Origin of the sequence: Flavobacterium ichthyis, from assembly GCF_009915155.1 — a bacterium.
In the GTDB taxonomy this organism is placed as follows: domain Bacteria; phylum Bacteroidota; class Bacteroidia; order Flavobacteriales; family Flavobacteriaceae; genus Flavobacterium; species Flavobacterium ichthyis.
Genome location: NZ_JAABLM010000001.1, coordinates 288357 through 380649, shown reverse-complemented (window position 1 = coordinate 380649; position 92293 = coordinate 288357). Strand labels below are relative to the sequence as shown.

Annotated in this window: 83 protein-coding genes, 1 tRNA gene, 1 pseudogene and 1 riboswitch (1 of these 86 running past the window's edge); of the genes and pseudogenes, 49 read left to right on the top strand and 36 right to left on the bottom strand. The window is 35.2% G+C overall.

The features are described from left to right. From GV828_RS01680 to GV828_RS01670, 3 genes are all read left to right on the top strand, one after another. On the top strand, positions 1–1694 hold a 1694-nt coding region (locus GV828_RS01680), incomplete at its 5' end, for a gliding motility-associated C-terminal domain-containing protein (RefSeq protein WP_166535728.1). 7 nt (positions 1695–1701) lie between these two features. After that, on the top strand, positions 1702–2640 hold the full coding sequence (locus GV828_RS01675) for a PorP/SprF family type IX secretion system membrane protein (protein WP_166535727.1): 939 nt from the start codon (positions 1702–1704) through the stop codon (positions 2638–2640). Between the two features lie 12 nt (positions 2641–2652). Further along, the gene (locus GV828_RS01670) at positions 2653–4587 is read left to right on the top strand and encodes an OmpA family protein (protein ID WP_166535726.1); all 1935 of its coding nucleotides are present in this window, start codon (positions 2653–2655) and stop codon (positions 4585–4587) included. Positions 4588–4794: 207 nt separating this feature from the next. On the opposite strand, the gene GV828_RS01665 is transcribed toward GV828_RS01670, so the two are convergent. Next, the gene (locus GV828_RS01665) at positions 4795–7236 is read right to left on the bottom strand and encodes a bifunctional UDP-N-acetylmuramoyl-tripeptide:D-alanyl-D-alanine ligase/alanine racemase (RefSeq protein ID WP_166535725.1); all 2442 of its coding nucleotides are present in this window, start codon (positions 7234–7236) and stop codon (positions 4795–4797) included. 87 nt (positions 7237–7323) lie between these two features. Continuing rightward, on the bottom strand, positions 7324–7947 hold the full coding sequence (locus GV828_RS01660) for a thymidine kinase (RefSeq protein WP_166535724.1): 624 nt from the start codon (positions 7945–7947) through the stop codon (positions 7324–7326). A gap of 211 nt (positions 7948–8158) precedes the next feature. Between GV828_RS01660 and GV828_RS01655 the strand changes: the two genes are divergently transcribed. From GV828_RS01655 to recJ, 4 genes are all read left to right on the top strand, one after another. Then, positions 8159–9316: a hypothetical protein gene (locus tag GV828_RS01655; RefSeq protein ID WP_166535723.1), complete on the top strand. Its 1158-nt coding sequence runs from the start codon at positions 8159–8161 to the stop codon at positions 9314–9316. Positions 9317–9425: 109 nt separating this feature from the next. Beyond that, positions 9426–10103: a 16S rRNA (cytidine(1402)-2'-O)-methyltransferase gene (rsmI, locus tag GV828_RS01650; RefSeq protein ID WP_166535722.1), complete on the top strand. Its 678-nt coding sequence runs from the start codon at positions 9426–9428 to the stop codon at positions 10101–10103. Between the two features lie 66 nt (positions 10104–10169). Then, positions 10170–10520, top strand: a complete 351-nt coding sequence (locus GV828_RS01645; protein ID WP_166535721.1) for a HopJ type III effector protein — start codon at positions 10170–10172, stop codon at positions 10518–10520. A gap of 55 nt (positions 10521–10575) precedes the next feature. Continuing rightward, the gene (gene recJ / locus GV828_RS01640) at positions 10576–12264 is read left to right on the top strand and encodes a single-stranded-DNA-specific exonuclease RecJ (RefSeq protein WP_166535720.1); all 1689 of its coding nucleotides are present in this window, start codon (positions 10576–10578) and stop codon (positions 12262–12264) included. Between the two features lie 3 nt (positions 12265–12267). Here recJ and GV828_RS01635 read toward each other — a convergent pair whose 3' ends face one another. Both GV828_RS01635 and GV828_RS01630 read right to left on the bottom strand, forming a co-directional pair. After that, positions 12268–13026, bottom strand: coding sequence for a UDP-2,3-diacylglucosamine diphosphatase (locus GV828_RS01635; RefSeq protein ID WP_166535719.1), 759 nt, complete (start codon positions 13024–13026; stop codon positions 12268–12270). A gap of 30 nt (positions 13027–13056) precedes the next feature. Beyond that, positions 13057–13650: a HupE/UreJ family protein gene (locus tag GV828_RS01630; RefSeq protein WP_166535734.1), complete on the bottom strand. Its 594-nt coding sequence runs from the start codon at positions 13648–13650 to the stop codon at positions 13057–13059. A 130-nt stretch (positions 13651–13780) separates the two neighbouring features. Here GV828_RS01630 and GV828_RS01625 point away from each other — a divergent pair, with 130 nt between their 5' ends. Then, complete coding sequence (locus tag GV828_RS01625; RefSeq protein ID WP_166535718.1) at positions 13781–14212, top strand: tellurite resistance TerB family protein; 432 nt, start codon at positions 13781–13783, stop codon at positions 14210–14212. Positions 14213–14255: 43 nt separating this feature from the next. On the opposite strand, the gene fbp is transcribed toward GV828_RS01625, so the two are convergent. Next, a complete protein-coding gene (gene fbp, locus GV828_RS01620; RefSeq protein WP_166535733.1) occupies positions 14256–15263 on the bottom strand; it encodes a class 1 fructose-bisphosphatase in 1008 nt (335 codons plus the stop codon). Between the two features lie 225 nt (positions 15264–15488). On the opposite strand from fbp, the gene GV828_RS01615 reads away from it, so the two are divergent. The 4 genes from GV828_RS01615 to GV828_RS01600 all read left to right on the top strand — a co-directional run bounded on the left by GV828_RS01615 (position 15489) and on the right by GV828_RS01600 (position 18303). Then, the gene (locus GV828_RS01615; RefSeq protein ID WP_166535717.1) at positions 15489–16739 is read left to right on the top strand and encodes an aspartate kinase; all 1251 of its coding nucleotides are present in this window, start codon (positions 15489–15491) and stop codon (positions 16737–16739) included. 129 nt (positions 16740–16868) lie between these two features. After that, the gene (locus GV828_RS01610; protein WP_166535716.1) at positions 16869–17444 is read left to right on the top strand and encodes a MarC family protein; all 576 of its coding nucleotides are present in this window, start codon (positions 16869–16871) and stop codon (positions 17442–17444) included. 54 nt (positions 17445–17498) lie between these two features. Beyond that, positions 17499–17693 (top strand): hypothetical protein, encoded by a 195-nt coding sequence (locus GV828_RS01605; RefSeq protein ID WP_166535715.1) that lies wholly within the window; start codon positions 17499–17501, stop codon positions 17691–17693. A gap of 1 nt (position 17694) precedes the next feature. Next, the gene (locus tag GV828_RS01600) at positions 17695–18303 is read left to right on the top strand and encodes an FAD-dependent oxidoreductase (RefSeq protein WP_166535714.1); all 609 of its coding nucleotides are present in this window, start codon (positions 17695–17697) and stop codon (positions 18301–18303) included. A 42-nt stretch (positions 18304–18345) separates the two neighbouring features. Here GV828_RS01600 and GV828_RS01595 read toward each other — a convergent pair whose 3' ends face one another. The 4 genes from GV828_RS01595 to GV828_RS01580 form a co-directional block, all read right to left on the bottom strand. Continuing rightward, positions 18346–19923 (bottom strand): S41 family peptidase, encoded by a 1578-nt coding sequence (locus tag GV828_RS01595; RefSeq protein ID WP_166535713.1) that lies wholly within the window; start codon positions 19921–19923, stop codon positions 18346–18348. Then, positions 19913–20353, bottom strand: a complete 441-nt coding sequence (locus tag GV828_RS01590; protein ID WP_166535712.1) for a deoxycytidylate deaminase — start codon at positions 20351–20353, stop codon at positions 19913–19915. The genes GV828_RS01595 and GV828_RS01590 overlap by 11 nt, the downstream gene beginning before the upstream one ends. A 167-nt stretch (positions 20354–20520) precedes the next feature. After that, positions 20521–20973: a 6-pyruvoyl trahydropterin synthase family protein gene (locus GV828_RS01585; protein WP_166535711.1), complete on the bottom strand. Its 453-nt coding sequence runs from the start codon at positions 20971–20973 to the stop codon at positions 20521–20523. A gap of 19 nt (positions 20974–20992) precedes the next feature. Next, the gene (locus GV828_RS01580) at positions 20993–21763 is read right to left on the bottom strand and encodes an enoyl-CoA hydratase/isomerase family protein (RefSeq protein ID WP_166535710.1); all 771 of its coding nucleotides are present in this window, start codon (positions 21761–21763) and stop codon (positions 20993–20995) included. A 103-nt stretch (positions 21764–21866) separates the two neighbouring features. On the opposite strand from GV828_RS01580, the gene GV828_RS01575 reads away from it, so the two are divergent. The 3 genes from GV828_RS01575 (at position 21867) to GV828_RS01565 (ending at position 24076) form a co-directional block, all read left to right on the top strand. Next, a tRNA-Ala gene (locus tag GV828_RS01575) sits at positions 21867–21940 on the top strand. Positions 21941–21993: 53 nt separating this feature from the next. After that, positions 21994–22530, top strand: coding sequence for a hypothetical protein (locus GV828_RS01570; RefSeq protein WP_166535709.1), 537 nt, complete (start codon positions 21994–21996; stop codon positions 22528–22530). Between the two features lie 295 nt (positions 22531–22825). Then, entirely contained in the window at positions 22826–24076 is a 1251-nt protein-coding gene (locus GV828_RS01565; protein WP_166535708.1) for an ABC transporter permease, read from the top strand. A gap of 158 nt (positions 24077–24234) precedes the next feature. Here GV828_RS01565 and accD read toward each other — a convergent pair whose 3' ends face one another. The 3 genes from accD to tamL all read right to left on the bottom strand — a co-directional run bounded on the left by accD (position 24235) and on the right by tamL (position 28835). Continuing rightward, a complete protein-coding gene (gene accD / locus GV828_RS01560) occupies positions 24235–25089 on the bottom strand; it encodes an acetyl-CoA carboxylase, carboxyltransferase subunit beta (protein ID WP_166535707.1) in 855 nt (284 codons plus the stop codon). 67 nt (positions 25090–25156) lie between these two features. Next, on the bottom strand, positions 25157–26224 hold the full coding sequence (gene fbaA / locus GV828_RS01555) for a class II fructose-bisphosphate aldolase (RefSeq protein WP_166535706.1): 1068 nt from the start codon (positions 26222–26224) through the stop codon (positions 25157–25159). Between the two features lie 46 nt (positions 26225–26270). After that, entirely contained in the window at positions 26271–28835 is a 2565-nt protein-coding gene (gene tamL / locus GV828_RS01550) for a translocation and assembly module lipoprotein TamL (RefSeq protein ID WP_166535705.1), read from the bottom strand. A gap of 43 nt (positions 28836–28878) precedes the next feature. Between tamL and GV828_RS01545 the strand changes: the two genes are divergently transcribed. Then, the gene (locus tag GV828_RS01545) at positions 28879–29604 is read left to right on the top strand and encodes a TrmH family RNA methyltransferase (RefSeq protein ID WP_166535704.1); all 726 of its coding nucleotides are present in this window, start codon (positions 28879–28881) and stop codon (positions 29602–29604) included. A 13-nt stretch (positions 29605–29617) separates the two neighbouring features. Here GV828_RS01545 and porT read toward each other — a convergent pair whose 3' ends face one another. Continuing rightward, complete coding sequence (gene porT / locus GV828_RS01540; RefSeq protein WP_166535703.1) at positions 29618–30319, bottom strand: type IX secretion/gliding motility protein PorT/SprT; 702 nt, start codon at positions 30317–30319, stop codon at positions 29618–29620. A 1-nt stretch (position 30320) separates the two neighbouring features. Further along, positions 30321–31055: a bifunctional demethylmenaquinone methyltransferase/2-methoxy-6-polyprenyl-1,4-benzoquinol methylase UbiE gene (gene ubiE / locus GV828_RS01535; protein WP_166535702.1), complete on the bottom strand. Its 735-nt coding sequence runs from the start codon at positions 31053–31055 to the stop codon at positions 30321–30323. Positions 31056–31771: 716 nt separating this feature from the next. Between ubiE and GV828_RS01530 the strand changes: the two genes are divergently transcribed. Next, positions 31772–32092, top strand: coding sequence for a hypothetical protein (locus GV828_RS01530; RefSeq protein ID WP_166535701.1), 321 nt, complete (start codon positions 31772–31774; stop codon positions 32090–32092). 66 nt (positions 32093–32158) lie between these two features. Here the strand turns inward: GV828_RS01530 and GV828_RS01525 are convergent, their stop codons facing one another. The 8 genes from GV828_RS01525 to GV828_RS01490 form a co-directional block, all read right to left on the bottom strand. Beyond that, a complete protein-coding gene (locus GV828_RS01525; RefSeq protein WP_166535700.1) occupies positions 32159–32641 on the bottom strand; it encodes a dihydrofolate reductase in 483 nt (160 codons plus the stop codon). Further along, complete coding sequence (locus GV828_RS01520) at positions 32641–32994, bottom strand: 2TM domain-containing protein (protein WP_166535699.1); 354 nt, start codon at positions 32992–32994, stop codon at positions 32641–32643. The genes GV828_RS01525 and GV828_RS01520 overlap by 1 nt, the downstream gene beginning before the upstream one ends. A 79-nt stretch (positions 32995–33073) precedes the next feature. Further along, positions 33074–33898: a thymidylate synthase gene (locus GV828_RS01515; RefSeq protein WP_166535698.1), complete on the bottom strand. Its 825-nt coding sequence runs from the start codon at positions 33896–33898 to the stop codon at positions 33074–33076. Positions 33899–33909: 11 nt separating this feature from the next. Beyond that, entirely contained in the window at positions 33910–34296 is a 387-nt protein-coding gene (locus GV828_RS01510) for a four helix bundle protein (RefSeq protein WP_166535697.1), read from the bottom strand. Between the two features lie 106 nt (positions 34297–34402). Beyond that, positions 34403–35023 (bottom strand): bifunctional nuclease family protein, encoded by a 621-nt coding sequence (locus GV828_RS01505; protein WP_166535696.1) that lies wholly within the window; start codon positions 35021–35023, stop codon positions 34403–34405. A gap of 468 nt (positions 35024–35491) precedes the next feature. After that, positions 35492–36460 carry an electron transfer flavoprotein subunit alpha/FixB family protein gene (locus GV828_RS01500; RefSeq protein ID WP_166535695.1) on the bottom strand — a complete coding sequence of 323 codons (969 nt, stop codon included), beginning with the start codon at positions 36458–36460 and terminating at the stop codon, positions 35492–35494. A 79-nt stretch (positions 36461–36539) separates the two neighbouring features. Then, on the bottom strand, positions 36540–37286 hold the full coding sequence (locus GV828_RS01495; RefSeq protein WP_166535694.1) for an electron transfer flavoprotein subunit beta/FixA family protein: 747 nt from the start codon (positions 37284–37286) through the stop codon (positions 36540–36542). 149 nt (positions 37287–37435) lie between these two features. Next, a complete protein-coding gene (locus tag GV828_RS01490; RefSeq protein ID WP_166535693.1) occupies positions 37436–38299 on the bottom strand; it encodes a hypothetical protein in 864 nt (287 codons plus the stop codon). A 318-nt stretch (positions 38300–38617) separates the two neighbouring features. On the opposite strand from GV828_RS01490, the gene GV828_RS01485 reads away from it, so the two are divergent. The 3 genes from GV828_RS01485 to GV828_RS01475 are packed head-to-tail and all read left to right on the top strand — an operon-like array spanning position 38618 to position 41337. After that, the gene (locus tag GV828_RS01485) at positions 38618–38806 is read left to right on the top strand and encodes a hypothetical protein (protein ID WP_166535692.1); all 189 of its coding nucleotides are present in this window, start codon (positions 38618–38620) and stop codon (positions 38804–38806) included. A 53-nt stretch (positions 38807–38859) separates the two neighbouring features. Beyond that, positions 38860–40665 carry a tetratricopeptide repeat-containing sensor histidine kinase gene (locus tag GV828_RS01480; RefSeq protein ID WP_166535691.1) on the top strand — a complete coding sequence of 602 codons (1806 nt, stop codon included), beginning with the start codon at positions 38860–38862 and terminating at the stop codon, positions 40663–40665. 12 nt (positions 40666–40677) lie between these two features. Continuing rightward, positions 40678–41337 (top strand): response regulator transcription factor, encoded by a 660-nt coding sequence (locus GV828_RS01475; RefSeq protein WP_166535690.1) that lies wholly within the window; start codon positions 40678–40680, stop codon positions 41335–41337. A gap of 12 nt (positions 41338–41349) precedes the next feature. Here the strand turns inward: GV828_RS01475 and GV828_RS01470 are convergent, their stop codons facing one another. The 6 genes from GV828_RS01470 to GV828_RS01445 form a co-directional block, all read right to left on the bottom strand. Next, positions 41350–42849, bottom strand: coding sequence for a DUF4407 domain-containing protein (locus GV828_RS01470; RefSeq protein WP_166535689.1), 1500 nt, complete (start codon positions 42847–42849; stop codon positions 41350–41352). Positions 42850–43425: 576 nt separating this feature from the next. Then, the gene (locus tag GV828_RS01465) at positions 43426–45228 is read right to left on the bottom strand and encodes a protein kinase family protein (protein ID WP_166535688.1); all 1803 of its coding nucleotides are present in this window, start codon (positions 45226–45228) and stop codon (positions 43426–43428) included. Between the two features lie 2 nt (positions 45229–45230). Next, positions 45231–45800, bottom strand: a complete 570-nt coding sequence (locus tag GV828_RS01460) for a phospholipase D-like domain-containing protein (protein ID WP_166535687.1) — start codon at positions 45798–45800, stop codon at positions 45231–45233. A gap of 2 nt (positions 45801–45802) precedes the next feature. Next, the gene (locus tag GV828_RS01455; protein WP_166535686.1) at positions 45803–46816 is read right to left on the bottom strand and encodes a protein kinase family protein; all 1014 of its coding nucleotides are present in this window, start codon (positions 46814–46816) and stop codon (positions 45803–45805) included. A 3-nt stretch (positions 46817–46819) separates the two neighbouring features. Beyond that, positions 46820–48055, bottom strand: coding sequence for a hypothetical protein (locus GV828_RS01450; RefSeq protein ID WP_166535685.1), 1236 nt, complete (start codon positions 48053–48055; stop codon positions 46820–46822). Between the two features lie 3 nt (positions 48056–48058). Continuing rightward, positions 48059–48916: a VWA domain-containing protein gene (locus GV828_RS01445; protein WP_166535684.1), complete on the bottom strand. Its 858-nt coding sequence runs from the start codon at positions 48914–48916 to the stop codon at positions 48059–48061. Positions 48917–49644: 728 nt separating this feature from the next. Between GV828_RS01445 and GV828_RS01435 the strand changes: the two genes are divergently transcribed. The 15 genes from GV828_RS01435 to GV828_RS01365 all read left to right on the top strand — a co-directional run bounded on the left by GV828_RS01435 (position 49645) and on the right by GV828_RS01365 (position 65861). Further along, positions 49645–50628 carry a pyruvate dehydrogenase complex E1 component subunit beta gene (locus GV828_RS01435; protein WP_166535682.1) on the top strand — a complete coding sequence of 328 codons (984 nt, stop codon included), beginning with the start codon at positions 49645–49647 and terminating at the stop codon, positions 50626–50628. Positions 50629–50902: 274 nt separating this feature from the next. After that, positions 50903–53410, top strand: a complete 2508-nt coding sequence (locus GV828_RS01430) for a DUF5686 and carboxypeptidase-like regulatory domain-containing protein (RefSeq protein ID WP_166535681.1) — start codon at positions 50903–50905, stop codon at positions 53408–53410. A gap of 81 nt (positions 53411–53491) precedes the next feature. Beyond that, positions 53492–55084 (top strand): hypothetical protein, encoded by a 1593-nt coding sequence (locus GV828_RS01425; RefSeq protein ID WP_166535680.1) that lies wholly within the window; start codon positions 53492–53494, stop codon positions 55082–55084. Between the two features lie 10 nt (positions 55085–55094). Continuing rightward, positions 55095–55664: a DUF6705 family protein gene (locus GV828_RS01420; RefSeq protein WP_166535679.1), complete on the top strand. Its 570-nt coding sequence runs from the start codon at positions 55095–55097 to the stop codon at positions 55662–55664. A 2-nt stretch (positions 55665–55666) separates the two neighbouring features. Further along, a complete protein-coding gene (locus tag GV828_RS01415) occupies positions 55667–56458 on the top strand; it encodes a hypothetical protein (protein WP_166535678.1) in 792 nt (263 codons plus the stop codon). 426 nt (positions 56459–56884) lie between these two features. Further along, a complete protein-coding gene (locus GV828_RS01410; protein WP_166535677.1) occupies positions 56885–57082 on the top strand; it encodes a hypothetical protein in 198 nt (65 codons plus the stop codon). Positions 57083–57097: 15 nt separating this feature from the next. Beyond that, positions 57098–57670 carry a DUF6705 family protein gene (locus GV828_RS01405; RefSeq protein WP_317163800.1) on the top strand — a complete coding sequence of 191 codons (573 nt, stop codon included), beginning with the start codon at positions 57098–57100 and terminating at the stop codon, positions 57668–57670. Between the two features lie 112 nt (positions 57671–57782). Further along, positions 57783–58607, top strand: a complete 825-nt coding sequence (locus tag GV828_RS01400) for a hypothetical protein (RefSeq protein WP_166535675.1) — start codon at positions 57783–57785, stop codon at positions 58605–58607. Positions 58608–58619: 12 nt separating this feature from the next. Then, complete coding sequence (locus GV828_RS01395) at positions 58620–59180, top strand: DUF6705 family protein (protein ID WP_166535674.1); 561 nt, start codon at positions 58620–58622, stop codon at positions 59178–59180. A gap of 112 nt (positions 59181–59292) precedes the next feature. Beyond that, positions 59293–60159, top strand: a complete 867-nt coding sequence (locus GV828_RS01390) for a hypothetical protein (RefSeq protein WP_166535673.1) — start codon at positions 59293–59295, stop codon at positions 60157–60159. Positions 60160–60161: 2 nt separating this feature from the next. Then, the gene (locus tag GV828_RS01385) at positions 60162–60770 is read left to right on the top strand and encodes a DUF6705 family protein (RefSeq protein WP_166535672.1); all 609 of its coding nucleotides are present in this window, start codon (positions 60162–60164) and stop codon (positions 60768–60770) included. A gap of 277 nt (positions 60771–61047) precedes the next feature. Further along, positions 61048–61659 carry a DUF6705 family protein gene (locus GV828_RS01380; RefSeq protein ID WP_166535671.1) on the top strand — a complete coding sequence of 204 codons (612 nt, stop codon included), beginning with the start codon at positions 61048–61050 and terminating at the stop codon, positions 61657–61659. A gap of 273 nt (positions 61660–61932) precedes the next feature. Next, the gene (locus tag GV828_RS01375) at positions 61933–62538 is read left to right on the top strand and encodes a DUF6705 family protein (protein WP_166535670.1); all 606 of its coding nucleotides are present in this window, start codon (positions 61933–61935) and stop codon (positions 62536–62538) included. Positions 62539–62781: 243 nt separating this feature from the next. Further along, entirely contained in the window at positions 62782–63312 is a 531-nt protein-coding gene (locus GV828_RS01370; protein WP_166535669.1) for an inorganic diphosphatase, read from the top strand. Between the two features lie 113 nt (positions 63313–63425). Next, positions 63426–65861, top strand: coding sequence for a sodium-translocating pyrophosphatase (locus tag GV828_RS01365; protein ID WP_166535668.1), 2436 nt, complete (start codon positions 63426–63428; stop codon positions 65859–65861). 109 nt (positions 65862–65970) lie between these two features. Here the strand turns inward: GV828_RS01365 and GV828_RS01360 are convergent, their stop codons facing one another. Further along, positions 65971–66585, bottom strand: a complete 615-nt coding sequence (locus GV828_RS01360) for a deoxynucleoside kinase (RefSeq protein ID WP_166535667.1) — start codon at positions 66583–66585, stop codon at positions 65971–65973. Beyond that, on the bottom strand, positions 66585–67373 hold the full coding sequence (locus tag GV828_RS01355; RefSeq protein ID WP_166535666.1) for a hypothetical protein: 789 nt from the start codon (positions 67371–67373) through the stop codon (positions 66585–66587). Before GV828_RS01355 ends, GV828_RS01360 begins: the two co-directional genes overlap by 1 nt. Positions 67374–67659: 286 nt before the next feature. Between GV828_RS01355 and GV828_RS01350 the strand changes: the two genes are divergently transcribed. Continuing rightward, complete coding sequence (locus GV828_RS01350; RefSeq protein WP_166535665.1) at positions 67660–69867, top strand: hypothetical protein; 2208 nt, start codon at positions 67660–67662, stop codon at positions 69865–69867. 54 nt (positions 69868–69921) lie between these two features. On the opposite strand, the gene metK is transcribed toward GV828_RS01350, so the two are convergent. Beyond that, positions 69922–71202: a methionine adenosyltransferase gene (metK, locus tag GV828_RS01345; RefSeq protein ID WP_166535664.1), complete on the bottom strand. Its 1281-nt coding sequence runs from the start codon at positions 71200–71202 to the stop codon at positions 69922–69924. A gap of 841 nt (positions 71203–72043) precedes the next feature. Between metK and GV828_RS01340 the strand changes: the two genes are divergently transcribed. The 7 genes from GV828_RS01340 (at position 72044) to GV828_RS01310 (ending at position 82017) form a co-directional block, all read left to right on the top strand. Further along, positions 72044–72550 carry a hypothetical protein gene (locus tag GV828_RS01340; RefSeq protein WP_166535663.1) on the top strand — a complete coding sequence of 169 codons (507 nt, stop codon included), beginning with the start codon at positions 72044–72046 and terminating at the stop codon, positions 72548–72550. A gap of 65 nt (positions 72551–72615) precedes the next feature. Beyond that, positions 72616–72723, top strand: a riboswitch (SAM riboswitch). 340 nt (positions 72724–73063) lie between these two features. Then, positions 73064–74002, top strand: coding sequence for a homocysteine S-methyltransferase family protein (locus GV828_RS01335; protein WP_166535732.1), 939 nt, complete (start codon positions 73064–73066; stop codon positions 74000–74002). A gap of 55 nt (positions 74003–74057) precedes the next feature. Then, positions 74058–77150 carry a vitamin B12 dependent-methionine synthase activation domain-containing protein gene (locus GV828_RS01330; protein ID WP_166535662.1) on the top strand — a complete coding sequence of 1031 codons (3093 nt, stop codon included), beginning with the start codon at positions 74058–74060 and terminating at the stop codon, positions 77148–77150. A gap of 94 nt (positions 77151–77244) precedes the next feature. Further along, entirely contained in the window at positions 77245–78201 is a 957-nt protein-coding gene (gene metF / locus GV828_RS01325) for a methylenetetrahydrofolate reductase [NAD(P)H] (RefSeq protein WP_166535661.1), read from the top strand. 489 nt (positions 78202–78690) lie between these two features. Beyond that, positions 78691–80007 carry an RDD family protein gene (locus GV828_RS01320; protein WP_166535660.1) on the top strand — a complete coding sequence of 439 codons (1317 nt, stop codon included), beginning with the start codon at positions 78691–78693 and terminating at the stop codon, positions 80005–80007. Continuing rightward, the gene (locus GV828_RS01315) at positions 80007–81104 is read left to right on the top strand and encodes an acyloxyacyl hydrolase (protein ID WP_166535659.1); all 1098 of its coding nucleotides are present in this window, start codon (positions 80007–80009) and stop codon (positions 81102–81104) included. The genes GV828_RS01320 and GV828_RS01315 overlap by 1 nt, the downstream gene beginning before the upstream one ends. 166 nt (positions 81105–81270) lie before the next feature. Further along, positions 81271–82017, top strand: a complete 747-nt coding sequence (locus GV828_RS01310) for a head GIN domain-containing protein (protein WP_166535658.1) — start codon at positions 81271–81273, stop codon at positions 82015–82017. A gap of 55 nt (positions 82018–82072) precedes the next feature. On the opposite strand, the gene GV828_RS01305 is transcribed toward GV828_RS01310, so the two are convergent. From GV828_RS01305 to GV828_RS01290, 4 genes and pseudogenes are all read right to left on the bottom strand, one after another. Beyond that, positions 82073–82828: an SDR family oxidoreductase gene (locus tag GV828_RS01305; protein WP_166535657.1), complete on the bottom strand. Its 756-nt coding sequence runs from the start codon at positions 82826–82828 to the stop codon at positions 82073–82075. Positions 82829–82908: 80 nt separating this feature from the next. Continuing rightward, positions 82909–83280, bottom strand: coding sequence for a helix-turn-helix domain-containing protein (locus GV828_RS01300; protein ID WP_166535656.1), 372 nt, complete (start codon positions 83278–83280; stop codon positions 82909–82911). Between the two features lie 95 nt (positions 83281–83375). Beyond that, positions 83376–83657 carry a hypothetical protein gene (locus GV828_RS01295; RefSeq protein ID WP_166535655.1) on the bottom strand — a complete coding sequence of 94 codons (282 nt, stop codon included), beginning with the start codon at positions 83655–83657 and terminating at the stop codon, positions 83376–83378. A 168-nt stretch (positions 83658–83825) separates the two neighbouring features. Continuing rightward, positions 83826–84470, bottom strand: a pseudogene (locus GV828_RS01290) (ATP-binding cassette domain-containing protein); the annotation flags it as partial. Between the two features lie 94 nt (positions 84471–84564). Here GV828_RS01290 and GV828_RS01285 point away from each other — a divergent pair. The 6 genes from GV828_RS01285 to GV828_RS01260 all read left to right on the top strand — a co-directional run bounded on the left by GV828_RS01285 (position 84565) and on the right by GV828_RS01260 (position 91892). Then, entirely contained in the window at positions 84565–85002 is a 438-nt protein-coding gene (locus tag GV828_RS01285; RefSeq protein WP_166535654.1) for a lipocalin family protein, read from the top strand. 129 nt (positions 85003–85131) lie between these two features. Beyond that, complete coding sequence (locus GV828_RS01280) at positions 85132–86214, top strand: bifunctional 3-deoxy-7-phosphoheptulonate synthase/chorismate mutase type II (protein WP_166535653.1); 1083 nt, start codon at positions 85132–85134, stop codon at positions 86212–86214. Between the two features lie 131 nt (positions 86215–86345). Next, positions 86346–89501: a VIT domain-containing protein gene (locus tag GV828_RS01275; protein WP_166535652.1), complete on the top strand. Its 3156-nt coding sequence runs from the start codon at positions 86346–86348 to the stop codon at positions 89499–89501. 102 nt (positions 89502–89603) lie between these two features. Next, entirely contained in the window at positions 89604–90569 is a 966-nt protein-coding gene (rsgA, locus tag GV828_RS01270; RefSeq protein ID WP_166535651.1) for a ribosome small subunit-dependent GTPase A, read from the top strand. Beyond that, positions 90570–91022, top strand: a complete 453-nt coding sequence (gene dtd, locus GV828_RS01265) for a D-aminoacyl-tRNA deacylase (RefSeq protein WP_166535650.1) — start codon at positions 90570–90572, stop codon at positions 91020–91022. Positions 91023–91025: 3 nt separating this feature from the next. After that, on the top strand, positions 91026–91892 hold the full coding sequence (locus GV828_RS01260) for a DMT family transporter (protein ID WP_166535649.1): 867 nt from the start codon (positions 91026–91028) through the stop codon (positions 91890–91892). A gap of 275 nt (positions 91893–92167) precedes the next feature. On the opposite strand, the gene GV828_RS01255 is transcribed toward GV828_RS01260, so the two are convergent. Further along, a protein-coding gene (locus GV828_RS01255; protein WP_166535648.1) for a M16 family metallopeptidase crosses the window boundary here: on the bottom strand, positions 92168–92293 show its final stretch. Its footprint extends 1914 nt past the window's final position; the window shows 126 of its 2040 coding nt (coding positions 1915–2040); the start codon falls outside the window, past its right edge — the gene reads right to left on this strand; it ends in the stop codon at positions 92168–92170.

Genomic DNA, 92293 nt, shown 5'->3' with positions numbered 1-92293 from the left:
AAGTAGATAACCTAGCTGTTGTAACCGGAACCCCACCAAGTGGACCAGATGTAACAGGCGAATCTACCGATCCAACCCCATGTCCGACATGTGCACCAATTGACCCAACTTGTACTACTTGTACAATAGTAGAGATAGAAGATGCGCCATCTATTGCCATCACCAAAGATGGAAGTTTAGACTTAGGAGCGGACAATACAGCAAGTGTAGGGGATATCATCACTTATAACTTTGTGGTAACCAATACCGGAAATGTAACTTTAAGCAATGTTCACATTGATGATGCTACTTTAGGATTGAGCAATATTGTGGTAACCCCAAGCACCTTGACCCCAGGTCAAACAGGAACTGCTTCGGCTACCTATGCCATCACACAAGCTGATATTAATGCAGGTCAAGTAGATAACCTAGCTGTTGTAACCGGAACCCCACCAAGTGGACCAGATGTAACAGGCGAATCTACCGATCCAACCCCATGTCCGACATGTGCACCAATTGACCCAACTTGTACTACTTGTACAATTACTCCAATACCGGTAAATTTAATTGATGCAGTAGCAGATATTGCACCTACGCCAGTAAACGGATTGACAGGAGGTGATGCAGGAATCAATATCTTTGATAATGATACTTTAAATGGGCAACCGTTGAATCCGGCCGACGTTACGATGACCTCAACTCCAACTACGGAATTGACGATAAATCAAGACGGAAGCGTGACCGTTACACCAGGAACTCCTGCAGGAACTTATACAATTGATTATACCATCTGTGAAATTGTGAATCCAACTAATTGTGATACAACAACGGTAACGGTAGTAGTATCGGTACCAGTAATTGATGCAGTAGCAGATATAGCACCAACGCCAGTTAATGGATTGACAGGAGGTGATGCAGGAATCAATATCTTTGATAACGATACTTTAAATGGGCAACCGTTGAATCCAGCCGACGTTACGATGACCTCAACTCCAACTACGGAATTGACGATAAATCCAGACGGAAGCGTGACCGTTGCACCAGGAACTCCTGCAGGAACTTATACAATTGATTACACCATCTGTGAAATTGTAAATCCAACTAACTGTGATACAACAACTGTAACGGTAGTAGTTGAATGTGTGTTTAATTTAATTGAAACAGTTCAATCAGAGCTTTGTGTAAGAGATGAAGCCACAGATTTGTTTACTTTACTTGATTCGGAAACCATTCAAGGAGGAATTTGGGAAGATACAGATAACTCTGGAGCGCTACAAGGAAGCGTATTTACACCAGCTTCAGCAGCTATTGGAACGTACACATTCACTTATACAGTAATGAATGGAGCGTGCCCAACTACATCTGAAGTAACGGTTAACGTAAACGATGAGTGTGTAGTATTATGTACAGTTGTAGTTTATAATGCAATGACACCTGATGGGGATGGACTAAACGACATCTTCACAATCGCAGGAATAGAATGTCATCCGGACAACAATGTGATGATTTTTAATCGCTGGGGTGTTAAAGTATTTGAAACCAATAATTACGACAACAGTAGTAGAGTATTCGATGGATATTCTAACGGAAGAAATACAATTTCAGCAGATTCTAAATTACCTACGGGAACTTATTGGTACATCTTGAAATACAAAGATTCTTTCGATGGTAATACTGTAGAAAAAGCAGGATACTTATACATTAACGGTAAATAATATTATAATGAATTCTAATAATAAAAGAAGAACAAAAAAATTCCTAGTACTGTTGACAACAACAGTATTAGGAATCCCTTCGGGGTTTGCACAGCAGGATTCACAGTATACACAATATATGTATAATACAATTAACGTAAATCCCGCTTACGCAGGCTCAAGAGGTGCTTTTAGCGTATTTGGTTTGCATAGAACCCAATGGGTTGGCCTAGATGGAGCTCCAACAACAAACGCGGTTTCAATTCAAACTCCAATTGAAAACACGAATTTAGGAGTAGGTTTATCATTTGTTAATGATCGAATAGGACCAACGGACGAAAATGCAATATCTGCTGATATTTCTTACACAATACCAACCTCGGAAACATTTAAATTGTCATTCGGTATCAAAGCAACCGCAAATCTTTTTAATTTAGACGTTAACAAATTACGCATTTTCAACCCAAATGATCCAAATTTACAAAGTATTGATAACGAATTGAGTCCAAACATCGGTGCGGGAGTATATTTCCACTCAGATAAAACTTACATCGGATTATCAGTACCAAATTTCTTCGAAACTCATAGGTACGATGATAATTCTATTCAAGTCACTAAAGAAAGAATGCACTATTATTTGATTGGTGGACACGTTTTTGATTTAAACCCCGATATTAAATTTAAACCGGCTTTCATGATGAAGGCGGTGGAAGGATCGCCTTTACAACTTGATGTATCTGGAAACTTTCTATTTAATGAAAAGTTAACATTAGGAGTAGCATGGAGATGGAGTGCTGCTTTAAGTGCTATGGCAGGGTTTCAAATTACTGATGGATTATTCGTAGGATATGGATACGACATGGAAACTACTCGTCTTGAAAATTATAATTCAGGCTCACACGAGGTTTTCCTAAGATTCGAATTATTTAAACGTTATAACCGAATAATTACTCCAAGATTTTTCTAAAACGGCAACATTATGACAACAAAAAATATAATTGCAGCAGCCTTACTTAGCATTTTATCAATCAATGTAAATGCACAGAAAGCACGTATTAATGCTGCCGACAAAAAATATGAACGGTACGCTTACATCGACGCCATCCAGATATATGAACGAGTAGCTGAAAAAGGTCACAAGTCCGTTGACCTTTTTCAAAAGCTCGGAAATGCATATTACTTTAATGGCGAATTGACTAAAGCTAACAAATGGTACAATGAACTCTTTGATTTAGAAGAAACTATTGAACCTGAATACTATTATCGTTACGCTCAAACCCTAAAAGCATCAGGAGAATACGATAAAGCTAATCAAATGTTAGAAAAGTTTAGTCAAATCAATGCTGAAGACTTGAGAGCAAAACAATTTCAGTCAAATAAAGATTATCTTGAAGATATAAAAAACAATTCTAACAGATACACTGTTGAAAACGCAGGAATAAACTCTAATTTCTCAGATTATGGCACAGCATTTCTAGGAAATCAACTCATTTTTGCTAGTAACAGAGAATTACCTGGATTCTCAAAAAAAATTCAAGAGTGGAATAATCAGCAATTTACAGCGATATATTCATCAAAAGTTAATGGCGACGGGAATTTAGAAAATCCTGAAAGATTAATGCAAAGCATTGACACCAAGTTCAACGAAGCTACTCCAGTATTTACAAGAGACGGCAAAACAATGTATTTCACACGAAACAATTACAATAATGGTAAAAGAGGTAAAGACAGCGATCGCACAACTGGCTTAAAAATTTACAAAAGTACCTTTAATGGAAAGTGGGAAAACGTTACCGAATTGCCATTTAACAGCGACGAATATAATGTGGCACATCCTGCTTTAAGCCCAGACGAGAAGACATTATATTTTGCGTCAAATATGCCCGGAACCAAAGGGGAATCTGACCTTTACAAAGTCAAAATAAATGCAGACGGAAGTTTTGGAACTCCAGAAAATTTAGGAGTAGAAATTAATACCGAAGGAAGAGAAACATTTCCATTTGTTACCGAAGAAAATGAACTTTACTTTGCCTCTGACGGACATCCCGGTCTTGGCGGTTTAGATATTTACAAAGCCCGATTTAATGATGGAAAATTTACTTCCCCTGTAAATATTGGAACTCCGATTAATGGGCCAATGGATGATTTTGCATTTTTTATAGACTTAGGTACTAAAGTAGGATTTTTCTCATCAAACCGCGAAGGGGGAATGGGCTTCGACGACATATATAAATTCACTGAAATCGAAGAATTAAAATGTGAGCAACTCATCGCTGGCATCATCACAGATTCTCAAACCAACGAAATTTTAGCTAACGCAAAAGTGACTTTGTTTGATTCATCAATGCGTAAAATTAATGAAGTAATCTCTGATGCAGAAGGCAAATACTCTTTTGAGGCAGAATGCAACAAAAAATACTACGTAAGAGCAGAAAAAGAAGGATACCATGCTAACGAGAAAAGCATTGAAGTCCCTAATGAATCTGGAGAAACACAGTTAGACATTGCACTTGATCCAAAAGAGGTAGAAATTCCTGTTGGTGGCGATTTAGCCGAAATTTTCAAAATAAAAGAAATTTTATTCGACTTAGATAAGCACAACATTCGTCCTGATGCTGCGTTAGAATTAGAGAAAATCATTCAGGTTATGAAAGATTATCCAAACATGGTAATTGCCATACGATCGCATACTGATTGTCGTGCAAGTCATGCTTACAACGAAAAATTGTCGGACAGACGTGCAAAATCGACTATGAATTATATGATCTCACAAGGAATAGACAAAGCAAGACTTACAGCTCAAGGCTTTGGCGAAACCCAGTTACGAAACGAATGTGCAGATGGCGTTCCATGTACAGAAGAACAACATCAATATAACAGACGTAGCGAATTTAAAATTTTGAAAGTTAAATAACTGAAGATAAAAAATTACCGGAAAAACAATGGACGCCCGTCCATTAAAAAAGTATTTTTATGGTGGTACAATTAATACTTTTGGTAATTTTTGAGGGGGCGATCGGTTAAGATTTGGGGAAATCATAACGACTAATTTTCGTCTTCTTAAGGGGATATATGCAAGCCTTTTGCAGTATCCCCTTTTCTTATTAAAAATGTTATAAATTTATTCTCTAAAGAAAATGCGTTTTACACGCTGAGAAACCCCAGTTAAAATCTCGTAAGGAATAGTATTTAGGCTATCTGCAATAAAACTTACAGTAGGATTATCCCCAAAAATAACCACTGTATCACCTTCAACACAATCGATATCAGTAACATTTACCATTAACATATCCATACAGATACTTCCTAAAATTGTGGCTTTTTGATTTCGTATCATCACAAACCCAATTTCGTTACCCCAACTTCTCGGAATTCCATCGGCATAACCAATAGGAATGGTAGCAATCTTTGTACTGCTTTCGGCAACAAATCGTCTTCCATAACCCACACTTTCTCCTGCAGCAATAGTTCGAATTTGTGAAATAATCGATTTTAAAGTGCCAACATTTTCAAGATATTTGGTTTCCAAAGTATCATTTGAAACGCCATATAAACCAATGCCAAGACGTACCATATCATATTGGGCTTCCGCAAAATTGCTAATTCCAGATGTGTTAAGAATATGACGAATAGGCGAAATAGCAAGCGATTTTATCATCAATGAAGATAATTTTTCGAACAAACGAATTTGGTACTCCGCAAATTCCCGATGTTCTAAATCATCGCTTGTAGCCAAATGACTCAAAATACTTTGAACTTTTATTGAAGGCGTGTTTTTTAGAATATTGATCAATTCCGGCAAATCATCTTCCTGAAATCCCAAACGATGCATTCCGGTATCTAGTTTAATGTGAATCGGATAATGATGTAATTTTCTTTGATTGGCAATTTGCAGAAAAGATTGTAGCCCTTTGGTAGAATAAATTTCTGGCTCTAAATTATATTCAATTATCGACTGAAAACTACTATTTTCCGGATTCAGAACCATAATTGGCATCTTAATCCCCGAACTTCGCAGCGAAATACCTTCATCGGCGAAAGCTACACCTAAATAATCAACTTTATGATATTCTAGCAAATTGGCAATTTCAAAACCGCCACTTCCATAGCCAAAAGCCTTGACCATCACCATCAATTTGGTGTTAGGCTTCAGTTTTGATTTAAAATAATTGAGATTATGACTAATTGCATTTAAGTTAATTTCTAAAACTGTTTCGTGCGTTTTTTCTTCCAAAAAAGGCATCAATTTTTCAAACTGAAAACTTCGGGCACCTTTAATCAAAATCGTTTCGTTTTCGAAATGCAAATTTTGAAAATCGGCTAAAAAATCTTGAGTCGTAAGATAGGTTTTGATGTTTTGAAAGCGGTCAGAATATTTAGAAATTTCGGTTCCAACACCAATCATTCTATCAATTTTGTTGGAAATAATCAAATTTGAAACTTTATCATACAAAGCTTCTGTTGTCAACCCGCTTTGAAAAATATCTGATAAAATAATTGTTTTTTTGCGATGTTGTTTTTGCTGTTCTAAAAAATCAAGTGCAATTTTAAGAGATTGGTAATCAGAACTATAACTGTCGTCAATAAGTGTCGTGTTGTTGATGCCGTTTTTAACTTTCAACCGCATTTCAACCGCATACAATTTTCCAACTCTTGCCGCAATTACTTCTTCGGCATAACCTAAGTAAAGCAAGGTAACCAAACAGCTGACGGCGTTTTCGATTGAAGCTTCATCCTGAAACGGCAAATGTACCGAAAATATTTTTTGCTGATACCGAACTTGTAATTCGGTTTCCTTCGGTTTTATTTTTTTGGAAAGAAAAACATCCGCATTTTCATCGACATCACTCCACGAAAAAGTTTTCGTTTTTTGGTCAAGAATTCCATCTACCAAATCATTCTTGCGATAAATTAAGGCTTCTACATTTTTAAATAGCAGTAATTTTTCTTTAATTTTTTCCGAAGTATTTTGAAAACCTTCATCGTGTGCAGATCCCACGGTGGTAAGAATCCCTATCGTGGGCTGAATGATTTTTTCGAGTGTATCCATCTCATTCACCGTAGAAATTCCGGCTTCAAAAATTCCAAGATTATGTTTCTCATTAATCGCAATGACCGAAAGCGGAACACCAATCTGAGAATTATAACTTTTTGGGCTGCGAATAATATTATATTCCGGACTTAATAAAAAATTCAGCCATTCTTTTACAATTGTTTTTCCGTTGCTTCCCGTAACACCAATCACAGGAAAATGAAATAATTTTCTATAAAAAGACGCAAATTTTTGCAACGCTTTAAGCGAATTTTTTACCACAAAAAAGTTGGCTATCCCTTGTAAATTTTCCGGAATTCTTTCTACAACAAAATTCTTAACGCCAATATTTATTAGACTTTCTATAAATTGATGTGCATCATTATTAGTTCCAATTAAGGCAAAAAATAACGTTCCCGAATTGTTCTGTAACGAACGGCTATCGATTGAAACATTATCGATTTCGGCATTAGGATTTCCGTAAAAGACCGCGTCAATCTCGCTAATAATGAGGTGAATTTTTAAGCTCAAATTTTATTTTTTAGTGGCAAAGTTGCTATGATTCAAAGTTAGTAAGTTTCCTATAAAAACCATATTTGTGCCATCAGAATCTGGAAACTAAATTTCTTTTTTGGCTGAGAAAAAACTTTCTTCATTGTCTTGCAAACCCTTCATAGCAGCAAAGTAAGCACCTCTGCTCAAAGGTTCATATTCCTCAGTTTCGCCTAACATTACAATATTATTATTGTTGGCTTTTCTAAAACTATAATTAGCTAAATTTCCTGTTCGCGTGCAAATCGCATGAACTTTGGTCACGTATTCGGCAGTTGCCATCAAAGCAGGCATTGGCCCGAAAGGATTTCCTTTAAAATCCATGTCTAATCCGGCAACAATTACACGAATTCCCGAATTGGCCAAATCATTACAAACCGAAACAATCTCGTCGTCAAAAAATTGTGCTTCATCAATTCCCACAACTTGACAACCTTGTGCTAAAATCCTAATATTTGCAGCAGCAGGAACCGGTGTCGATCTAATTTCGTTAGAATCATGCGAAATTACCTTTTCATCATGGTAACGCGTGTCGATTGAAGGTTTGAAAATTTCCACTTTTTGTTTGGCAAATTGTGCACGTTTTAATCTTCGGATTAACTCTTCGGTTTTACCCGAAAACATCGAACCGCAGATTACCTCAATCCATCCAAATTGTTCCGTATGATTTACTGTATTTTCGAGAAACATTTTTTTATTTTCTGACTAAAAAAGCAATGGTTTTTTTTTACTTTGTAACCGAAACCCAATGTAATTTTTTTACTTTTACATCATGGCGTTCAAAAATAGAAAAAAATACCGAATTAAGGTTTGATGGTATCAAAAAAGAGCCGGATAATTTTTTAATTTCAATGCCTAAAAAATCAACGAACTGTTCCCTTATCCTAAGATTTCAATTGTTATGAAGAAAAAACTTGAAGCCGAATTAATGAGTCTTGCTCATCGAATTTTGAAATTAAAAAATAAATCAGAATTACAACAATTACAGGAAGAAAGCCGAAAACTGTATGAAAAATTGTCGGTTCTATTATTTGTAGAAGAAAATTTTTCCGGAAATCAACCTACTATCGGTCGTCAGGAAGCTACGGCTATCATCGAAAATGTTTTTGAAAATGATGAAAAAGAACAAGTTCAAGCTGAGGATTTTGTAGAAAATAACAATGATACAAATGCGGAAAAAGTTGTGGAAGAAACGCCAGAAGTTAAAGCTGAAGTAGCTGGAAATCCTGAAGAAAATGATAAACAATCAATTAATTTAGAGGATGAAGAAAAACCAGAAATTGACGAAGTTGAAAAGGAACCTGTAGAAGAAACAACTGAAGAAATTTCTGAAGAAGAGCAATCTGAAAAGGAAAAATCTGAAGAAAAAGTGGTGGTGGGAAAAATTGAATTGTCCGAAGATGATTTAGACGAAGAAGAACCAACTGTTTTTGAAAATGAAGAAAATATTTCGTTGGAAGAAGTGGAAGAAGCAGTTGATGAAGAAATCTCAACTTTGGAGCCGGAAGATATGGGAATTCCAAAAAGTTTAGTTCCGGATTCGCCTCATTTTGAATTGGCTTTTGACAAAAAAGAAGAAGTTGAGGAAGTGGCAAAAGAATCGGGTCATCAAATTATTTTTGAAGATTTTTTAGGCGAAGAATACAAAGACCTCGAATTTGTGAAAGCCGAAATTCGGGAGCATGAAGCCGAAGAAACTCCTGTTGACGAGCAAAAAACGGAAGAAATTGAATCTTTTGACGAAGAAAAAAATCAAGAACCGGAACCTGAAAAAGTAGTCGAACCGGAAAAAACTTCAACCGAAAATAAACCGCAATCAGACAAAGTGACCAAAGGCATTACCATTGGTTTAAACGATCGCGTTGGTTTTGTGAATAATCTTTTTGGCGGAAGCAACGAAGATTTTAACCGGGTTTTATCACAACTCAACACTTTTGATAATTTCGAAGACGCTAAAAATTTCGTCGAAGATTTGGTTAAACCGGATTATAATGATTGGAAAGGCAAAGAAGATTACGAAGAGCGTTTCTTGGAAGTTGTTGAAAATAAATTTAAATAAAATATTATTTTTTGCCACAAATTTCATGAATTCTCGCAGATTTTTGAACAATTATAAATCTTGTTAATTTGTGGCAAAAGAATAAATAATGGCATCAAAAAATTAACAAATGTCAAAATTATATTTAGTTCCAACGCCAATTGGCAACCTTGATGACATGACTTTTAGAGCCATAAAAGTTTTAAAAGAAGTCGATTTAATTTTGGCAGAAGACACCCGAAACAGCGGAAAATTACTGAAACATTTCGAGATTGTAACCCACATGCAAAGCCATCACATGCACAACGAACATAAAACCGTTGAGCATTTGGTTTCGAGGTTAAAATCGGGAGAAAAAATCGCTTTAATTTCCGATGCTGGAACACCTGCAATTTCCGATCCTGGATTTTTGCTTACGCGAGCTTGCGTAGAAAATGGAGTAGAAGTGGAGTGCTTGCCTGGAGCGACGGCTTTTGTGCCAGCTTTGGTCAACAGCGGTTTGCCGAACGATAAATTTGTTTTTGAAGGATTTTTGCCTGACAAAAAAGGAAGACAAACCCGATTTTTGGCTTTGGCAGAAGAAACCCGAACCATGATTTTATATGTTTCGCCACACAAATTGGTCAAAACTTTAGCTGAATTTGTGCAATATTTCGGCGAAGATCGTCCGGTTTCAGTTTCGCGGGAATTGTCAAAATTACACGAAGAAACCATTCGCGGAACCGCAACAGAAGTTTTAAAACACTTTGAAGCAAAACCTCCAAAAGGCGAAATCGTGGTGATTGTTGGCGGGAAATCTACGAAGTAGTTGACAGTTTTTAGTCTTCAATAGTCAGTCTTCAGTTGTAAAATATTAGTTATTTTAATCAATAAAATGAGCATAGTTTCTTTTCTAGAAAAATTACAGGAAAATCCAAAATCAATCGCTTTTCAAGATACGATTCAAGTCATTGAAGAAAATTATGATTTTACGGCAACGGCTTTCAAAAATGGAAACCAAAATAATAATGCCGGAGAAAATAACGGCTCTTGCAAGATATTTTCTTTCGCAAAATTGCAAAATCTTTCAAAGCAAGCAACTTTGGCTTGCTTTGGAAGCTATTATTTCGACGACGTTTTAAAAAATCCAAACGGAAACGACCATCAAAATATTCGGAATTTTATGGAATTTGGTTGGGACGAAATCCAGTTTGAATCAGAAGCTTTAGCGCTGAAAAAGCAATAGATTGTTAAGGTTCGGTTAAGAATCGAGTCATATAATTACTTAAACACCATACAAAATGCGTTGGACTCTAAAACCCAAACCAAATCTCGAAAAAATAAAAAGCCTTCAAAAGTCGCTGAAGGTTGACGAATTAACCGCCACACTTTTGGTACAACGAGGTGTGGAAACTTTTGAGCAAGCCCGACTTTTTTTTCGCCCGAGTTTAGGGGATTTACACGATCCGTATTTGATGAAAGATATGGATTTGGCCGTTTCCCGAATTGAAAAAGCCATTGAAAATCAAGAGCGAATTTTAATTTTTGGCGATTATGACGTCGATGGAACCACGGCAGTTTCCCTTGTTTCATCATACTTACGCAGTTTTTATCCGCACGTTGATACCTACATTCCGGATCGTTACAACGAAGGTTACGGTATTTCTTTTCTAGGAATAGATTATGCTGAAGACAATGGAATTTCCTTGATTATTGCGTTAGATTGTGGTATAAAATCCATCAATCATATCGCTTACGCAAAAGAAAAAAACATCGACTTTATCATTTGTGACCACCACCGTCCGGGAGAAAATTTGCCCGAAGCCGTCGCCATTTTAAACCCCAAAAGAGAAGATTGCCAATATCCTTATGACGAATTGTGCGGTTGCGGAATTGGTTTCAAACTCGTTCAGGCGTTAGGAAAAAATCGTGGTCAAAATACCGAAGATTTAATTTTATATTTGGATTTAGTTGCCACGGCAATTGCCGCTGACATCGTTCCCATAACGGGCGAAAATCGCATTTTGGCAAAATTTGGTTTAGAAGTTATCAATTCAAATCCGCGTCCGGGTTTTAAAGCTTTGGTACAAAATCTTAAAAAAAAGCAACTCACCATTACCGATGTGGTTTTTGTCATCGCACCGCGAATTAATGCTGCCGGAAGAATTAAACACGGAAATTATGCCGTTCAATTGCTCACAGAATTTGGTTTAGAAGAAGCGGAAAATTTTGCCAAAGAAATTGAGACTTTTAACGCAGATAGAAAAGAATTAGACCAGCAAATCACGGCTGAAGCGCTTTCGCAAATCATTGAAAATCATGAAGAAAATAAATTTTCTACCGTTGTTTATCAAGAAAATTGGCACAAAGGCGTGATTGGAATTGTGGCTTCCCGACTAATCGAAACCTATTATCGTCCGACGTTGGTTTTTACAAAAAGTGGAGATAAACTGGCGGCTTCGGCTCGTTCTGTAAAAGATTTTGACGTGTATAATGCATTGGAATCTTGTGCGGAATTTTTGGAACAATTTGGCGGACACATGTATGCGGCTGGATTGACTTTGCATGAAAATCAATTTGAAAATTTTAAAAATCAATTTGAAAAAGTGGTTTCTGAAACACTTCCCGAAGATTTGCGTGTTCCCGAAATTTTAATTGATGCCGAAATTAATTTTAAAGAAATTACCCCAAAATTCATGCGCATTTTAAAACAATTCGAACCTTTTGGGCCACGAAACATGACACCTATTTTTTATGCCAAAAATATACACGACACCGGTTTTGGCAAAACAATTGGTAAAGAAAATGAACATTTAAAACTTTTTGTCAAACAAAATGATTCCGAAGGTTTTGGTGCCATCGGTTTTAAGATTGGAAATAAATTTTCGCTTACGCAAAATCGTCAACCGTTTGAAGCCGTATTTTCAGTAGAAGAAAACGAATATAATGACAAAGTGTATTTGCAATTGCAGTTGCGGGATATCCGATAATTGTCATTTCAAATTATTGTATTCTTTCAACTCAAATTTTTCTCCATCAAAAACACCATACGTAAAATAACCAATCCAATCGCCGAGATTAACATAGGTCGCTTTATTCCCAACTTCAAGCGTCATCGGCAAATGTCGGTGGCCAAAAATAAAATAATCGTAATGTTTGGTTTCGAGTTTTCGCTTAGCATATTGCACGAGCCATTCATTTTCTTCGCCTAAAAAAACGACATCTTCATCACCGGATATCAACTTGTTTTTTACCGAAAGATATTGTGCTAATCGAACACCTAAATCCGGATGAAGCCAACGAAAAAGCCATTTTGAAAAAGGATTGGTAAACACTTTTTTCATGCGTTTGTAACCTTTGTCGCCAGGACCTAAACCGTCGCCGTGACCGATAAGGAATAATTTATCATTGAAAGTAAATTCTTTTGTGGTGTGAAAAACGGGAATGTTGAGTTCTTTTTCAAAATAATCGTGCATCCACAAATCGTGATTTCCTACAAAAAAATAAATGGGAATTCCTGCATCGCGAAGTTCAGCCAACTTCCCTAAAACACGCACAAAACCCTTTGGGACAACCGTTTTATATTCAAACCAAAAATCAAAAAGATCGCCTAAAAGAAACAAAGCCGTGGCATCTTTTTTAATTTCGTCTAACCAAGCAACAAATTTTTTTTCGCGCGGAAAACTTTTCTCGGCTGTTGGCGCTCCAAAATGTTGGTCGGAAGCAAAATAAATTCTAATAGGCTGATTCACGCAAAATTATTTTGGGCAAAGATACTAATTTTATCGTCCCCAGATTTCGCTTTCGATGATCATCGGCAAAACCACACCAATCACAAAAGCCGACATCACCAAGGTCCAATCGCGTTTTGAAAACCGAAAAACGGTTTGTACAATGTAAGAAATGATCAACACCAAAACCACAACAACCAATTGTGCGGCTTCGATTCCTAAAGCAAATTCTAACAGCGGAAGAATTTTTGCGGAAGCGTCGCCAGGCAAAATACTTTTGAAATAATTAGAAAATCCTAGTCCGTGAATGACGCCAAAAAAAAGCGTTACGAATGCTACAAAACTGATGCTTTCATTTTTACTGGATTTTCCGGCGGTAAAAAGGTGAAAAATGGCGGTTATTAAAATGGTAATCGGGATTAAAAATTCTACTAAATTGGCTTTGATGATAATTACGTTATACACTGATAAAATAAGGGCTAACGTATGACCAACCGTAAAAAGGGTAACCAGCAGAACCACTCGTTTCCAATCTTTAAAAGCATACGGAATCATGAGGGCAATGAGGAATAAAACGTGGTCGTAACCATCAACATCTAAAACGTGGCGAAGCCCGATGTTAAAGTAAATCCAGAATTCTGACATAAGTTTGTAAGTTGTATTTGGGGTTTCAAACATACAAAATAAATTTTTTTCTTAAACAATCGTTAAGAAAAATGCACCGCTTTGATTGTTAAAATCGAAATAAATTTATCTTTGCAAAAAAATTAATTTTATGTCAATCTCTGATTTATTTGATAGCGGTTTTAAAAATAGAAATAAAGGACACTTTGCTTCAATTGTGAGAGTTGCAATGGAAAACGGCCATTTAAGCGAGGAAGAAAAAATTTTCTTAGACAAATTGGCGCTTCAGTTAGAAATTTCTGCAGAAGAATACGCCGAAATTTTAGCCAATCCGTTGAAATATCCAATCAATCCGCCGTATTTGCACACGCAGCGTTTAGAGCGTTTGTACGATTTATCCCGAATGGTTTATGCAGATCACATTTTGGGACCTAAACAAAAAGAAATTTTGACCCGTTTTGCTTTAGCATTAGGTTTTACTCCCGGAAACGTGAAGTACATTGTTGACAAGGCATTATCATTGCTGGTTTTAGGCGTTGATCTTGATACCTTTTTGTTCGAAATGCAACACATGAACAAATAAAAAAAATCCTGCTCCAATTTTTGAGCAGGATTTTTTTTTGAAATTATTTTGCTTTCTCCATAAATTCCTCGGCTTTGGTTACCATATTTTTGCTTCCGCAAAAGAACGGCACACGTTGATGTAGCTCGGTTGGCTGAATTTCCATAATGCGTTGGTATCCATCCGAAGCTTTTCCACCGGCTTGTTCTGCCAAAAAAGCCATTGGGTTACATTCGTACAACAAACGCAATTTTCCATTTGGTGCTTTTGAACTGGTAGGATAAATATAAATTCCGCCTTTAATCATGTTTCGGTGAATATCTGAAACCAAACTGCCGATGTAACGGGAAGTATAAGGTCTGTCGCCTTCTTCAAGCTGACAATATTTAATGTAATCTTTCACGCCTTGTGGGAAATGTACGTAATTTCCTTCGTTAATTGAATAAATATTGCCGTCTTCGGGAAATTGCATGTTAGGATGTGACAAATAAAAAGTGCCAATTGCAGGATTTAGAGTAAATCCGTTTACGCCTCGACCTGTAGTATAAACCAGCATAGTTGAAGTGCCATAAATCACATAACCTGCAGCAACTTGATTGATTCCTGGTTGAAGAAAATCTTCAATAGTCACGGGACTACCGATGGGAGTTACGCGTCGAAACACCGAAAAAATTGTTCCTACGGAAACGTTCACATCAATATTAGACGAACCATCCAGCGGATCCATCAAAACCACATATTTATTGTTATGACATTCGTCTTTTCCTTTGATGATGATAAAATCGTCGCTTTCTTCTGAGGCGATTCCGCATACGATTTCACGGTTAATTAAGGTTTGGATAAAAGTATCATTGGCAAAAACATCCAGCTTTTGTTGGTCTTCGCCTTGAATGTTTTGTTCGCCAACAGCCCCAACGATATCTACCAATCCGGCTTTATTTACTTTGTAATTCACCACTTTTGCGGCAAGCCTGATGGAGTTGATGAGTCGGGATAATTCTCCGGAAGAATATTTAAAATCTTCTTGTTTTTCGATGATAAATTCGCCGAGTGTTTTGTTGCGTTCTGTCATTACTATAACGTTGTAGTTGTTTGTGAGCACAAATATCGAATTTTTTGTGAAAAGACGGTAATTTAATTGCAGATTGGGAGTTTTTTAAATTATTTTGGATGATTTTCGGGCTAAATAGTAGTGGAAATAGAAGTGGTAAAACGTTATATTTGCAGTGTTTTTAGCCCTGATTGAAGCGGAAAGCAGGATTAGCTTCTAATAATTTTAAAAAATTTCAGCGTTTATATGAGAGTATTTAAGTTTGGTGGTGCTTCGGTGAAGGATGCCGATGGTGTGAAAAATGTACTTAGGGTGTTGCAAACCGTGGGTTTTGATGATGTATTGCTCGTAATTTCGGCGATGGGCAAAACGACGAATGCGCTGGAATTGGTGATTAAAAATTATTTTGAACAATCTGCTGAGCTTCCGGATGCGATTGCTGCGGTGAAAGAGTACCATTTTGGTATTTTGAATGGTTTGTTTGACAATGAAAATCATGAAGTTTTTTCGATGTTAAACTCGATGTTTGCTGACTTGGAGTATTTTTTAAAAACCAATAAATCGCCTAATTATAATTTTGTTTATGACCAAATTGTGAGTTTCGGAGAATTGATTTCGACGACAATTGTAAGTCATTATTTTGATTTTTGCGGCATTAAAAATAATTGGCTTGATGTAAGAAATTTTATCAAAACTGATACTACGTATCGTGATGCAGTGGTGAATTGGGAATTGACGCAAGAGAATATTTCGAAAAATGTGCAAAAAAATGTGCTCAACATCACGCAGGGATTTTTAGGTAGCGATGAAAATAATTTTACAACAACTTTAGGACGTGAAGGATCTGATTATACGGCGGCAATTTTTGCATATTGTATTAATGCAGAAAGTGTTACAATCTGGAAAGATGTTCCTGGTGTGATGAATGCGGATCCGAGGTATTTTCAAAATGCGGCATTGTTGAACCAAATTTCTTACCGCGAAGCGATTGAATTAGCATTTTACGGGGCAACGGTTATTCATCCAAAAACGTTGCAACCGTTGCAAAGAAAAGAAATTCCGCTTTATGTAAAATCATTTGTAAATCCGGAATTGCCGGGAACAAGCGTGAGTAAAGGAGCAGACTTAGAACCGCATTTGCCGTGCTTTATTGTGAAAAAAGAGCAGTTGTTGATTTCGCTTTCTTCGCTTGATTTTTCGTTTATTGTGGAAGAAAATATCAGCGAAATTTTTAGTTTGTTACATCAATACAAGATGAAAGTGAGCTTGATTCAAAATTCGGCGATTAGTTTTTCGGTTTGTATTGAAGATAAATTTGGGAATTTCGGAGATTTAAAAAATGTGTTGCAAAAGAAATTCAAAGTAGCTTATAACCAGAATGTGTCGCTATACACCATTCGTCACTTTAATGAAAACGCCTCAAAAATTGTTGAGGAAAACAAAGAAATTTTATTGAAGCAAATTAGTAGAGAAACGATGCAGATTGTTACCAAGTGATGTAAGATTTTAGATATCTGATTTAGGAATTTTTTTATAGGATTTCCTTTGGAATTTGGAATTTCTTTATTGGGATTTCTTATTTTAAATATAACCACTAATTTTGCACTTTCAAAAAAAATATATATCATGGGATTCGATTGGAGAGAAATTTTCACAGTAAGTATGGTGCTTTTTGCGGTTATTGATATTGTGGGGAGCATTCCAATCATTGTGGATTTACGCTCAAAAGTGGGGTATATTCAGTCGGAAAAAGCTTCGATTGTAGCGTGTGTGATTATGATTGCATTTCTTTTTGTGGGTGAAGAAATTTTAAAATTGATTGGGATTAACGCCAGTTCGTTTGCGGTTGCCGGCTCATTTGTTCTTTTTTTCTTGGCATTAGAAATGATTTTGGGAATTAGATTATACAAAGAAGATAATCCAAGCACGGCTTCAATTGTACCAATTGCTTTTCCTCTAATTGCTGGTGCAGGAACGATGACCACTATTTTATCACTTCGTGCAGAATATGAAAAAATCAATATTATAGTAGCTATTACCATCAATATCATTGTGGTTTACGCGGTTTTAAAATCATCTTCTAAAATCGAAAAAATATTAGGAGATAATGGTCTTGGCGTGATTCGAAAAATATTTGGGGTAATTTTATTAGCTATAGCTGTTAAATTATTTGGTGCCAATGTTAAAGGACTTTTCATATAAGCGCAAAATTGTTAGTTTTACAAATTGAAACAATAGAGAACCCATCTTTATAGCATGAAAATTTTTACATACATATTGATTGCCATTGCCCTCGCTCTTATTATTTTTAACATCACTATTTTAGATTTCGATCATCTTTTTGAAGGTGATAGTTTGGTAGGATTAATAGGAATAGCTGCTTCTTTGTGCGCTATTTTTATCTTATTGATTTTTAGAATGTCGAAAATGATTGAGGAAAAATCTAGATAAAATGTTTGATGTTTTAATAATTGGAGGCGGAGTTGCCGGCATGTCTTGTGCCTTGGTGCTGGGTTCGGCACACACAAAAATTTTTGCATCTGATAAAAAAATTGGGATTTTTACCCATCAAAAATCTTCTAATTTACAAGACGCACTTTTCAATAATGCTTATGGAATTCCTGCCGGAAAATTAGGTTCGGAATTGTTGGAAGAGAGTAAACTTCAATTGGCGTCAACGTATCCTCACGTTCAGCAAATTGAAAATGAAAAGGTGATGAAAATTGATGGGAATTATCCAAATTTTACCATTATCACTAATAAAAATTCTTATCAAACAAAAAATATTGTGGTCGCAATTAATGCTTCGAATACTTTTGCTATTGAAGGCTTGATGGAGTATGTAATTCCTCACGGAAAAATGATTCCGGAGAAAAATAGAATTCAACTTAAAAATGTCGATCATTTAGTAACCGAAGGAATTTTTGTTGCTGGAACGCTTGCCGGACACCGAAGCCAACTCTCAATTGCTTCGGGAAGTGGTGCTGCTGTAGCTACTGATATTTTAACGATATGGAATAACGGTAAGCACTCGCAACATCACGACAGCGTTAGGAAATAGTTACCCATATTTTTCTGATTATTTTGTTAAACAAAATATAATTTATTTTTGTTCCAACACCTTCTTTACCATTGCATCCTCTTGCAAAATAATTTCATAATACCGTTTATCATCAAAAAGCTGACGGGCAAATTCGGCAGCTAGATAACGTTTTACCAAAGGTTTAGCATGACTTAGGTTGAGCAAAACCGCATTTTTAACCAGATATTTTTGAAAATTATTAAAATACAAATCGGTTTCATTAATTTTTTTCTGAAAAGCTTCAAATGACAAACCTTTAAATTCGTCTCGGTTTTTTTCGAGTTCTTCAAAAGCGAAATATCCCACCAAACCAGATTGCATTAAATACGCAATTGCTTCATCACCGTGTTCCACTTCTAATGGGACAAAAATATCAGGAACAATTCCACCGCCACCGTAAACAATTCTGCCGGAAGGCGTTTTAAATTTTAAAGTATCCGCCACTTTTATACTATCGGAATCATATAATTCACCACTTTCAAAGCGTTTTTCAAAATCTTTAAAATATTCTTCACTTCCTTTGTCATAGGATTTTTGGATAGATCTTCCGGTTGGGGTGTAATATCTGGCAACAGTTAATCTTACCGCCGAACCATCACCCAAGGGCATTTCGCGCTGTACCAATCCTTTCCCGAAAGATCTTCGTCCCACAACTAAGCCGCGATCATGATCTTGAATGGCTCCGGCAAAAATTTCGCTGGCAGAAGCACTATTTTCGTTTATAAGTATATAAATTTTTCCGCTTTCAAAAATTCCTCCAGAAGTTGCATAGGTTTTGTCGATGTTTCCTTTTTTATTTTTGGTGAAAACAATTAGCAAATCGTCTTTTAAAAATTCATCGGCCATGTCAATGGCTTGGTCTAAGTAACCGCCACCATTGTCGCGCAAATCTACAACCATAGTTTTTGCACCTTTTTTTTGCAAAGATGTTAATCCGGTTTTAAATTCTTTGTAGGTGGTTTCAGCAAAACGATTGACCTTGATGTAACCAGTTTTTGAGTTAAGCATTATGGCAACATCCACACTTTTAATAGGAATGATGTCACGCGTGAGTTTAAGTTTCAATTTTTTGTTAATGCTTTTGCGGTAAACGGTTAGTTCCACATGGCTTCCGGCTTCACCACGAAGTTTGGCGAATAGCGTATCATTAGATATTTTTTTTCCAAAAAGTTTATGCTTTCCGGCATATAAAATTCTGTCGCCCGATTGAATTCCGGCTTTTGCAGCAGGACCATTTTCGATGGCTTTAATTACAGCAACCGAATCTTTGTAAACGTAAAAATTAACACCTATTCCTACAAAATCACCTTTCATAGATTGCGAAACGTGATCGAATTCATTTTTAGCAATATAAACGGAATGGGGATCCAGCTTATCTAAAATTCCAGTCACAGTTAAATCTACAATAGAATCGGTATTGATATCGTCAACGTATTCGCGATCAATAAAATCAATGAGTTTGTTGAGTTTATTTTTAGAATTAGTTCGAGAAAAAGAAACTCCTTGTGTAGGAAAATTGAGCATCCCACCCAAAATTACTCCAACGGCAAGTGCGGTGAAAATAATAATAGGAAGGTATATTTTGCTCTTATTTTTCATTGATTTCGGTTTCGGGAATTTGTACTACTTCAACGCCAGCATCTTTTAAAAATTGTATGCCAGACAAGTCTTTGTAACCTTCTTGAAAAACCACACGTTTGATTCCGGATTGATGAATGAGTTTGCTACATTCTTTGCAAGGCGAAAGTGTGATGTAAAGTGTTGCGTTTTCGCAAGATTGTGTAGATCCGGCTACTTTTAAAATGGCGTTGGCTTCAGCATGTAAAACGTACCAAAGCGTGAGTCCGTTGGCATCTTCACAACAATTTTCAAAACCCGATGGCGTTCCGTTGTAACCATCGGAAATAATCATCCGGTCTTTGACGATAATGGCGCCAACTTGCTTCCGTTGGCAATAAGACAAGCGGCTCCATTCCTTGGCAATTCGCAGGTAGGCTTTGTCATATTTATTAAGTTTGTTTTGGTCCATAAGTTTATAAGTGTGCGGAAAATTTTTCTAATAGCCCTGATTGAGCCGGGATCCATTTTGTTTTTGGCAAAAATCAAAAAGATAAAGGCGAAAGCAGGAATAGGTCCCGACGCTTTGGGAGCTGAAAATGCCTGTCCCGACGGTTCGGAATCGCTTCTGATAAAAAATTATTCGTTATCGGCCTGAAACCATTCTGCAAACGAGGTTTCGGTTTCTTGAAGACGAAGCGAATGCAGGTTGATGGTTTTTGGGAGGCGGTTTTTTATTTTTTGGGCAAAATCGATCACCATGTTTTCGCTTGTGGGCTGATAATCAACGAGAATGACGTGGTGGTTTCGATTTTTGAGTTCGTTGGCAAGTTCTAGGTGTGGCGTATTTTGGTTAAAAACGGTGGCGTGGTCAAATACGTCCACAATTTCTTCTTTGACGATTTTTTTGAGGTCCGAAAAATCAATCACCATGCCAAATTTTACGTTTTCGGGGTCGTTGATTGGGGTTCCAATAACGGTAACGGAAAGTTTATAGCTATGACCGTGGACGTTTTTACATTTTCCGTCGTAGCCGTAAAGTGCGTGTCCGGTTTCGAAACTGAATTGTTTGGTAATCCTTATTTTGCTCATGGTAATTTTTGGTGCAAATTTAGTTTTTCTTGAATTGATTTAACGCGTTTCGGCTAAAATCTGAAAGGATGAGTTTGCCGGAAATGGCAGCTCTCTCGTATAATAATTGGTCCCAATGTTCGGTGTTTTGCCAAAGAATTTTTTTGTTTTCGGACAGTGCTTCGGGGTTGAAACCGGCCATTTGGTTGAGGTATTGGTGGAGATTTTCGTCCATTTCTTCGATGGTTTCAAAAATTTTATTGTACAAATGATTTTCAAATGCCCACGAGGCAGATTTCCATTCAGTCGGGTCGAGCGCCAATTGCGACATGGCGGTTTGCCCAATTTTTTTTGAAACGGCAGGTTCAATTACAAAAGGACCAATGCCTATGGCGATTTCGGAAAGTTTTACCGCGGCGTTATTGGTGGCAAAAGTGAAATCACAAGCGCAAGCTAAACCAACGCCACCACCAACGGTTTTTCCGTGAATTCTGCCTACGATTAATTTTGGGCATTTTCTCATGGCATTAATCACGTTAGCAAAACCAGAGAAAAAATTTGTGGCTTCCACTAAATTGGAAACGGCAAGCAATTCGTCAAACGAAGCTCCAGCACAAAATGCACTCTTGCCTTCGCTTTTGAGCAAAATTAAATTGACTTCTGGATTTTTGCCTAAGTCTTCAAAAGCGAGCGTCAATTTTGCCAATAATGCCGACGGAAATGAATTTCCGGCAGGATGACTAAAAGTAATTGTCGCAATATTATTGGTAACTTGTGTGTGAATTGTACCGTTTTGCGGAGTTTCCATCATTGTGATTTTAAAGGGTAAAGATACCGATTTTGAAAAAATTTTCAATATTGAATTTTAAATTTGGAATTTGATTTATTATTGACTTTATTTGCCATGAATTATTGGGGATGTAGCTCAGTTGGCTAGAGCGTTTGGCTGGCAGCCAAAAGGTCGTGGGTTCGAGCCCCATCTTCTCCACAAGAAAGATTGCGCAGGCAATCTTTTTTTGTTTAATTTTTTTAATACTTTTCATGAAAAAAATTATTTTCTTTTTACTGACTTCTGTTTCAGTTTTTGCACAAACTGATGATAGCCGATTAACTGAAAATTTTGCTAAAATTAATTTAGGGTTGCATGGTTTGGATGCCTCGTATGAATGGGCTTTAAATGACCGATTTGTTTGGGAAAATTCGGTGGGGTTTGGTATGGGAATGGCGGTTGATGGAAATGCTGTGGAATATACTTTTAATTTTAACGATCCAGCTTTGTACGCAAAATCGGAGATGAAATATTTTTATAATTTGGGAAAACGCCAAAACAAAGGAAAAAATATTTCGAACAACGGCGGAAATTATGTGGGAATACAAACCAAATATAGTTTTGGGACGGATGCTTTTAGATTGAATAATGCGCTACTTTCTGAAGTGCATTGGGGAATTCAAAGGAGTTTAGGCGGAAATTTTTCGTTTAACACGCATATAGGTTTGGGTTATGTGAGGGATTACGATTTGAAAGATGGCGCGTTTTCGCCTACTTTTAAATTGACTTTTTCGTATGCGATTTTTTAGAGAATTTTTTATTGAAAAAATAGTAAGATAGCGGCTTTTTTGGGTCGCTATTTTTTTTTTTTTTTTTTTGAAGGTGATTTTTATCAGGATTTGCGTGAGGGATTGAAGCGGAAATCCTTTTTTCTTGCCGGCAAATGGCAAGAAAAAAGATTGTAGCGTAAAGCCCGACCCATTTTTTTCTCGGGATTGATGTGTTACTAGGGGGTTGATAAAAATGGGTCACGCCCAAATGAGCCTAAAGATTAGGATATTGACTGATTTTTGCTGAATTTTACATTTCTTAAAAATTCATACGATGATTCTTTACTTACGGTTGTTGCGGGAAAGTTTTGGTTTTGCTTTTAATGCGTTGCGCAATAATAAGTTACGAACGATTTTGTCACTTTTAGGGGTTACGATTGGTATTTTTTCGATTATTGCAGTTTTGGCTGCGGTTGATTCTCTAGACCGAAAAATTAAGAGTGATATGAGTTCGCTGGATAAAAATACGATGTATTTAAAGCGTTTTTCGTTTGCGCCAACTGAGGTTCCAAGGTGGAAACGAGAGCAATTTCCGGATGTAACGTATGATGAATTTCAGTACTTGAAAAGTTCGGTTACGGGAATGGAAAAATCTACGTATCAGTTGTTTACCAAAAGGGAGATTTTAAAATTTGAAGGGAATACGGCGAGCGATGTAAATGTGGTTCCTGCTACGAATGAGTTTGTGGAAATCCAGAGTTTGAAGTTTATGGAGGGAAGATTTTTTAATGAAGCAGAATCAAATTCGGGTGCTACGGTAGTTATTGTTGGTTACGAAATTGCAAATACTTTATTTGGAAATTTGAACCCGATGGGGCAAAAAATTCGGATTTATGGTCAAAAATTTACGGTAATTGGTGTTTTGGAAAAACAAGGTCAGGGAATGTTTGGGGATAGTAACGATACGAGTATTTATATTCCTGTGAATTTTTTGCGAAATAAATTTGGCGATCATAATGATTTTATGACGCCTATTATTGTGATTAAACCGGTGGAGAATGTGGATGTCGATGCTTTTCAGGGGGAAATTATTCAGAAATTGCGTTCAAGACGTGGCTTGAAAGCGGGTGATGACAATAATTTTTTTATAGACATACTTTCGGGGTTTACGGTTTTTATTGATCAAATTGTGGGTACGATGAACATGATAGGTTGGGCGATTTCGTTTTTTTCGCTTTTGGTGGGTGGTTTTGGCGTGGCCAATATTATGTTTGTTTCTGTTAAGGAACGTACTAATCTTATTGGTATTCAAAAATCTTTGGGAGCAAAAAATAAATTTATCTTGCTACAATTTTTGTTTGAGGCTATTATTCTCTGCTTAATTGGTGGCACCATCGGACTTTTATTGGTTTGGGGAATTGCTGCTGGATTGACAAAAATGCTCGAATTTGAATTTGTATTGAGTTTTTCTAATATTGTGATTGGAACAAGCTTGGCAATTGGGATAGGATTAATTTCTGGAATATTACCAGCGATTTCGGCTTCTAAGTTAGATCCTGTGGAAGCGATTAGAACGGGTATGTAATAACTTTTTTATAGGCTCAATAGAAATGTGAGTTGAAAGTATTAAATTGCTGCGTTAAATTATTAGGATGAATTGCTGATTTCCCCTAAATAAATTGCAAGAAAAAACCGCGAAGATTATTAAATTTTCGCGGTTTTATTATTTTATTTAAAATAAATTTATCTCAAAGGTTGGTTTAAGATTAAATCTAAGTACAGATTTACTTTGTTTTTCAACTCTTTTCTGTGGGTAATAAAATCTAAGAAACCATGTTCTAAAAGAAATTCTGCGGTTTGGAAACCTTCTGGTAAATCTTTCCCAGTAGTATCTTTTACAACGCGAGGTCCTGCAAATCCAATCAATGCACCAGGCTCAGAAATATTTACGTCTCCTAACATTGCATAACTTGCCGTTGTTCCTCCGGTTGTAGGATCTGTACAAAGGGAAATGTAAGGAATTCGTGCATCAGATAATTGGGCTAATTTCGCTGAGGTTTTGGCCAATTGCATTAACGAGTAAGCGGCTTCCATCATTCTCGCGCCACCTGATTTTGAAATCATCATGAACGGAATTTTATTTTTGATGGAATAATCAATTCCTCTGGCAATTTTTTCTCCCACAACAGCCCCCATAGAACCACCGATGAATGCAAAGTCCATACAACAAACTACTAAGTCTTTGCCTTTAGATTTTCCCACTGCCGTGCGAACCGCATCTTTCAGCTTGGTTTTGTCCATGGCATCTTTTAACCTGTCAGAGTATTTTTTGGTATCTACAAATCCCAGTGGATCTTTAGAAGTAATCTTGGCGTCAAGTTCTTTAAAATCGTTGTTATCAAATAAAATTTCGAAATATTCTTTACTTCCAATTCTAACATGGAAATCGTCTTCAGGGCTTACGTAAAGGTTTTTTGCCAATTCGTCTGCATCTACAATTTTTCCGGTTGGTGATTTGTACCAAAGTCCTTTTGGAACATCTTTTTTATCTTCGGTAGCGGTGGTAATCCCTTTTTCTGTTCTTTTAAACCAAGCCATAATTAAGGTTTTTTGGTTTAAGGTTTAAGGTTTAAGGTTTTAGGTAACTTTAAACTTTAAACTGTTTTTATAAAGTATTTACGTTGTTTAAATCTGCAAAAGCTTGCTCTAAACGTTTGTTAAAAGTTACTTCTCCCTCACGAATCCATTTTCTTGGATCGTAGTATTTTTTGTTAGGCGAATCAGCTCCTTCCGGATTTCCGATTTGTGCTTTTAAATAATCTACATTTTTGCCCATATAATCACGAATTCCTTCGGTGAAAGCAAATTGTAAATCTGTATCGATGTTCATTTTGATTACACCATAACCAATGGCTTCACGAATTTCTTCAACAGTAGAGCCTGAACCTCCATGGAAAACAAAGTCCACTGGATTTTTTTCAGTGTTAAATTTTTTCTGAACAAATTCTTGAGAATTCAGTAAAATTTTTGGAGTTAATTTAACGTTTCCAGGTTTGTAAACACCGTGAACGTTTCCAAAAGCGGCTGCAATGGTAAAACGCGGGCTGATTTTCATTAATTCTTCGTAAGCGTATGCAACTTCTTCAGGTTGTGTATATAATTTTGAACTGTCCACATCAGAGTTGTCTACGCCATCTTCTTCACCACCTGTAATTCCTAATTCAATTTCGAGCGTCATGCCTATTTTGCTCATTCTCTTCAAATAATCTTTGCAGATTTCGATGTTTTCTTCAATGGGTTCTTCCGAAAGATCAATCATGTGTGATGAAAAAAGTGATTTTCCGGTTTCGGTAAAATGTTTTTCAGATGCGTCAAGTAATCCATCAATCCAAGGCAATAATTTTTTGGCACAATGATCTGTATGTAAAATTACAGTTGCTCCATAAGCTTCTGCCAACGTATGAATGTGTTTTGCTCCGGCAATTGCTCCTAAAATGGCTGCTTTTTCATTTTCGTTTGAAAGTCCTTTTCCGGCGTTAAACATTGCTCCACCGTTAGAAAACTGAATGATAACCGGGGCTTTTAATTTTGCGGCTGTTTCTAAAACTCCATTGATGGTGCTCGAACCGGTAACATTTACTGCAGGAAGTGCAAATGCTTTTTCTTTTGCATATTGAAAAATTTCCTGTACCTGATCACCAGTGGCAACTCCTGGTTTAATGTTATGAGCCATTGTTTTTTTATTTTAAGTTGAAGCTACAAAAATAATAAATCTGAATTTAGAACGGATAATTAATTCCAATATTTAATACAGAATGTCCTAAATTATACTCTTTGAACCATCTATTTCCGATTTCTTTTCCGGGATCGTAGGTTTTAAATCCAAGGTCAATTCTAATGACAAAAAAGTTAAAATCGTATCTAAATCCAAAACCACTTCCCAAAGCGATATTTTCTAGAGATTTTAATCCGGTGAAAGTATAATCAGGATCGGTAAAGTTGTCAAGCACGTTCCAGATGTTTCCAGCATCCGCAAATATAGCTCCGTTTAATTTTCCAAACATTTTAAAACGAAGTTCTGCAGCTAATAAAATTTTCATATTGGCCTCGTTGAAATCGTTCACGCCACCAGAACTGCCCGGACCTAAAGCATAGGATTGCCAAGCTCTTATATCATTGGTTCCTCCTGCAAAATAACTTTTGGCAAACGGAATATTGTTAGAGTTTCCATAAGGAATGGCAATTCCTCCAAATGCTCTCACGGCTAAAACGCGTCCATTTGATAAATCCCAATGTTTGATAAAATCTAGTTCGCCTTTTACATATTGGGAATATTCTACGTCTAAAATCGTTTTGTTCCCATTTTGGTTTCGGCTTTCACTTCCTAAAGATGATAAAAGTCCTAAAAGATTTCCGGCTGTCTCAATTCTAGTTTTAAAAATCCAAAAATTATTGTCAAATAAATCCGTTTTTGTGGTCTTGCTATAAGCATAACTCGTGGCAACAATAAGGTTATTTTCGGTTAAGCGGTCTTTTCTTTCAGAAATACTTTCAATAATTCGTAGGTCTTCATTCGAGGTTGCAATACTGCTGTTGTTAATTACGTCATCAATAAAACCATTGGTGCCGCTTTCTACAATTAAATTGCCATTATCATCATAATAATCAGGATTGGCTTGTGCTTGATAATCTTGGGCCAAATCATTCAATCTATTGTAAGACGAACGGTAAACATTAAAATAATTTTCTTTGTTCACATTTTTTACATACTGAACATTGAATAAATCAAACCGTGAAGTCACGTTTCGTCTCGGATTCCAATTATAATACATCGCTCCGGTTAAACTTTCTTTGTCTAAACCAATATTTTGTTGTTTGGCAAAACCAAGCTGAAAAACCGTATTCGGGATCATGTTTTTCGGGATAATTTTCTCGGTATTAAATGGTGCAAAAATCCTCGGAACGCTCAATTTCACATCAGCTCCATATTCGGATAAATTAAAAAAAACATTGTTAGGATTTGCAGCGCCAAAATCATTTGACGAACCTATATTTCCGCGAAGCGACAGTTCGAGCGTTTCGGCACCTCTAAAAATGTTTCTGAAAGTTCCCGTAATTCCTCCGGAAATACCAAATGCCTGAATGTTAGAATGGGTTACATCGGCAGTTAGACCCAGTGAGAATTTTTTTCTTGGAACCAAATAAATATTGGCAATCAACGACTCTTGATTCACATCAGTAGAATCTTCTACAAACTGAATGGTGGGATAATTAAAAACTTTCAAATTATTCAAAGCTCGTGATGTCAATGTTCGTCTAAAATCGGCATATTTATATCCTTTGCTGATGAAAACCGCATCTGTCAATGCCTTAGGTTTATAACGAAGTTTATCAATACTGTACAGATTAAAATTATTATAAGTCACGCTGTCGCCAGTTCCTCTGTTCTTCGCCGAAGACGGGCTATCAGTAAAAATATTTACTTCGCTAACGGTATATAATTTAAAAGGTTTCACAACGGTTGTGTCGCCGGTTCTCACGCTTCTGTTACTAATCAAAAGTTCTACATTAGTTTTATGATTAGTATCGATAGAATCGCAAATAAAATTAATATTTGTAGGCTGAAAATAATAAGCTCCGTTGTTACGGAAATTAGTGGTGATGCGTTCGCGTTCGGCTTCAAAATTAGCCGATTTAAATTGTTCGCCAGTTTTAATTAAACTTTTGTTTTGATTTAAAACATACAAAGAATCTAAGGCTGGCGTCAAAATTTCCCGTGAAAGAGAATCAATAATGTAAGGTTGTCCCGTATTAATATTGTATTTGACCATCGCTTTTTTAGTACCAATAGTATCCACTTCATAGCTGGCTTTGGCATTAAAAAATCCATTGTTAAAATAATAAGCCCTCAAACGGGTCAAGGATTTTTCGGCACGTTTAGTGTCTAAAATTACGGGCGGTTCTCCAATTCGTTTTAAAAAATTAGGAAAACCCGAGTAAAAAAAAGATTTACCCAATCGTTCCACTTGTTTCTCCGAAAGTAAATTGCTCAATCTTTGATAGCGTTTCGGATTTTCTAAAACATTTTTTTTGAAGGATGAATCCGGATTTTGCTTGGCTAAATTGTATAAATTCAATCGTAAATTGTAACCTAAAAATGAGCTATTCGGTTGTTGGTACAATAAATTATGAATGTTTTCGTCATTTGTTTTTTCATTATTTATCAAAATTTCGTTCTCCTTTAGCAATTGTTTCCCATCCGGAACTCTTTTTACGGTGTTACAAGCGAAGAAAACGGTGGCTGTTAGCAGAAATAATGATATTTTTGTGCTGGTCTTTTTCAAGTGAAAACGTCTGTTATTTTTTAATTCAAAAATACATTTTTTTATGGTTAGTAAAAACCAAATCAAACTTATAACGTCGCTTCAGCATAAGAAATATCGAAAAGAAGAAAATTTATTTATTGCCGAAGGGAAAAAAGTCATTGGAGAGTTAATCAATGCAGGGTTTGAACTGGTTTGGCTTTTTCAAACGGACGCTGTTTTTTCTGAAAAAAATTTCCCCGTTGTCAGCATTTCTCCAAATGATTTAAAAAAATTTTCCGCACTTTCAACAGCAAATAATTGTTTGGCGGTTTTTAAAATTCCCGCTTTCGCAAAATTTTCTCACCTAGGGTTAATCCTCGCCTTAGATGACATTCGCGATCCCGGAAACTTCGGAACCATCATTCGGCTTTGCGATTGGTTTGGTATTAAAAATATTTATTGTTCAGAACAAACCGTTGACCTTTATAATCCAAAAGTGGTGCAATCTACCATGGGTTCTCTGGCAAGAGTCAACGTTTCCTACGGAAATCTTCCAGAATTTTTGCAAAAAACGAAGTTACCAGTCTTCGGGACTTTTATGGATGGCGACAATATTTACCAAGCTAATTTACCGCAAGAAGGCATCATTGTTTTAGGTAACGAAGCCAACGGAATTTCTGTGGAAGTGACAAAAACAGTTACACAAAAAATTGCCATTCCAAGATTTGGTGATATACAAGCCACCGAAAGCTTGAATGTGGCAACAGCAGCAGCAATTGTCTTGAGTGAATTTTGCCGAAGATTTTAAAACCGAAGTTTTTTTAGTGAAAGGTAAAGTTTACAAAAATCCCTCGCGTTTTCATCGAACCGATGTTTCCTGTCCAAGGACTCTCCGGATCATTGTCATAAATAATTTCATCCTGAAGCCCAAAAACCCCTCGAATTGATGGCGAAAATTTAAAATATTCCAAATAAAGATCAACCCCAAAACCTACTTCCCAATTGTTAGTCCATTGTTTCATACGAAAACGATTGTTAAAATTGTCGTCTTTTGATTTGGCATTACTTCCTAAATTCAATGTTCGGGAAACGCCACCTACTAAATACGGCCTGATGTTTCCGGTTCTTTTTGAAGAAAATTTTACCAATAATGGGAAATGAATGTAAGTGGACTTAACTTCACGTAGTGCATCGTAAGTATCAGTAAATCCTGGAAAATGTAAATCTCTCTGGGTGTAATATAATCCGGGTTCGAAACGCAAGTCTATATATTCGTGCAAACGTAAATTTCCCACCAAACCTACATTAAAACCGGTGGTTCTTTTTACCTGAACATCAGGTCCTACTTCTTTGTAATCAAATTTAAAATCGTAGGAATTAAACCCAAGAAAATAGCCCCAATGCACACGCTGCTTGTCGAAATTTTCTAGGTTAATAATAGGATCTTTGCTAAAAAGACCTTTGCCAAATTGCGCTTGCGACTTAAATGAAATCAGCAATATCAGGACACAAATTTTTCTCATGTTATTTTTTAGATGCTGTATAAATGGTTGCAGCGCCAAAAGTTTGTGGCATGTCTGCAACTTCTATAAACCCAATTTTTCTTAAAATATTGTTTAAAGCTTCGCCAAAAGGAAAATTTGATGCAGATTCTGACAAATATCCGTAAGCGCTATCGTCTTTTGAAAATAACTTACCAATGAGTGGCAAAATATGTTTGGTATAAAAACGATAAAACTGTTTAAACGGTGTTTTGGTAGGATTTGAAGTTTCGAGAATCACGAGGTTTCCGCCGGGTTTGAGCACGCGAAGAATTTCTTCTAATCCTTTGTTGAGGTTCTCGAAATTTCTAATTCCGTAGGCAACCGTAACGGCATCGAAAGAATTATCTTCAAAAGGTAAGTTTTCCGAATCGCCTTGGATCATTTCTATTTTATGGGAAAGATTTTTGGTGGCAATTTTTTTTCGGCCTACTTCAAGCATTCCTTCGGAAAGGTCTAATCCTACAATTTTTTTTGCAGAAGTTGCGGTCATCAAAATGGCTAAATCTCCGGTTCCGGTGGCAATGTCTAAAATATTTTCGGGATTCTTGGCGGCAATCATTTTTAATATTTTTTTCTTCCAGCCTGCATCAGTACCAAAAGAAATCACGCGGTTCATATTATCGTAACCACCGGCAATGTTGTCGAACATTTGTTCTACTTGCTTTTTTTTGCCGAGTTCGGAGTTTTTATACGGAGTAACTTTTTCAGATTTCATAATCAAATTTTGCCAAAGATACGATTTTTTAGTCGGGAGTTTTTTGTTGGAAGTTTGGAGATTTTTGCCACAGTTTTTTTTTACAAAGTTCCAAAGTTCCAAAGTTGCAAAGTTGCAAAGTTGCAAAGTTGCAAAGTTTTAAAATTGAAAGTTGGTGATTTGAAATTAATATTGGTATTGACATTGGAATTACCCTTTATCGTGGAATTTGGGCTTGAGCGACAGCGAACAAATGAAGCAATTTCTTTATTTGAATTTGTGTTAGCTTGGGATTTTTTTATTGCAAATTTTACCTTATAATGCATTAAACAACATTGAAGGAGTTTTTCTGGCGAAGCCGCAAAGTCGCGAAATTAATCACTTGATTTTTGAGATTGAAATTGTTATTGAAATTGAGATTGAAATTTCGAGTTTTTTTTTATTGGAATTTTTTTCCTGAACCTTTCTAAAAATTCCCTTTGCTTATCCTTTAGCCCTGATGGTAGTAACTATCCTTTTATTGTGAGCTTGCGGAGCAAAAGCGTACAATGAAAGATAGTACGAACAGCAGGAATTACAATTAAAAAACTGCCCGAGCGATTGGCTTCTTATATTTTTTAAAATGGGAAAAATGGCATCACTAAATTTAGTGATATAGAAATTTACCCAAATTTGGCGATTGTGTGGGATTGTTTATTTGCGCAATTTTACAATGTTAAACAAGAAGAAATAGTTATATGTTTTCAAGGGTAATTTTAGCAGAAATAAAATGGGTGTTTTTGGCACTGGCTATCTCATTTTTTCTCTTGAACCTTATCGACGGTGCAGCGTTTTATGAACGTCAATCCGGTTTTGGGGTGCCTCAAACGTTCTTAGGGTTAAATTTGTTTTTGGAAATTTTAGTTTTTTTTGTCTTTAGTGCCTTTGTGGTATTTGGTGTTAAAGGCTTTTTCGAGATGTATTCTCGAAAGTTCGCCAATGTCATTATCCTTATTTTAGGGATTGTGATGGCAGTGGTGATTTTTATTTTAAGTTATCAGATTTTGTTCGGAGAATGAGCTGATTTATTAGAAAACATATAAGTTTGACTGGACATCTCGGAGTTTGCTTCGGGATGTCTTTTTTTATTTTCTGATGTAAGTTTCGTAGGTAAATGCGTATTGGTGTTTTTCATCAGCGGGATGATAAACGGATTCTTGTAATTGCCATTCTTGCAGGTTAAATTCTGGGAAAAAAGCATCGGCATCGAAACTTTCGTGTACGCGTGTGAGTTCGATTTTATTGGCAAAAGGAAGGGCGAGTTTGTAAATTTCGCCTCCACCAATGATGAAAATTTCTTGGTTTTTTGGGCAAAGTGATAAGGCTTCCTGAAGATTTTTGGCCACGAGGCAACCTTCGGGGGCCTTGTATTTTTGTCGGGTAATGATTACAGAAGTACGGTTTGGCAAGGGTTTTGGAAAACTTTCGAAAGTTTTTCTGCCCATGATGATATGATGTCCGGAAGTGATTTGCTTAAATCTTTTAAAATCGTCCGGAAGATGCCAAAGCAAATCGTTGTTTTTGCCAAGTGCATTATTTTCGGCTGCTGCCGCAATCATTGTAATCATTATAAATGGGCTTGATTTTCGGGATTTTGTTTTTCTACTTTAGCAGAAATTTGCTGCATTTTTCTTTCTTGCTTGGCTACCAATTTGTCGATTTGGGCACGTTCCCAGTTTTTGTTCATAAAACTATCGGTGATGAAAACCCTGATAAAATGGAGCGTGAATAAAAATCCCCAGATTACAATGGCCCAAATATCCCAATCCGCTTCCGGGAAAAAATCGAGTTTTAAAACCCTGCGAACTAATAAAAAAAACAAACTTCCTACAAAAAATAAAACGAAGTGGAAGTACAGGCGTTTTTTTTGACGCATTCTTTTGCGGGCGTATTCGTAAAGTTCATGTTGGTTGGTTTCCATTTTTTTAGTAGTATTAATTTTAAAGATAGTTAAAAATTAAAATATTAAAGAAATTGAATGATATTTTTTTTAGAAAAATTTATACCGCAACAGCGCCTTTGATATGCGGGTGAGGTTCGTAACCTTCCAAAGTGAAATCTTCAAATTTAAAGTCGAAAATATTTTTGATTTCCGGATTTAGGATCATTTTTGGCAAAGGTTTTGGCTCGCGCGACAATTGTAATTCTAACTGTTCGATGTGGTTGTTGTAAATGTGAGCATCGCCAAAAGTATGCACAAAATCTCCCGGTTGTAAATCGCAAACCTGAGCAATCATCAGCGTTAACAATGCATACGAAGCAATATTGAAAGGAACGCCAAGAAAAATATCGGCACTACGTTGGTAGAGTTGGCAAGATAATTTTCCGTTGGCAACGTAAAATTGAAAAAAGGCGTGACACGGCGGCAACGCTACTTTTCCGTTGGCTACATTTTCGGAAAATGATTGAGAAGTATCTGGTAAAACCGAAGGGTTCCAAGCCGAAATTAACATTCTACGGCTGTTGGGATTGGTTTTTAAGATATCGATTACTTCGCTAATTTGGTCGATTTGTTCATTGTTCCAGTTTCGCCATTGAAAACCATAAACGGGACCTAAATCGCCATTTTCATCGGCCCATTCATCCCAAATTTTTACACCATTTTCTTTGAGATACCCAATATTGGTTTCGCCTTTTAAAAACCAAAGCAATTCGTAAATAATGGATTTTAAATGCAATTTTTTAGTTGTAACCAAAGGAAATCCTTCCGAAAGGTCAAAACGCATTTGATGTCCGAAAACACTAATGGTTCCGGTTCCAGTTCGGTCGCCTTTTTGGGTTCCGTTAGCTAAAACATGTTTGACAAGGTCGTGGTATTGCTGCATATTTCTATGGTTTAGGGTGAAAGGTTAGGGGTGAAAGGTGTTTGTAATTTAGATAAATATTTGATAAAAGCTGATATCCTTCGTTGTAAAATTTGTATGTTTTCCAAAGCCTTTTTCGCTGTTTCCTGATTAATTAGATCTAAATCAAGACATAAAATTAAATGACTTTCTAATTCAAAACAAGAGCCTAAACTAATTTGTAAAAATCTGGAAAAATCTTTTTGAGAATCTTTTGCTGAGCCTTCAGCTATATTTGAGGGAATTGAAATCACACAACGTTTTATCTGTGAAGTGAGCCCGAATTTTTCATTCTCCGGAAATGTCTCGCAAATACTATATATTTCTTTTACGAGTAGCCTGCTTTCTTTCCAAATATCAAGGTCTTTAAAATTTCTCATTGTGTATGGCAAAAATAAATTATTAAATTGTAAGGTAAAACGCTCTGGTCAATATCATCACTTTGCGAGAAAACCTTGAAACATTTACCCTAAACCTTTCACCTCATCACGATTCTCTTTTGCTGATTTCGTCTCTAATTTTGGCGGCTTTTTCGTAATCTTCGTTTTGCACTGCGGTTTCGAGCAGTTCGTGTAGCTCTGATAAACTATGTTTATGATAGCTTTCGCCAGGTTTTTCTTGGTTGATATTTTCGTTGGAAGATAACATTTCGTCTAAGTCGTCTTGTTCTTCGTTTTCGTTTTCCTCAGGATTGGATTTTAGGTATATTCCGGCTTTATCTAAAATATTTTTGTAGGTAAAAATCGGTGCATTGAAACGCAATGCCAATGCAATTGCATCAGAAGTTCGGGCGTCGATGATTTCTTCAATTTTATCGCGTTCGCAAATGATACTTGAGTAAAATACACCATCTACTAATTTGTGAATAATGACTTGTTTGACCACAATATCGAATCTTTCGGCAAAATTGCGGAATAAATCGTGGGTTAACGGTCTTGGCGGTTTGAGCTCGGCTTCTAGTGCTATGGCGATGGATTGTGCTTCGAATGCTCCAATAACAATGGGCAATTTTCGTTCGCCATCAACTTCGTTTAAGATCAAAGCGTAAGCGCCATTTTGGGTTTGGCTGTATGAAATTCCTTTTATGGTTAGTTTTACTAAACTCATTGTTTTTATTAACGATTTCGTTTATTTGGTGTCAATGTTCTGTATGGTAAAAAAGCAATGCCTTTGCGTTTTTTTAGCCACTTGAAATTTACTTATATTTTTTTATTGTCGAAAATTTTTTCGGCAAAGTTTGGCAAAAATGGATTGCTTTTTTAGCCCTGATCCCGAAGTTTCGGGAGATAAGCCTTTTTGTTTTTTGCCAAAAAAATAAAAAGCTTTGGAAGGAAGGCAGGAAAATGGTGTCACACAATGCCCGAGCCATTCGCTTCTAAAAAAATTTTCAGTAATCAGTTTCCTGTAAGCCGTTTTGACTTTGGTTTTGGAATAATTTCTGAAAAATCAAAAAAAATCTGAAACAAGTTCCGGAGAATCTGAAAAAAGTTTAGATTAAAAAAAGGGCTATCTGAATCTTGGTATTTCTACCTAAATTTAGATAGCCCTGATATGGGCAAAGTTAAAAAATTTTTCTTAGGAATTATTGGCCTTAAATTCTTTAATTTTTTCGGTGAGTTTTGGTACGATTTCGAACGCGTCGCCTACGATTCCGTAATCTGCAACCTTGAAAAATGGCGCATCTGGATCTTGGTTGATGACTAATTTTACTTTGGAAGAGTTGATCCCGGCGATGTGCTGGATGGCGCCAGAAATTCCTACGGCAACGTAAAGATTGGTAGCTACGGGTTTTCCGGTTTGACCTACGTGTTCGCTGTGAGGTCTCCATCCTAAATCGGAAACGGGTTTTGAACAAGCGGTTGCGGCACCAAAAGCAGCGGCAAGATCTTCGAGCATTCCCCAGTTTTCTGGACCTTTTAGTCCACGACCTCCCGAAACAACAACTTCGGCATCGGCAATGGTTACTTGTCCGGTTACTTTTTCTACGGATTCTACTTTTACACCAAAGTCGTTTTCACCAATTGCTGGAGAAAAATCTTCTTGAGATAGGGAAGAAGCACTTTCTTTTATTCCGTAAGAATTTTTGGCTAATCCTAAAACTTTTACATCCGTTGCGATTTCGGTAATGTTGAAGGCTTTGTTAGAAAAAGCGTTTCTTTTTACCTGAAAAGGTGAGGTGCTTATCGGAAGTCCAACCACGTTTGAAGCATAACCTGCGTTTAAAGATACGGCAACAAGTGGCGCCAAATAAAGGCTATCTGTTGTTGACGAAAGTAAAATTACTTTTGCGCCTTCTTTTTCAGCAGCTTGTTTTACCACATCAGCATAAGCTTTGGCGGTAAATTTTGAAAGTTTGTCGTTGTTTACTTTCAAAACTTTATCAACACCATATTTAGAAAGTTCCGAAACGTCGCTTGCGTTAATAGTAACGGCTGTAACGGTTGTTCCAAGAGATTCTGCTACTTTTTTTCCGTAAGAAGCTAATTCAAATGCTACTTTTTTAAATTTTCCTTCGGCAGATTCTGCGTATATTAAAATTGACATAATTTTTTTAATTTAAAGATTGAAAAATTTAAGGATTTAAAGATTTCAAAAATTAGTAATTCGTATTTTTTATTCCTGATTAAATTACTTTAGCTTCGTTGTGTAACAAATTAACAAGTTCATCCAAATTGTCAGGACTAATTAATTTTACCGCCGATTTTGGAGCGGGTTTTTCAAATTTTACCGCTTTTGTATTTACCGAAGCGTCAACTGGTTCAAGCACGTTTAAAGCCTTGGTTCTGGCAGTCATGATGCCACGCATGTTTGGGATGCGAAGGTCTTTTTCTTCAACCAAACCTTTTTGTCCACCGATAATTAAGGGTAAAGAAGTAGAGACGGTTTCTTTTCCACCATCGATTTCACGAACTGCTTTTACATTATTTCCTTCAACGGTTAAGTTGATGCAAGAATTTAAGAAGTTCATTCCGGTTATTCCGGCAATCATTCCGGGAACCATTCCACCGTTATAATCTAAGGATTCTTTTCCGGCGATGACCAAATCATATCCACCATTTTTTATCACTTCGGCTAATTGTTTTGCTACAAAAAAACCGTCGGTTGGGTTGGCATTCACACGAATGGCTTCGTTAGCACCAATGGCCAAAGCTTTTCTAAGTGTAGCTTCGGTTTCCGGACCACCAACGTTTACAACAGTTACGTTAGCACCTTGTTGTTCTTGGAACCAAATGGCTCTGGTAAGACCAAATTCGTCGTTAGGATTAATTACAAATTGAACACCATTTGTGTCAAATTCCGAATCACCATTGGCAAAATTAATTTTGGATGTGGTATCCGGAACGTGGCTGATGCATACTAATATTTTCATTTCGATATAGAATTTATAGTTGATTTTTCAGGTGTCGAAAATAAGCAAATTATTCGAAATAAAAAACTATGCACGCATAATATTTAGCTGATTAGTGTAGAACTATTTCGTTTTCGTAGGAAAATGATTATTTGTGGGTTGAGAATGCTCTATTTTCGAGGTTTATCTATAATGTACTTGTTAATTATATATTGAGTAACTGGTTTTAAATCTTTTTTGGTCACGGGATGAACTCCATCGCAAGAAAAAAATTCAACCTCTTTAATGTTAGGCTTACTGTAATATATAACCGCTTTTCCGTTTTTAAAAAATACGGTGTTGCTATCTGGCGTAATTTTTTTGAAATTTTGTAGTGTTTCTTCATGAAGTGAAACGATGTTGGTGTAATGCATAATTCCCATCGTGGTATTATCATCACAATTTATTCTTTCATAATGATCTCCATTCCAAATCATACACTTTTTTTCAGTTGATTTATAGTAGAAAAATCCGCCAATACTTACGATTACACATGTGACTAAAAACAAAGATATTTTTGAAAACGAAAAGCTTTTGTCTGAACTAACATTTTTTACTGGAACTGTTTCATTTCGAGTAACTGTCACAAAGGAGTTGTTAACTTTGTTTTCTACTGATTCGCCAACTTTGTTTTCATCTTTATTCCGAAATTTAGCAAATGGTCTATCTTCAAATCCCACCAAAAGAGCAGCCATATTTAAAGTTGAAGCTAAACTAGGATTTCCTTCACCACGAAAAAATTTACTTACATTTTTAAACTTGTCAACATGAATATTCTTTATATGAGTTGATAATGAACCCTCTTTTCTTTTTTCAAAAAAAATTTCCAAAATCTGCTTGTCCGAAGCAGCTAATTCCTGCAGTGAAATTTCTAAACACAGTTTTTTCAAATTCCCGGAGGTTGGGTCAAACAAAAAGTCGGCGTTTTTACCATTTTTTTCTGATTCATATTTCGCAATCACAGCATTTTTATATTTTTCAAAAGCGCTATTCATTTCAAACTATTTAGAAATTATTAGAAAAGGTTGGAAACCTGTGGAATTATTAGAAATCTTAGAAAATATCAGAGTTTTAGCTGGATTCCGATAGTTACTTTGCCTCGTAAATCAGTTCCCGGGTTTTTGATGCATCAGAAACAAATGTACAAAACTGATTTACAAAAACAGAATGGTTTTCAGGTGATTGGAAACAAGTTGGGAAGATTTTTTTTGTAGTCCCTGAAACCATTTTTTCTTCCCAAAAAATCAGGATGCTTTTCTTGGAAAAATCATTTCCAAGATGGCTTTTGTAAAATTTTTAATTTCTTAAAAAAAATGAAAAAAATTGTGTTCATACTTGCTTTAGCGAGCAGCATGGCTATGGTTTCCTGCGAAGCAGATGAAGTAGCCGAAAAAACTTCTTTAACAAATCAAATAGCGACTGATTCCGGAGGCGATGGTATTGCAACTCCTGTAAAACCGCCACCACCGCCACCACCAGGAAACGGAATAAATAATCCGTAAGTTTCGCTTTTTTCAAAACAATTTTATTATTTTCGGGGGAAATTCTTTACAAAATGAAGCAATGTCCCCCGATTGTTTTTTTATTGTTATTCTTTCAAATCTCTTGTGTACAACCTGAGAGAGAAAAAAATATTGGTACTTCTAAATCTGATGCTTACACCTCACTTTATTTAAAGATTGAAAAACAAGTCGAAGAAAAGACAATTGATTTATCAAGGTCGTTTGACCAATTAAAAAAAATGGCCACAACAAGCTCTTATCAAGGCGGTTATTTTTATTTAAAGGGAAAATATTTTGAAGATAAAAACCGCGACAGCAGTTTTATTTATTTTGAAAAATCGGTGGCACAATATCGCAAAGCTAATGACAGTTTGCGTGCCGGTTTTAGTTTAATACAATTAAGTGCTTTGCAAAAACGGGAAGCTGATTATTTTGGGGCAGAAACCGCGTTGGTTCAAGCTGAAATTTTAATGCAAAATCAAGATATTGCTTATAGAGTCAATCTTTACAATGCAATGGGCTTGCTTTACAGAGAATTATTTGATTATAAAAATGCGATAAAATATTTTAACAAAGCCATTGATTTAGAGCCAGATTTCACCACCAAAAATTACATGACTGTAAACGTTTCCTTGGTTTATATTGATATCCAAAAATACAATGATGCCATTGTAATGTTAGATTCTCTTTTAAAAATTGTTCCGGAAGATGATAAGTCTTTACGCTCTAAAATATTGTCAAATAAAGGTTATGCTTTGTATAAATCCGGTGATATTTCGGGGTTAAAGTTTTTAGATGAAGCCAAAAGTATTATCAATCCCGCTGATTTTCACAGCATAATTTCTATTGATTTGAGAATGGCCGAAGTCTTGGCACGGGAAAATTTGGCGAAAGCCAAAAAATTAGCGGAAAATGCATTACAGCTTTCTAAAAAAATCGAAAATCCGGATGACCAACTTAAAGCTTTAGAATTGTTGATTGCTTCCGAAGTTGTTGGTTTGCAACGAAAAAATTATATAAACGACTACATTTCTATAAACGACAGTATTCGCAAAGTTCGCCAACAAGCTAAAAACCAGTTTGCCAAATTGCGCTACGACTATACATCAGCCGAAGAAGCGATGTTGAAAGCCCGAACCGAAGCGGCAGAAAATAAACTACGGGCTCAAAAATCAAGAATTTTTAATGTGGTATTGTTTATCGTGATTGTTTTTGCATTGTTCGTTTTTTTATTGTTAAGGCGAATTGCTGCAGCCAAACATGCCAATGAAAAAATTCGGGAAACTTATAATACAGAAATCCGATTGTCAAAAAAAGTGCATGATGAATTAGCAAATGACCTTTATAATGTGATGGCTTTCGCTGATTTACAAGCGATTGATTCGGATTCAAAAAATAGGCTTTTGACCGATTTGGATGATTTGTACCAACGAACCCGAAATATTTCGCGTGTAAATGCTACTGTGGAAACTGGAGAAAAATATAGTGTTCATCTCAAAGAAATGATTTCGGATTTTCAAAACAATCAACTAAATGTGGTTTTGAAAGGGTTTGATTCCATCAGCTGGAACGCTTTGAACGAAAGTAAAAAAATCAATTTTTTCCGGGTGTTGCAAGAACTTTTAATTAATACTAAAAAACACAGTCAAGCCACAATTTGCCTGATTTCGTTTGAAGAAAAAACGGGTTTTTTAGAAGTGGTTTTTTCCGATAATGGTGTTGGATTCAATTTTGAAGAAAATATTTTTAAAAATGGTTTGCAAAATGTGGAAAACCGTATTCGTCAAGTCCGGGGAAGCATTATTTTTGAACCGAATTACAATAAAGGTTTTAAAGTCGTTATGAAGATTCCGTTTTAAAAAATAAAAAGGATGAAAAAGATATTAATCGCAGAAGATATTGATAGTATTAACCAAGGAATCGCTTCAATTTTTAAAAAAAATGCCAACCTTGAAATTCACCACGCAAAATATTGCGACGATGCTTTTTTGAAAATAAAAAAGGCAATAATTGACGGCGTTCCGTTTGATTTGTTGATTACAGATTTATCGTTTAAACCTGATCACCGGACTGTTATTCTGCAATCGGGCGAGGAATTGATAAAAGCGGTAAAATCCGAACAATCCGCTATAAAAATTATTGTTTACTCAATTGAAGACAGAAGTTTTAGAATCAAAACTTTGTTTAATGAAGGCATCGATGCATACGTTTGTAAAGGAAGGCAAGGTTCGGTTGACTTGTTAAATGCGGTAAAAGCTGTAACAGCTAACGAACGGTATATTTCTCCGGAATTATCTCACTTAATTGTAAATCCCGCAATGCTGGAAATAGACGATACTGATATTGATCTTCTACGCTTGTTGGCACAAGGATTTACCCAAGATGAAATTGGCAAAAAATTTAAGGAAATGGGGAAAAGTTCGTCAAGTCTTAGCAGTGTTGAAAAGCGCATGAATAAATTAAAAATTTATTTTAAAGCAAAAAATGCGGTTCATTTGGTTGGGATTGTGAAAGATATGGGGGTGGTTTAGTATCGGAATTTGTCAGTTTAGGTGGTTTCTTTTAAAATCTTCAATTTTCTCTCTTGCTATTTTATTTTGAACAGAAGCAATCTCTGTAATAAGTTCTTTATGAAGTTCATTTTCTATTTTCACTCTGTCTTTAAGCTGTTTTTGCTCTGCTTCAAATTCAATTTCTCTTAATTTTTGTTGATGCAATAGATATTCTGATGTTTTTTCGTCTAATTCCAGTTCTAAATCTTTTTCTTTTCTGTATATTGCTCTGTCGTAAGCACCTATTGGAGTAGCTATTTTTGCTATAGTTGGTAGAATTTCAATAGTGAAAAATAAAATTCTAATGAGCCAAAGTAAAAATAAAATAGTTGCACCTTCAGAATCATATTCGCTAACCCATTCTAATTTTGATGGTTGAATTTCTGATGATTGATTATTTGATGCTGCATTTACTGATAAACTATCAGTTTTATATTTATTTGATAATGAATCAATATTTTTCTTTACAACGGGCTTTAATACTTTACGATGTGTTTTTGCCAAATCTTCTAATACCATAAAATTAAACACAAAACTATTATCGTGTTTTGATAGAATTGAATCTATTTTAGAACCTGCACTTTCTACTTTGTCAGTTCCTTTTTTAATTTTGTCATTTATATTTTTCTTTTCTTCTCCTAAATCAACAAGTTCTTTTTTTCTTTCTTCTATCCAGTTTTTTTTATAAACTTCTAACTCTCTTTTTTTAGGGAAATAATTTTTATTACCATAATTTGCCATATTATTTTTAGCAATACTTCTCTGTTTAGAAATTTGGTAATATCTCTCCATATTTTCACTATTATATGCGTTTATGGCTTGAGAGTTTAGATTATTGTATTTGTTTTTGTATGAAATATATTTACTTTCTGCATTTTTAAATTCTCTTTTAAGGTTATCATATTCTACATCATTTTGAGGTTCACCTTTGGATAATAAATTGTTTAATTCATTAATATTCCCTTCTAAATTACTCGATATTTCTTTTTTACCGTCAATATCTTCAATAGTACTTTGTCCATAAATAATATTCAAAGTTTTGTCTTGCTTAAATTTATTTTTGTGAATATCAATACTATCTCTAAATATGAGTAATTCTAAGGGTATTGAAATGATAAATGCAATGAGTATGGCTAAAACTGCTCTGGACAAAAAAGGAATCCAAAAATTTTGTTCTTTTTTAGTGGGGTCTTTTTTTAAAGTTACAACCATACTTCTATCGATACTAAATATCAATGAAGCCCAAATAATCCCAAAAACTACTGATGTAACATAACTTTCCCCAAAATAGTAACCTGCGTAGCTTCCAGAAAAGAAAGCTAATAAAGTGGTCATAAAAATTGTAAAGCCTATTCCTGCTTGTCTGTTATAGTCTGTCGGGCATTCTTTTAAAATACTAATTTCGGCTCCCGACAATAGCCAAAAGAAATATTGAATTTTTGAATACTTTTTATCAAAACTTTTTGATTTTGATTTAGAAGTTTTGCTCATAATTTTTTCTTATTGAATTATATATTGTTTTTCTTGTTGAATAAATTTGAAAATAAGGTTTAATAAAAATAAATTGTAATAACAAAAATTTTGCTATCCAAAATAGAATTATAACGATTGCGTTTTCAGATGTTTTAACTTGATAGTATAAAGAAAATAGGTGTTTTATTATTTTATATTTACCATAATCGTCTCCTTTTATTATCAAGTCATAAAAAATTTCTATTTCAAAAATTTTTAAATTTAGTATAGTTGTTATCATTATTAAAATCAAAATATTTGAAATTAAAATGATAAATAAGACCTTAACATTGAAATGACTGTGAAGATGTTTGTTGAAGAACCTAACGATTCTTATGAAGAAAAATAAAATTACAATACTTATTAATATAGATGTAAAAACGTTAGAATATAAAAAGTCATTAGAAAACACAAAAGACGAAATAAAAATTACTATATATTGAAATATAAAGAAAATACCAATTGAAGAAAGGGAATTATATTGCGTAGAACAATGGTTAACGATAAAATTATCAAAGCCTGCAACTTTACACATATTTTTTTGTAGAATATTCATCATTTACTCAATATAGTTTTTAAGCTTTCAAGTAAATTAAATCTTTTATTATTTTTAATTGCTTTTTGAAAACTAATTTGACTTTCTGTAAGAATATTGTTTACATTTTCCGAAAAATCCAAAGTAAAAACAGGTATTAATTCTTTACCTGCTGGAATAATATTTTCAAATCTTGGAAGCGTAGGAAGATTTTGTACCTCTATATTTATTTTTTCACTTTCTACAGTAAATAAGTCATTGCTTGCTTTTAAATAAAAATATTGATTCCTTTTCGGCTTTAGAGATATTTTATTTTTAGTTGTTACATCTATTTCCTTGTCAATATTTGAGCAAAGTTTTATACCAGAAGCATTGTTAATTTTCCAATTTAACTCGATTGGCAGAGATTCAACAATATATTCATAATCAGTAGTAAAAGTTTCAATTTCAATTCGCTTAAATACTTGAACTTTCAGCGTTTTCTCTTCTTTTGTTACACCATCTAATGCAGTAAAAATAATTTTATAATTTGTGTCTTCTGATGGAGATATTACTTTGTTCCCTTTATTTGATATAACCTCTAAATTTCCTGCATAATTCAACTCTACTTTTTCTACATTTTCAAAATCCCAAACAATTTCAGTTTCTTTTCCAAATTCAATTTTTTGGTGTTTTGCTCTAAATTCTTTTATTTTTGGAAGAGGAAGAACCGTTATATTTAGTTCTTTTTCTGTTTTATCAAAGGCATTTTCTGCAAGTAACTTGTATGTAGCTGTATTGGTAGGCGAAACAGAAATAGAATGCTTTTCTGTTACATTTCCGACACCATTGTTTATTGAAATTTTATCATAATTCTCAATATTCCAGGACAATTCAATGGTTTTCCCTTTTAGAACTTCCTTTTCATTCGAGCCAAAATTGATTATTTTAGGTGCTTTTAAATAATGTTCAAAAGACGTAAGATTTAGATAATTATTTTCCGATAAATAGCTGTTCAAAATTCTTGTCAGACTTTTAATAGAATTAGATAGCTTTTGTAAATCGTTATAGATTTCAGAGTCTGCAAAATCTTCAAAATCGGTTTCAGTAAACAATAAGTATTGAGTATCTTTCACCTGATACTTGTTCCATAAATTTGAGTTTTCAGAAAGAGCAAGTATTGAAAGATAGATTACCAATTCCGAAAAATAATCCGCTTTTAAAGACGCTTTTCCCGCTTTAAAACGTGAGGGATGTTGATAACCTTTTAATCCTGTAACTAATTCTTTTTGACCCTCAATTTCAGGAATACAAATAGAATCATAATCTACAAGTTTGATATTTCCATTTCGGTCAATCAAAATATTTCCTTCTTGCAAATCTCCGTGAGAAATATTATTTTCTCGTAGAGTTTTACACATTTCCAGAAAATCATCAGCAAGTTTAGTTAGTTTGTTTTTGTTGCCTAAATTTTCTTCAAGATATTCTTTTAGCAATTTTCCCTCAAGCCATTCCATTCGGATGGTGTCCAATAAATTTCCATTAACCAAAATTCCTTTTTCATCATAGATAAAATCAGCAAAATAGGGTAGTTTTTTTTCTGAAAGATATTTTGATATTTTTCGGTAGCGATTTGTATGTTCTCCCATAGGAACGTGCCAAACTCTGAAAGCCCATTTCTTGTGTTGATGTTCCAATTGGAACACCATATTGAAGCCACCAACAAAAGCATAGGGTTTACCATTGGATTCTATTCTTGGTTTTGCTCCTTTTAATTCAGGTACTTTTAAAAAAGTATCCGAATTTAAAATGGCGGTAACTATATCTTGTTTGTTTATTGACATTCTTAAAATTTATCGAAAATTGATTTAGCTTTATTTCCTTCTATTTGTTGCTTTGTTTCTTTTGGTTTGTCCCATTTTGCCATTATTTTTTCGATTGGCAATAGTTGTACTTCGTTTCCTTTAATAGCAAAACCATATTGAGGTTTTATACTTTCAAACTTGTTATTGAATTGAGCAATAACAGTAGGCTGATTTTTAATAATGATGATATTTTCATCATTTAATCTTGCTTTAAATGTCCAATTATATGAACCTGTAATAATTGTAGAATCATCAACAATACAAAATTTATTGTGCATAAGTTTGTCTTTAGCTCCATCGTTGATATTTCCGATATATCCTACATATCCATTATTTTGTAACAATTCTTTAAAATCAACTCGTGAATTTTTGTTGAACTCGTGATTTGCTACAATGATATAAACCTTAACACCTCTGTTTTGAGCTTGAATAATGCTTTGGTAGATTTCAACATCAGTAAACCACGCAACACAAATTTTTAGACTTTTGTTTGAAGCCGAAATTTGATTGATGATTTGATTGTGTATATCTTCAAAATAAACCTCCGTCATTGTTAAAACTTATTCATAATGTTGTTTGCATCAGGAAGTTTTACTTCTTTTTTACTTGGCGGATTGGGCTGTTTATTCCATTTATCCATTATGTTTTCTTTGGTAACTTCAAGTCTGTCAATCAGCAGATTTTCTAACGGTTCTAATTGTTGAATGTCGTTTTTTGTTAGTTCTTCTTTTAGTTTGTTTGTCAAGTCCACAACGGTTTGATTATTGGACTTTAGCAAACTGTTGATTAATACAGAATGATTGGGATTCGCAAAATCATCTTTGGAAAACAACAAATCTTCCGTTTCATAATATTTTTGCCATAAACTTGGCTGATTTTCAAAAACAAGTAGCGACAAATAAATTATGAGCTCTGAAAAATAATCTAATTTAGGATTGATAAGTTTATTGGCAGATCTTAATGGATGTTGATAACCGGGCAAACCTTTGATTGCATCAGACATTCCTTCAAGCGGTTTAATATACATTGAATCGTAATCAATAATTGTTAAACTACAATCGTGATTAACTAAAATATTTCCGTGTTGCAAATCTCCGTGAGCGATATTTTGCTGATGAAAATATGTAACCATTTCTTTAAAATTCTCTCGTACTTTTGAAATTGAAGAAGGATTTGAATGTATATTATCGTTGATAAAATCTTTCAAAGTTTTTCCTTCAACCCAATCCATTAAAACGATAGGATAGATATTCCCATTGATAAGAAGTGCTTCTTCCAAATATTGAAAATTGCAGAAATAGGCATTGTTTAGATTTGCTAAATAAGTAGATATTTCTTGACTTCTTCGTTTGGCGTCTCCAATATCTGCAATCCAACAACGTACGGCAACTTTTTCTCCTTCACTGGTATTAAAAGGAAAAACAGTTGTGTAACCACCTGAATATTGAATAACACGAGAACCTTTTTGGATAATCGTTCCTCCGATGAGTTCGCTTGCTTTAAAGCTAACTTGCGGATTTCGCATTGCTGTAACTATATCAGTTCTTGTAGGATAAATATTTGTCATATGTTAGAATTTATCAGTTACAGATTTGACTTTTTGTGGCTCTGCTGTTATCTCTTTAATTTGTACAGAAGATTTTTCTTGTTGTTGTTTTTCGTCTGTGAGATTACTGCTATCGTCTGTTAACTCTTCATTTAAATTATTACTTTCATTAGTTGATTTTTCTTCTTTCTGATTTTGTTCAGAAAGATTATCATTTTTGACAGGCGAATTATCCTCTGCTATGTTTTCTTTTACATTTTCATCAAGTGGTTTTTCCTCCTCTATTTTCTTATCCGAGTTTTCAATTTCCTCATCTTTAATCTCCGTTGATTGCTCAACTTGTTTAATTTCCTCTTTTTCAGAATTTTCTTCTTTTGTCAATTGTTCTTCCCTGTTTTCTTCTTCATTTACACTTAAAGAATCTTGAGAAGAAATTTCTTTTTTTTTAGATTCTTCTAGTTTCTCCGCTTCTTCTTTAACAAGCTCTGACAAAAAAGTTACTTCGATATTAGAATAGGAAAATTCTTTTTTGCCATCGTCAAAAAGTTCAAGTATCAAAACTGCGGAATCATCGTCATTTAATCGGTTTGCATTTCTTTCATTTGCAATTGTTTCAACATATTGTTCTTGGGTTTTGATGTTGTCAAGTGTCTGTTTGACTTGTTCTGTATTTAATAAAAACCATTCAGCAAGGGCATCGGTCATTAAATAAAAAGTTCCTTCCTTTATTTTTTCTCCTTTAATTGGCTTTTTTTCTCCTTTATGAGAACTTCCAATACTTGATAAATAATCAGGAAAGTTGTCAAATACAATAGGTTCGGGTTTAGTGGATAATTTAATTTCAATCTCCGTTGAACCCTTTGGAATGAAAAACAAAAAACTATCTCCTAATGCTTGTGCAATCCATTTTTGGTCAGATTCTAAAAATTGAAGTCCGACAAATGTTGCCAATGCAGGGTCTTTTCTATTGTATTGAGATTTTGTAAACCATTTGGTTTCTGGTTGATTTACAATTTCATCAATTTTGGATTGCCATTCTTTTTGACTTTCAACAATAAATTCATTGTTATCTTTCCAATCTTTTTGATTGACATATTTATTTACTAATATATCCGACCAAATTTTTGGGAAGAAAGACTTTGAAACTCCATCAGAAATAGAAAATTTATTATGATCAATGTTTATAGCATAATTATCCGCACAATCTGAATATAATTCTGATTTCTTACTCGTTATAAATCCTTTTATATTGATTTTCATTTCTTAAATAATTCTGTCTGTTCCTCCAGATGAACCAAAATTGATAAATTTAATAAGAGTTTCGGGACCAGCATTTGAAACAAAACCTCTTGAATCTACGTCTGTTACAAATTCGTGTTTTCTTGCGGCTTCACGATATGTTTCAGGTACTTTACTTGAAATTTTGAAAAGTATTTTTCCTTCTTCGTCTGAAACTTCGTTTTCAGTTGAGGAAAACTTTGTTTCGTTGAATGGTGGTTGTCCTAAATGAACATTGAAAATTAGAGGATTTCCATCTCCAGTATTGATATTCATAATACTGTTTGCGGTTGATATTGTTTTTTCAATATCGTCTATTGGATTACTTCCTGTATATGGCATTCCGTCCGAAACATTTATAATTACAGGTGCAGGATTGTCAGGTTTTTTAGTTATCCAACCTTCTATGAGTTGCTTTGCAAAATCAAGAGCTTCTGCCATTGGTGTTAATCCATTTCGTGGGCAAGTAGGTTCAACATACATAGCCATTTCTTCCTCAATTTCAACTAAACCTCCCGCTCCGTCAGAAACTTTCTTTTTTATTTTCTCAATTCTTAAAGGACTATCAGCAAAAGCACTTAAATAGTCAGAACGAATATCATCTACTGAATTACCACCTTTTCCACCATAGCCAATAAGAGATAAAAACACTCTGTCCTTAATTTTGTCACCTGCACTATTTGTAAAAATTAAATCGTTAATTGTTCTGTTGATTACGAGAGAGGTAAACTCGGCTTTGTTTTTTCCTCCTGTATAATCTTCTCCCATAGAACCTGATTGGTCAATGAGAAAAATTATGTAACCAGGATTTGCTGAACTCCATTGTTTTGAATTGTTATTCATAATTTATTTTACATTTAAAAATTAATATTCCCTACCCCCTAAACCTCAACTTGCACTCCCCATCATAACAGTAACAACCCTTTATCACATTGAAAATAATAGGGGCTTTTAATTCTCGACGCATAAACGAAACATAATTGTAAATCGTGCGTTCTGAAATATTTAGTTTTTCCGCACAAGCTTTCGGGTTACCGGTTCGTTCTGTGGAGATTAGTTCATGTAATTTGATGATAATTCGAATATCCATTTATTGATTCGGGCAATTTTAAAGATTTTGACTGCATTAGAAGTGCAGTGTGATTTTTTCTGTTCGCTTCGTCAAAATTATTGAGGTTGAAATTCAAATCCTTACGGGTTTCCGTAATTGAGGAAAATAAATTAAAATTTCCTTAAAATTTTCTCTCGGGTTGTATCTTGCCTTATACTAAAACAACTATACAGCATATACTTATTTTAGGACGGGTCATGCCGGGACAGAGAGTATGGATAGTGTATAGATAAAGCATAGATAAAGCATAGATAAAGCATAGATAAAGGCAGGTTGTGGTACCCCTAAAAATCCCATAAAAAAATAATGCCACTTCGAGCATCAATTTCCCAATCCTTATTTCAAATCTCCAAATTCACCAATTTCCAAAATTTTCAAATCTTCAAATCAATAAATCTTTTAATCATTAAATTCTTTTATTTACTTTTGCGTTTCACAATTTCAAGTAGAATTATTTATCATGAGAACAATCCAATTTAGAGAGGCGATTTGCGAAGCAATGAGCGAAGAAATGCGTCGCGACGAATCAATATATTTAATGGGTGAAGAAGTGGCCGAATATAACGGTGCTTATAAAGCTTCAAAAGGAATGTTAGACGAGTTTGGACCAAAACGTGTTATTGATACGCCAATTGCAGAACTTGGTTTTGCAGGTATTGCAGTAGGTTCGGCAATGAACGGAAACCGCCCAATTGTTGAGTTCATGACCTTCAACTTTTCTTTAGTTGGAATCGATCAAATCATTAATAACGCTGCAAAAATGCGTCAAATGTCTGCCGGACAATTTCCAATGCCAATGGTGTTTCGTGGCCCAACTGCTTCTGCGGGACAATTAGCGGCAACGCACTCTCAGGCTTTCGAAAACTGGTTTGCCAACACTCCAGGACTTAAAGTGGTAGTGCCTTCAAATCCTTACGATGCAAAAGGATTGTTAAAAGCAGCTATTCGTGATAATGATCCTGTTATTTTTATGGAATCTGAGCAAATGTATGGCGACAAAGGCGAAGTGCCGGAAGGAGAATACACCATTCCTTTAGGTGTTGCTGATATCAAAAGAGAAGGTAGCGACGTAACCATTGTTTCTTTTGGAAAAATTATTAAAGAAGCTTATACTGCTGCAGAAGAACTAGAAAAAGAAGGAATTTCTTGTGAAATTATCGACTTAAGAACCGTTCGACCGATGGATTATGACGCCATTTTAAATTCGGTTAAAAAAACAAACCGTTTAGTAGTTCTAGAAGAAGCGTGGCCATTTGCAAGCGTAGCTTCAGAAATTACTTACATCGTTCAAGAACGTGCTTTTGACTACCTTGACGCGCCAATTCAAAGAATTACAACTGCCGATACTCCAGCTCCATATTCTCCGGCACTGTTGAAAGAATGGTTGCCAAATGCACAAGACGTAATCAAAGCCGTAAAAAAAGTAGCTTACAAAAAGAATTAATTGGAACAATTTGAAAAAGTGGTAATTTGAAAATAAGTCAATTGTTTTAAAGAATCGCAAAGTAATAAATTTGCTATTGCCTAACTTCAAATTATCTAATTATCTAATTATCTAATTATCTAATTGTCTAATTATCTAATTAACGAATTATGTAATTCTCTAATTATCTAATTATCTAATTTTCTAATTTTCTAATTATCTAATTATCTAATTGTCTAATTGACTATATTTGAAACTTCATTGGGACATTCCTGGTGAAGTTTTTTTTAATTATATGAATAACAAATTTGTTCTAAGCCTTGCGTTTTTTCTTACAATAATCACAACCGCCTTTTCTCAAACCAAAGTTAGCGGAATTGTTTATGACGAATTTAAGCAACCATTACCCTACGCAAACGTCGTTTTTAAAGGTACTACCGAAGGAATTATTACTAACGAAGACGGAAAATTTTATCTCGAATCTAAAGAAACACAAAAAGCAATTGTGGTTTCCTTTGTTGGGATGGAACAAAAAGAAGTCACGCTCGACAAAGCCGTAACCTACAATCTCGAGGTAAATCTTGGAGCCGGAAAAACCCTTGGCGAAGTCGTGATTTACACCGGAAAAACTTCCAAAAAAGACAATCCTGCCATTGATATTTTGAGAAAAATTTGGGAACGCCGCAAAAAAAACGGACTCAAAATGTTCAAGCAATATGAATATGATAAGTACGAAAAAGTAGAATTCGATCTCAATACAATCGATTCTGCGTTGATGAAAAGCAAGCTCTTCCGCGGGATGGAATTTGTTTTCAATCAAGTGGATACTTCAGATGTTACCGGAAAATCCTACCTTCCGATTTTTATCAACGAAGCCTTGAGCAAAGTCTATGGTGATAATGTCAACAATAGAAAAAAAGAAGTGCAAATCGCCAATAAAAATTCGGGATTTAGCAACAACCAGCAAATTATCGGTTTTGTAAAAGATTTATATGCAGACTACGATATTTATGACAATTACCTAAAATTTTTCGATAAAGATTTCGTGAGCCCGCTTTCGCGAACGGGTATCAACGTCTATAATTATGTGTTGCACGACAGTACGTTTATCGATAACAAATGGTGTTACAATATTGTGTATTATCCAAGACGAAAAAACGAACTGACATTCAAGGGGGATTTTTGGGTAAACGATACCACTTTTGCCATCAAAAAAATAAACCTAACCGCCAGCCGAAGTGCCAATATCAACTGGGTGAAAGAAATTTATATCGAACAAGAATTTGAGGTTTTAAACGATTCCGTTTTCCTGCTCACGCGCGATCACATGATGTCGGATTTTGCTTTTTCTAAAAAAGATGAATCGCGTGGCGTTTATGGTAAAAGAACCACTTTATTCAAAGACCATCAATTTGATAAGAAAAAAGAAGATAAATTTTATAAAGAAGAAGTCAATAATTACGATCCCACGATTTACGTAAAGAGCGATGAATTTTGGGAAGAAAATCGATTTGAACGTTTAAACAAAGACGAAAAAGGCGTTTATCAAATGCTCGATACGCTCAAAACCGTCAAAAAATTTAAGCGTTTGTACAATGCGGTTTCCATTTTGGGAAGTGGATATGTCGAATTAAATAATTTTGATTTTGGTCCGATATTTTCCACGTTTGGATACAATGATGTGGAAGGAGTGAGGCTTCGTGCCGGAGGTCGAACGTATTTTGGTCAAAACGATCCTTGGCGAATCCAAGCATACACAGCCTACGGTTTTAGAGACAATCAGTTTAAATACGGAATTTCCGGAAAAGTGTTGCTCGACAAAAAAAGTCGGTTTATTGTCTCCGGAGGAAATCGTCGTGACATTGAACAAATTGGCGTAAGCCTTACCACATCTAATGATTTGTTAGGTCGAAGTTTTGCCTCTTCAGCGGTTTTTGCTAGTGGCGATAATAGCAAGTTAACTTCTGTAAACCTCACGAATCTTTTTGCCGAAATCGAACCTTTAAAAAACCTAACTTTCCAAGGAGGATTTTCGTACCGAACTTTAAAGTCGGCTTCGCCAAATACTTTTAGTTTGGATTATTATAAAGAATTACCCTCTGCCGAAAATCCGTTTGGTGTCATTTCCGGAAGCCTCAAGCAATACGAGTTTAATGCTTCAATCGATTATACTCCAGGCCGAAAAACCGTAGGTTATGGCGTGGAAAGAACCGTAATCGATTATAATTATGCCCGATTGTATTTAAGTTTCAGCCAAGGAATTAAAGGCCTTTTTGATAGTGATTTTGAATACGAAAAATTACAGTTCTACTACCGTCAACCGGTTTTGGTCGGTGGTTTCGGAAGGTTGTTTGCCACGTTTGAAGCCGGAAAAATTTTCGGAACCGTTCCACTTGGGTTGATGGGAGTTGTTCCGGGGAACCAATCGTATTTTGTGATAGACAACACTTACAATTTGATGAATTATTACGAATTTATGGCTGATGAGTATGCCTCGCTTCATTTAGAGCATCATTTCAACGGAAGATTATTTGCCCGAGTTCCTTTTTTACGGAAATTAAATTGGCGAGAAATCATCGGAATCAAAGCCGTTTACGGAACGATTTCTGACGAAAATAGAGCCATCAATGCCCAAACTTTAATTCCGTATCGCGCTCCAGAAGATGTCTATTGGGAATACCACGCTGGAATTGGAAATATTTTTAAAGTGTTGAGAATTGACTTCGCCTGGAGAGGAAATTACTTACATCTTCCGGATGCGAATAAGTTTGCGGTTAAAGCTTCTTTTGGGTTTTATTTTTAACATGATTTAATATTTTTAACAAAATAAATATTATATTTACCCACTACCACATTATTGTTTGTAAACTCAAAAACCAATTATATGAACAAACGACGCTTATTAAATTTATGTAGTGTCTTAATGGTAGTTTTTTTATTTTGTTGTCAGGCCGAAGACATAGCGGTTCAACAAAAGCACTATCAAAAGCAACTCTCAGTCAAGCGACTTTATGGACAGCAGGCCAAAAACATAGTGGCAAAATTTGGTGGCAACGCCTTTCTGCAGGATGCCATTAGTGTTCAGGGTCAAAAAGGTAAATCATTTAGAACCGCACAAACGGGCACGGTTAACTACGACGAGATTATTGAAGTAATCGATACTTTGGGTAATACCAATTACACGTTTAAAATTGAGGGACATCCCATGCAAAATGAGAAAACCTTTTACAATTTGGTTATAAACGTTAATGACGGATACCGCCAAGCCTATATTGTAGAGTATGCAATGGACGAGGAATTTGCACTGTCTGTTTCAGCCGGACAGAAACAAATGGAACAGTTTGACGGGGTGGTAACCATTCAAAAAATTGCGGCAGGTGGATCTGGATGTCCGGATACATCAGTTCCCATAAAAGGAGGTGGCGGTTTCAGTGGCGAACAAATTGGAGGTGGAGTCAATCCCGGATCCGGATCGGGAAGTGCTAAGGGTTCAAACGGCGGGAATACTTCGAACCCTAATGACAACACAAACCCCAATAATCCTTCCAGCCCAAATGATAATTCCGATTCAACAAGCAGCGGACCGTCAACCCCTCAAGATCCTTATGAAAATAATTGCTACGTGATTGAAATGGATTGTTATGAAAGAGGAATGCAATATTGGCAAGATGAAGAAGGATGTGGATGTATCGTAAATCCACGTTTTATGAGAACGGGAGAAAATTTAGTTGTAAAAGACCTTGGAAACGGTAAAGACCAGGATCCGTTAAACCCTTGCGGAGGTTTTCAATTAACGATTGGGGTAATAGACCCTAATTTAAAGAAAAATTGCGATGAACTGAAGTTAAATTCAAGTTCAACAGATTTTAAAGGAAAAATGCAAACCTTAAAAGACAATATTGATGGTACTGTTGAAAAAACGTTTGGTATTTATAACGGTAATCACATGGGAAGTAGTTATTCAAACCCAACTTGTGGTGCTATTTTAGAAGGAAATGAAGAAAATGCCGCTGATGTTCCTTATCATATTTCTATGAAAGCAACAGCTCATAATCATTTAACCAACCCAACCTATCAACATATTGGTACTTTTTCACCTAATGATATCATTAATTTTAGTAATATGATAATTTTAGGAGAACAAAATCTATCACCAACCAAGAAAGAAGAGTTTGCCTTTTATTTAGTTTGTAGCGAAGGTAATTATGTACTAAAAGTAACTGATGTGGATAAACTTTATAACTTTGCTGTGAAATATGGTACAAATGAAATGTTTAGAATTGAGGTAAATGATTTTTATAAAGACTTTGATATGGTTCACGGAAAGGAAAAGCAAAAACAAAATCTTGGATTTCTCAAATTATTAAAAAAGTATGATATTGGTATTGATTATTATGAGTCAGATAGCAATTATGAAAATTGGGGAAAATTAGAATTGAATTCAGCTGAAGATAACATTAATAAAAAACCTTGTTAAAAATAAGATTATGAAAAGCTTACCAATACTTTTAATTATAGTTTTTTCCTATTACAATATTACAGCTCAAACTATTGTAAATATGGCTGAAACCAGACAAACAAAGCACCTTGAAAACGGCACATATTACATTAAAGATGTAAACAACTATATGCTTCCTTATTTGGGAACTTGGAAGTATATTGATGGTAATAAAGAATTTAGGATTACTTTAACAAAAGTCGCCAAGCTTCATAAAATTAATAATGATTATAGTATCAATTATTATATAGACGCATTACAAGTTAAATATCAAAAATTTGAAAATGGTCAAATTGTTTATGATGCACCTATTATTTCTTATCCTTCTGGAATCATCAAAGAATTTGGAAAATTAAATATGTCTTTTAAAGATTATGAAAGAAACGGTGAAATTTTTCCTGTCGATTTACTTTTAATTCCTTTAAATAATATGGGTACGCCTCAATATAAATTAAAATTTAAATTGGATAAGTTTGAACAGAGAAATACTTACTATGAACAACATCCCAACGAGCCCTATTTTAGTGTGCCTAATAATATTATTATGACTAAATTTTGATAATGAAAAAAATTAAGTTAACAATCATTGTAGTTTTATGTATATTTAATAATCAGGTCTTTTCACAAGATGTTTTTATTCCACCTGACGTTGTCGAGTCTCCTATGCCAATGAGAATGATTTATGGCATTATTGAACATCAAAAAGAATGGTTAGATTTAAATTATTCAAAAGATTGTAATATTGAGTTTAAAAATGATAGTTTAAAAATAAGCCATTCCAGAGATCAAAAATACTTGAAGACAATAGAGATTGAAGCATTTGATGGTCTTTTTTTTTCTACATATAATGGTCATTTTGATAGAAAATTGAAATACATCTCAAATAAAAATAAAGACATTGAGGTTGAAATTAATACGCATAATATTGTTTTTCTTTTTCAATTTAATGATAAAATTTATTTTATAGAAAGTAATTATGATGTTGTTACTAGAAATAAACCTGTTTATTCAAAAACTAAAAGCATAATGGTTGGTTCACAGAACGCTAGCCTTTGTGAAATATACATGAAAAACGGGGCTTTTTTTACAAAAAAAGTCTTGGATTTTGATGAAAAACCATTAGTAATGAATATTTTTAATGATAAGATTTTTTTTGCTTCATATTCAAATTTTTATGCAGTAGAGAATATGAAAATAAAATCAAAACTCGAAGACATATATTGGAGTGGATTGTATCCTAATTCGATAGCAGTTAAAAATGAAGAAAATATATTTGTTGGGATTAGAGGAGGATTTGTAAAAATTGATTTAATAACAAGAAAAATAAATTTTTACAAATATTTTCCAAAGTAGAATTGACGCAAAATAATATTTGTTTAAAATAAACATTTTTTGGAAAGATAAGGATAGGTTTTGTTGATTATGATGGAAATGTATTGATTTTTATGGTTGATTTACTTTTAATTCCTTTAAATAATATGGGTACACCTCAATATAAATTGAAATTTAAGTTGGATAAGTTTGAGCAGAGAAATACTTACTATGAGCAGCATCCAGAGAGCCTTATTTTAGTGTTCCCAATGATATCATTATGACTAAAATGTAACATGGAATAATAATGTTATACGAAAAGAGAACTCGGCATAAATCGAATTCTCTTTTTTTATAAAATATATTTTTAGTTTTATGACAACATATCAATGGTACTACAAATTACTGATTTTCAAAAACTTGAAACTTTTGGAATGAAAATTAGAACTTTTGAAGCTTATAAAGAAGATGTCGACAGATTCTATAAAAGAAATAAGATGGTTCATGGTGAGGAAGGAAAAAGCTAAACAAAATATTGGTTTCTTAAAACTAATAAAGAAGCATGATATTGGAGTGGATTATTATGAAGGAGATGATAACTTTGAAAATTGGAAAAAACTAGAATTAAACGGCAATAATCCGCCAAAGGAGCTACCTTGTAACTAAAAAAATAAATAAAAAATGAAAAATATACTTTATACACTACTACTACTAGTATTTATTACTAGCTGTTCTTCAGCTCAAATAGAAGTTGATATGGCAAATAGTCATAATATTGATTGGGAAAGAAAAAATGGACAATATTATTTAAAAGATGTCAATGATTACATGCTCCCGTATTTAGGTACATGGAGATATATTGATGGTAACAAAGAATTCAGAATTACATTAACTAAAATTACTAAATATCATGATGTTTATCAAGATAATTATACAAATTTAGACTATTATATTGACGGCTTATTAATTAAATACCGAAAATTTGATAATGGAACATTAATTTACGACTCCCCAACAGGTACTTTCCCAACAGGTATCATTAAAGAATTTGGCAAATTAAATATGTCTTTTAAAGATTACGAGCGAAACGGTGAAATTTTTCCGGTTGATTTGATTTTAATCCCTAACGGTAATGGTCAATATAATTTAAAATTTAGATTAGACAAATTCGAGAGAAGAAATACTTATTACCAACAGCATCCTAACGAACCTTATTTTAGTGTTCCAAACGACATAATCATGACTAAAATGTAAATTAAGATATTGGCATATATAAAAGAGGACTTGATTATTCAATCGAAGCCTCTTTTTTTTAAGCTTGCCACCGCACCGCCATACCAGCCCTGAAGAATGCTTGGTGAAGGGCATGCAATATGCAGAAGACGAAAATGATTGTGGCTGTATTGTCAACACGCGTTTTTTCCGAACGGGAGAAAATTTAGTTGTAAAAAATCTTGGAAATGGTAAAGACCAAGATCCGTTAAACCCTTGTGGCGGTTTTCAATTGACGATTGGGGTATTAGACCCTTATTTAAAGAAAAATTGCGATGAACTAATTTTAAACTCAAGCAATGTAGTATTTAAAGAAAAAATGGCGTTGTTGAAAAATAGTGTAAACGATACCGTTGAAAAAGTATTCCCCATTTATAATGGAAATCATGTTGGGAACAACTTTACAAACCCATTAACAGGACCAGTTGTACCCGAAACAGAACAATCAGTCTCTGTGCCTTATCATGAAGCTCTAAAAGCAACTGCTCATAACCATTTAACTGCTCCTGACAAAAGACATATTGGTACTTTTTCTCCAAATGACCTTATTGGATTTGCTAACTTGCTAACCTATGCTGAAGAAAACCAATCTCCAATTAAAAAAGAAGAGTTTGCCTTTTACCTGGTTTGTAGCGAAGGTAATTATGCACTAAAGATTACTGATTTTGATAAACTTTATAACTTTGCTGTGAAATATGGTACAAATAAAGATTTTCAAGATAAAATTGATAAATTCTATAAAGAGAATAAAATGGTTCATGGTAAGGAAAAAGTTGAACAAAATATTGGTTTTTTAAAACTAATGAAGAAGCATGATATTGGAGTGGATTATTATGAAGCTGACGAAAATTTTGAAAATTGGAAAAAGCTAGAATTAAATTCATCCGAAAATAATATAAACAAAATACCTTGTAATTAAAAAATAAATCAAATGAAAAATATATTTTATACCCTACTACTAGTTTTTATATATAGTTGTTCAAATGCCCAAATAGTTATAGATATGGCAGGTGATCCTGTAAACGGCGAGACAAAAAATGGTCAATACTACATCAAAGATATTAATAATTTTATGTTACCATACCTTGGTACATGGCGATATGTCAATGAAAATAAAGAGTTTAGAATTACGTTGACTAAGGTAAGTCAATTTCATGTCTTTATTGCCGATGCTAATATCAATTATTATAAAGATGGATTAATAATCCAATACCAAGAGTTTGAAAATGGCCAATTAATATTTAGCTCTCCTACAGAAACTTATGCAACAGGTATCATTAAAGAGTTTGGCAAACTGAATATGTCCTTTACTGATTATCAAAGAAATGAAGAAATTTTTCCTGTTGATTTGATTTTAATCCCTAACGGCAATGGGCAATATAATTTAAAATTTAGATTAGACAAATTCGAGAGAAGAAATACTTATTACCAACAGCATCCTAACGAACCTTATTTTAGTGTTCCAAACGACATAATCATGACTAAAATGTAAATTAAGATATTGGCATATATAAAAGAGGACTTGATTATTCAATCGAAGCCTCTTTTTTTTAAGCTTGCCACCGCACCGCCATACCAGCCCTGAAGAATGCTTGGTGAAGGGCATGCAATATGCAGAAGACGAAAATGGTTGTAGCTGTATTGTCAACCCGCGTTTTTTTCGAACCGGAGAAAATCTAGTTGTAAAAAACCTCGGAAACGGTAAAGACCAAGATCCCTTAAACCCTTGCGGCGGTTTTCAATTGACGATTGGGGTTTTACCTACAAACGAGGAGCATTGTAAGGAGCTTAAAAAACTGTATGAAAATGATGTTGCTAATCCAGGCAAAAAGCCAAACATTATTCCTCAAATAGAATGGCTGGAAGAAAAGGTAGACGAAAAAAAAGAATATGGAGTAGAGATAAAGAAAGGTATGAATGTTGCAGGTGATGTTGTTTATACACCAACGAGAAAAGAATCACCTGAAAACCATGAAGTTTCTTTGTCCCAACATACTTTAATTTTAGGTTGGTTGCATAGCCATCCCATCAATGGATATGGAATGTTTTCTTATCAGGATTTACGTTTTTTTCGAAATGGCTATCGGGAAATTTCAGACTCCCGCAAGCCGGAAGCCTTTACTATAATTGTGTGTCGAGATAAAACTGACCCAACTAAAACCAATGTGTATGCATTAAAAATAGACAGTTTTAATATTTTTAGCCAAAAAGTAGATGCTGTTTGGAATAGCTTAAAATATATAGACTTCAATGATGAAAAAGAGCGATTAGAGAAAATTCATTTAGAACAAGCAGAAAAATATCATTATTATGAAGGAGATTTAGAATTTAGTTTCTTGAGTCAATTTGAGGGATTTGGGATCTCTTTATATAAAGCTAGTGATAATCTCGATAATTGGATAAAATTAGAACTTCAACCAGAACCAGGATTTATGCCTCCATTTTCCGTTAAACAAACACCATGTAATTAATTATGAAAAATATTATCACCCTCTTTCTTTTTGCGCTTTCATTCAATTGCAAAGCACAATCACCTGTCATCGATATCATGAACCTTCAACAAAAAATTCAGGACATTCCGGGGGCATATCATAAAGATACCCAAAATTTACTTAACCCTTTTGAGGGAACCTATCTATATACCAATGGGAATACTTCGTTTAAAATTGTATTTCAAAAAAAAATTATGTCGTCTAGAAGTAACGGGTATTTGTTTGAAGATCTTTTGATTGGTGAATATCAGTATATTGAGAATGGGTTAGAAAAAGTAAATACGCTGCCAAAATTAAATATCAATTATTCTAACAAACATAAGCACAGTATTTCAACCAATCATATAATAATGCCAGGTAATGTAGGTTGTGAAGATTGCGTTGCTGGAGAAAAAGCGTTATATGGAGGTTTGGTAGATGGTGCTTCAGATAACACAGCACGTTTTATCATTCGTAGAATTACCGTTAATGGACAGCCTGCTATAAAAGTTCACATTGGTTGGCGCTACCGAGAACATGTTGTGGGAACACCGGAAGGTCCGCATGCTAGTATTCCTGGAGGAGATTATGTGTTGATAAAACAGAACTAATATCGATTCCCGTTGTTGAGGCGGGAATTTTTTTGCTAAATTAGTTGTAGAAGTTTCATGTGATTAATTATGAAAAACATTATCACCCTCTTTATATTTGCGCATATAACCAATTGTCAAGCACAAAATCCTGTGTTAGACATTTCGCAAAAAGATGGATGGGATAGTTTACAAGGAGCGTATTATTAAGCTGACTCAAATTTTAAAAATTGGAAAAAACTGGAGCTGGATGATAATAATCCCCCAAACAAACACCTTGTAACTAAAAACAATTACTATGAAAAAATATATTTTGATACTAATCGTCGCAATTTCGACAAACGCTTTTGCCCAAAACCCCGTAATAGAAATCGAATCCTGGGATGGTAAAATGTTACCAAATGGTGCTTACTTAAAAGATGCTAATAATCGTCAATCACAGTATGTTGGTACTTGGCACTATTCTGAGAATGGAAAAGAACTAACACTCGTATTGAAACGATATGAAATGGCCTTCACAGGACGTACATACAATGATATTTTAGTAGGCGAATATAAGTATGTGGTAAACGGCATTACCGTTATCAACACATTACCAAACTTAAATAACGATTTACCTAACAAATGGAGCCACAATATTAGTGGCAGTTATCCAATAGGTCGCTTAGCCTCACCCTATTGTCCTGAGTGCGATCCTGACGAAAAAAGAATGGCTATGGGGTTCTTTGATCCCATTCGCGAAATCTCCGGCTCACTTACTCTGCGACGGATTACGGTAAATGGCGTTGCTGCAATAAAAATGGACTTGTTTGCGGAAAGCGAAGTCGTTGATGAAAATGACACCCGCAGTCCTGAAGATTTCCAACTTCATGTAGATATTAGTGAATGCGTATTATTGAAGATAGAATGACGAAAATTACCAGATTTACCTCTAACCAATCTTCAGGGTATTTTTTAAAAACTCAATTTCGGTAATGTTTCCATCACTTACGTATGCATCACATCGTGGTAGTCAAGATGCGTTACAAACAGAATATTATATGAAAGTTTTATTTAATTTTGTAAATAAACAAATATAAAGGGAGTATCGGGTTATAAAGCGGTAGAAAGGATTTTACTTCACGGAACAAATAGGTATACAATACTAATAACAATACAATAACTGAACGATACTGTTATTAAGATGAAAAATATTATCACCCTCGTTATTTTTTCGCTTTTAACCAATTGCAAAGCACAATCACCTGTCATAGATATCATGAACCTTCAACAAGTCATTAAGGACATTCCAGGTGCATATCATAAAGATACCCAAAATATACTTAATGCTTTTGAAGGAACCTATCTATACACCAATGGGAACACTTCGTTTAAAATTGTATTTCAAAAAAAAATGATGTCGTCTCTCAACAGCTATAGATTTGAAGACCTTTTAATTGGTGAATACCAATACATTCAGGACGGTGTCGAAAAAGTTAACACGCTTAACAAACTGACAATTAACTATTCTGACAAAAGTAATCATAGCATATCCACTAATCACGTAATAATGCCAGGTAATGTTGGCTGTGAAGATTGCGTTGCCGGAGAAAAAGCATTATATGCAGGTTTGGTAGACGGTGCTTCAGATAATACCGCACGCTTCATTATCCGCAGGATAACGGTTAACGGCCAGCCGGCTATAAAGGTACATATCGGGTGGCGCTATAGAGAACATGTTGTGGGAACACCGGAAGGTCCGCATGCCAGTATTCCTGGCGGAGATTACGTGTTGATAAAACAGAACTAATATCGATTCCCGTTGTTGAGGCGGGAATTTTTTTGCTAAATTAACACAATCGTTTTTTGACTTGTTTTTACAAAATTGGAGTTTTCACTATTTCCAATTAAAAGCCTACGAAATAATTTACAGGTTTTTTTCAAATTGAACAAATCATCAATTTTTCCAACTTCAAAATTATTTCCTTGTCGATATGTATAGTTATGCTTACTTTTGCACCCGCTAAATAAGTATATAGAAACAAATTACACTATGAGTGCAGCCAAACAAAAATCTTTTGACGTATTAATCGAAATACCAAAAGGAAGCAGAAATAAATACGAATACGATTTTGAATTAAAAAAAATCCGTTTCGACAGAATGTTGTTTTCATCAATGATGTATCCGGCAGATTACGGATTTATCCCTGAAACTTTAGCCTTAGACGGTGATCCGTTAGATGTTTTGGTTTTGGCAACTGAGCCAACTTTTCCGGGTTGTGTGATGGAAGTAAAACCAATTGGTGTGTTCCACATGGCAGACGAAAAAGGACCAGACGAAAAAATTATTTGCGTTCCGGTTTCTGATCCAATTTGGAATAAATTGAACGATTTATCTGATATGAATCCACATCAATTAAAAGAAATTGAGCACTTTTTCCAAGTTTACAAAGATTTAGAGCACAAAAAAGTAGATGTAGAAGGTTGGGGAGATGTTACCGTTGCTAAAGAAATCATCGAGCAATGTGTAGATCGTTTCGAAGGAATTGAAAACCGCACTGCAGAATTGTTCAGTATCCGCTAAACCATTTTCCTAAATAATTATATAAAAAGCAATATTTGGCAACAAGTATTGCTTTTTTGTTTGTAATTGATTTGTTACATTTACAATATTATTAACAAACCAATTCTTAACTTATGGAGTCAAATATGATTTATGTTCCGGCAATTCTCGCAATCGTCGGACTTTTGTTTATGGTTGTCAAAAGATCCTGGGTACTCAAGCAGGATGCCGGTGACGGAAAAATGAAGGAAATTTCAGAATATATTTATGAAGGAGCCCTCGCTTTCCTCAAGGCAGAATATAAATTATTAACCGCCTTTGTAATTATTGCCAGTTTAATTCTTGCCGGAATTACGTTTTTGCCTGGAGCCACAACCCATTTGTCAATCGTAATCGCATTTATATTTGGCGCTGTTTTTTCTGCCCTTGCGGGAAATATGGGAATGAAAATCGCCACAAAATCTAATGTAAGAACCACGCAAGCCGCAAGATCAAGTTTGCCGCAAGCGCTAAAAGTTTCTTTCGGAGGAGGGACTGTAATGGGATTAGGAGTTGCCGGATTAGCCGTTTTAGGGCTTTCGGCATTTTTTATTTTCTTCTTCCACTATTTTATGAATGGTGTTTGGGCAGAAGGAATGTACAACGGCGAAACTAAAAACGCCGGACAACTCATGACCATTTTGCTCGAAACCTTAGCCGGATTTTCACTTGGTGCTGAATCCATCGCTTTATTTGCTAGAGTTGGTGGCGGAATTTACACCAAAGCTGCCGACGTTGGAGCAGATTTAGTAGGAAAAGTGGAAGCCGGAATCCCTGAAGACGATCCGAGAAATCCAGCTACAATTGCCGATAACGTGGGAGATAACGTGGGAGACGTTGCCGGAATGGGTGCCGATTTATTTGGTTCTTATGTGGCAACCGTTTTGGCGGCAATGGTTTTAGGAAATTATGTCATTAAAGATATGGGCGGAAGCATTGCTGATGCTTTCGGTGGAATCGGGCCGATATTGTTACCTATGGCAATTGCCGGAGTCGGAATTGTGATTTCCATCATCGGAACGCTTTTGGTAAAAATAAAAAATAACGACGCCAAAGAAGCGCAAGTACAAGGCGCGTTAAATATCGGCAACTGGGTTTCCATTGCATTAACCGCCGTTGCTTGTTACTTTTTAGTGATTTGGATGCTTCCCGAAACCATGAAAATGGAATTTTTCGGTGAAGGCTTGATGGACATTTCATCAATGCGGGTTTTCTACGCTACTTTAGTCGGGTTATTTGTTGGAGCCGTGATTTCATCGGTAACGGAATATTATACAGGTTTGGGTAAAAAACCAATTTTGGCTATCGTTCAAAAATCCAGTACAGGAGCCGGAACCAATATTATCGCGGGTTTAGCAACCGGAATGGTTTCTACTTTTCCAACTGTTTTATTATTTGCTGCCGCAATTTGGGCTTCGTATGCTTTTGCCGGATTTTACGGCGTGGCTTTAGCAGCTTCTGCTATGATGGCAACCACAGCCATGCAATTAGCCATTGACGCTTTCGGACCCATTTCTGATAACGCTGGTGGAATCGCTGAAATGAGTGAATTGCCAAAAGAAGTTCGCCAAAGAACCGATATTTTAGATTCAGTAGGAAATACAACTGCTGCAACTGGAAAAGGTTTCGCAATCGCTTCTGCTGCATTAACTTCGTTAGCATTATTTGCTGCATACGTTACTTTTACAGGAATCGACGGAATTAATATTTTTAAAGCACCAGTTTTAGCGATGTTATTTGTAGGAGGAATGATTCCGGTAGTATTTTCTGCTTTGGCAATGAATTCCGTAGGAAAAGCCGCAATGGATATGGTGTATGAAGTCAGAAGACAATTCCGCGAAATTCCAGGAATTATGGAAGGAACCGGAAAACCAGAATATGCAAAATGTGTGGATATTTCCACCAAAGCCGCTTTACGCGAAATGATGCTTCCTGGGTTATTAACCATCGGTTTTCCAATATTAATTGTAGTTTTAGGCAAATTAGTTTATCCTGACAATAATATGTTGATCGCCGAAATGTTAGGTGGTTACATGGCTGGAGTGACTGTTTCCGGAGTACTTTGGGCGGTTTTCCAGAACAATGCCGGAGGAGCTTGGGACAACGCCAAAAAATCTTTTGAAGCAGGAGTAATGATCAATGGCGAAATGACCTACAAAGGTTCAGATGCTCACAAAGCAGCCGTTACCGGAGATACCGTTGGAGATCCATTTAAAGATACTTCCGGACCTTCAATGAACATTTTAATCAAACTTTCTTGCTTAATTGGTTTGGTAATCGCCCCAATTTTAGGCAATCACGATGCTGTTGAGGTCGTTCGTGAGCAAAAAACAGAAGTGGTTCAAGTAGCCGAAACGCCCGATACCGTAACCCAAGAAAGCATCAAAGAAGTTCGCATTGAAAAAACGAAAGATGCCGATGGAAATGTAAAAGCAACCGTAACCACCGTTCAGGATTCTCGCGAAGATGTTCAAGTTTTTGAAGGAACTGAAGCCGAAGTGAATGCAAAGATTGATGCTTTAAAGAAGTAAGTTTATAAAACCAAAAACCTCTCGATTGAGAGGTTTTTTATTTGTCGCTTTTAAATTATTTCATAAATTCAAAATCCGATATGATAAATCTTAAATCCTAAATCATATATCAAAACAATCCATTAATCTCCGCATTAATCCTATTGATGATATTTCCTAAATCCTCCGGATTGTCCACAAAATTAATATTGTCCACGTCTATAATCAACAGTTTTCCAGAAGTATAACTTTCAATCCAAGCCTCGTAACGTTCATTCAAACGACTCAAATAATCAATCGAAATAGAATTTTCGTAATCACGGCCGCGTTTGTGAATCTGGTTTACCAAATTAGGAATCGAGCTTCGCAAGTAAATCATCAAATCCGGAGCTTCCACCAACGATTCCATCAACTCAAAAAGCGATTTGTAATTGTTAAAGTCACGGTTAGTCATCAATCCCATTGCGTGAAGATTTGGCGCAAAAATATGCGCATCTTCGTAAATCGTACGATCCTGAATAATATTTTTTCCGCTTTCGCGAATTTGCAACACCTGACGAAAACGACTGTTCAGAAAATAAATCTGAAGGTTAAACGACCATCGTTCCATTTGATGGTAAAAATCGTCTAAATACGGGTTGTCCACCACATCCTCAAAATGCGGTTCCCAATTAAAATGTTTGGCTAATAAACGAGTCAGTGTCGTCTTTCCCGCACCAATATTTCCTGCTACTGCTATGTGCATTACGGTAAATTAATGTTATAATTTTTTATTTCTTGGTTGGTAAAAATACTCAAAATTTCATCTTGATAAGTAAAACCATCAAAGCTTTTTTCTACCTCCAAAACCTTTGAAATGGAACCATTTTCCAAATTAAAAACAAAAAGCCCTTGATCATTGGCATACAAAACCCGCTTTCCGTTCACCACCTGATACATTTTTCCCACTGGAATTTCGCCCAACGAAGCCGTTTTTCCAAAAATATCTGCCGCATACAAACGCTGTTTGGCATCCATCCAGTAAAAATAATTGTATTCCGTTTGATAAAAAACCAGCGGTTCAGTAAAAGTGGGCGTCAGCGGCACAAACGATTTTTTTCGTAAATCATACAAGCCTAACTTTTGCGTAAGCAAATCAAAAACCCAAAGCCTGTTTTGTGCGGCAAGTCCCACGGCATCTGGGTTTAACGGTGTTTCTAGTTCGGAAAAATTAATGCGTAACGACTCATTTAACTGGTTGTCTAACAACACCACCGACGTGAAATTTCGGTAAAAAAGCACAATCTGAAGCGGATTTTGCAAGTCAGCCCGAGAAATTTTTCCCAAAGCCACATTCTTGTAAAAAAGTGTCGAGTTAGGTGCAATTTTCCGAAACTCATTGCCGAAAATTCCGTACAAATTGCCAAAATGATCGCGGTTCACAAATGTGCCATCGCTCCATTTTTCGGTATTTTTAAAAAACGGAACCACCTCATTTTGTGCAAAACTGCCCCAAAAACAATTTAAAAAAACAATCAAAAACCACTTTTTCATCGATGCCAAATTACCAATTTTTCCCCAATAATTTTATTTTTTTTGGTGCCATTTCCGGCTTTCTCTACAAGTTCCCATCATTGTCGCTTTGTTTTTAATTTGCCCAAAGGAGCTCCTGCCGTCGCTCTTTGGCAAAAAAAACCAATAGCGCCAATTTCCGGCAAGCTTTCCGTTCAATCCGGGGCAAAAGCGTATCTGCAAATCAAGTTTAATTTTTTTTAAATCCACAAAAAAAATTTAAAACGCCATCATAAAAACGATACATTTGTGTAAATCATTTTTTATTATGAAAAAAATAATTGCATTTTCTGCCATTCTTTCTATCGCTTCCTTGCAAGCACAAGACCAAAAAATTCCACCCGGAAACTATATGTCAAACTCATTTGGAACGGAATTTAAACTTCGGCTAACCGACGATAAAAAATATGAAATGGTAATTTTTCACGGCGATTATCAAATCAATAATGATACCATTGTGTTCAATCCCAATGCGGTTGATAGTGACTTTGCTGTTAATTTTAGCAATCAAGCCAATCCTTCTATTGGGAAAATTAAAGTGACGCTGTCGGGAAATTTTTTAAAATTATATTCGTCTGCTATTTATTTTGGCACCCAAAATGGAACAGACCAACCGGTTTACAAAAGTTTTTCGGATCTAAAAACTGATTTGAATGAAGAAGAAACCGAAGCCAGTTTTGAAATTATAAGAACTGAATTCATGTACCTTGTTTCAGAAAATTATAACGGATTAGCCAAAATTTCAAAATATAAAATTCCTAAAAATCAAAATCAAATTAATATTCAATATGCTCCAAATAATATGCAAAATATTAAGTTGATTGGGTATAAAAATGAAAAAAATGAATTAGTAGTAACTGAAAAAAATAAATTTAGTCCGCTAATTTTTTCCTTCGATGAAGGAAAAATTAAAAATACAGAAAGAATTGCTCCGGAAGAGATTACTGAAAAAAAGGATTGGACGTTTCCCGGTAAGTATAATTCCTCTTACGAAGATGATGTAACAGTTGTCGATACTGCCGCAGTAGGAGTGGGGATGGGCCGCAACACCTTTAAATTTTCGATTGCAAAAAAACTTCAAAGTGCAATGGAAAACGCTAGAAAATCGAATCGATATTTGGTTGTTTCTTACGACATCGATAACAAAAATAACGCTTCGGACTTTAAGAATTTTATTCACGGAAAACAATCTGAAGTCAGTTATTTTAATGAAGAAGAATTAAAAAATGAACTAGATTTTGAGTATTATAATGCTACATCCGCTGATCAGAAATGGGCTCAAAAAAATAATCTGAACTCAGGTTCAACTGCTATTTTGGATAAAAATGGAAATGTTTTGGCCACAATTAATGGAAATGTTTCGAGTAATACAGAGAAATTTAGCGTTTATAATTATGGGTTTACAGAGCAACTAGACTTGGCTACAAGAAAAATTGCGCTTCAAAATGCTTTGGTTAAAAAAAATAATGATGCCGAAATTTTAAAAGTTTTAGCTGAAATGAGTAATTGGAATTCTTGGTCCATTTATCCGCCAATGGTAGAAGAGGTAAAGGTACCCGCTCCCTCAATTCCCAGCTCGGAAACACATAAGATAAAAATGGTGAATATCGATGAGGTTAAAGTTTCTGAAGCGTGGAACAGACTCGTAAACAAATATTCTTCGGAAAAAAAATATAATAATGACTTTGCTAAAGTGGCTATCGCAGATGTTGCCGGACAAGGGTTTTATTATCAATTGTTTGACAAGTCGAGACCTATGGACGACAATACCTGGAAAATGCTTGATTATTTACTGCTTTTTCCTGAAGAAATTATCGAAACTGATAAACAATCTGAAAGCGAATACCCTATTGTAGAAAAAAGTGATAAAATTAGTGATCAAGTTGGAAAAGCCTTGAGAATAAGGTTAACACCTACGGTATACGGAGTGGAAAATAAAGATAAGTTAATGGCTTATTTAAAAAAATCCATCAGCGGTTCTGCGTCAAATTACCAAAATCAGTTGGATTATTTTGCCATGATTTATGATATTGGCAGAGATCAAAAAGTGGATGATCTTTATTTAGATGTTTTTGATAAATTCCACCAGCAGTTTTTTGAAAATCAAAATGAAATTGTAGTAATCGACAAATTATATTCCCAAAATACAAGCAATAGTTACTATGCTGAAGATTGGGCAAATTTTAAAAATAAATTTGCAAACGCACACAATCAAGCCGCTTGGTATGTGGTAGAAAAAGTGAAAGATCTTAACGAGGTGAAACGTGCCATTAAATGGAGTGAAACAAGCCTGCGGATTGAAAAAGACAACCCGTATTATTTAGATACATTGGCACAATTGCTTTACAAAAACGGCGAAAAAACCAGAGCGATCTCGGTTCAGGAAAAAGCACTGAAAAATGCTTCTTACGTGGATGATTCTTTAAAATCAGATATGCAGGAAGTGTTGATCAAAATGAAAAACGGAACGTACTAAAAACCAAAAAACCTTCAGTTTTTACTGAAGGTTTTTTTATTTCTGTAATTTTAACTACAAAGAAAATGCTTTTTTAATGTCATCAACTTTGTCCAATTTTTCCCAAGTAAAAAATTCTAAACCTTCAACAGTTAGCTCATTTTTTTGACCTTTATTAAAAGTTTTATTTCCCACGTAAGGATTTCTTCCCATGTGTCCGTATGAAGCAGTTTCTTGGTAAATTGGGTTTCTAAGTTTTAAATTTTGCTCAATTGCATAAGGACGTAAATCGAATATTTCCGTAACTTTTTTTGCAATTTCTCCATCAGTTAAATTAAGTTTAGAAGTTCCATAAGTGTTAATGTACAAGCCACAAGGTTCTGCAACACCAATTGCATAAGAAACTTGTACTAAAACTTCGTCAGCCACTCCAGCAGCAACTAGATTTTTAGCAATATGACGGGTTGCATATGCGGCACTTCGATCCACTTTACTTGGGTCTTTTCCAGAGAAAGCACCTCCACCATGAGCTCCTTTTCCACCGTAAGTATCCACAATTATTTTTCTTCCGGTCAATCCAGTATCTCCGTGAGGTCCACCAATTACAAATTTTCCGGTTGGATTAATATGAAATTTAATTTGGTCGTTAAACAAAGCTTTGATTTCTTCTTTTTGCAATGCCACCACTCGAGGAATTAAAATTTCTTGAATATCCTTACGAATCTTAGTAAGCATTTCTTCTTCAGAACCAAAATCATCGTGCTGAGTTGAAACCACAATTGAATCAATTCTTACCGGTTTATGATCGTCAGAATATTCAATCGTTACTTGGCTTTTTGCGTCAGGTCTAAGATATTTAATCTCCGAATTTTCACGTCTAATTGCCGAAAGTTCTTTTAGAATTGTGTGTGCCAAATCTAACGCCAAAGGCATGTAATTAGCAGTTTCGTTTGTGGCGTAGCCAAACATCATTCCTTGATCGCCAGCACCTTGAGCATTTGCTTTTGCTTCAAAAGATTGATCTGCAACGTTACGATCAACACCTTGATTGATATCTGGAGATTGCTCATGAATGGCAGAAATCACACCACAAGAATCACCATTGAACATATATTCTCCTTTGGTATAACCAATTTTATTAATCACTTCTCTAGCAATGGTTTGCACGTCAAGATATGCATCAGATTTTACTTCACCAGCTAAAACAACTTGGCCAGTGGTCACTAAAGTTTCACATGCCACTTTAGACGAACTGTCGTAAGCCAAAAAATTATCAATTAAAGCGTCAGAAATTTGGTCTGCAATTTTATCCGGATGTCCTTCACTCACAGATTCTGACGTAAATAAATAAGCCATAAATAAATTTTTTTAAAGAATCGGCAAATGAAAAACTGCAACAAGGCTAAAGGAGAGAAATTCCTGCTTTAGCATTTTTTATATTCCTGAAGAACTCAGAAACAAGAGGTTGCAATCAGATCAAATTTTTCCTCTTCTTGATTTTCGGCAACAAAGGTATAAAAGCAGATTTAAACAGAAAAATTTTTATCAAACGTTTTTGACTTTTCTTAAAATCATGCTGGCGAAATTTTTTTTTATTGATTTATAATAATAAATTATTATAACGCCTCAAATGCGGTATTTCAAAATGTTAAAATTTAAAAATTAACATTGATTTTTCAAAAATAGTTCAGAAGTTTGCATCAACAAAATCAGAAAAAATGAAAACAACATTCTGTCATATGTACCGTAAGATGTGGAAAAATTCCGCAGAGGTTGCTGTTGCCAGATTTTAAGTTTTTTAAAATATAAAGCAAAACAAGCCTCTGCCAGAAAGCAGGGGCTTTTTTGTTGAAACCCAAAATGGATTAACTAACCCAAACCATTTTAACCAAAAATCTTCCCCGGAAAAATTTCGGGGAGATTTTAAAAAGAAATTAAAAATGAAAAATACTTGTAAGCAAACGCGTTTTATGCATGTGTGGATGTACCGCCACCAAATTCGCCATTGCCAAAAGTAACGACCAATTTTTTGTTATATAAGTGTCTAAAGTCCTTTTGGTAAGCCAGCCAAAAGGACTTTTTTTTGAAATTAAGTTAAGAATTAAGTTTGTTTTTTTATTTGTTTGTTTGTTGAAAGGCCGCTTTTGGCAAGTTCCGAAAGCGGTTTTTTTAAAAAAATTTTAAAAATCCTACCACCATGAATACAACCATTAACATCATCGTTTTCGGGCTAGAAAACATCGGGAGTTCACTCGTGAGCCAGCTCATTAGCCAGCAAAAAATTTGGGAAACACAATTAGATATCACCCTCAAAATTCCAGTAATTACCAGCGATCAAATCGTCTTTCTCGAAAATAATCAAAAACCAAACAACTGGGATGCTAACTTTGCCGACTTCGGTTCTCCGTTCGATTTTGCCAAACTCGCCACCTTTTTACTCCAAAAATCACTCACAAATACCATCATCATTGACACCACTAATTCTACGGAAATTCTCTACTATTACCCCGATTTTCTGCAACAAAACGTGTGCATCATCAGCACCAACAAAATAGCAAAAGTACCGCCACCCGAAATCTCATTCCTACTAAAAATCGCCCAAAAAGAAATTATTTTTGTCGAACCGAACCTTAATGCTACACAAGAAATCACAACCCAAATCCTAAAAATTGCCCAACAATCGAAAATCCTATTGGCTGGATAATTTTTTTGCAAATTTGTAAAATCACAATAAATTTTCTTTCTTTGCCTCGTTCATGCACATACTGATCGTTATCACGAAAGCCGGAGGGACTAGACCCTGTGAAAGCTTAGCAACCCTACAACTGTAGAAGGTGCTACATTCTATCTCGTTCAAAAAACGAGAACAGATAACCCATTTATTTCCTCTATTTTCCTGATAATTTTTTTAGTTAGAAGCTAATCCCGCTTTCCGCTGCAATTTTTTTTGCATCCGGCTTTTTTTCTACGCTTCAAAAAGAGCTTCTCCCGAAGAGTCGGGAGTCGCTTTTTTAAAGCAAGAAAAAATAACCGTCTGCTACAAAAAATTTCCGCTACAATCGGGGCTAGGTGTCAGTGCCGGAATGAACGTTTAGATATTTTCAGAGAAATAAAAAGTATGTCAACACAATCAAACCACAATATTGGAGTTCCCCCTTCGGGAGCTAGGGGGCTTACTCAAGCCATTAAGGAAAGAATTCTCGTCCTCGACGGAGCAATGGGAACAATGCTGCAACGAAACAATTTCTCCGAAGAAGATTTTCGCGGCGAACGTTTCAAAGATTTCCCACATCCATTAAAAGGCAACAATGACCTACTTTCCATCACCCAACCCGAAGCTGTAAAAGCGGTTCATCGAGCCTATTTTCAAGCTGGTGCCGACATTGTTGAAACCAACACTTTCTCAGGAACCACCATAGGGATGGCCGATTATCATCTCGAAGATTTGGTGTATGAACTCAACTATCAATCCGCCAAAATTGCCCGCGAAGTAGCCGATGAATTCACCGACAAACCCCGTTTTGTTGCCGGTTCTATAGGTCCAACCAACCGAACCGCATCCATGAGTCCCGATGTCAACGATCCGGGATTTCGTGCTGTTACGTTTGACGATTTACGCATCGCCTACAAACAACAAGTCGAAGCTTTAATTGATGGCGGTAGCGATGTTTTATTAGTAGAAACCATCTTCGACACACTCAACGCAAAAGCGGCTCTTTTCGCTATTGAAGAAGTTAAAGAAGAACGAAACATTGATATTCCGGTTATGGTTTCCGGAACAATCACAGATGCTTCCGGTCGAACACTTTCCGGACAAACCGTAGAAGCATTTTTAATTTCCATTTCACATATTCCTTTGCTCAGCATCGGATTCAATTGTGCTCTAGGTGCCGATCAATTAAAACCGTATTTAAAACGATTAGCTCATAATACTCAACTCAATATATCCGCTCATCCCAATGCCGGTTTACCTAATGCATTCGGGCAATACGACCAAACTCCCAAAGAAATGCAAGCGTTAATTCGTGAATATTTGCAAGACAATTTAATCAACATTATTGGTGGTTGTTGCGGCACAACTCCGGAACACATCAAATTAATCGCCGAAGTAGCATCGGAATTTAAACCAAGAACCTTAAAACCTGAATTACACTAATTTTCATGGAAATAAATTTGTGAAATTTGTGCAATTCGTGGCAAAAAATAAAAAAATGGCAGAAGCTGATTGTAAAAAATATTTGAAATTATCTGGTCTCGAACCGCTCATCATAACCCCTGAAACGAATTTCGTAAACGTAGGCGAACGAACAAACGTTACCGGTTCACGAAAATTTCTTCGTTTAATCAAAGAAGAAAAGTTCGAAGAAGCTCTTGATATTGCTCGTGCTCAAGTGGAAGGCGGAGCCCAAATTATCGATGTTAACATGGATGAAGGAATGTTGGATGGCGTTCAAGCCATGACCAAATTCCTAAACTTAATCGCCGCTGAACCCGATATTGCCCGAGTACCGATTATGATAGACAGTTCCAAATGGGAAATCATCGAAGCCGGATTAAAAGTTATTCAAGGAAAAGGTGTTGTGAATTCCATTTCATTAAAAGAAGGAGAAGAAACCTTTATTCATCACGCCAAATTAATTAAGCGTTATGGAGCAGCCGTTATCGTCATGGCTTTTGATGAAAACGGTCAAGCCGATACCTACGAAAGAAGAATAGAAATCTGTAAAAGAAGCTACGATATTTTAGTCGATAAAATAGGTTTTCCGGCAGAAGATATTATTTTCGACCCTAATATTTTCCCCGTTGCAACCGGAATGGAAGAACATAAATTAAATGCATTGGATTTTTTCAGAGCCACTAAATGGATTCGTGAAAATCTACCTTTTGCTCATGTTTCCGGCGGTGTGAGCAACGTTTCTTTTTCTTTTCGTGGAAACGATAAAGTGCGTGAAGCCATGCATTCAGCTTTCCTATATCACGCTATTCAAAACGGAATGACCATGGGAATTGTGAACCCTGAAATGCTGGAAATTTATGATGAAATCGATAAGAATTTATTAGAACACGTTGAAGATGTTTTATTAAACAGAAGAGAAGATGCGACTGAACGACTTTTGGAATTAGCCGAGAGTTACAAAGGTGTCCTTTCCCACCCTTCGGGGGGGATTAAGGGAGGGATGGAATGGAGAAATGGTTCCGTTCAAGAACGATTAACCCATTCCTTAGTCAAAGGAATTGATGAATACATTGAAATTGATGTGGAAGAGGCCAGACTAAATGCCACAAAAGCCATAGAAGTAATTGAAATCAATTTAATGGCTGGAATGAATGTCGTTGGTGATTTATTTGGTAGTGGAAAAATGTTTTTGCCACAAGTCGTCAAATCTGCCCGAGTGATGAAAAAAGCGGTAGCATATTTGCTTCCATTTATTAGCCCCCCAACCCCCAAAGGGGGAGTGAAAACTGCTCAACATTGGGCAACAGCAAATCCTTATAATTATGGATTGTTAAAACAGTTTGCTCGAGAAATGAGAAATAAACCAACAGAAGCAGAAAAAATGCTTTGGAATGTTTTGTCCAATAAAGGAATTGACGGACACAAATTTAGAAGACAACATATTATTGGAAATTATATTGCTGATTTTATTTGTTTGAAATCAAATTTGATTATTGAAGTTGATGGAAATATTCATCAGTTGCCAGATAACCAAGCAAGTGATGTTGAAAGAACTAAATGGTTGCTTTCTGAAGGGTTTAGAGTAATTAGATTTACAAATGAAGAAGTGTTGTTTGAAATTGAAAAAGTAATTGAAAGAATTTCCGCAAACTTGGTTGCTCCCCCTTCGAGGGCGGGGGGGGCTGGTAAGATATTAATGGCAACCGTTAAAGGCGATGTGCACGATATTGGAAAAAATATTGTCGCGGTAGTTTTAGCTTGCAACAATTTTGAAATCATTGATTTAGGCGTAATGGTTCCGCCGGAAAAAATCATCGAAGCTGCTATTCGTGAAAACGTGGATATCATTGGCTTAAGCGGATTAATCACACCATCGTTGGATGAAATGGTTTATTTGGCAAAAGAAATGGATAAGTTGAACATCAAAATTCCGATTATGATTGGTGGTGCAACGACATCTCGTGCTCATACTGCCGTGAAAATTGCACCCGAATATAAAGAAACCGTTGTGCATGTAAACGATGCTTCGCGAGCGGTAACAGTTGCAACCAATTTATTACAACCGGAAACAAAAACATCTTACGCCAAAACGGTTCGAGAAGAGTATGATCATCTTCGTGAAGGTTATTTAAATAGGAGTAGAGAGAAGAATTTCTTATCAATTACCGAAGCCAGAAAAAATAAATTACTATTGGATTGGAAAAATTACAATCCAACAAAACCCAATTTCATCGGTACAAAAACCGTAGAAGTTGAGTTATCCGAATTAGTCGATTTCATCGATTGGACTCCTTTTTTCCAATCGTGGGAATTATTCGGAAAATATCCTGCCATTTTAACCGATGAAATTGTAGGTCAACAAGCCACTGATTTATTTGAAGATGCTCAAAAAATGTTGGAACAAATCGTCAATGAAAAATGGTTTACAGCCAAAGGAATTTTGGGTATTTTTCCGGCTAGTTCAATAAATGATGATGACATAGCAGTTTTCCCGACAACCGACAACCGACAACCGACAACTTTTTTAACTCTACGACAGCAATCCCAAAAAACTGTAGGAGCACCAAACATTGCATTGGCAGATTTTATTGCTCCAAAAGAATCCGGAATTCAAGATTACATTGGCTGTTTTTGTGTGACAACCGGCTTTGGTGTAGATGAAAAAGCATCCGAATTTGAAAAACAGTTAGACGATTATAATGCCATTTTAGTAAAAGCTTTGGGCGATCGATTAGCAGAAGCTTTTGCAGAATATTTACATCTAAAAGTGCGAAAAGAAATTTGGGGTTATGCTTCTGATGAAAAATTATCAAATGAGGATTTAATAAAAGAAAATTACACCGGAATACGTCCCGCTCCAGGTTATCCCGCATGTCCGGATCATTTGGAAAAACCAACCATTTGGAAATTATTAAACGTAGAAAAAAAAATAGGCGTAAAATTGACTGAAAGCATGGCGATGTGGCCGGCAGCATCTGTTTCCGGCTATTATTTTGCTCATCCTGAAAGCAAATATTTCGGATTAGGTAAAATTAAAAAAGACCAAGTTGAAGATTATGCCAAACGAAGAAATATCAGTGTAGAAATGGCGATGAAATGGCTTTCGCCGAATATAAGCCCCACCTAACCTCCCCGAAGGGGAGGAACCCTAAAAAGACTAAAAAACAAAATCCTATTGACCCCTAGTAGGAATTCCCCCTTCGGGGGTTAGGGGGCTGATTATGAAAGTAACCCAACATATCGAATACGCCAAAGGCAAACCCTTATTTTCATTTGAAATTTTACCGCCATTAAAAGGTCAAAATATTCAATCTATTTTTGATTCGATTGATCCGTTGATGGAGTTCAATCCACCTTTTATTGATGTAACCTATCATCGGGAAGAATATGAATTCAAAGAATTACCAAGCGGATTATTACAAAAGAAAATTGTAAAAAAACGTCCTGGAACGGTTGGAATTTGTGCCGGAATTCAAAATAAATATGAGGTAGATGCTATTCCACATATTTTGTGTGGTGGTTTTACGAAGGAAGACACTGAAAATTTATTAATCGATTTAGATTTTTTAGGCATTGATAATGTTGTAGCACTTCGAGGAGATGCATTGAAAAACGAAATTTATTTCAGACCCGAAAAAGAAGGTAATGAATATGCTTCTGAATTGGTTACGCAAATCCATAATTTGAATAAAGGAATTTATTTAGATGAAGATTTGCAAAATTCATCATGCACCAATTTCTGCATTGGCGTTGCGGGTTATCCCGAAAAACACATGGAAGCTCCAAGTGTTGATAGCGATATTCACTTTTTAAAACAAAAAATCAAAAACGGAGCCGATTACATTATTACTCAAATGTTTTTTGATAACAAACGTTTTTTTGATTTTGTTGCTAAATGCAGAGCAGCCGGAATCACTGTGCCCATTATTCCCGGATTGAAACCTATTGCCACCAAAAAACAATTGAATTTAATTCCGCATCGATTCAAAGTTGATTTGCCCGACGATTTGATTATGGCCGTGGTAAAAGCTAAAGACAACGAAGCTGTCAAACAAATCGGAATCGAATGGTGTACACAACAAAGCAAAGAATTGGTTGCAGCCGGAATTCCGGTTTTACATTATTATTCAATGGGAAAAGCAGAAAACATCAAAGCGATTGCAAAGGAAATATTTTAACAAAATACAGGGAAATTGCAATATTTCTCTAATTTTACGCCAAAGCAATTTTAAAAAATGTTTCAGAAATATTTGTCAAATAAATCTATATTTTGGATTTCAGTCATAATAGTGATTACCGGGTTGCTCAATCCGCTGTTGGTATTCGAGAATAATTTCACTTTGCTCAATATTGTCAGCCAACACATTAATAATTTTTTTAATTATATAAATCTTTCTTTTTTTGGGCTCGAGCGTAATTTGAACCTCGAAATATCATATGGAAAAACTGGATTAACATACAAGTACAATATTTTAAATGGTATTTTTTACATTTTATTATTCTTAGGTGTCATTTTATATAAAATAGGTAAAGAAACCGAAACACGCTTATTACGTTACCTTTTTTCAATGATATTTGCCTCAAAGTTATTGAGTTTTACAATAGCAGTTGTGTTCTTTTTTGTTTACGTAACTACATTTCGTGGCTTAGATTTTTTAAACATTTTTATGAATTTTTTCATACTTCTAATCCAACTTCTTTTTTCTTATGAAATTTTAAAATTTTTGCAATCTTCTAAAACGCTAAACACACAACTTACTAAATATGGCAATACCGAAACAAGCGTTTTAATTGAAACTTCAAAATTTACCCGGTTTTTTCATCATGTTATGGACACGTTCACAATATTGTTAATTTTTTCCGCGGTGATAATGGGATTAGTTAATATTCCTTTTATAAAAGATTTTTTAAATTCATGGTCGAATAGAATAGGAGAACAAGCAGTTATTTTTATTATTGTTGTATTTTTCCGAGTATTTTATTACCTTACTTTGGAAGCTATTTTAGGAGTAACACCAGCAAAATTATTGTCAGAAACCAGAGTGGTTGATCAACAAGGAGCAAAACCTTCCACAAATAAAATCATTTCCAGAACATTGTTAAGACTAGTGCCTTTTGAGGCATTTTCGTTTTTTATGCATTCAGGTTTACACGATAAAACATCCGGAACCTACGTTGTAAATGAAAAAAGAACCGGAGTAAAAGGAAGCCTCTATTTTTTAATGATACCTGTTTCATTAATCCTAGGTTTTGCCCTTTGGTACGGAGTCGAAACTTACAATCAAGTCAAAGCCGACAGACAATTTGCCCTAGAAGAAAAATTAAAAAATGAAATTTTTCTAGAAAAACTAAAAAATATTTCCACCCATGATGTTTTGATACTCAAGGCAATAAATTATGACCATGATGCTATTTTTTTAAAAACCGAGATAATCGAAAATGAGGCTATAACATTCGTTATTTTAGATACTGAGAAAGATTATAGGCCATATTTTGGAGAATTTTATAATTCACGCCAAGCAGAGAATGTGGTAGAAAAAATTTATGAAATCGAGAAACAAAACCCCGAGACTGTAAAAATTACAAAAAAAAATATTCTTAAAGCAAATGAAACCATCGGAAACGAAAATTTTCAGTACAAAAAAGGCTTGACAATTTTCGGGAAACAATTTGAAATTACCGAAATCAAAACCTATTTCGAACCAAGATTTAACGTTTATCATTCACAATCTGGGGACAACAGTTTTGTCGGCATTCAAAACGAAGGTTGGCCAGCAACCCTCATTGCCGTCACTAAATTTACTCCGAAAGACGGCAATTTACCCATACAAATGACCAAAAACGATAACAGTATTACGCTAATCGGAACCAAAACCGATACTTTTGATTTTCAAATTAAAGTAAAAGACTCCCTTAATCGTATATTTTCATATAAAATCAGCAAGAAAAAGGACTTAAATCCTATAATCAAGAAAATAAAATAATGAAAAAACTATGTCTTTTATTATTTTTATTCTTTCTGGCTGCCAAAACCCAAGCGCAAAACAGCCGTTTTTCCCTCGAAGCTGATTTTTTTCACGGCAATATTTTACCGCACAACAACACCATCAAACACCTGATTACACATCACTCTCAAGGAATTTTAATCAGTTTCAATCAAAAAACCTTTGGCGAAAAAGAATGGCAATCCACCTACAATTTTCCCGATTATGGCGGTTCATTCCATTACCAAAACACAAATAATTCCACCCTTGGAAATTTATTCGGCGTTTACGGTCATTATAATTTCTACTTTTTCAACCGAAACCTAACATTTCGCGTCGCACAAGGAATTTCTTACAATACAAATCCCTTTCACAAAACCGAAAATTTTCGAAATCTCGCATACGGTTCCAAGCTCATGCCGTCCACCTATTTCATGCTCAATTATAAAAAAGAAAATATTTTCCAAAACATTGGAGTGCAAGCCGGAATCAGTTTTTTTCACCATTCTAACGCTAATTTTAGGTCGCCAAATACCAGTACCAACACGCTTGCCGCTAATGTCGGGCTCAATTATTCTTTTGATAAAAACATTGAAAACCAAAGAACTAAAAAATTTTCCGACACTGCCAATTACCGACAGCAACCCATCAAATTTTCCATCGCCTTAAGAAGCGGATTCAACGAAAGTGACATTATCAACTCCGGACAATTTCCCTTTTTAGTCGTTTCAACCCAAGCCGAAAAACGATTGTCACGCGTCAGCGGTTTACAATTTGGAGCCGATTTTTTCTTCATGCAATACCTCAAAGAATACATCAAATTCAAGTCCGTTGCCTACCCAAACGAGAATATTTCACCCGAAAGCGACTATAAACGTGTAGGAATTTTCGTCGGTCACGAACTCTACATCAACCAATTTTCCCTCGAAGGCCAATTTGGCTATTACCTCTATTCGCCATTCAAATATTTAGGCCCGTTTTACCAAAGATTAGGATTAAAATATTACATTACACCCGAAATTTTCGCCGCCACTTCGCTCAAAACCCATGGTGCAAAAGCCGAAGCGTTAGAATTTAGTGTCGGAATAAAATTTTAAATTGGGAGCCAATCGCCAGTGAGAGAATACTCCATGTTCCCGCTTTTCGCTGCAATCTTTTTATCTATTTTTTTTTAAAAATCGATAAAAAGGATTTCCGCTTTAATCGGGGCTAATAAACAAAGTTTCAGGTTCCCAACAGCTTCGGGATTAAACATTTAAAACCATGCAAAACCTAAAAAAATATGCAATTTTATTGAGTTTTATTATATTGCTTTCCTGCAACAGCGAAAACGCACCCGGTTGTTTCAAAACCGCTGGGAAAAATATTACCCAACAAATTGCCGTTGAAAATTTTAATAAAATCAATATTTCCGAAGGAATCGAACTCGTCATTTCTCAAGGAAACGAAATTTCAGTTGCCATAAAAACCGGCGAAAATTTACTCGAAAATATTTCTGCAGAAGTAATTGATAACCAACTTTTCATTAAAAACAATAATAGTTGTAATTGGATTCGCAATTATAATTCCACCACCGTTTTTGTCACCGTTCCCAATCTCGATAACATTTATTCGGCCTCGCAGTTTTCCGTTCGTTCACAAGGAATTTTGGAGTTTCCGCAACTCAGTTTACAATCCGGTATGTTTTCACATACAGCTTCCGGGGAATTTCAACTTAATGTAAAATGTAATGTCCTGACCATCGAAGACAACAAGTCAAGCTATTTTAATATTTCTGGAGAAACTATCGATTTAAACGTTAATTTTTACGATGGAAATGCCCGATTTGATGGCGAAAATTTAGTCGCCAAAAACGTAAATTGTTTTCAGCGAAGCAGCAATGATATTGTGGTAAATCCATCAGATAAAGTTCAAGGTACAATTTATAGCACAGGAAATATTATTCTTAAAAACCTTCCGCCAATAATACAAGTTGAAGAATTATACCAAGGACGGGTTATTTTGCCGTAAAAAAAAAACAGGCGAACCAATATCGATCACCTGTTTTTTAATGAATTGAATAAAATTATCTGGTGGTATATCCGCCGTTGGCAAAAATTGTTTGTCCAGTAATCCACCAACCGTCAGTCACTAAAAATTTTACTAATGAAGCAATGTCTTTAATATCTGTTAAACCACCTAAATCAGATGCTTGTCGGTGATATGCTACAGCATCATCACTTTCTTGTCCATAGAAAAAAGGCGTGTCCATTGGTCCAGGAGCAACCGCAGTTACTGAAATACCACGCGACCCAAATTCTTTAGATGCGGCTCTTGTAAAATGTTCCACAGGCGCTTTTGCTCCTGCATAAGTTGAATAATAACCAGTAAAAGCAGCTAACAACGAAGTGACAATGGTGTTGATTTTTCCGTTGTCATTTAATTTTTTTCCTGCTTCTTGAATGAAAAAATAAGCCACTTTTGCATTGATGTCACTCATCGAATCGTAGTCGGATTCCGTGGTTTCCGTAAAGGGTTTTTTTAATACTTTTCCTACAGTATTAATGGCTATATCAATACCTCCAAATTTTTCGATAGTGGCATCAAAAAACTTGGTAATATTTTTCACCTCTGTCAAGTCTGCTTGGAAGAGGAATGCTTTACCGCCTGCGTTTTCAATGTCAGCTAACGTTTTTTCAGCGTCTGCTTTAGTCTTGTCGCTATTATAGTGTATTGCAACTTTTGCTCCTTGTGCTGCAAATTCACGACTTAACAATCCGCCTAAATTTTTTGCACCACCAGCAATTAGTACTACTTTTCCATCTAAATCGTTTCTTCCCATCTTGTTTGTATTTATACTTTATTAATAGGGGCAAAGATTATAAATAGAAGCATTTAAAATATGGTGAACTTTTCGGAACTTTATTTTGTGTGAAATTTTTTAAATTGGCTTGGCGTTTGACCTACGAACTTTTTGAAAAACTTTGAAAAATTCGACGGATCGTAAGTAAGTCTTTTTGCAATTTCGGCGACAGTAACATTACTTTCACAGAGCATTTTTTTGGCTTGTTCAATAATTTTCAGATCGTAAAAATAACAAGGATGATGTCCGGTTTCTTTTTGCAAAGTATCCGTTAGATGTTGGTGAGAAACGGAAATTTCGCTTGCAATTTGATTAATTTCCAAAAATTCTTCCACTTTCCCTGACACCACATTATTAATATGTTGATCCAAAAATTTAAAAAAAATATCAGTTATTTCCTTACCTCGTGGCGATGCTTTTAAATTTCCCATTTCTTTAAAAAATTCAAAATTAAAACATGGTGCATCAAATGAATAGAGTGTTTAATCAATGCAGTTGTTTTAAAAAAATGTATTTAATTATAAAGTTATTCTTCCGTAAAAATTTCCGATATTGGCTTGATAACCGTAACCTCCGAAGCATCTTTTTTTAAAACCATTTCCACATTATCAAATGCTGAAAGATTTAAGATATTCGCTTTGCTGTAATCTAAAATATTATAAAAAATCTGCTTTTGAATTCCAGGCCTCATCAACGCATCATTAGTGGTAAAAACCGTAAGCATTAGATTGTTATTACTTTTACTTTCCAAAATATTTGTTTGATTTGTAAATTGATAAAAGGCGATAATGCTGTCAAAACCTTTCAAGTTATTTTTAAAATCAGCTTCTGTGGTCGCATATTTTGGGAAAATAATTTCCGGTTTGTTGACAACTTACAGAGTTGATCACAGTTAAGAACAAAATAATTTTTTTCATTAATTATTTTTTACTGTTGCTTCTCTAAAAATTTGTTCTAGATTTTTTCCGCCGTGTTTTAGTGTTTGAATTTGTTGGTCTAATACAATATTGCCGTGGTTGATAATAATCACGCGATCGCAAATGGCTTCCACTTCTTGCATGATGTGAGTGGACAAAAAAACTGTTTTATTTTTGCCAATATTTTTAATTAAATCTCTGATTTCTACCAATTGATTTGGATCTAAACCTGTGGTAGGTTCGTCTAAAATCAAAACTTCTGGATCATGCAATAATGCTGTTGCCAAACCCACTCTTTGGCGATAACCTTTAGAAAGTTGGCCGATTTTTTTGTGACTTTCCGGTGTTAAACCTGTCATTTCAATTACTTCGTCAATGCGTTTTTTCGACACTTGATAAACATCGGCATTAAAAGCCAAATATTCGCGGACAAACATTTCTAAGTACAACGGATTATGTTCTGGCAAATATCCTACCGATTTTTGAACCGCTTTTTGCGAAGTAGCCACACTATTTCCGTTTACGCTTGCATTGCCGGAATCTGCCGTAATGTAAGTAGTTAAAATTTTCATTAACGTAGATTTTCCGGCACCATTTGGACCTAAAAAACCTACAATTTCACCTTTTTTTACCGAAAACGAAACAGTATTCAGCGCTTTTTGACTGCCGTAATTTTTAGAAATTTCCTGAACTTCAATTGACATAAGTATCGATTTTGAACAAAAATAATTAATTATATTTAAGAAATTAGGTTGGCTCAATTAAAATTCTATTTTTGTAAAACAAAAAAAACCAAATATGAGAAAATTTTTATTTTTATTAGCCCTTACAGCTTTTTCTTGTTCTTCAGATGATAACAATTCGTCTAATGAGAACGGAGAATTAGACCGAACCAGAGAAAATATTGTGGGAAATTGGATTATCAAAGGAGGAACAATTAATGGAGGAGCTTTCCAAAATTATGAGAATGAATGTGCCACAAAAGCTGATTATCAACAAATTTTAATAAACGGAAATTTGAATTTCGTTGGTCATGACGAAACCTGCGAAGTGAGAGAATTTGAAACCACAACTTGGTCGATTTCGGGAAACAATTTCATCGTTGACAACGAAGCGCCATTTAACGATAGTGTTTACGAGATTGACAGATTAACTTCTGACGAAATGATTTTGAGTATCACTTATAATGACGGCGGAACATTGTTCTCAAATGTCCTACATTATGAAAAACAATAATTTTTTTAAACATTGAAACAAAGTCCTGATTATTTCAGGATTTTTTTTTGGAGTAATTTTTGCATAATAATTTAGGTGAAAACAATTAAAAGAAAGATGTAATCTTTAACTTTGTTTAAAATAAAAAAAATGCAAAACTCCACTCAATTCCGCACTTGGCTTGACAATTTTAACCTCTCACATCCTTTGGTTATTGCAGGACCTTGCAGTGCCGAAACCGAAGAACAAGTGCTGAAAATTGCACATGAATTAAAAGATACTGATGTTTCCATTTTTCGAGCCGGAATCTGGAAGCCGAGAACACGTCCCGGAGGTTTTGAAGGCGTTGGTGCCATTGGTTTAAAATGGCTGCAAAAAGCCAAAGCCGAAACCGGACTTTTATTGGCGACAGAAGTAGCAACTGCAGCCCACGTTAAGTTAGCATTGGAACACGATATTGACGTTTTGTGGATTGGCGCCAGAACAACTGTAAATCCTTTTGCGGTTCAGGAAATTGCGGATGCGTTAAAAAATACAACCAAAATTGTACTGGTAAAAAATCCTGTGAATCCGGATTTGGCGCTTTGGCTTGGTGGTGTCGAAAGGCTTTACAATGCTGGAATTAAAAATTTAGGCGTGATCCATCGTGGATTTTCCACTTACGAAAAAACCAAATACCGCAACATTCCGGAGTGGCAATTGGCGATTGAACTGCAAAATAAATTTCCCGATTTGCCGCTTATTTGCGATCCTTCGCATATTACAGGCAAACGCGACATGATTCAAAAAGTGTCCCAACAAGCCTTAGACCTTAATTATGACGGTTTGATGATCGAAACCCATTGTGATCCTGATAATGCTTGGAGTGATGCGGCTCAACAAGTAACGCCAACTCAGTTGAAGGAAATTTGCAAAAATTTAATTGTTAGAAAAAAAACCGAAGACGGCGAAGAGTTTAATGAAAAACTCAACCGTTTACGTGTGGATATTGATGAATACGACACCAAAATTTTGGAGCTCTTGGGGAAAAGAATGAAAGTTTCCGAATCAATTGGCAGTTTGAAACGTGAAGAAAATGTGGCGCTTTTGCAAAATCATCGCTGGACAGAAATTCTTGAAAAGATGAAAACTTCCGGAGCCGATTTAGGTTTAAGCGAAGAGTTTATCCACCAATTATTTAAGGCAATTCACCAAGAAAGCATTAGTCATCAAGAAAGAATTTTAAATCAATAATAAAAAATAATAAAAAAAGTCTTGATATTTAACGTGTTAAGGTTTTTTTATGCAATACTATTTTTCTTTTTCCAACCTTTCGCAATTTTTTATGCTCTTTAAAAAATAAGCAACCTTTAAAATTTTGCGTCATGAAATCAAACAACTTCCAAGCTGGAAATTTCAATTTTTTTAAAAAAATTATAAATGCTATTTTCACAATTCTAATTTTTGGAAACACTTTTGCCCAAAGTCCGGAACTTTCTGTAAAAGGTGAAAATGCCGAAAAAGTGCGTTTAACCGAATTATCGCTCAACGTGAAAATCGTGGGCAATATCGCTTACACCACCGCCGAAATGCATTTTTTTAACGCCTCCAACCGACAAATGGAAGCAGAATTAATTTTTCCGTTGCCGGAAAATGTATCGGTTTCACGTTATGCCATTGACATCAACGGCAAAATGCGCGATGCCGTTCCGGTGAATAAAAGCAAGGGTAAACAAGTGTTTGAAGCCATAGAACATCGTAGAGTAGATCCGGGTTTGCTTGAAAAAGTGGACGGAAATAATTTTAAAACACGCATTTATCCACTAATGCCAAACAATAAAAGAATTGTGTTAATTGGCTATGAACAAGAGTTGAACAAGCTTGATCCAAACAATTTGGGCTACCAATTTTTAAGTCGTTATCCTAAAAAACTTGATAAATTTAATTTGAAAATTACCGTGGTTGGTGCCGCAAAAAAACCTTCAACTACAGAAATTTCGGGGAGTGACATTGTTTTTACAGAATGGAATCAAAATTTTGAGGCGAATATTGCCAAAACAAATTATCAACCCGATGAAAATCTCACGATTCAAATTCCAACAAGCCAAGACATTTCTTCGGTATTTATGGAAAATGTGGGAGGTCAGCATTATTTTTATGGTAACACTTTTGTGGAAGCAAAAAAGATAATCCGTTCTCAACCTAAGTCAATTGGCTTAATATGGGACAATTCGCTTAGCGCAAAAAATAAAAATTACGCCAAAGAAATTGCGTTTTTGAATTCTTATTTTCAGGAGGTAAAAAACTCAAAAGTAACCTTGTATTTCTTGAATTATCAGTTTAAAAAACAAAAAGAATTTAATGTGGTAAACGGGAATTGGAACGAATTGCAAACGGCTTTGCAAACCGCAAAATACGATGGTGGCACAAGATTTTCTGAAGTAAAATGGGGCAATGAAGAAGAATATTTTTTCTTCACGGATGGACTTTCTTCCTTGAGTGAAAACATTTTGCCAAAAACCAAAAAAATAATTCACACCATCACGTCGTCGGCTTCAGCAGATTTTGCAATGCTTAATTTTACAGCACAAAATTCTGGTGGAAATTTTTTGAATTTGAATCAAATTTCTACCGATGAAGCCATTACAAAAATGAAATTTTCGAGTCTGAAATTTTTGGGCATCAAAGAAAATATTTCGGTGATGGAAATTTTTCCTTCTAAAGGAACTCCGGTTTCGGGGAATTTTAGTTTTGCCGGAATTTCGCTTTCAGGTTTAACTGAAATCACGCTGCAATTTGGAACAGATGGAAACGTTCAGCAAGAAAAAAAAATCACGCTGGATTTGGCTTCACAAAGAACAGATATGATTAGCGTTGAAAAACTTTGGGCACAGAAAAAAATTGCCGATTTAGAAATTTTGTACCAAAAAAATGCAGAAGAAATTGAAATGTTGGGCAAAAAATTTGGTATCGTAACCCGAAATACTTCATTGATTGTGTTGGAAGATATTCGAGATTACATTGCTTATGACATTTTGCCTCCAGCAGAATTAAGACCGGAATTTGACCGAATCAAAAAACAACAGCAAGATAATTTTTTGGCTACAAAAAGAAGCAATTGGGAAAATATAGAAAGTTATTTCAACGGATTGCAAACCTGGTGGAAAGCCGATAAAAAATACATTGCTCAGAAAAAAGTTAAGTTGCCTAAAAAGACGCACGCGCCAACTGTAGCCCATGTTGTTCATGACGAAAAGGAAATGGAAAAGAGCGAAACTGTTATAGAGGAAGTTGTGGTTGCTGGATATCAGTCAAATATAAGGAGGAATGTTGTAAATGCTACGCAATCATTACAAGCTGAGGTGATGGATAAATCTGTACAAAATGATGTGATTAACGCTTTGGAAGGAAAAGTTTCGGGTGTTCAAGTTCAGGATGACGTGATTGCGATTCGGGGAAATTCGAGTATCTCGGCAGAAATAAAACCATTGATTATCGTTAACGGAGAAATTTTTAATGGAACAGTTTCCGATATTGATTCAGATGAGGTGATTTCGGCAAATATTTTGAAAGGAGACGTGGCAACTGCAATTTATGGTAATCGTGCTGCAAATGGTGCCATTGTGATTGCTACCAAAAATAAAAATGAAAAATCTTGGAATCCGGATCGTTTGTATTTAAAAGTTTTGGCTTCCGCCGAAAAAGAAAAACAGTACGACATTTATTTGGAACTGAAAAAAGACCAGGAACGCAACCCAAGTTTTTATTTTGATGTGGCGCATTTTTTCCACAATCAAGGCAATACTGAGCAAGCGTTGCAGGTTTTGAGCAATATTGCCGATTTAGGGTTAGAAAATCATCAACTTTATAAAACTTTAAGCTACACTTTTCGCCAATGGAAAAGTTATGACGATGCGATTTTTACCGCTTCTAAAATTGCACAATGGCGTGAACACGAACCGCAAAGTCTTCGGGATTATGCTTTGGCACTAGAAGATGGTGGAAAAAATCAAGAAGCTTTTGATCAATTGGTAAAAGCTTTGGAGGTGAATTATTATGGAGAAATGACAGGTCAATATGCTGGTGTTGAAGATATCATTTTGATGGATTTAAACCGAATTGCCCAAAACACCAATGTGAAAACAGGTAAGCTCGACAAAAAATATTTGAGCAAAATGCCAGTGGACATACGGGTGGTGATGAACTGGAATTTGATGGATGTGGATCTTGATTTGCACGTAATTGAACCTACCGGAGAAGAATGTTATTACGGTAATAACGAAACGGAAATTGGTGCTCGTTTTTCTAAAGATTTTACACAAGGTTATGGTCCAGAACAATATTTGCTTCGCAATGCCACCAAAGGGAAATACGTGTTGAAAACGAATTATTTTGGCGAAAGCCAATTAACCGAAAACGGTCCTGCAACCGTGATGATTGAAATTTATACCAACAAAGCCGGTAAAATCTCAAAAGAAATTAAAACCATTCAGCTTTCTAACGTAAGAGAAAACGAAGTTTTGGCAGAGATTTTAATCTAAAATATTTTTTTGATAAGTCTTAAATTTTAATGGGTTTACAACAAATTTCGGCTTGAAAAGCGTAATTTTGCCCTTTAACTTTTAAGACTTATTTTTTTGTGAATGACGGGAACTGTCTATAAATCTACCGGAAGCTGGTACGTGGTGAAAACTCACGAAGGCGATTTTTTTGAGTGCCGAATCAAGGGAAAATTCCGAATGCATGGCCTCAAAAGTACCAATCCAATTGCCGTTGGCGACCTTGTAGATTTTGACTTAGACGAATCTGCCGACAAAACCGTTGGAATTATCCACCACATTCACGACCGTAAAAATTATATTGTTAGAAAATCTGTAAACCTCTCGAAACAAGTTCACATCATTGCTTCTAATATTGATCAGGTTTTTTTGCTCATTACCATTAACAATCCGCCAACAACCACAAGTTTTATTGACCGTTTTTTGGTAACTGCTGAGGCTTATGGTATTGAAGCCGTTTTGGTTTTTAACAAAATTGACACTTACGACGAAGCTACAGAAGATGAACAATTATTTTTACAATACATTTATTCGAAAATTGGGTATGAATGTCTGAGAATTTCGAGTGTGGTAAATAAAGGAATTGAGCAACTGAAAGAAATGATGGGGGGAAAAGTATCGATGTTTTCCGGACATTCAGGCGTGGGAAAATCTACTTTAGCCAATGCTCTTGAACCAACTTTGGATTTAAAAACAACCATAATTTCTGAGCAAAGCAAACAAGGACAACACACGACCACTTTTGCAGAAATGTACGATTTACCTTTCAATGCTAAAATTATCGACACGCCAGGAATCAAGGGTTTTGGGATTGTGGATATGGAAAAAGACGAAGTGGGTGATTATTTTCCGGAATTTTTTGCGTTGAAAGACCAATGTAAATTCAATAATTGTTTGCACAAAGAGGAACCGAATTGTGCTGTGAAAGAAGCCTTGGATACTAACGAAATTGCTTGGTCGCGTTACCGAAGTTATTTGCAAATTTTAGAAGGCGAAGACGAGCATTACCGAACGGATGATTACAGTGATAAAGGCGAAAATTTACAATAAATGCGGGCAATTATTCAAAGAGTTTCGGAAGCTTCGGTAACAGTTGACGGTGAAAAAATCAGCGAAATTGGCTATGGTTTGCTGGTGTTGGTTGGGTTTGAAGACCATGATGATCAGGATGATATTTCGTGGCTTTCGCCAAAAATTTGCAACCTCAGAATATTTGGTGATGAAAATGGCGTGATGAATCTTTCCGCTAAAGATATTGATGGCGAAATAATTGTAGTAAGTCAATTTACGCTTCATGCAGCAACCAAAAAAGGAAACCGACCTTCTTACATTAAAGCAGCGAAACCGGAAGTAGCCATCCCGCTTTACGAGAAATTTTTAAAGCAATTGGAATTTGATTTTGGCAAAAAAATCCAGACCGGGAAATTTGGTGCTGATATGAAAGTTTCGCTTTTAAACGATGGCCCAGTTACTATTTTTATTGATACCAAAAACCGCGAATAGCATATGAAATCGCTGCAAAACAAATGGTTTTTCTTAGTGGTTCTTTCGCTGATTTGGGGAAGTTCTTTTATTTTAATCAAGAAAGGTTTAGTAGGTTTAAACCCTTTTCAACTGGGGTCTTTACGAATGATTTTTGCGGCTACTTTTTTGCTGGTGATTGGTTTTAAAAGTTTGGCAAAAATTAAACATTTTCAATGGAAGTATATTGCGATCACGGCTTTTACGGGTACATTTTTTCCGGCTTTTTTATTTTCGATGGCGCAAACGGAAATTGATAGTTCGATTAGTGCGATTTTAAATTCATTAACGCCTTTAGGTACTCTAGTTTTAGGTGTGACGATATTTGGATTAGGATTTCAAAGAAGACAATTGTTTGGCGTGATCTTAGGTTTGGCAGGAAGTTGTTTACTTATATTTAGTGGTGCAATTAACCATCCGGGACAAAATTATTGGTTTGCGCTTTTGGCAGTTGCGGGAGCAGTGTGTTATTCTATAAATGTAAATTTGATTAAAAAATATTTATCGGATTTGAATCCTGTGAGTATTACCGTTGGGAATTTTTCGGTACTACTCATTCCAGCCTTGGTCATTTTATTTTGCACCGATTTTATGCCAGTTGTTCATCAGGAAAGCGTACAGCAAGCGATGATTTATGTGGGCATTTTAGCAATTATGGGTACTTGTATTGCTAATGTAATTTATTTTAAATTAATTCAAATTTCTTCGCCTATTTTTGCTTCATCTGTTACTTATTTATTGCCTTTGATTGCTTGTTTCTGGGGATTTGCTGATGGTGAAATATTATCTGTTTGGCAAGGTTTAGGCGGTTTGATTGTATTGGTTGGGGTTTACCTTTCGGCGAAGAAATGATTTGGATATAGGAATTTATATTTATGTTTTAAGATTTAAGAATTGAGATCGTTTTTATTGGATTTTACTTTTTACCTTAGATTTTCAACTCTTAATTCTTCAACTTCCAAACCCTATAAAAAAAATTCCTTTTGTGTTTAATTAGCCCCGTCCCGAAGTTTCGGGAGAAGCAGGAATATGGTTTAAAAAAAATGTCTAGTCCCAGAGCTTCAAACAAAAAATGGCACAAAAAAAACCGCCATTGCTGACGGTTTTCATTTCAATTTATTTATTTCTTAGTTGAAATCTGCGTCGGTTACACCTTCGTTGATTTTAACTTCTGAAATTTCAATTGGAATTTCGATTCCGATGTTTAGTGATGATTTGTGTGGAATTTTGATTCCTTTTACGTCACGGTAATC

Coding starts and splice junctions, on each gene's coding strand:
- GV828_RS01390 (WP_166535673.1), top strand. CDS start 59,293: ATGCAATATGCAGAAGACGAAAATGGTTGTAGCTGTATTGTCAACCCG.
- GV828_RS01510 (WP_166535697.1), bottom strand. CDS start 34,296: ATGAGAAATTTTAAAGACCTTGATATTTGGAAAGAAAGCAGGCTACTC.
- GV828_RS01315 (WP_166535659.1), top strand. CDS start 80,007: ATGAAAAAACTATGTCTTTTATTATTTTTATTCTTTCTGGCTGCCAAA.
- rsgA (WP_166535651.1), top strand. CDS start 89,604: ATGACGGGAACTGTCTATAAATCTACCGGAAGCTGGTACGTGGTGAAA.
- GV828_RS01475 (WP_166535690.1), top strand. CDS start 40,678: ATGAAAAAGATATTAATCGCAGAAGATATTGATAGTATTAACCAAGGA.
- GV828_RS01580 (WP_166535710.1), bottom strand. CDS start 21,763: ATGATGGAAACTCCGCAAAACGGTACAATTCACACACAAGTTACCAAT.
- GV828_RS01660 (WP_166535724.1), bottom strand. CDS start 7,947: ATGTTTCTCGAAAATACAGTAAATCATACGGAACAATTTGGATGGATT.
- recJ (WP_166535720.1), top strand. CDS start 10,576: ATGCGTTGGACTCTAAAACCCAAACCAAATCTCGAAAAAATAAAAAGC.
- GV828_RS01675 (WP_166535727.1), top strand. CDS start 1,702: ATGAATTCTAATAATAAAAGAAGAACAAAAAAATTCCTAGTACTGTTG.
- GV828_RS01415 (WP_166535678.1), top strand. CDS start 55,667: ATGAAAAAAATTAAGTTAACAATCATTGTAGTTTTATGTATATTTAAT.
- GV828_RS01405 (WP_317163800.1), top strand. CDS start 57,098: ATGAAAAATATACTTTATACACTACTACTACTAGTATTTATTACTAGC.
- GV828_RS01360 (WP_166535667.1), bottom strand. CDS start 66,585: ATGCACATAGCAGTAGCAGGAAATATTGGTGCGGGAAAGACGACACTG.
- GV828_RS01375 (WP_166535670.1), top strand. CDS start 61,933: ATGAAAAATATTATCACCCTCGTTATTTTTTCGCTTTTAACCAATTGC.
- GV828_RS01410 (WP_166535677.1), top strand. CDS start 56,885: ATGTCGACAGATTCTATAAAAGAAATAAGATGGTTCATGGTGAGGAAG.
- GV828_RS01380 (WP_166535671.1), top strand. CDS start 61,048: ATGAAAAAATATATTTTGATACTAATCGTCGCAATTTCGACAAACGCT.
- GV828_RS01330 (WP_166535662.1), top strand. CDS start 74,058: ATGGCAGAAGCTGATTGTAAAAAATATTTGAAATTATCTGGTCTCGAA.
- GV828_RS01505 (WP_166535696.1), bottom strand. CDS start 35,023: ATGAGTTTAGTAAAACTAACCATAAAAGGAATTTCATACAGCCAAACC.
- GV828_RS01400 (WP_166535675.1), top strand. CDS start 57,783: ATGCAATATGCAGAAGACGAAAATGATTGTGGCTGTATTGTCAACACG.
- GV828_RS01485 (WP_166535692.1), top strand. CDS start 38,618: ATGAAAAAAATTGTGTTCATACTTGCTTTAGCGAGCAGCATGGCTATG.
- GV828_RS01630 (WP_166535734.1), bottom strand. CDS start 13,650: ATGTCAGAATTCTGGATTTACTTTAACATCGGGCTTCGCCACGTTTTA.
- GV828_RS01430 (WP_166535681.1), top strand. CDS start 50,903: ATGAATAACAAATTTGTTCTAAGCCTTGCGTTTTTTCTTACAATAATC.
- GV828_RS01625 (WP_166535718.1), top strand. CDS start 13,781: ATGTCAATCTCTGATTTATTTGATAGCGGTTTTAAAAATAGAAATAAA.
- GV828_RS01340 (WP_166535663.1), top strand. CDS start 72,044: ATGAATACAACCATTAACATCATCGTTTTCGGGCTAGAAAACATCGGG.
- GV828_RS01470 (WP_166535689.1), bottom strand. CDS start 42,849: ATGAGCAAAACTTCTAAATCAAAATCAAAAAGTTTTGATAAAAAGTAT.
- GV828_RS01420 (WP_166535679.1), top strand. CDS start 55,095: ATGAAAAGCTTACCAATACTTTTAATTATAGTTTTTTCCTATTACAAT.
- GV828_RS01445 (WP_166535684.1), bottom strand. CDS start 48,916: ATGAATAACAATTCAAAACAATGGAGTTCAGCAAATCCTGGTTACATA.
- GV828_RS01365 (WP_166535668.1), top strand. CDS start 63,426: ATGGAGTCAAATATGATTTATGTTCCGGCAATTCTCGCAATCGTCGGA.
- ubiE (WP_166535702.1), bottom strand. CDS start 31,055: ATGAAATCTGAAAAAGTTACTCCGTATAAAAACTCCGAACTCGGCAAA.
- GV828_RS01370 (WP_166535669.1), top strand. CDS start 62,782: ATGAGTGCAGCCAAACAAAAATCTTTTGACGTATTAATCGAAATACCA.
- GV828_RS01600 (WP_166535714.1), top strand. CDS start 17,695: ATGTTTGATGTTTTAATAATTGGAGGCGGAGTTGCCGGCATGTCTTGT.
- metF (WP_166535661.1), top strand. CDS start 77,245: ATGAAAGTAACCCAACATATCGAATACGCCAAAGGCAAACCCTTATTT.
- GV828_RS01300 (WP_166535656.1), bottom strand. CDS start 83,280: ATGGGAAATTTAAAAGCATCGCCACGAGGTAAGGAAATAACTGATATT.
- GV828_RS01280 (WP_166535653.1), top strand. CDS start 85,132: ATGCAAAACTCCACTCAATTCCGCACTTGGCTTGACAATTTTAACCTC.
- GV828_RS01385 (WP_166535672.1), top strand. CDS start 60,162: ATGAAAAATATTATCACCCTCTTTCTTTTTGCGCTTTCATTCAATTGC.
- GV828_RS01585 (WP_166535711.1), bottom strand. CDS start 20,973: ATGAGCAAAATAAGGATTACCAAACAATTCAGTTTCGAAACCGGACAC.
- GV828_RS01460 (WP_166535687.1), bottom strand. CDS start 45,800: ATGACGGAGGTTTATTTTGAAGATATACACAATCAAATCATCAATCAA.
- GV828_RS01425 (WP_166535680.1), top strand. CDS start 53,492: ATGAACAAACGACGCTTATTAAATTTATGTAGTGTCTTAATGGTAGTT.
- GV828_RS01500 (WP_166535695.1), bottom strand. CDS start 36,460: ATGTCAATTTTAATATACGCAGAATCTGCCGAAGGAAAATTTAAAAAA.
- fbaA (WP_166535706.1), bottom strand. CDS start 26,224: ATGGCTCATAACATTAAACCAGGAGTTGCCACTGGTGATCAGGTACAG.
- GV828_RS01670 (WP_166535726.1), top strand. CDS start 2,653: ATGACAACAAAAAATATAATTGCAGCAGCCTTACTTAGCATTTTATCA.
- GV828_RS01285 (WP_166535654.1), top strand. CDS start 84,565: ATGAGAAAATTTTTATTTTTATTAGCCCTTACAGCTTTTTCTTGTTCT.
- accD (WP_166535707.1), bottom strand. CDS start 25,089: ATGGCTTGGTTTAAAAGAACAGAAAAAGGGATTACCACCGCTACCGAA.
- GV828_RS01525 (WP_166535700.1), bottom strand. CDS start 32,641: ATGATTACAATGATTGCGGCAGCAGCCGAAAATAATGCACTTGGCAAA.
- GV828_RS01515 (WP_166535698.1), bottom strand. CDS start 33,898: ATGCAGCAATACCACGACCTTGTCAAACATGTTTTAGCTAACGGAACC.
- GV828_RS01350 (WP_166535665.1), top strand. CDS start 67,660: ATGAAAAAAATAATTGCATTTTCTGCCATTCTTTCTATCGCTTCCTTG.
- GV828_RS01320 (WP_166535660.1), top strand. CDS start 78,691: ATGAATTTTTTCATACTTCTAATCCAACTTCTTTTTTCTTATGAAATT.
- GV828_RS01260 (WP_166535649.1), top strand. CDS start 91,026: ATGAAATCGCTGCAAAACAAATGGTTTTTCTTAGTGGTTCTTTCGCTG.
- GV828_RS01490 (WP_166535693.1), bottom strand. CDS start 38,299: ATGAATAGCGCTTTTGAAAAATATAAAAATGCTGTGATTGCGAAATAT.
- GV828_RS01435 (WP_166535682.1), top strand. CDS start 49,645: ATGAGAACAATCCAATTTAGAGAGGCGATTTGCGAAGCAATGAGCGAA.
- GV828_RS01655 (WP_166535723.1), top strand. CDS start 8,159: ATGAAGAAAAAACTTGAAGCCGAATTAATGAGTCTTGCTCATCGAATT.
- GV828_RS01610 (WP_166535716.1), top strand. CDS start 16,869: ATGGGATTCGATTGGAGAGAAATTTTCACAGTAAGTATGGTGCTTTTT.
- fbp (WP_166535733.1), bottom strand. CDS start 15,263: ATGACAGAACGCAACAAAACACTCGGCGAATTTATCATCGAAAAACAA.
- GV828_RS01480 (WP_166535691.1), top strand. CDS start 38,860: ATGAAGCAATGTCCCCCGATTGTTTTTTTATTGTTATTCTTTCAAATC.
- GV828_RS01275 (WP_166535652.1), top strand. CDS start 86,346: ATGAAATCAAACAACTTCCAAGCTGGAAATTTCAATTTTTTTAAAAAA.
- GV828_RS01530 (WP_166535701.1), top strand. CDS start 31,772: ATGTTTTCAAGGGTAATTTTAGCAGAAATAAAATGGGTGTTTTTGGCA.
- GV828_RS01465 (WP_166535688.1), bottom strand. CDS start 45,228: ATGTCAATAAACAAACAAGATATAGTTACCGCCATTTTAAATTCGGAT.
- dtd (WP_166535650.1), top strand. CDS start 90,570: ATGCGGGCAATTATTCAAAGAGTTTCGGAAGCTTCGGTAACAGTTGAC.
- GV828_RS01310 (WP_166535658.1), top strand. CDS start 81,271: ATGCAAAACCTAAAAAAATATGCAATTTTATTGAGTTTTATTATATTG.
- GV828_RS01595 (WP_166535713.1), bottom strand. CDS start 19,923: ATGAAAAATAAGAGCAAAATATACCTTCCTATTATTATTTTCACCGCA.
- GV828_RS01520 (WP_166535699.1), bottom strand. CDS start 32,994: ATGGAAACCAACCAACATGAACTTTACGAATACGCCCGCAAAAGAATG.
- GV828_RS01615 (WP_166535717.1), top strand. CDS start 15,489: ATGAGAGTATTTAAGTTTGGTGGTGCTTCGGTGAAGGATGCCGATGGT.
- rsmI (WP_166535722.1), top strand. CDS start 9,426: ATGTCAAAATTATATTTAGTTCCAACGCCAATTGGCAACCTTGATGAC.
- metK (WP_166535664.1), bottom strand. CDS start 71,202: ATGGCTTATTTATTTACGTCAGAATCTGTGAGTGAAGGACATCCGGAT.
- GV828_RS01545 (WP_166535704.1), top strand. CDS start 28,879: ATGGTTAGTAAAAACCAAATCAAACTTATAACGTCGCTTCAGCATAAG.
- GV828_RS01645 (WP_166535721.1), top strand. CDS start 10,170: ATGAGCATAGTTTCTTTTCTAGAAAAATTACAGGAAAATCCAAAATCA.
- GV828_RS01605 (WP_166535715.1), top strand. CDS start 17,499: ATGAAAATTTTTACATACATATTGATTGCCATTGCCCTCGCTCTTATT.
- GV828_RS01305 (WP_166535657.1), bottom strand. CDS start 82,828: ATGGGAAGAAACGATTTAGATGGAAAAGTAGTACTAATTGCTGGTGGT.
- GV828_RS01590 (WP_166535712.1), bottom strand. CDS start 20,353: ATGGACCAAAACAAACTTAATAAATATGACAAAGCCTACCTGCGAATT.
- GV828_RS01355 (WP_166535666.1), bottom strand. CDS start 67,373: ATGAAAAAGTGGTTTTTGATTGTTTTTTTAAATTGTTTTTGGGGCAGT.
- GV828_RS01455 (WP_166535686.1), bottom strand. CDS start 46,816: ATGACAAATATTTATCCTACAAGAACTGATATAGTTACAGCAATGCGA.
- GV828_RS01395 (WP_166535674.1), top strand. CDS start 58,620: ATGAAAAATATATTTTATACCCTACTACTAGTTTTTATATATAGTTGT.
- GV828_RS01495 (WP_166535694.1), bottom strand. CDS start 37,286: ATGAAAATATTAGTATGCATCAGCCACGTTCCGGATACCACATCCAAA.
- GV828_RS01450 (WP_166535685.1), bottom strand. CDS start 48,055: ATGAAAATCAATATAAAAGGATTTATAACGAGTAAGAAATCAGAATTA.
- GV828_RS01570 (WP_166535709.1), top strand. CDS start 21,994: ATGAAAAAAATTATTTTCTTTTTACTGACTTCTGTTTCAGTTTTTGCA.
- GV828_RS01335 (WP_166535732.1), top strand. CDS start 73,064: ATGGGAACAATGCTGCAACGAAACAATTTCTCCGAAGAAGATTTTCGC.
- GV828_RS01565 (WP_166535708.1), top strand. CDS start 22,826: ATGATTCTTTACTTACGGTTGTTGCGGGAAAGTTTTGGTTTTGCTTTT.
- porT (WP_166535703.1), bottom strand. CDS start 30,319: ATGAGAAAAATTTGTGTCCTGATATTGCTGATTTCATTTAAGTCGCAA.